The organism is Maribacter flavus, assembly GCF_008386635.1.
In the GTDB taxonomy this organism is placed as follows: Bacteria; Bacteroidota; Bacteroidia; order Flavobacteriales; family Flavobacteriaceae; genus Maribacter; species Maribacter flavus.
The window spans coordinates 173,015-286,129 of the sequence record NZ_VUOE01000001.1; the positions used below are offsets into that span (position 1 = coordinate 173,015).

127 protein-coding genes and 1 tRNA gene (2 of these 128 only partly in view) are annotated in these 113,115 nt (G+C 41.2%); 35 read left to right on the forward strand and 93 right to left on the reverse strand.

Annotation, left to right across the window (positions count from 1 at the left end):
• On the forward strand, window positions 1–1,405 hold the 3' portion of the coding sequence (locus F0361_RS00715) for a TonB-dependent receptor family protein (protein WP_154916803.1). 818 nt of this gene lie to the left of the window's left edge; the window shows 1,405 of its 2,223 coding nt (coding positions 819–2,223); its start codon lies beyond the left edge, outside the window; it ends in the stop codon at window positions 1,403–1,405.
• Between the two features lie 28 nt (window positions 1,406–1,433).
• Here F0361_RS00715 and F0361_RS00720 read toward each other — a convergent pair whose 3' ends face one another.
• Both F0361_RS00720 and F0361_RS00725 read right to left on the reverse strand, forming a co-directional pair.
• Window positions 1,434–2,303, reverse strand: coding sequence for a hydroxymethylglutaryl-CoA lyase (locus tag F0361_RS00720; RefSeq protein ID WP_154916804.1), 870 nt, complete (start codon window positions 2,301–2,303; stop codon window positions 1,434–1,436).
• 53 nt (window positions 2,304–2,356) lie between these two features.
• On the reverse strand, window positions 2,357–2,977 hold the full coding sequence (locus F0361_RS00725) for a LysE family translocator (protein WP_154916805.1): 621 nt from the start codon (window positions 2,975–2,977) through the stop codon (window positions 2,357–2,359).
• 338 nt (window positions 2,978–3,315) lie between these two features.
• On the opposite strand from F0361_RS00725, the gene F0361_RS00730 reads away from it, so the two are divergent.
• On the forward strand, window positions 3,316–3,738 hold the full coding sequence (locus F0361_RS00730; RefSeq protein ID WP_154916806.1) for a Dabb family protein: 423 nt from the start codon (window positions 3,316–3,318) through the stop codon (window positions 3,736–3,738).
• Between the two features lie 6 nt (window positions 3,739–3,744).
• On the opposite strand, the gene F0361_RS00735 is transcribed toward F0361_RS00730, so the two are convergent.
• Together F0361_RS00735 and F0361_RS00740 are read right to left on the reverse strand one after the other, a co-directional pair.
• Complete coding sequence (locus F0361_RS00735; protein ID WP_154916807.1) at window positions 3,745–4,785, reverse strand: quinone-dependent dihydroorotate dehydrogenase; 1,041 nt, start codon at window positions 4,783–4,785, stop codon at window positions 3,745–3,747.
• Between the two features lie 77 nt (window positions 4,786–4,862).
• Window positions 4,863–5,309: a hypothetical protein gene (locus F0361_RS00740; protein ID WP_154916808.1), complete on the reverse strand. Its 447-nt coding sequence runs from the start codon at window positions 5,307–5,309 to the stop codon at window positions 4,863–4,865.
• A 69-nt stretch (window positions 5,310–5,378) separates the two neighbouring features.
• Between F0361_RS00740 and pepT the strand changes: the two genes are divergently transcribed.
• Complete coding sequence (gene pepT, locus F0361_RS00745) at window positions 5,379–6,605, forward strand: peptidase T (RefSeq protein ID WP_154916809.1); 1,227 nt, start codon at window positions 5,379–5,381, stop codon at window positions 6,603–6,605.
• Between the two features lie 4 nt (window positions 6,606–6,609).
• Entirely contained in the window at window positions 6,610–7,209 is a 600-nt protein-coding gene (locus F0361_RS00750) for a YdeI/OmpD-associated family protein (RefSeq protein WP_154916810.1), read from the forward strand.
• 18 nt (window positions 7,210–7,227) lie between these two features.
• Here the strand turns inward: F0361_RS00750 and F0361_RS00755 are convergent, their stop codons facing one another.
• From F0361_RS00755 to nusB, 4 genes are all read right to left on the reverse strand, one after another.
• Window positions 7,228–8,577, reverse strand: coding sequence for a Gfo/Idh/MocA family protein (locus F0361_RS00755; RefSeq protein ID WP_154916811.1), 1,350 nt, complete (start codon window positions 8,575–8,577; stop codon window positions 7,228–7,230).
• A gap of 93 nt (window positions 8,578–8,670) precedes the next feature.
• Entirely contained in the window at window positions 8,671–8,958 is a 288-nt protein-coding gene (yajC, locus tag F0361_RS00760; RefSeq protein WP_138257543.1) for a preprotein translocase subunit YajC, read from the reverse strand.
• A 29-nt stretch (window positions 8,959–8,987) separates the two neighbouring features.
• Window positions 8,988–9,458, reverse strand: coding sequence for a DUF1573 domain-containing protein (locus tag F0361_RS00765; protein WP_138257542.1), 471 nt, complete (start codon window positions 9,456–9,458; stop codon window positions 8,988–8,990).
• Between the two features lie 43 nt (window positions 9,459–9,501).
• Entirely contained in the window at window positions 9,502–10,452 is a 951-nt protein-coding gene (gene nusB / locus F0361_RS00770; RefSeq protein WP_154916812.1) for a transcription antitermination factor NusB, read from the reverse strand.
• A gap of 243 nt (window positions 10,453–10,695) precedes the next feature.
• Here nusB and F0361_RS00775 point away from each other — a divergent pair, with 243 nt between their 5' ends.
• Complete coding sequence (locus F0361_RS00775) at window positions 10,696–12,447, forward strand: ABC transporter ATP-binding protein (protein ID WP_154916813.1); 1,752 nt, start codon at window positions 10,696–10,698, stop codon at window positions 12,445–12,447.
• A 67-nt stretch (window positions 12,448–12,514) separates the two neighbouring features.
• Entirely contained in the window at window positions 12,515–12,892 is a 378-nt protein-coding gene (locus tag F0361_RS00780) for a PUR family DNA/RNA-binding protein (RefSeq protein WP_138257539.1), read from the forward strand.
• Between the two features lie 72 nt (window positions 12,893–12,964).
• Here F0361_RS00780 and F0361_RS00785 read toward each other — a convergent pair whose 3' ends face one another.
• The 3 genes from F0361_RS00785 to F0361_RS00795 form a co-directional block, all read right to left on the reverse strand.
• Window positions 12,965–14,008 carry a lysophospholipid acyltransferase family protein gene (locus tag F0361_RS00785; protein WP_154916814.1) on the reverse strand — a complete coding sequence of 348 codons (1,044 nt, stop codon included), beginning with the start codon at window positions 14,006–14,008 and terminating at the stop codon, window positions 12,965–12,967.
• Entirely contained in the window at window positions 13,989–14,960 is a 972-nt protein-coding gene (locus F0361_RS00790; RefSeq protein ID WP_317131716.1) for a bile acid:sodium symporter family protein, read from the reverse strand. Before F0361_RS00790 ends, F0361_RS00785 begins: the two co-directional genes overlap by 20 nt.
• 229 nt (window positions 14,961–15,189) lie before the next feature.
• On the reverse strand, window positions 15,190–15,492 hold the full coding sequence (locus tag F0361_RS00795) for a phosphoribosylpyrophosphate synthetase (protein WP_154916815.1): 303 nt from the start codon (window positions 15,490–15,492) through the stop codon (window positions 15,190–15,192).
• An 87-nt stretch (window positions 15,493–15,579) separates the two neighbouring features.
• Here F0361_RS00795 and F0361_RS00800 point away from each other — a divergent pair, with 87 nt between their 5' ends.
• Window positions 15,580–16,140: a thioredoxin family protein gene (locus F0361_RS00800; RefSeq protein WP_154916816.1), complete on the forward strand. Its 561-nt coding sequence runs from the start codon at window positions 15,580–15,582 to the stop codon at window positions 16,138–16,140.
• A 32-nt stretch (window positions 16,141–16,172) separates the two neighbouring features.
• The gene (locus F0361_RS00805) at window positions 16,173–16,706 is read left to right on the forward strand and encodes a GNAT family N-acetyltransferase (RefSeq protein WP_154916817.1); all 534 of its coding nucleotides are present in this window, start codon (window positions 16,173–16,175) and stop codon (window positions 16,704–16,706) included.
• A gap of 1 nt (window position 16,707) precedes the next feature.
• Here F0361_RS00805 and F0361_RS00810 read toward each other — a convergent pair whose 3' ends face one another.
• On the reverse strand, window positions 16,708–17,244 hold the full coding sequence (locus tag F0361_RS00810) for a YfiT family bacillithiol transferase (protein ID WP_154916818.1): 537 nt from the start codon (window positions 17,242–17,244) through the stop codon (window positions 16,708–16,710).
• A 215-nt stretch (window positions 17,245–17,459) separates the two neighbouring features.
• On the opposite strand from F0361_RS00810, the gene F0361_RS00815 reads away from it, so the two are divergent.
• Window positions 17,460–18,098: a peroxiredoxin gene (locus F0361_RS00815; RefSeq protein ID WP_154916819.1), complete on the forward strand. Its 639-nt coding sequence runs from the start codon at window positions 17,460–17,462 to the stop codon at window positions 18,096–18,098.
• 127 nt (window positions 18,099–18,225) lie between these two features.
• Window positions 18,226–18,420, forward strand: coding sequence for a cold-shock protein (locus F0361_RS00820; protein WP_138257532.1), 195 nt, complete (start codon window positions 18,226–18,228; stop codon window positions 18,418–18,420).
• 460 nt (window positions 18,421–18,880) lie between these two features.
• Here the strand turns inward: F0361_RS00820 and F0361_RS00825 are convergent, their stop codons facing one another.
• The 3 genes from F0361_RS00825 to F0361_RS00835 all read right to left on the reverse strand — a co-directional run bounded on the left by F0361_RS00825 (window position 18,881) and on the right by F0361_RS00835 (window position 22,145).
• Window positions 18,881–19,813, reverse strand: coding sequence for a peptidylprolyl isomerase (locus tag F0361_RS00825; protein ID WP_154916820.1), 933 nt, complete (start codon window positions 19,811–19,813; stop codon window positions 18,881–18,883).
• Window positions 19,814–19,888: 75 nt separating this feature from the next.
• Complete coding sequence (locus tag F0361_RS00830; RefSeq protein WP_154916821.1) at window positions 19,889–21,292, reverse strand: M28 family peptidase; 1,404 nt, start codon at window positions 21,290–21,292, stop codon at window positions 19,889–19,891.
• Window positions 21,258–22,145, reverse strand: a complete 888-nt coding sequence (locus F0361_RS00835) for a PPK2 family polyphosphate kinase (RefSeq protein WP_154916822.1) — start codon at window positions 22,143–22,145, stop codon at window positions 21,258–21,260. Before F0361_RS00835 ends, F0361_RS00830 begins: the two co-directional genes overlap by 35 nt.
• Window positions 22,146–22,339: 194 nt before the next feature.
• On the opposite strand from F0361_RS00835, the gene F0361_RS00840 reads away from it, so the two are divergent.
• The gene (locus F0361_RS00840) at window positions 22,340–23,038 is read left to right on the forward strand and encodes a hypothetical protein (RefSeq protein ID WP_154916823.1); all 699 of its coding nucleotides are present in this window, start codon (window positions 22,340–22,342) and stop codon (window positions 23,036–23,038) included.
• A 160-nt stretch (window positions 23,039–23,198) separates the two neighbouring features.
• Here the strand turns inward: F0361_RS00840 and F0361_RS00845 are convergent, their stop codons facing one another.
• The 10 genes from F0361_RS00845 to F0361_RS00890 all read right to left on the reverse strand — a co-directional run bounded on the left by F0361_RS00845 (window position 23,199) and on the right by F0361_RS00890 (window position 32,907).
• A complete protein-coding gene (locus tag F0361_RS00845; protein ID WP_154916824.1) occupies window positions 23,199–24,362 on the reverse strand; it encodes a sigma-54-dependent transcriptional regulator in 1,164 nt (387 codons plus the stop codon).
• 11 nt (window positions 24,363–24,373) lie between these two features.
• A complete protein-coding gene (locus F0361_RS00850; RefSeq protein ID WP_154916825.1) occupies window positions 24,374–25,249 on the reverse strand; it encodes a DUF6268 family outer membrane beta-barrel protein in 876 nt (291 codons plus the stop codon).
• Complete coding sequence (locus tag F0361_RS00855) at window positions 25,246–26,172, reverse strand: mechanosensitive ion channel family protein (RefSeq protein WP_154916826.1); 927 nt, start codon at window positions 26,170–26,172, stop codon at window positions 25,246–25,248. The genes F0361_RS00850 and F0361_RS00855 overlap by 4 nt, the downstream gene beginning before the upstream one ends.
• Before the next feature lie 2 nt (window positions 26,173–26,174).
• Window positions 26,175–27,512: an ABC transporter permease gene (locus F0361_RS00860; protein ID WP_154916827.1), complete on the reverse strand. Its 1,338-nt coding sequence runs from the start codon at window positions 27,510–27,512 to the stop codon at window positions 26,175–26,177.
• Window positions 27,505–28,437: an ABC transporter ATP-binding protein gene (locus F0361_RS00865; RefSeq protein ID WP_154916828.1), complete on the reverse strand. Its 933-nt coding sequence runs from the start codon at window positions 28,435–28,437 to the stop codon at window positions 27,505–27,507. The genes F0361_RS00860 and F0361_RS00865 overlap by 8 nt, the downstream gene beginning before the upstream one ends.
• Window positions 28,438–28,853: 416 nt before the next feature.
• The gene (dnaJ, locus tag F0361_RS00870; protein ID WP_154916829.1) at window positions 28,854–29,972 is read right to left on the reverse strand and encodes a molecular chaperone DnaJ; all 1,119 of its coding nucleotides are present in this window, start codon (window positions 29,970–29,972) and stop codon (window positions 28,854–28,856) included.
• 9 nt (window positions 29,973–29,981) lie between these two features.
• Window positions 29,982–30,554, reverse strand: coding sequence for a nucleotide exchange factor GrpE (locus F0361_RS00875; protein ID WP_154916830.1), 573 nt, complete (start codon window positions 30,552–30,554; stop codon window positions 29,982–29,984).
• Between the two features lie 139 nt (window positions 30,555–30,693).
• Complete coding sequence (locus F0361_RS00880; RefSeq protein ID WP_154916831.1) at window positions 30,694–31,656, reverse strand: TIGR01777 family oxidoreductase; 963 nt, start codon at window positions 31,654–31,656, stop codon at window positions 30,694–30,696.
• Window positions 31,657–31,759: 103 nt separating this feature from the next.
• Entirely contained in the window at window positions 31,760–32,422 is a 663-nt protein-coding gene (gene mnmD, locus F0361_RS00885; protein WP_154916832.1) for a tRNA (5-methylaminomethyl-2-thiouridine)(34)-methyltransferase MnmD, read from the reverse strand.
• A gap of 2 nt (window positions 32,423–32,424) precedes the next feature.
• Window positions 32,425–32,907 carry a DUF4920 domain-containing protein gene (locus tag F0361_RS00890; RefSeq protein ID WP_154916833.1) on the reverse strand — a complete coding sequence of 161 codons (483 nt, stop codon included), beginning with the start codon at window positions 32,905–32,907 and terminating at the stop codon, window positions 32,425–32,427.
• Window positions 32,908–33,015: 108 nt separating this feature from the next.
• Here F0361_RS00890 and F0361_RS00895 point away from each other — a divergent pair, with 108 nt between their 5' ends.
• Window positions 33,016–34,092 carry a branched-chain amino acid aminotransferase gene (locus tag F0361_RS00895; RefSeq protein ID WP_154916834.1) on the forward strand — a complete coding sequence of 359 codons (1,077 nt, stop codon included), beginning with the start codon at window positions 33,016–33,018 and terminating at the stop codon, window positions 34,090–34,092.
• Between the two features lie 25 nt (window positions 34,093–34,117).
• On the opposite strand, the gene F0361_RS00900 is transcribed toward F0361_RS00895, so the two are convergent.
• Entirely contained in the window at window positions 34,118–34,504 is a 387-nt protein-coding gene (locus F0361_RS00900; RefSeq protein ID WP_154916835.1) for a pyrophosphohydrolase domain-containing protein, read from the reverse strand.
• A 575-nt stretch (window positions 34,505–35,079) separates the two neighbouring features.
• Here F0361_RS00900 and F0361_RS00910 point away from each other — a divergent pair.
• From F0361_RS00910 to F0361_RS00930, 5 genes are all read left to right on the forward strand, one after another.
• Window positions 35,080–35,259 carry a hypothetical protein gene (locus F0361_RS00910; protein ID WP_154916837.1) on the forward strand — a complete coding sequence of 60 codons (180 nt, stop codon included), beginning with the start codon at window positions 35,080–35,082 and terminating at the stop codon, window positions 35,257–35,259.
• 223 nt (window positions 35,260–35,482) lie between these two features.
• Window positions 35,483–35,854 carry a fluoride efflux transporter CrcB gene (crcB, locus tag F0361_RS00915; RefSeq protein WP_138257513.1) on the forward strand — a complete coding sequence of 124 codons (372 nt, stop codon included), beginning with the start codon at window positions 35,483–35,485 and terminating at the stop codon, window positions 35,852–35,854.
• Between the two features lie 292 nt (window positions 35,855–36,146).
• Window positions 36,147–36,485 (forward strand): P-II family nitrogen regulator, encoded by a 339-nt coding sequence (locus F0361_RS00920; protein WP_125220969.1) that lies wholly within the window; start codon window positions 36,147–36,149, stop codon window positions 36,483–36,485.
• A gap of 27 nt (window positions 36,486–36,512) precedes the next feature.
• Window positions 36,513–37,751, forward strand: coding sequence for an ammonium transporter (locus F0361_RS00925; RefSeq protein WP_138257512.1), 1,239 nt, complete (start codon window positions 36,513–36,515; stop codon window positions 37,749–37,751).
• Window positions 37,752–37,867: 116 nt separating this feature from the next.
• On the forward strand, window positions 37,868–38,914 hold the full coding sequence (locus tag F0361_RS00930) for an outer membrane beta-barrel protein (RefSeq protein WP_154916838.1): 1,047 nt from the start codon (window positions 37,868–37,870) through the stop codon (window positions 38,912–38,914).
• A gap of 65 nt (window positions 38,915–38,979) precedes the next feature.
• Here F0361_RS00930 and F0361_RS00935 read toward each other — a convergent pair whose 3' ends face one another.
• The 3 genes from F0361_RS00935 to F0361_RS00945 all read right to left on the reverse strand — a co-directional run bounded on the left by F0361_RS00935 (window position 38,980) and on the right by F0361_RS00945 (window position 41,850).
• A complete protein-coding gene (locus F0361_RS00935; protein WP_154916839.1) occupies window positions 38,980–39,633 on the reverse strand; it encodes a DUF1684 domain-containing protein in 654 nt (217 codons plus the stop codon).
• Between the two features lie 170 nt (window positions 39,634–39,803).
• On the reverse strand, window positions 39,804–41,219 hold the full coding sequence (locus F0361_RS00940; protein WP_154916840.1) for an alpha/beta hydrolase: 1,416 nt from the start codon (window positions 41,217–41,219) through the stop codon (window positions 39,804–39,806).
• Between the two features lie 172 nt (window positions 41,220–41,391).
• On the reverse strand, window positions 41,392–41,850 hold the full coding sequence (locus F0361_RS00945; protein ID WP_154916841.1) for an Lrp/AsnC family transcriptional regulator: 459 nt from the start codon (window positions 41,848–41,850) through the stop codon (window positions 41,392–41,394).
• A 121-nt stretch (window positions 41,851–41,971) separates the two neighbouring features.
• On the opposite strand from F0361_RS00945, the gene F0361_RS00950 reads away from it, so the two are divergent.
• The 3 genes from F0361_RS00950 to F0361_RS00960 all read left to right on the forward strand — a co-directional run bounded on the left by F0361_RS00950 (window position 41,972) and on the right by F0361_RS00960 (window position 44,042).
• Window positions 41,972–42,361, forward strand: a complete 390-nt coding sequence (locus F0361_RS00950) for a hypothetical protein (RefSeq protein ID WP_154916842.1) — start codon at window positions 41,972–41,974, stop codon at window positions 42,359–42,361.
• Window positions 42,362–42,462: 101 nt separating this feature from the next.
• Window positions 42,463–43,308 (forward strand): formyltetrahydrofolate deformylase, encoded by an 846-nt coding sequence (gene purU, locus F0361_RS00955; RefSeq protein ID WP_154916843.1) that lies wholly within the window; start codon window positions 42,463–42,465, stop codon window positions 43,306–43,308.
• A gap of 29 nt (window positions 43,309–43,337) precedes the next feature.
• Window positions 43,338–44,042 (forward strand): DUF4197 domain-containing protein, encoded by a 705-nt coding sequence (locus tag F0361_RS00960; protein WP_154916844.1) that lies wholly within the window; start codon window positions 43,338–43,340, stop codon window positions 44,040–44,042.
• A 471-nt stretch (window positions 44,043–44,513) separates the two neighbouring features.
• Here F0361_RS00960 and F0361_RS00965 read toward each other — a convergent pair whose 3' ends face one another.
• The gene (locus F0361_RS00965; protein WP_211361131.1) at window positions 44,514–45,410 is read right to left on the reverse strand and encodes an alpha/beta hydrolase; all 897 of its coding nucleotides are present in this window, start codon (window positions 45,408–45,410) and stop codon (window positions 44,514–44,516) included.
• 192 nt (window positions 45,411–45,602) lie between these two features.
• Here F0361_RS00965 and F0361_RS00970 point away from each other — a divergent pair, with 192 nt between their 5' ends.
• Entirely contained in the window at window positions 45,603–45,797 is a 195-nt protein-coding gene (locus F0361_RS00970) for a hypothetical protein (protein WP_138257503.1), read from the forward strand.
• Here the strand turns inward: F0361_RS00970 and pyrF are convergent.
• From pyrF to F0361_RS01000, 6 genes are all read right to left on the reverse strand, one after another.
• Entirely contained in the window at window positions 45,794–46,621 is an 828-nt protein-coding gene (gene pyrF, locus F0361_RS00975) for an orotidine-5'-phosphate decarboxylase (protein WP_154916846.1), read from the reverse strand. The two genes, F0361_RS00970 and pyrF, sit on opposite strands and share 4 nt — an antisense overlap.
• A gap of 46 nt (window positions 46,622–46,667) precedes the next feature.
• Entirely contained in the window at window positions 46,668–47,744 is a 1,077-nt protein-coding gene (gene prfA / locus F0361_RS00980; RefSeq protein WP_138257501.1) for a peptide chain release factor 1, read from the reverse strand.
• A gap of 147 nt (window positions 47,745–47,891) precedes the next feature.
• Window positions 47,892–48,890, reverse strand: a complete 999-nt coding sequence (locus F0361_RS00985; RefSeq protein ID WP_246160785.1) for an FAD:protein FMN transferase — start codon at window positions 48,888–48,890, stop codon at window positions 47,892–47,894.
• 169 nt (window positions 48,891–49,059) lie between these two features.
• Complete coding sequence (locus tag F0361_RS00990; protein ID WP_138257500.1) at window positions 49,060–49,503, reverse strand: QcrA and Rieske domain-containing protein; 444 nt, start codon at window positions 49,501–49,503, stop codon at window positions 49,060–49,062.
• Between the two features lie 48 nt (window positions 49,504–49,551).
• Window positions 49,552–50,730 carry an AIR synthase related protein gene (locus tag F0361_RS00995; protein ID WP_154916847.1) on the reverse strand — a complete coding sequence of 393 codons (1,179 nt, stop codon included), beginning with the start codon at window positions 50,728–50,730 and terminating at the stop codon, window positions 49,552–49,554.
• Window positions 50,731–50,824: 94 nt separating this feature from the next.
• Window positions 50,825–53,011, reverse strand: a complete 2,187-nt coding sequence (locus F0361_RS01000) for a glutamine synthetase III family protein (RefSeq protein WP_154916848.1) — start codon at window positions 53,009–53,011, stop codon at window positions 50,825–50,827.
• A gap of 191 nt (window positions 53,012–53,202) precedes the next feature.
• On the opposite strand from F0361_RS01000, the gene F0361_RS01005 reads away from it, so the two are divergent.
• Window positions 53,203–54,219: a glutamine synthetase beta-grasp domain-containing protein gene (locus tag F0361_RS01005; RefSeq protein WP_099545290.1), complete on the forward strand. Its 1,017-nt coding sequence runs from the start codon at window positions 53,203–53,205 to the stop codon at window positions 54,217–54,219.
• Window positions 54,220–54,272: 53 nt separating this feature from the next.
• Here F0361_RS01005 and F0361_RS01010 read toward each other — a convergent pair whose 3' ends face one another.
• From F0361_RS01010 to F0361_RS01025, 4 genes are read right to left on the reverse strand one after another with little or no spacing between them, the layout of a single operon-like run.
• A complete protein-coding gene (locus F0361_RS01010) occupies window positions 54,273–55,892 on the reverse strand; it encodes a carboxypeptidase-like regulatory domain-containing protein (protein ID WP_154916849.1) in 1,620 nt (539 codons plus the stop codon).
• 5 nt (window positions 55,893–55,897) lie between these two features.
• Window positions 55,898–57,490, reverse strand: a complete 1,593-nt coding sequence (locus F0361_RS01015) for a carboxypeptidase-like regulatory domain-containing protein (RefSeq protein WP_154916850.1) — start codon at window positions 57,488–57,490, stop codon at window positions 55,898–55,900.
• Window positions 57,491–57,494: 4 nt separating this feature from the next.
• The gene (locus F0361_RS01020) at window positions 57,495–59,096 is read right to left on the reverse strand and encodes a carboxypeptidase-like regulatory domain-containing protein (protein ID WP_154916851.1); all 1,602 of its coding nucleotides are present in this window, start codon (window positions 59,094–59,096) and stop codon (window positions 57,495–57,497) included.
• Window positions 59,097–59,100: 4 nt separating this feature from the next.
• Entirely contained in the window at window positions 59,101–60,039 is a 939-nt protein-coding gene (locus tag F0361_RS01025) for a calcium/sodium antiporter (protein WP_154916852.1), read from the reverse strand.
• 793 nt (window positions 60,040–60,832) lie between these two features.
• Between F0361_RS01025 and F0361_RS01030 the strand changes: the two genes are divergently transcribed.
• Window positions 60,833–60,985 carry an SsrA-binding protein gene (locus F0361_RS01030; protein WP_154916853.1) on the forward strand — a complete coding sequence of 51 codons (153 nt, stop codon included), beginning with the start codon at window positions 60,833–60,835 and terminating at the stop codon, window positions 60,983–60,985.
• On the opposite strand, the gene F0361_RS01035 is transcribed toward F0361_RS01030, so the two are convergent.
• On the reverse strand, window positions 60,982–61,494 hold the full coding sequence (locus tag F0361_RS01035) for an adenine phosphoribosyltransferase (protein ID WP_154916854.1): 513 nt from the start codon (window positions 61,492–61,494) through the stop codon (window positions 60,982–60,984). The two genes, F0361_RS01030 and F0361_RS01035, sit on opposite strands and share 4 nt — an antisense overlap.
• A 79-nt stretch (window positions 61,495–61,573) precedes the next feature.
• Here F0361_RS01035 and F0361_RS01040 point away from each other — a divergent pair.
• Both F0361_RS01040 and F0361_RS01045 read left to right on the forward strand, forming a co-directional pair.
• A tRNA-Arg gene (locus F0361_RS01040) sits at window positions 61,574–61,647 on the forward strand.
• Between the two features lie 78 nt (window positions 61,648–61,725).
• On the forward strand, window positions 61,726–62,913 hold the full coding sequence (locus tag F0361_RS01045) for a tyrosine-type recombinase/integrase (RefSeq protein WP_154916855.1): 1,188 nt from the start codon (window positions 61,726–61,728) through the stop codon (window positions 62,911–62,913).
• Here F0361_RS01045 and F0361_RS01050 read toward each other — a convergent pair.
• The 15 genes from F0361_RS01050 to F0361_RS01115 all read right to left on the reverse strand — a co-directional run bounded on the left by F0361_RS01050 (window position 62,905) and on the right by F0361_RS01115 (window position 78,287).
• Window positions 62,905–64,779 carry a hypothetical protein gene (locus tag F0361_RS01050; protein ID WP_154916856.1) on the reverse strand — a complete coding sequence of 625 codons (1,875 nt, stop codon included), beginning with the start codon at window positions 64,777–64,779 and terminating at the stop codon, window positions 62,905–62,907. The two genes, F0361_RS01045 and F0361_RS01050, sit on opposite strands and share 9 nt — an antisense overlap.
• Window positions 64,757–67,363 (reverse strand): hypothetical protein, encoded by a 2,607-nt coding sequence (locus F0361_RS01055; RefSeq protein ID WP_154916857.1) that lies wholly within the window; start codon window positions 67,361–67,363, stop codon window positions 64,757–64,759. Before F0361_RS01055 ends, F0361_RS01050 begins: the two co-directional genes overlap by 23 nt.
• On the reverse strand, window positions 67,363–71,160 hold the full coding sequence (locus F0361_RS01060; RefSeq protein ID WP_154916858.1) for a phage tail tape measure protein: 3,798 nt from the start codon (window positions 71,158–71,160) through the stop codon (window positions 67,363–67,365). Before F0361_RS01060 ends, F0361_RS01055 begins: the two co-directional genes overlap by 1 nt.
• A 388-nt stretch (window positions 71,161–71,548) precedes the next feature.
• Complete coding sequence (locus F0361_RS01065) at window positions 71,549–72,103, reverse strand: DUF4468 domain-containing protein (RefSeq protein ID WP_154916859.1); 555 nt, start codon at window positions 72,101–72,103, stop codon at window positions 71,549–71,551.
• Window positions 72,104–72,105: 2 nt separating this feature from the next.
• Window positions 72,106–72,471: a hypothetical protein gene (locus F0361_RS01070; RefSeq protein ID WP_154916860.1), complete on the reverse strand. Its 366-nt coding sequence runs from the start codon at window positions 72,469–72,471 to the stop codon at window positions 72,106–72,108.
• 422 nt (window positions 72,472–72,893) lie between these two features.
• On the reverse strand, window positions 72,894–73,046 hold the full coding sequence (locus F0361_RS18605; protein ID WP_161598180.1) for a membrane lipoprotein lipid attachment site-containing protein: 153 nt from the start codon (window positions 73,044–73,046) through the stop codon (window positions 72,894–72,896).
• Between the two features lie 220 nt (window positions 73,047–73,266).
• Entirely contained in the window at window positions 73,267–73,644 is a 378-nt protein-coding gene (locus F0361_RS01080; protein WP_154916862.1) for a hypothetical protein, read from the reverse strand.
• A gap of 5 nt (window positions 73,645–73,649) precedes the next feature.
• Complete coding sequence (locus F0361_RS18610) at window positions 73,650–73,808, reverse strand: hypothetical protein (RefSeq protein WP_161598181.1); 159 nt, start codon at window positions 73,806–73,808, stop codon at window positions 73,650–73,652.
• Window positions 73,792–74,025, reverse strand: a complete 234-nt coding sequence (locus tag F0361_RS01085; protein ID WP_154916863.1) for a hypothetical protein — start codon at window positions 74,023–74,025, stop codon at window positions 73,792–73,794. Before F0361_RS01085 ends, F0361_RS18610 begins: the two co-directional genes overlap by 17 nt.
• Before the next feature lie 19 nt (window positions 74,026–74,044).
• Window positions 74,045–74,506 (reverse strand): hypothetical protein, encoded by a 462-nt coding sequence (locus F0361_RS01090; RefSeq protein ID WP_154916864.1) that lies wholly within the window; start codon window positions 74,504–74,506, stop codon window positions 74,045–74,047.
• A complete protein-coding gene (locus F0361_RS01095) occupies window positions 74,503–75,387 on the reverse strand; it encodes a hypothetical protein (protein ID WP_154916865.1) in 885 nt (294 codons plus the stop codon). The genes F0361_RS01090 and F0361_RS01095 overlap by 4 nt, the downstream gene beginning before the upstream one ends.
• Complete coding sequence (locus tag F0361_RS01100; RefSeq protein WP_154916866.1) at window positions 75,384–75,689, reverse strand: hypothetical protein; 306 nt, start codon at window positions 75,687–75,689, stop codon at window positions 75,384–75,386. Before F0361_RS01100 ends, F0361_RS01095 begins: the two co-directional genes overlap by 4 nt.
• An 11-nt stretch (window positions 75,690–75,700) precedes the next feature.
• Window positions 75,701–76,648: a DUF6712 family protein gene (locus F0361_RS01105; protein WP_154916867.1), complete on the reverse strand. Its 948-nt coding sequence runs from the start codon at window positions 76,646–76,648 to the stop codon at window positions 75,701–75,703.
• On the reverse strand, window positions 76,645–78,012 hold the full coding sequence (locus tag F0361_RS01110; RefSeq protein WP_154916868.1) for a hypothetical protein: 1,368 nt from the start codon (window positions 78,010–78,012) through the stop codon (window positions 76,645–76,647). Before F0361_RS01110 ends, F0361_RS01105 begins: the two co-directional genes overlap by 4 nt.
• Complete coding sequence (locus F0361_RS01115) at window positions 78,009–78,287, reverse strand: hypothetical protein (protein WP_154916869.1); 279 nt, start codon at window positions 78,285–78,287, stop codon at window positions 78,009–78,011. Before F0361_RS01115 ends, F0361_RS01110 begins: the two co-directional genes overlap by 4 nt.
• 404 nt (window positions 78,288–78,691) lie before the next feature.
• On the opposite strand from F0361_RS01115, the gene F0361_RS01120 reads away from it, so the two are divergent.
• The 5 genes from F0361_RS01120 to F0361_RS01140 all read left to right on the forward strand — a co-directional run bounded on the left by F0361_RS01120 (window position 78,692) and on the right by F0361_RS01140 (window position 80,917).
• Entirely contained in the window at window positions 78,692–79,087 is a 396-nt protein-coding gene (locus F0361_RS01120; RefSeq protein ID WP_154916870.1) for a hypothetical protein, read from the forward strand.
• Between the two features lie 52 nt (window positions 79,088–79,139).
• The gene (locus F0361_RS01125) at window positions 79,140–79,361 is read left to right on the forward strand and encodes a hypothetical protein (protein WP_154916871.1); all 222 of its coding nucleotides are present in this window, start codon (window positions 79,140–79,142) and stop codon (window positions 79,359–79,361) included.
• Between the two features lie 2 nt (window positions 79,362–79,363).
• Window positions 79,364–79,756 (forward strand): ArdC-like ssDNA-binding domain-containing protein, encoded by a 393-nt coding sequence (locus tag F0361_RS01130; RefSeq protein ID WP_154916872.1) that lies wholly within the window; start codon window positions 79,364–79,366, stop codon window positions 79,754–79,756.
• Complete coding sequence (locus F0361_RS01135) at window positions 79,743–80,387, forward strand: N-6 DNA methylase (protein WP_154916873.1); 645 nt, start codon at window positions 79,743–79,745, stop codon at window positions 80,385–80,387. Before F0361_RS01130 ends, F0361_RS01135 begins: the two co-directional genes overlap by 14 nt.
• 233 nt (window positions 80,388–80,620) lie before the next feature.
• Window positions 80,621–80,917, forward strand: coding sequence for a hypothetical protein (locus F0361_RS01140; protein WP_154916874.1), 297 nt, complete (start codon window positions 80,621–80,623; stop codon window positions 80,915–80,917).
• A 546-nt stretch (window positions 80,918–81,463) separates the two neighbouring features.
• Here F0361_RS01140 and F0361_RS01145 read toward each other — a convergent pair.
• The 18 genes from F0361_RS01145 to F0361_RS01230 form a co-directional block, all read right to left on the reverse strand.
• On the reverse strand, window positions 81,464–83,173 hold the full coding sequence (locus F0361_RS01145; RefSeq protein WP_154916875.1) for a hypothetical protein: 1,710 nt from the start codon (window positions 83,171–83,173) through the stop codon (window positions 81,464–81,466).
• Window positions 83,145–83,771, reverse strand: a complete 627-nt coding sequence (locus F0361_RS01150; protein ID WP_154916876.1) for a hypothetical protein — start codon at window positions 83,769–83,771, stop codon at window positions 83,145–83,147. Before F0361_RS01150 ends, F0361_RS01145 begins: the two co-directional genes overlap by 29 nt.
• Complete coding sequence (locus F0361_RS01155; RefSeq protein WP_154916877.1) at window positions 83,768–84,073, reverse strand: hypothetical protein; 306 nt, start codon at window positions 84,071–84,073, stop codon at window positions 83,768–83,770. Before F0361_RS01155 ends, F0361_RS01150 begins: the two co-directional genes overlap by 4 nt.
• Window positions 84,074–84,075: 2 nt before the next feature.
• Entirely contained in the window at window positions 84,076–84,651 is a 576-nt protein-coding gene (locus F0361_RS01160) for a hypothetical protein (protein ID WP_154916878.1), read from the reverse strand.
• A gap of 49 nt (window positions 84,652–84,700) precedes the next feature.
• On the reverse strand, window positions 84,701–85,912 hold the full coding sequence (locus F0361_RS01165) for a hypothetical protein (RefSeq protein WP_154916879.1): 1,212 nt from the start codon (window positions 85,910–85,912) through the stop codon (window positions 84,701–84,703).
• Window positions 85,913–86,096: 184 nt separating this feature from the next.
• Window positions 86,097–86,933 (reverse strand): hypothetical protein, encoded by an 837-nt coding sequence (locus tag F0361_RS01170; RefSeq protein WP_154916880.1) that lies wholly within the window; start codon window positions 86,931–86,933, stop codon window positions 86,097–86,099.
• A gap of 28 nt (window positions 86,934–86,961) precedes the next feature.
• On the reverse strand, window positions 86,962–89,094 hold the full coding sequence (locus F0361_RS01175; RefSeq protein WP_154916881.1) for a hypothetical protein: 2,133 nt from the start codon (window positions 89,092–89,094) through the stop codon (window positions 86,962–86,964).
• An 18-nt stretch (window positions 89,095–89,112) separates the two neighbouring features.
• On the reverse strand, window positions 89,113–89,994 hold the full coding sequence (locus F0361_RS01180) for a S49 family peptidase (protein WP_161598182.1): 882 nt from the start codon (window positions 89,992–89,994) through the stop codon (window positions 89,113–89,115).
• 617 nt (window positions 89,995–90,611) lie between these two features.
• Window positions 90,612–91,181: a hypothetical protein gene (locus F0361_RS01185; protein WP_154916883.1), complete on the reverse strand. Its 570-nt coding sequence runs from the start codon at window positions 91,179–91,181 to the stop codon at window positions 90,612–90,614.
• Window positions 91,182–91,183: 2 nt separating this feature from the next.
• Window positions 91,184–91,693 carry a hypothetical protein gene (locus F0361_RS01190; RefSeq protein WP_154916884.1) on the reverse strand — a complete coding sequence of 170 codons (510 nt, stop codon included), beginning with the start codon at window positions 91,691–91,693 and terminating at the stop codon, window positions 91,184–91,186.
• The gene (locus F0361_RS01195) at window positions 91,683–92,111 is read right to left on the reverse strand and encodes a DUF5675 family protein (RefSeq protein ID WP_154916885.1); all 429 of its coding nucleotides are present in this window, start codon (window positions 92,109–92,111) and stop codon (window positions 91,683–91,685) included. Before F0361_RS01195 ends, F0361_RS01190 begins: the two co-directional genes overlap by 11 nt.
• Window positions 92,112–92,118: 7 nt before the next feature.
• On the reverse strand, window positions 92,119–92,487 hold the full coding sequence (locus F0361_RS01200; RefSeq protein WP_154916886.1) for a hypothetical protein: 369 nt from the start codon (window positions 92,485–92,487) through the stop codon (window positions 92,119–92,121).
• Between the two features lie 11 nt (window positions 92,488–92,498).
• Window positions 92,499–92,843 carry a hypothetical protein gene (locus F0361_RS01205; protein WP_154916887.1) on the reverse strand — a complete coding sequence of 115 codons (345 nt, stop codon included), beginning with the start codon at window positions 92,841–92,843 and terminating at the stop codon, window positions 92,499–92,501.
• Window positions 92,844–92,853: 10 nt separating this feature from the next.
• On the reverse strand, window positions 92,854–94,413 hold the full coding sequence (locus tag F0361_RS01210) for a hypothetical protein (protein WP_154916888.1): 1,560 nt from the start codon (window positions 94,411–94,413) through the stop codon (window positions 92,854–92,856).
• A 1-nt stretch (window position 94,414) separates the two neighbouring features.
• Window positions 94,415–96,523, reverse strand: coding sequence for a fibronectin type III domain-containing protein (locus F0361_RS01215; RefSeq protein ID WP_154916889.1), 2,109 nt, complete (start codon window positions 96,521–96,523; stop codon window positions 94,415–94,417).
• Window positions 96,520–96,744: a hypothetical protein gene (locus F0361_RS01220; RefSeq protein WP_154916890.1), complete on the reverse strand. Its 225-nt coding sequence runs from the start codon at window positions 96,742–96,744 to the stop codon at window positions 96,520–96,522. Before F0361_RS01220 ends, F0361_RS01215 begins: the two co-directional genes overlap by 4 nt.
• Entirely contained in the window at window positions 96,741–97,121 is a 381-nt protein-coding gene (locus F0361_RS01225; protein ID WP_154916891.1) for a hypothetical protein, read from the reverse strand. Before F0361_RS01225 ends, F0361_RS01220 begins: the two co-directional genes overlap by 4 nt.
• Window position 97,122: 1 nt before the next feature.
• The gene (locus F0361_RS01230; RefSeq protein ID WP_154916892.1) at window positions 97,123–97,626 is read right to left on the reverse strand and encodes a hypothetical protein; all 504 of its coding nucleotides are present in this window, start codon (window positions 97,624–97,626) and stop codon (window positions 97,123–97,125) included.
• 746 nt (window positions 97,627–98,372) lie between these two features.
• Here F0361_RS01230 and F0361_RS01235 point away from each other — a divergent pair.
• Together F0361_RS01235 and F0361_RS01240 are read left to right on the forward strand one after the other, a co-directional pair.
• Window positions 98,373–98,924 (forward strand): hypothetical protein, encoded by a 552-nt coding sequence (locus tag F0361_RS01235; protein WP_154916893.1) that lies wholly within the window; start codon window positions 98,373–98,375, stop codon window positions 98,922–98,924.
• A gap of 433 nt (window positions 98,925–99,357) precedes the next feature.
• Window positions 99,358–100,314 carry a trypsin-like peptidase domain-containing protein gene (locus F0361_RS01240; RefSeq protein ID WP_154916894.1) on the forward strand — a complete coding sequence of 319 codons (957 nt, stop codon included), beginning with the start codon at window positions 99,358–99,360 and terminating at the stop codon, window positions 100,312–100,314.
• Between the two features lie 24 nt (window positions 100,315–100,338).
• Here F0361_RS01240 and F0361_RS01245 read toward each other — a convergent pair whose 3' ends face one another.
• Together F0361_RS01245 and F0361_RS01250 are read right to left on the reverse strand one after the other, a co-directional pair.
• Window positions 100,339–100,893, reverse strand: coding sequence for a hypothetical protein (locus F0361_RS01245; protein ID WP_154916895.1), 555 nt, complete (start codon window positions 100,891–100,893; stop codon window positions 100,339–100,341).
• Complete coding sequence (locus F0361_RS01250) at window positions 100,890–101,369, reverse strand: DUF1643 domain-containing protein (protein WP_154916896.1); 480 nt, start codon at window positions 101,367–101,369, stop codon at window positions 100,890–100,892. Before F0361_RS01250 ends, F0361_RS01245 begins: the two co-directional genes overlap by 4 nt.
• A 126-nt stretch (window positions 101,370–101,495) precedes the next feature.
• Here F0361_RS01250 and F0361_RS01255 point away from each other — a divergent pair, with 126 nt between their 5' ends.
• The gene (locus F0361_RS01255; RefSeq protein ID WP_154916897.1) at window positions 101,496–101,912 is read left to right on the forward strand and encodes a hypothetical protein; all 417 of its coding nucleotides are present in this window, start codon (window positions 101,496–101,498) and stop codon (window positions 101,910–101,912) included.
• A gap of 137 nt (window positions 101,913–102,049) precedes the next feature.
• On the opposite strand, the gene F0361_RS01260 is transcribed toward F0361_RS01255, so the two are convergent.
• The 4 genes from F0361_RS01260 to F0361_RS18625 are packed head-to-tail and all read right to left on the reverse strand — an operon-like array spanning window position 102,050 to window position 103,064.
• A complete protein-coding gene (locus F0361_RS01260) occupies window positions 102,050–102,550 on the reverse strand; it encodes a hypothetical protein (RefSeq protein WP_154916898.1) in 501 nt (166 codons plus the stop codon).
• Window positions 102,547–102,708, reverse strand: a complete 162-nt coding sequence (locus F0361_RS18615; RefSeq protein WP_161598183.1) for a hypothetical protein — start codon at window positions 102,706–102,708, stop codon at window positions 102,547–102,549. Before F0361_RS18615 ends, F0361_RS01260 begins: the two co-directional genes overlap by 4 nt.
• A 21-nt stretch (window positions 102,709–102,729) precedes the next feature.
• Window positions 102,730–102,882 carry a hypothetical protein gene (locus F0361_RS18620; RefSeq protein WP_161598184.1) on the reverse strand — a complete coding sequence of 51 codons (153 nt, stop codon included), beginning with the start codon at window positions 102,880–102,882 and terminating at the stop codon, window positions 102,730–102,732.
• A gap of 26 nt (window positions 102,883–102,908) precedes the next feature.
• On the reverse strand, window positions 102,909–103,064 hold the full coding sequence (locus F0361_RS18625) for a hypothetical protein (protein WP_161598185.1): 156 nt from the start codon (window positions 103,062–103,064) through the stop codon (window positions 102,909–102,911).
• A gap of 202 nt (window positions 103,065–103,266) precedes the next feature.
• Between F0361_RS18625 and F0361_RS18815 the strand changes: the two genes are divergently transcribed.
• Entirely contained in the window at window positions 103,267–103,617 is a 351-nt protein-coding gene (locus F0361_RS18815) for a hypothetical protein (RefSeq protein WP_154916899.1), read from the forward strand.
• A 133-nt stretch (window positions 103,618–103,750) separates the two neighbouring features.
• Here F0361_RS18815 and F0361_RS01270 read toward each other — a convergent pair whose 3' ends face one another.
• From F0361_RS01270 to F0361_RS01310, 10 genes are all read right to left on the reverse strand, one after another.
• A complete protein-coding gene (locus tag F0361_RS01270) occupies window positions 103,751–104,302 on the reverse strand; it encodes a hypothetical protein (protein ID WP_154916900.1) in 552 nt (183 codons plus the stop codon).
• Between the two features lie 45 nt (window positions 104,303–104,347).
• On the reverse strand, window positions 104,348–104,605 hold the full coding sequence (locus F0361_RS01275) for a hypothetical protein (protein WP_154916901.1): 258 nt from the start codon (window positions 104,603–104,605) through the stop codon (window positions 104,348–104,350).
• The gene (locus F0361_RS01280) at window positions 104,586–104,780 is read right to left on the reverse strand and encodes a hypothetical protein (protein ID WP_154916902.1); all 195 of its coding nucleotides are present in this window, start codon (window positions 104,778–104,780) and stop codon (window positions 104,586–104,588) included. The genes F0361_RS01275 and F0361_RS01280 overlap by 20 nt, the downstream gene beginning before the upstream one ends.
• A 9-nt stretch (window positions 104,781–104,789) precedes the next feature.
• On the reverse strand, window positions 104,790–107,651 hold the full coding sequence (locus tag F0361_RS01285; protein WP_154916903.1) for a hypothetical protein: 2,862 nt from the start codon (window positions 107,649–107,651) through the stop codon (window positions 104,790–104,792).
• Between the two features lie 3 nt (window positions 107,652–107,654).
• Window positions 107,655–107,837 carry a hypothetical protein gene (locus tag F0361_RS01290; protein WP_154916904.1) on the reverse strand — a complete coding sequence of 61 codons (183 nt, stop codon included), beginning with the start codon at window positions 107,835–107,837 and terminating at the stop codon, window positions 107,655–107,657.
• Window positions 107,834–108,121, reverse strand: coding sequence for a hypothetical protein (locus F0361_RS01295; protein ID WP_154916905.1), 288 nt, complete (start codon window positions 108,119–108,121; stop codon window positions 107,834–107,836). The genes F0361_RS01290 and F0361_RS01295 overlap by 4 nt, the downstream gene beginning before the upstream one ends.
• Complete coding sequence (locus F0361_RS01300) at window positions 108,121–108,342, reverse strand: hypothetical protein (protein ID WP_154916906.1); 222 nt, start codon at window positions 108,340–108,342, stop codon at window positions 108,121–108,123. The genes F0361_RS01295 and F0361_RS01300 overlap by 1 nt, the downstream gene beginning before the upstream one ends.
• Window positions 108,335–108,481, reverse strand: coding sequence for a hypothetical protein (locus tag F0361_RS18635; protein ID WP_161598187.1), 147 nt, complete (start codon window positions 108,479–108,481; stop codon window positions 108,335–108,337). The genes F0361_RS01300 and F0361_RS18635 overlap by 8 nt, the downstream gene beginning before the upstream one ends.
• A gap of 86 nt (window positions 108,482–108,567) precedes the next feature.
• Window positions 108,568–109,128 (reverse strand): MalT transcriptional regulator family protein, encoded by a 561-nt coding sequence (locus tag F0361_RS01305; RefSeq protein ID WP_154916907.1) that lies wholly within the window; start codon window positions 109,126–109,128, stop codon window positions 108,568–108,570.
• A 9-nt stretch (window positions 109,129–109,137) separates the two neighbouring features.
• The gene (locus F0361_RS01310) at window positions 109,138–109,407 is read right to left on the reverse strand and encodes a hypothetical protein (RefSeq protein WP_154916908.1); all 270 of its coding nucleotides are present in this window, start codon (window positions 109,405–109,407) and stop codon (window positions 109,138–109,140) included.
• 111 nt (window positions 109,408–109,518) lie between these two features.
• Here F0361_RS01310 and F0361_RS01315 point away from each other — a divergent pair, with 111 nt between their 5' ends.
• Complete coding sequence (locus tag F0361_RS01315) at window positions 109,519–109,824, forward strand: helix-turn-helix domain-containing protein (RefSeq protein ID WP_161598188.1); 306 nt, start codon at window positions 109,519–109,521, stop codon at window positions 109,822–109,824.
• A 521-nt stretch (window positions 109,825–110,345) separates the two neighbouring features.
• Here the strand turns inward: F0361_RS01315 and F0361_RS01320 are convergent.
• The 3 genes from F0361_RS01320 to F0361_RS01330 form a co-directional block, all read right to left on the reverse strand.
• Window positions 110,346–110,867: a YceI family protein gene (locus F0361_RS01320; RefSeq protein WP_154916910.1), complete on the reverse strand. Its 522-nt coding sequence runs from the start codon at window positions 110,865–110,867 to the stop codon at window positions 110,346–110,348.
• A gap of 593 nt (window positions 110,868–111,460) precedes the next feature.
• The gene (locus tag F0361_RS01325) at window positions 111,461–111,901 is read right to left on the reverse strand and encodes a hypothetical protein (protein WP_154916911.1); all 441 of its coding nucleotides are present in this window, start codon (window positions 111,899–111,901) and stop codon (window positions 111,461–111,463) included.
• Between the two features lie 167 nt (window positions 111,902–112,068).
• Window positions 112,069–113,115, reverse strand: partial view of a sodium:solute symporter gene (locus F0361_RS01330; RefSeq protein WP_154916912.1) — the 3' portion only. The gene runs 573 nt beyond the window's last position; the window shows 1,047 of its 1,620 coding nt (coding positions 574–1,620); the start codon falls outside the window, past its right edge; its stop codon occupies window positions 112,069–112,071.

Sequence of the window (113,115 nt, forward strand, 5' to 3'; positions counted from 1 at the left end):
TTTTAGACGGTACGCGGGCTCACAAAGAGATGAAATGAATACGGAGCACCTTCAGTTTATGTTGACCCACGTACTTGGATTGGGCAAAAATACCTCACTTACTACTACCGCCTACCTCAATGATTTCAACCGAAACTGGTACAAAGTAGATAATGTAACGGTAAATGGGGAGCGACAAAGTATCGCCAATATTATTGAAAACCCGGTCGACCTACAGGCATATTATGATGTCATTAGTGGAAACTCAAATACCACGAATAATGATGTCATTGCCGTAAAAGCCAACAATAGGGAATATCTATCCACGGGTATTCAAACAAAACTGAACCACCGTTGGAGTACCTCTAGTTCGGTGCACGATTTCGAGTTGGGTATACGTTACCACTATGATGATGAAGACCGATTTCAATGGGTGGATGATTACGGGATAACCAATGGCATTATGGAACTCGTTACCAATCGTTTGGCAGGAACGGACGCAAATAGAATTAGTGATGCGCGTGCTTTTTCCACCTATACACTTTACAAGCTAAAATACAAGAACCTAACACTTACCCCCGGTATTCGATATGAAAATATTCAATTGGGAAGAACAGATTACGGGAGTAGCGATCCGGAACGTTCAGGTACAAACATTTCCACACGGGAAAATAAAGTAGATGTTTTTATACCAGGCATCGGATTCAATTATAATTTTGATAATGTATCCCTTTTTGGGGGTATTCACAAAGGATTTTCCCCTCCAAGCAATCAGGTTGGGGAAAAACCGGAGGAAAGTGTGAATTATGAATTGGGTACACGTTTTACGTACTCAGGCCTCTCTGGGGAGTTGGTCGGTTTTTACAATGACTATAGCAATCTTTTGGGAAGTGATCTCGCAGCAACCGGTGGTACAGGTTCCTTGGACCAATTCAATGCGGGAGAAGTTATTGTTCAAGGCATTGAAGTACTATTAAACTACGATTTGTTGTCATCCAATACAAATATCTCCATACCCATTACTTTGGGGTATACCTTTACGGACACGGAATTCCAGAATAGTTTTGGTAGTGAAAACGATATCTGGGGTACGGTAAGCGAAGGGGATGAATTGCCCTATTTATCAAAACACCAATTAAATGCCGCTGCCAGTATCGAGTATAAAAAATTTGAAGTCCATCTAAACGGACGTTTTAACGGAGCGTTCAGGACCAAAGCGGGAACGGGTTCCATTCCCGCCAATGAGAAGGTCGATTCCAACATAGTTTTGGATTTGGGAACTAAATTTCGCTACAACGATCATATCACGATAACTGCCAATGCAATGAACCTTTTGGATGAAAGGTATGCGGTAGCCCGTGTACCTGCCGGCCTAAGACCCGGTATGCCATTTGGTTTTTTTGGTGGTCTGGAACTACGGTACTAAATTGATGGATGAAACCGAGCATTTTATGCTAGTGGTATTTACCAAATAGCTCCGTTGCCTTGTTGTAAGCGGCCTCAAATACCATCCAGTTTACGTTGGTCTCCGCTTTTTGCGCCGTCAAGTAGGATAACAATTTTTCGGTAGGCATATTACCGGTTAGCTCGTCCTTGGCCATGGGACAACCGCCGAAACCCTGTACGGCCCCGTCAAACCTACGACAGCCGGCCTTGTAGGCGGCATCCACCTTTTCATGCCATTTAGTGGGGGTAGTGTGCAGGTGTGCCCCAAACTCTATGAGCGGATATTTGGGTATTAAATTGGAGAACAGGTATTCGATATTCTCTGGATCCGAAGTTCCCACGGTATCGGAAAGTGAGAGGATCCTGGCACCCATGGAGGCCAATTTTTCCGTCCATTCCCCTACGATTTCCACATTCCATGGATCCCCGTACGGATTTCCAAAACCCATAGAAATGTAGGTGACCACCTCTTTGTTGGCGGCATCGGCAATATTAAAAATCTCCTGGAGCGTTTCTACCGATTGGGCAATGGTCTTATGCGTGTTCCGCATCTGAAAGTTCTCCGATATGGAAAAGGGAAATCCCAAATAATCGATTTCAGTATGCTTTACAGCATCCTCCGCCCCCCGGACATTGGCAATGATCGCCAATAATTTGCTCTTGGTCCTTGAGAGGTCCAATTTGGACAATACCTCGGCCGTATCCACCATTTGGGGTATCGCCTTTGGTGAGACAAAACTTCCAAAATCCAACGTATCAAAACCACAGCCCAATAAAGACTGCAGATAGCGCACCTTCTCATCCGTAGGAATGAAAGTCTTGATACCTTGCATGGCATCCCTTGGGCATTCTATTAGCTTTACCTTGGTGTTGGACATATTGTAAAAATACAAATTGAATGATGAAGAATACCTACAAACATCTCAAAGACTTAACCCAGCAACAAATAAACTGCCAAGCCAACAAAAACTACTATTTGCAGCCATTTTAATACCACGCCAATAACCTCATTCTTCTGAACCAAGGTTCCTATACTACCGGATAAAAACGCAATGCCACCAAACACCAAGGAGGACACGAAAATGAAAAGAAAACCGAGTATATAAAACTGGACTACGGTACTGATATCATCGGAAAAAAGAAAACCTGGAAAAAAGGCAAGGAAAAATATGGTGACCTTTGGGTTCAAAACATTCATAATAAAACCTTGTTTGAATAAGGAAAACAGACCTTTCTTTTTGCTTCCGTTGTTATTCAATGAAATATCACTATTGCTCCTAAACACCTTAAAAGCTAGGTAAAGCAAGTATAAGGCCCCAAAAACCTTTATGCCGTAAAACACGTTTGGGTTATCCTTAATGACCGCGGAAACACCAAAAGCCAACAACGTGGTATGCACCAAGCAACCCGTCATCAGTCCGGCCACGGTGGCCAGACCGTACTTTTTACCGTTGACCATACTTTGGATCAGGACAAAAATATTATCGGGTCCCGGTGAGATGGCCAGTGCGGCCGTCGCCAATGAAAAAGCAATCAGTACGGAATAATTCAAATTTTCCCTTTTTTCTCCATCGTTGAAAAATACAAATAATACCAGTTCTGGTTTAGGAGTGTGCCAAAATTTATGCTTTTGCTTTTTTTTTTGCTGAAGCCGTGAAGATTGTAAATAGCCCGGGCTCTTTGCTATTTTCACATTGATGGCAAAGGGAAAATGAACAAGTAAATTGACACCTTCTTAAATTGGAAATGATATGATACCCTAACCGATTTTTTATATCTTGTTCAAAATTTGGATTCAATAAAACCTTCATCGAGAGAAATTTATTGAAAATCCAAATCAGTAGTTAAACAAATGCTCAAATACAGATTCATCAACCTCAAGAATAATAAATGAAAAAATCAATACTATCTTTAGTAACACTTGTAGTTATAGCCTTTTTCAGCTACAGCTTCAACAACAACAATACAAACACAATTACGGAAAACACTATGGTACAGGCCAACGACAGCATCCTTAGACATGTGGTACTTTTTAAATTCAAGGATGGAACTTCTGCCGAGAATATTAAAAAAGTAGAAGATGCCTTCCATGCCCTGCCTTCCAAGATACCCCAAATTGCGGGATACGAATGGGGCATAAACAATAGTCCGGAAGGTTTGGACAAAGGTTTCACCCATGTGTTCTTTTTGTCCTTTAAAAGCGAGGAGGATAGGGCCATTTATCTACCACATCCTGATCATAAGGCCTTTGGGGCCGTCCTAGGCCCGCATTTGGACGATGTGCACGTGATGGATTATTGGACTTCCAACTAAAGTCTTCTAAACCTCTTCCGCTAGGATCGCTTGGTTTATTTTCTTGACCAAGATGGGTCCCTCATAAATAAATCCGGTCCACAATTGGACCAAGTCGGCCCCCGCACGTAGTTTTTCCAAGGCGTCCTGTGGTGCGTGGATGCCCCCTACCCCAATAATTGGGAAGGCTTTGTTACTACGTTCCGCTAAAAACCGGATGACCTCGGTACTTTTATCCTTCAAGGGCTTACCGCTAAGGCCACCGGCCTCTTCCAAGAGCAGTCCGTGGGATTTGAGGTTTTTTCGCTCGACCGTCGTATTGGTGGCGATTACCCCATCTATTTTGGTATCGGCCACAATATCGATGATATCCAAGAGTTGGTTGTTGGTAAGGTCCGGAGCGATTTTCAATAAAATTGGTCTACGTTTAACGGACCTATCGGTAGCCATCTTCTTGTTGGTCACTTCCAATTCCCTTAAAAGCCTTGTCAAGGGTTCCTTATCCTGAAGTTCCCGTAAGCCCGGGGTATTTGGTGAGCTTACATTCACCACAAAATAATCCACATAATCAAATAGGGCATCAAAACAAATCATGTAATCCTTAATGGCCTCGTCGTTGGGTGTGACCTTGTTTTTACCGATGTTACCCCCGATCAAGACCCTATGCTCGTTTTTCAATCGTTCCACCGCCTCAAAAACACCCTCATTGTTAAAGCCCATCCTGTTGATGATGGCACTATCTGCCTTCAAGCGAAATAACCGCTTTTTAGGGTTTCCGTCCTGCGGTTTTGGTGTCAACGTCCCTATTTCCACAAACCCGAAACCAAAATCCGAAAGTTCATTGTAGAGGACGGCGTTCTTGTCAAATCCTGCGGCCAGACCAACCGGATTTTTAAATTTAAGGCCGAAAACCTCGCGCTCCAATCGTTCGTCCTCCAAGGTGAAGACTGGTTTAAGTAGCCCTAAAAGTCCCACTTTTGAAATGATCTTGATTAACGCAAAGCTAAAATGATGGACCTTTTCAGGGTCGAATAAAAACAGGATTGGCCGTATTACCGATTTATACATCTTGGGTTGGATTTTTGCAAAAATACAAAGTGCGAACTTTATAGTCCTGATGTCATCCCCTTAAAATTCAATCCTGCCTATTTCTGTTTTGGGGGAATGCTATCGGAATACACTTTTGGTGTTATCACAAAAGGGGAACGGGAGGCTTCATGACAAAGATCCAAATATAATTGGTACTGTTTCGGATTCAATAATGCGAGTAACTTTTTGTCTATCATGGATTGAACCGACTGCATGCTATCCATGACATTGCGGTACTTTAAAGCCAATTGATTCAATTCCTCCACCGTATTTTGTGGGTGCCTATTATAAACATTTTCAAGCTGAACGTTCAATATCTCATTTCTATATTTCAACTCGGCCGATAGATTCAAAAGCTCCTGTTTTTGAACATCGTTCATCTGGAAAATATCCGCGAGCGAATCGTTTTCAGTGATTCCCACCCCCAGAAGACAATCTGCCTGGGACCTAACCGAAAAGGAAATCAGAACCAAAAGAAAGGTCTTAAAAGCTAGAAACCGCATGGAAACATAGATTATTAACGGATGACGAAAATACAATATAAAAGCTATTTTTGGATAAAAACCGAAGATATGAAAGACGTAATGTCACGTTTTTTGGATTATGTGAAGATAGACACCCAAAGCGACCCAAACTCCAAATCCACTCCAAGCACCCAAAAACAATGGGATCTGGCACACAAACTTGTAAGTGAATTAAAGGAAATTGGGATGACCGATGTATACATCGATGAAAGGGCCTACATCATGGCGACACTTCCCAGCAACCTGGATTACGAGATACCCATCATTGGCTTTATATCCCATTTTGACACTTCGCCTGATTTTTCAGGGACACATGTAAACCCACAGATCATCAAGGAGTATGATGGTAAAGATATTGTGCTGAATCCTGAAAAGGGCATTGTTCTATCCCCGGATTATTTTGATGATTTACTACAATACAAAGGACAGACGCTCATCACTACCGATGGAACTACGCTGCTTGGTGCCGATGACAAGGCGGGAATCGCCGAAATCATAACGGCCATGGAATATCTTATCAACCATCCGGAGATAAAACATGGAACGATAAAAGTTGGGTTTACGCCCGATGAGGAAATTGGCCGGGGCGCCCATTATTTTGAAGTGGAAAAATTTGGTGCCGACTGGGCCTACACCATGGACGGGAGCCAAATAGGGGAACTGGAATACGAAAACTTTAACGCCGCAAGTGCAAAAATCAGTGTCGCGGGAAAAAGTGTCCATCCCGGCTATGCCAAGTACAAAATGGTCAATGCATTGCTCATCGCCAATAAAATCATCTCCATGCTACCCGAAGCGGAGGTTCCCGAAAAAACTTCGGGCAGGGAAGGATTTTTTCATGTGCACCACGTGCAGGGTGAAATTGAACATGCGGAGATCCAATTGATCATTCGGGATCATTCCAAACCCCGTTTTGAGGAAAGAAAACAACTTCTGCAGGATATCGTTTCACAACTCAATGCCATCCATAAAGATGCCGTTGCTTTGGAAATAAAGGACCAATATTTCAATATGAAGGAAAAAATAGAACCCGTTTTTCATATTGTTGAAATTGCCAAGGAGGCCATGGAATCTGTTGGTATAACGCCAATTATTAAACCGATCCGTGGCGGTACGGATGGTTCCCAACTGAGCTTTATGGGCCTACCTTGCCCCAACATTTTTGCCGGGGGACATAATTTTCACGGCAAGTACGAGTATGTTCCGGTGGAAAGTATGGAGAAGGCCGTGGCCGTAATCGTTAAAATTTGCGAACTTACAGCTACCAAAAGCTGAGATCATGGAAATATCGGAAAAACTGGATGTATTCTTTTCAGAGGAACATATTTTTAATTCGCCCGTTTTACGATTAAGGAGCCTAATTTTGGAATCGGGATTGGAAGAAACCTACAAATGGAGTTTTCCTACCTACACCTTGGATAACAAGAATGTAGTGGCCATTGGGAAATTTAAAAATCACTTTGCCCTTTGGTTCTTTAATGGCGGTCTCCTCAAAGACCCCTATAATGTTCTGGAGAATGTACAAGAAGGCAAGACCAAAGCTATGCGCCATTGGAAATTTAATAGTGCGGACGAAATAGATGCCGAAAAGATCAAAGAATATATTGACGCAGCTATTGCAAATCAGAAAAAAGGAATTGAGATAACACCCATAAAAAAGAAACAAACCGCCGAACTCATTTTACCGGAATTACTTCAAAAGGAGCTGAACAAAAACCCCGTAGCAAAAAAAGCCTTTGACGCCCTTTCACAGGCAAAACAGCGGGATTATGCTTTGTATATAAATGAGGCCAAAATGGAAAAGACGAAAATTTCCAGATTGGCCAAAATTATTCCTATGATTTCAGTCGGTAAGGGTCTCAACGACCAATACCGTTAACCATTTACCATGAAGCAGTTAGACCATGGGCAGTTTCCAGCCATTTTGGTAGTTGGCCATCAAGTATTGATTCGCTTCCTCGTTCTTGAACTTACCGGATGCATCGTCCCAATAAATTCGGTTACCTGTTTTAAAGGCCGCGTTACCCATGTGAGACACCAAAGCGGCATCATAGCCTACCTTGATCGGTGCAGTTAGCTTGGAAGCATCCCTACTCTTTACGGCCTCCATAAAGTTTTGGGTATGCAGGTCCAACCCGCTTTGACCGCCATTATCGAACTTCATGGCTTCCATTTTAGGAATACCATCCTTGCCCCAACCTTGGAACTCCGTTTCGGGAATCACTTCCCAACCTTGCCTGTCCAATACCAAAGTCCCATTGTTTCCAATAAATGCGATTCCGTGGTTCCTTCCATAGTTACCTCCATCTATCCCTGTGGCATGTTCCCATAAAATCGAGAATCCATCGTACTCATAAACTGTTTGTAGGGTATCGGGAGTTTCAGAGGCATCATCCGGATAGGCAAACTTCCCTCCCAAAGCCATTACGGACTTAGGTGTGCTGGCCTTCATTCCGTACAAGGCATAATCGATCAGGTGTACGCCCCAGTCCGTCATAAGGCCACCTGCGTAATCCCAGAACCATCTAAAATTGAAGTGGAAACGATTTGGATTGAAGGGCCTTTGGGTGGCGGGCCCCAACCACATATCATAGTCAACCCCTGCAGGAGCGGTACCATCCGGTACAATGGGCACGGGTTTCATCCAACCTTGATAGGCCCAGGCCTTTGCCAACCTGATTTCGCCCAATTTACCGGAATGCACAAAATCAATGGCATCCACAAAATGGGGCTGGCTACGCTGCCATTGCCCTATTTGGACCATGCGATCGCTGGCCCCAACATAGTTTAACATGATATTCGCCTCCTGAACGGAATTGGCAATGGGCTTTTCACAATAGACATCCTTACCTGCCTGTAATGCATCGGTCAATTGCAAACAATGCCAATGGTCCGGCGTTCCAATAATTACCACATCAATATCCTTATTTTCCAACAGTTTTCTATAGTCCTTGTACCATTTGGGCTTTTTGATACCGGCCTTTTCCAAATCGGCAGTACGCTTTTGCAATACGGTTTCATCTACATCGCATAGACCAATAACATTGATGTCGCTCATTTTAAGAAACGACGAAAGGTCCGAAAACCCCATACCATTGCAACCTATGAGCCCCACATTTACGGTGTCATTGGGACCAACTTTCTTTCTCATGGCCGCCAAAAGCTCCATGGGAAACATAAATGTAGCTCCTGATACGAGCAAACCTGCTGTACTCTTTTTAATAAATTCTCTTCTATTACCAAACATGTCCTTTTATTTTGTTGGATGAATATAGGAATTTTAAACAAAAAAAAGCACCAATTTTTCTTTGGTGCTTTTCAATTTATTCATGAGGTAAGGTTATTTCTTTTCGGGAGCATTTAGCTTTTTGCTCATTTCCATAGAAATGGCAGACCTGTCGAATTTAAGCTTTCCGGCCATTGTTTCCAAAATACAGGAAAAATCCTTATCGTTCAATTCAACGACCTTACCGTGCAATCCGCTCTTTGTAATTACCCTATCTCCACGTTTTAACTCCGCAGCAAATTTCTTCTCGTCCTTTTGTCTCTTCATTTGTGGTCTTATCATGAAAAAATAAGCTACCACAAAAATCAAAATCATTGGAAGAAACTGTCCAATATCACCCATATAAATATTCTTAATTTATGTAGTCCAATTTATTTTACTGGTCCAAGCGGAGCGGCCCCTTTTGGATTCACAAAAGCCTTTATCCTTAAAAGTTCAGAACCTTTTTCAGTATTTGCAGTAACCGTAATGGTTTTTGTTACTTGGTTTTGTCCAGATCCGTTGAACTTGACGACCAATTCACTGGACTCTCCCGGTGCGATCGGATCTTTTGGTGGGTTTGGCACTGTACAGCCGCAGCTACTCTTTGCATCAGTAATGATTAGGGGAGCATTACCTGTATTGGTGAATTTAAAGGAAGTCTCCTGAGGCGTTCCTTGTTCAATGGTACCAAAATCATGTTCGGCCTTTTCAAAAGTCATCACCGGAACTGCCTTGGCGGCCTCGTCCCTAACAGCGGCTTCGGCCACATTATCGGATTTAATTTTACTGGAAGCATTTTCCTTACATGAAGTGAATGCGAACATCGCAACTACGCCAGCGGCAAAAACTACTTTTTTCATTATTGATTTTTTTTAGATTGAAACAAAATTAGAAAATATTTTTTTATAACAGACCACGGCCCATTTTATTAAGCTTTCCTTCCTTTTTATATTCTTTCACGAGCTTGTCCAAAATACCATTGATGAAAATGCTACTTTTTGGGGTGGAATACTCCTTTGCTATTTCCAAATACTCATTAATGGTGACACGCTCCGGTATGGAAGGAAAATTGAGCAGTTCGCAAATGGCCATCTTCAATAATATCGAATCGACATCTGCAATACGGTCTTTATCCCAGTTTGGGGTCTTGCCCTCAATTTCCTTTTCCAACACCTCGTTTTTCAACAACGTTTTTTTCAGCAATTTATTGGCAAAGTCCATATCCTCCTGATCCTTTAACAGTTTGGGAAGAAAGAATTTAGGGTTTTGGTTAGGTATTACCTTTTTAAATTGTTTCACCAAGAAGGTATTTACAATGGGCAAATCGTCAACCCAAGTTAGTTTATTGTCCTCAAAATAATCGTAAATCTTGTCGTTGGGTGCGACCACCTCCTTGAATAAGGAAATTATAAAGTCTTTGTCCTGTTCATAGCTTCCATCCGGTTTTGCCATGTATTCCTTATAGATTTCGCTCTCAATGATGGATTTATAAATAAGCCTAACATATTCCTCGTTCAAGTACCAATTGTCCAATTTCCTTTTGGAAAGCTCCTCTTTGACCAAGACGTTATCCTTGATCTGAAGCAGCAATCCGTTGTTTACGAACTTTGACTTGTTGGGAAACTTATTATCTGTTTCATCGGAAAGATACTTTTTTGAGGAGAGGTTCAATTGTTCCGAAGCTTTTTGTTGAATCTCGATTAAAAGACTTAGCCAAAGCAGATAAAGTGTGTAGGTATTCTCTATGCTTACCGCTAAAAATTTCTCCTGTTTTTGAAGTGAATCATCCTTGGATTGGATAAGGGCGTAAATACACTGCATCACTTTTACCCTAATATGCCTTCTTGTAAGCATGTAAAGAACTTTTGTATTGATGAATAATTTCTGGGCAAAAGTACGGATCTATTTAAGTCGCAACCAAACCATTTGAAGCTAATTTTACAACTTTCCTTTTCCTAAATTCCAATGTAATACCTAGATTCTGTCAATTGGGATGCCCTTTAATTAAATACTAGCCCAACTTAGGAATTATATAACAGTTGAATCGTGGTCAAAAAACCTATCTTTGAAAACTTAAAACTACGACCCAAACACTTCATGAAGGAACTTAGGCACCTCAACAAATACTTTAAAAAATACTGGCTTAAACTCTTCGTGGGGATTCTTATCACCATCATCGCAAGGGTATTTCAATTGGTGATGCCTTCCTATGTGAACAAGATAATTACCGTGGTAGAGCAGTTTTTGGACGCTAAACTCCCCAAAACGGAGGCCACCTCCTTGCTTTTGGAGTATATCTTAATAATCGTGGGCGCCGCTCTTTTATCCGGTTTTTTCACGTTTTTAATGCGGCAAACCATCATCAACGTATCCCGCTATATAGAATTTGACCTTAAAAATGAGATTTTTGACCATTACCAGAAGCTAAGCCTCAACTTTTATAAAAAGAACAGGACCGGTGATTTGATGAACCGTATCAGCGAAGATGTAAATCAGGTTCGCATGTATGCAGGACCCGCTATCATGTATGGTATTCAGACGCTAACGCTGTTCGTATGCCTGGTACCACTCATGTTCATTAAGGCACCTACCCTGGCGGCCTACACACTACTACCGCTACCCATATTGTCCGTACTTATTTATAAAATCAGTAAGGTAATTCACAAAAGGAGCACCATTGTTCAGCAATATCTATCCAGCCTCTCCACATTTACCCAAGAGACGTTTTCAGGGGTTTCCGTCATAAAGGCCTATACCTTGGAGCCACAGACCAATCAAGAATTAGAGGTCCTGGCTAACGAGGGCAAGGACAAAAGTATGAGCTTGGCACGTGTCAACGCATGGTTCTTTCCGCTAATGATTCTGCTAATTGGCATAAGCAATATTCTTGTTATATATATAGGTGGTGTACAGTATTTGAACGGGAAAATTGGTGTAGGACTTATTGCTGAATTCATTCTTTACGTCAATATGCTTACGTGGCCAGTGGCCATTGTGGGATGGCTTACATCCATTGTGCAAACTGCCGAAGCCAGTCAGAAAAGAATCAACGAGTTTTTGAACCAAAAATCCGAATTGAAAAATGGAAGTCTGGAACTCAAAAATGTTGCAGGCAAAATAGAGTTCAAGGATGTCAGTTTTACGTACGAGGATACCGAAATCAATGCCTTGAAGCAAGTATCTTTTACTATAAATCCAGGAGAAACCATTGCAATTTTAGGTAAAACAGGCTCCGGAAAATCTACAATTTTGGATTTGGTAGCCCGATTATACGATGTCTCATCCGGGGAAATACAAATAGACGGGAAGCCTATTCAAGTCTATGACACTACCAGTTTAAGACAGGCGATCGGTGCCGTTCCCCAAGATGCCTTTTTGTTTTCCGATAGCATCAAGAACAACATCAAATTCGGAAGAATGGACGCAACGGACGAGGAAATCATTTCCATTGCAAAGGATGCGGTCGTACATGAGAACATCATGGGGTTTTCCAAAAAATATGATACAGTTTTGGGGGAACGGGGAATCACTTTGAGCGGTGGCCAAAAGCAACGGGTTTCCATAGCAAGGGCCCTATTGAAAAACCCAAAGATTTATTTGTTCGATGATTGCCTTTCGGCCGTGGATACTGAAACGGAGGAAGAAATCCTCACCAACCTGAAAAAAGTTTCCAAGGAAAAGACTACCCTAATTGTAAGTCACAGGGTTTCATCTGCAAAGAACGCCGATAAAATCTTGGTCTTGGATGATGGCAGGCTGGTTCAAGAAGGAACGCATGACGAATTAAACGCGGTACATGGCTATTACCAAGAGCTTTATAAGAACCAGCTATCGAATAAAGAAAACTAAAATTTTGTTGCCGAATAACTATTTTTTTTCCATTTTTGATAGACTAACCATAGAATATAATTAGGAAATGAGCGAAAGAGATTTAATGGATCAAGAGGAAATTCACTCTAAAGTTTTAAGAGCAGGTAGAAGAACGTACTTTTTTGATGTACGAAGCACGAAAGCCGGCGACTATTATCTAACGATTACGGAAAGTAAGAAATTTACACATGACGATGGTTCCTTCCACTACAAGAAACACAAGATTTACCTGTACAAAGAAGATTTTGAAGCCTTTAAGGAAAATGTCGAGGAAATGATGGATTTTATCATCGATGAAAAGGGACAGGAGGTTATCTCTGAAAGACATCAAAAGGATTTTAAGAAGGAGGACGAGGAAACAAGTACTGCCAACGATTCAAGTTCAAGTGGCAGTTTTACGGATGTAAGTTTTGACGACATTTAAACACTTCTTCAGAAAAATAAATACGACCCTTGTTAAGGGTCGTATTTATTTTAGGTCGTTTTCCAAAAACATTTAAGCGAACTTAACCAGTATCCTGTTCAGTAAAAAAATTCCTCCTACGATCAAAAGACCAAGTTTTACATTCACCAAAAAGGAAATAACCAAAAATAAAACTAGGAAATAGACCGTAAAGCCCACTTGCGCCGTTGCGTAACGCAAAGTACCGGTAAACTCGGCCTCCCATACCTTAGGTTTTACAATGAATTTCCATAAAAGCCACATAGGGAAATTAATAAGGGCAATTAGCACCTTGAAGATATTGAGCCTTTGTTTCGAAATTGAAGTTTGACCGCTTGGTATTACTGTTAATTCAAATTTTGAAACTTCTTGATTGACCTTCCTGGGCCTCAAAAAGGATATTTTTTTGCTTGCCAAATATTCCAGAATCGTATCATAATCCTCTTCGGATGCAATATGTGTGGTAAGTTTTTTTAGGGCATTTGAAACGGCGGATTTTGTCCTTTTTTCGGATCTCTGGATATCCGCTTCTTCGAATAAGGACCTGGCGCTAATGGACGTTCCATAATAAACCGCTACGGAATCCGGAAAACCGGTCGCATCCAAATAATTCAGACCCACGGGAACAATCTGCAAATCGATTTCCGGATGCTGTTGTAAGGCCCTAAAAACAATTCTTGTAAATCCCTTGCTCAGGGGCCGAACCCTTCTTTTAAGGTTATGGTTTGCTTCCGGGAACATTACCAGTGCCTTTCCCTGCCCCAAAATTTGGGAACATTTGTCAAAGACTTCATCGTTTTTACTCAGGGAACTCCTGCCGTCACGGATTCGGTACACAGGAATCATTTGAAAGAACTTGAATATTTTATTCAACAAGGGCTTTCCAAATACATCCGCACGAGTCAAAAAATAGGGTTTCCGATTACAGTCCACCGCAATCAACAAAACATCCATAAGGGCACTTTGATGATTGGGCAGAAACATGACCGGTTTGTCCAAGGGTACATTTTCAAGACCAAAAACTACTATTTTTTTATGATATGAATGAAGGCCGGTTTTTATATAGACCTTTACCAAATTATAAAGAAGGTTCTTCATGCAAGTTTTTATCTTTTATGGGTCTCATGTTCCAGAAAGTGGCCAGGAGCAAACCGGAAACCATATGCCAAATTCCCCAAAAAGCCGCTAAAATAGCCATCCCGCCCAAACCTTCAAAAAAAGTGAATATCAGCAGTAGTCCAAGCCCTGAATTCTGAATTCCGGTTTCGATAGTAATAGACCTTGTATTTTGAGTGTCCAAATTAAAGGCCTTCGCAATGCCATATCCTCCCATAAAAGCCAGTAAATTGTGGAGCAGCACAAGCCAAAAAATGTAAAGAACATACTCTAAAAAGACATCAATATTATTGAACAAGGCCAAGAAGACCAAAAAAATAAAAAACACAAGGGAAAATACCTTAAAAAATTTGGCCATTCGTAACGCAAGGAGCGGTTTCCAATGATTCAGACCCATACCAAGGAGTAAGGGAATACCCAATAACAAGGCCACCAGTTTGACCATTTCAAATGGTGCTATCGCCACGGAATTGAGTAAGGAAGAAGTAGGTCCATATAAAGAACCCCAAAATTCCAAATTGAGAGGTGTCATGATTATGGCCAATAGCGTAGCGATGGCCGTAAGACAAACCGATAATGCCGTATTGCCGCCTCCCAAATGGGTAATGTAGTTGGAAATATTACCTCCTGGGCAAGCCGCGACCATAAACATGCCCAAAGCCACACTTGGGTACGGTTTTAAAAGGAAAACCAATAAAAACGTAATTATTGGCAAAAGAAGGAACTGACTTGCAACCCCTATGAATACAGGCTTGGGATTCACCCATAATTGTCTAAAGTCCTTTAACGATATTTCAAGGGCAATCCCAAACATCACCAAGGCCAACACAATGTTCATGAGCCAAAGGGCCTCATTATCGAAATTTATTTGGACGCTATCTAGGGAAGCTTCTGTCAAGTAATAGAGATTAAAATCGATCCACTTAGCGGACAAGATAGCAATATACTAAAATAGTGTTAAAAAGCTAGATTTCCCTTTTTAACCCAAATTATGCATTGGGACTACGTCATGAGGGTTCAAAATACAATAAACACAGGTGTTTTCTTGATTTTAGCATAGCATCGCTATGGTTAAATTAAAAAACAGCCTAAACAGCGTGTGTTTAAAGTAGTTTGAAGCCGTAATAGATTTTCTACTACATATTTTGGGTTTAAGCATATATCTATTGAATCCTAAGCTTTTCTATCATTTCCCTAGAAACATTTCCCGCATAAACGCCATAGGCATCTACCAAGAGTCCTTTTCCTCCGTTGCTGGTTTCTATGACATAAAGGATGGTGCTATCGTCCGGGTTGGTCTCACCCTCGAATCGATAGTATTTGACAACATTGAGGTCCACAGCCTTGTGAATTTGCTTTTTTGCCTTATTCTCAATACCGGCATCACAAAGATTAAAGTCCTCCGTATACCCTTCCTTTTTTAAGTCATTTATTGCCTCTGATAATGATATATATGAATTTTCCATGTGCTGATTTTAAGTTTCTATAAGTTACCAATAGATTATGCCATTCGCAACATTTTAAGATTTTATAACTTTGAAAAAAAGTTTGTCATGGCCAGAACACCAAGTAATATGTTGGAATTGGGCACCAAAGCCCCTGGATTTAGTCTTTTGGATACAGTATCGGGAGAAACGAAAAGCCTTGAACAACTGAAAGGTGAAAAAGGAACCGTAATCATGTTCATCTGTAACCATTGTCCATTTGTAATCCATGTAAATCCAAAAATAACAGAGATTGCCAAAGACTATCAAAGAAAAGGAATCGGGTTTATCGCCATTTCCAGCAATGATATTGAAAATTATCCGCAGGATGCGCCGGATCTTATGACGGTAAGGGCCAAGGAAGAAGGCTATCCTTTTCCCTATTTGTACGATGAAACACAAGATGTCGCCAAATCCTTTGACGCTGCCTGTACGCCCGATTTTTATTTGTTCGATCAGGATTTATCACTGGTATATAGAGGACAATTGGACGATTCCAGGCCAGAGAATGGCGTTCCTCTTACTGGAAAAGACTTATCTAATGCTATGGATGCTGTCCTGAACGGAACCAAAGTGGACGTACTCCAAAAACCCAGTATTGGATGTAATATTAAATGGAAGGCGAACTGATTGTCCCATTTTTGTGGCTCCATTAAATCCGTATGCAAAAAACAAATAGCCTTAAGTTTGTTGAGCTGGTCCCTGATCTCTACCAAACGTATATCCAAATTGGTACGCGGGCCTATAACCAACATTACCGACATTTATGGCCAAACGGGGACACATCAACCTATATTCAATATAGTTTCACCAAACAGGTGTTGGACAAAGAGGAATTGGATACGAATACCCAATTATACCTGATTCAGTTGGAAGACACTTATGTAGGTATTTTAAAAATTACCTTTGATAAAAAAATGATGACCTATATAGAATCCGATGCGCTTTATTTGGATAAAATCTATATTCTTAAGGAGTATTCGGGCAAAGGTATAGGCGCTAAATGCATTCAATTTATCGTTGGAATCGCCAAAAAACTTTCTAAAAAAGCCATATTCCTGGAATCCATGCAAAAAGGCCCAGCACTTTCGTTTTACCTTGCCAATAATTTCACCATTGTCTCCAATAGCCAAGTACCCTTTGAGAATGTGATTGAAGAGGAAAAACCCATGTACGTTTTAATGAAAGGTATCTAAATTACCATCCCTTTCTAACTATCAAATTCTGGATATGGGCTAAATGATGGTTTCCATGCCAGGCATACTTTCCGATATTCTGGGCAACGGTGACTTTAACGTTGCCATCAGGATGAAGGTAAAAACTCTCGTATTGGGCTTCATCCAATCCTTTTAAGAGATAAACCAGTTTGGCGTGCAAGGCGTCCAAATAGCTCAGGGAAAGTGATACCGGAGCTGTTTTGGCATCGAACAGATTGCTCCAGGATTTTTCTTCGTAGGCCTTTATTAAAGGTGCGTCTTCGGATAGCGCCCATTTAAATCGGGTGTAGCTATGGTGATGGCTATCGGCGATATGATGGACCAATTGTCTTACTGTCCACCCTTGGGGCCTATAGGACGTATCCAACTGCTCCTCATGTAAGGGAATCACCAAGGCCCGGAGCTTTTGGGGTAGAATTTCCAGTTCCTTGATCCAAGAATCCCTAAGTTCCTTGGAAATGGTTTCAGGACAAGTAAAATGTCCTATAGGATAGCGCAGTTCTTCTAAGTTTTCCATGACATAAATGTAGAAAACATAAACGCAGACCAAATAAAAATTCTCAAAAAATGTAGTTCTGATTTGAACGCCCTTCCCACGCCTTCTTTGTAAAAGGAGGCAGTAAATTTTCCATCTATCTCGTACAACAAAAATTTAATAGAGTTTTAACCATAAATCCCTACTCAACCATTATTAATCTAGTAATTTTATAGAGTAATTAAAAATGATATAAAATGGCAGCAATACGTTTAGGTGACAAAGCACCTGATTTTACAGCAGATAGTTCCATGGGAACTATAAACCTTTATGACTATTTAGGGGATAGTTGGGGAATCCTTTTTTCACATCCTGCAGATTTTACACCTGTATGTACCACTGAATTGGGTACTGCAGCAAATTTTAAACCTGAGTTCGATAAACGCAACGTAAAAATGCTAGCGTTAAGTGTGGATGGGGCCGCTTCCCATAACGAGTGGATCAAGGATATAAACGAGGTTCAAAATACAACGGTCAATTTTCCGATTATAGCGGACGAGGACAAAAAAGTTTCAACACTCTATGATATGATACACCCTAATGCCGACAATAATCTAACAGTACGGTCCGTATTTATTATAGCTCCGGACAAGACCGTTAAACTTACCTTGACCTATCCGGCATCAACGGGAAGAAATTTTTATGAATTGTTGCGAGTCGTCGACTCTTTACAACTTACAGCCTACCATAAAGTAGCAACACCTGCCAATTGGGAACATGGGAATGACGTGGTGGTGAGTCCGGCAATTCCTACCGAAGAGGCCAAAGGAATGTTCGCCAAAGGGGTGGAAGAAATCAAACCCTACCTAAGGATGACTCCAGACCCAACGACATAATTATCCTAAATTATGTGACCTTGACTTAGAAGTTAAAAAAAGATAATGATAAGATAACTTGGTAAAAAGCTATCTGATAAATAATTAAACGCTATCTTCGCGCTTTAATTAAATTAATTTTTCTATTATGAGTAAAGGAACAGTAAAATTCTTCAACGATTCCAAAGGTTATGGTTTCATCACTGAAGATGGTTCAAACACAGATCATTTTGTACACATTTCTGGCTTAATCGATGAAGTTCGTGAAGGTGATGTTGTAGAATTTGAACTACAACAAGGTAAAAAAGGATTGAATGCCGTTAATGTGAAAGTTATTGACTAGGTTACAAATTATCTTTTTTATAGTTCTAAAAAGCCCGAACCATTTGTTCGGGCTTTTATTTTTTTTGATATAAACACGCAACCATTCTACATTTTTGAGTCTATAGATAAAGCATCTCAGTTTCCCCACTTTAAAAACTGACCTATGAATACTTTTCTTGGAGTTCTTCTCGTTTTGATTTTTGTAAATATTGCCATGTTGGCAACTAGCCTGCGAAGGAAAAAAAATTAAAATTCCCTGATTTTTACGTAGGGTTTTGAAATCGCAAATTGTTATTCAATTGATAATGAATACTATTTGTTGAACTTTTGACCCCTAATTTTAAATGAAAACATTTCTGGCAATAATATTTCTTTTAATATTGATCAATGCTATTTTGCTGATATCAAATTATCTAAGGACAAAATAAGAACACCCCGGAGGTTCCGAGGTGTTTTTTGTTTTTAGTCCGATTTTTAATTTATCCGACCTTCATCAACTCCACATCAAAAATCAAGGTTGCATCCGGAGGTATGACCCCCCCTGCACCGGCACTTCCATAGGCCAAGTCCGATGGTATAACAAAACGAGCCTTGTCACCAACACGCAGTAAGCCGATACCTTCATCCCAACCTGGGATTACCTGACCTACTCCCAATTGAAAATCTATGGGCGAATTTCTCTTGTACGATGAATCGAACACTTGCCCGTCTACCAAAGCCCCTTCATAATGTACGGATACCTTCTTCCCTTTTTCAGCCTTTGGCCCGTCTCCATTTTGTATCAACTTGTACCTCAAACCGGAGTCGGTTTCATCAAAGCCAGCGGCAATTTTGTCCAATGCAGCCTTTTGGGCGGCTTTTGCAGCTGCCAGACGCTCCACTTTTGTAGTTTCAAATTTTTCAAATGCCTCCACGGCATTCCATGCCTTTGCCTTTTCTCCTACTCTTACAATCTCCACGGAATCCATGGTATCCCCTTGTGAAATGGCATCCACTACTTCCTGTCCACTGGCAACATAACCAAAAACGGTATGTTTGCCATCCAACCACGGCGTTGGAACATGTGTTATAAAGAATTGGCTGCCATTGGTGCCGGGTCCGGCATTGGCCATGGAAAGTACTCCTGGGCCACTATGTTTCAATTCTGGATGGAACTCGTCATCGAACTTATATCCGGCATCACCGGTTCCGGTTCCCAAAGGGCACCCACCCTGAATCATAAAATCTGGGATTACCCTATGGAATTTTAAACCATCATAGTAAGGTTCGCCCAAATCTTTCACCTTGTTTTTCTTCTTACCTTCGGCCAAGGCTACAAAATTCCCTACGGTACCGGGTGTTTTGTCATAGGTCAACTTTACCAATATTTCACCTTTTGTGGTATTGAATTTTGCGTATAATCCGTCTTCCATTTTACTAGTTTTTAATGAGGTGCAAAGGTAGTTAAAAGTATATATTGGAGCCTAGGTCCCTAATCCAACTTTCCATTAGGGATTGAGACCATGGGTATCAACGAGATAAACCAAACTTGCCATGGTGGCGGCACCAAGCTCCAGTTCCCGTTTGTTGACTTGTTCAAACGTATCGTTTTCCGCGTGGTGGTAATCGAAATATCGTTGGGAATCGGGTCTAAGGCCTGCAAGTGTTATTCGTTCATTTTTCAAGGGGCCAATATCCGCCCCGCTTCCGCCCTTTTCAAACAAATGGACCAAATAGGGCTCAAAGAGGTCCTTCCAGCCCATGATTTTTTCAAAACTGGAGTCGGGACCATCAAAGGAAAAGCCCCTTGGGGTAAATCCTCCGGCATCGCTCTCCAAACCAAAAATGTGATTTTCGTTCTTTTCCATCGCTACCTTTGCATATTCGTTTCCTCCACGTAGGCCATTTTCCTCGTTCATGAACAGCACGACACGGATTGTCCGTTTTGGTTTATACCCTATCTGCTTAAATAGCTGAAGAACTTCCATGCTTTGTACGCAACCGGCGCCGTCGTCGTGCGAACCGTCGCCCAAATCCCAAGAATCCAAATGTCCCCCTACCACAATAATTTCATCCGGATGGGTGCTTCCTTTTATTTCACCTATGACATTGTAGGACTCCACATCTGGGAACAGTTTACAGTTCTGTTTGAAGAAAAATTTGGTCTTGGGGTCCAATTGTAACGTGGCGCTCAACAATTCGGCCGCATTCGTACTAATGGCGGCCGCTGGTATTCTTTTGTCCTCAGGCAAATCGCCATAGCTCATGGAGCCTGTATGAGGGTAATCATCCAATCTAAGGTTCATGGATCTGACTATAATACCTATTGCCCCATATTTAGCTGCTTCCATGGCGCCCGCATAGCGTTGGTCCACACACCCGGAATACGCTGCAAAGGTGTTTATCAATGTGGGATCCATGGGACGATTATAAAAAACGATCTTGCCTTTGATCTTAGACGCTCCCAAAACCGCCAATTCTTCAAGGCCCTTTACTTCAACAATTTCCGACTTAACGCCACTTGGCGGGGTTGCCACCGATCCGCCCAGTGCGGTAAGGGGAACGTTCGTTGTAACCCCCGGAGACGTTTCAAAATAGGCGAACTCCGGTATTCCCCGCACCCATTTTGGCACCATGACAGGCTGTAACCAAACCCTGTCCAATCCCATTGAATCCAGTTCTTGCTTTGTATAATTGACAGCCTGTTGGGCCTGGATGGAACCGGACAGCCGCCCACCGATTTGATTGGAAAGATAATTCAGCCAATCGTAGGATTTCCCCTTGGTCAAAGCGGCATCGTAGATGTTTTTTAATTGTTGTTGGTCCGAATTTTGTGACCATCCAATCTGTACAAAAAATAGGCAAAGAACACCTAACTTAATTGTTCCTTTCACTGCGAAGTTGGTTTTCATAATCGTCTAAATTAGCCATTATTTCAGCTTCCAGTGTGGGCTCCTTGATATCTTTGTATTTTTTTAACCTTTCCAGCAAAATACTGGCTACGATCACCCTAGCGGCCTTTTTGCTGTCCGCAGGTATCGTATACCAAGGTGCGTGCTCTTTAGTGGTATTGTTTATGGCCTCTTCGTAACAATATTGGTACTTGTCCCATAATTTACGTTCCTTAAGGTCCCCCGGGGAAAACTTCCAATGTTTCTCTCTAAGTGCCAATCTTCGCAACAATCGCTGACGCTGTTCCTCTTTGGAGAGGTGTAAAAAGAACTTGAAGATGATTGTGCCGTTTTCGTGTAGATGGCGTTCAAAATTATTAATCTGCTCAAACCTTTTGTCCCAAAACTTTTGGTCGATATCATCAACATTGTGGATACCAGGAATACGTTCATTGAGTATATATTCCGGATGGACCCTGGTAACAAGTACATTTTCATAATGTGTCCTATTGAATACCCCGAATTTTCCTTTGGCCGGCAATACCAAATAATGTCGCCATAAATAATTATGATCCAACTCCAATTCTGTGGGAACCTTAAAACTATGTACCTGTACGCCCCTTACATTGAAATCCTTGAACACTTCCCTTACCAAACTATCCTTTCCAGCGGTGTCCATTCCTTGAAGACAAATAAGGACACTATATTTGTTATGGGCATAAAGGATGTCCTGAAATTCGCCCAATTCCCTCCTGACCTTACTAAGATCTTTTTTTAATTGCTTATCGGTTTTTCCAAAGTCCTCAAAACTGGGAACTTTTGAAATTTGGATACTTTCATGTACCCTGTATTTTTCAGTATTTATATAATCCATGCCGAAATATAGAATATTAATCGGTGAAGTGGGAATCGGTTTTAAAAAAAATGCCTGTTCTACCTAAAAACTGAACCAATGGACTATTGAACGAACAACTTAGCTCTCCTATCGAAAAAATAATGCTTTTGACAGCCTCCCGATGTACCTTTAACTTTGTAAAAGTCCCAAATTTTACGACCAAACTTAATCGAATGAACAAAACCTACACAATCCTCATACTTGTAGTATGCTTTATTTCCTTTAATTCCTTTGGTAATCTTAGGGAATGTGAATATGCCGGAGCCAATATCGAATTTGCCAAAACGCAAACGGAAAAGGCATTGGAAATCTCAGATATAAATCTTGTAAAGTACCATGTTTATAAGGCCATAAGTGCCATTCAAAAAACCGATAAAAAACTATCCAACTGTGGTTGCGAACACGCCCAAAAAGATTTGGCGAAAGGTGTTGAAAACCTAAAACTGGCAACAAAACAAGAAGAACTGTTCAAAGCCAAGGATCTACTATTAGTGTCTTTAGAGAGCATCATGAAAGGATTGAATGCCCTTTCAGAACATGAGTACCATATAGAACAAAAGCGGGAAACCTTGGCAAAGACACAATCCCAAAATTCTCAGGACAACCAGATCAATGCAGATACGGAACAGTCCATTAGTCCTATTTATAAGGAAATTGACCAGTCCCTGGAAAAATACCGAAAATCGATTAATACTGTAGTGGAAACGGTCAACTGCAAGGAGGCCAGTAGTTTTGCGCAAAACATCATCGAGCAATGTGAAAACCAGTTATTGATGGAAAACCTGACCGAAGGTAAAAAGTACTATTACCTTAGAACTAAGGAAATTACTGTAAATGCTTTGGAGAAGCTTCGCGATTGCTATGGAAGGTAAAACCTTCCATTACCTAAAAACTTGGATTTCGCACTGCTGTGAAACCTAAATTTATGTGAAAACAACCCAATAAGATACTTAATATTGGCAAAATAGGAGCTCCAAACACTAAAAAACCGAACACAAAAAGTAGCGTAATCCGTGATTCGAACTAGTTGGATTATTTACTGGCAAAAAGTTTCACATCTTCTTCCGAAACTTCGGCACCCCCCAGAATAATTAGCCTTTCTACAACGTTCCGTAGTTCACGGATATTTCCGGTCCAATCATAGGCCTTTAGAAGTTCGATGGCTTTTTTGGAAAAAGTCTTGGGCGACATACCTTGCTCGTCCGTAATTTTTTGAGAAAAATGCTCAATCAACAAGGGAATATCCTCCCTTCTATCATTTAGGCTAGGCACTTTGATTAAAATAACCGCTAGCCTGTGGTAAAGGTCCTCCCGAAACTTTCCTTCCTCAATTTCCTTTTGTAGATTTTTGTTGGTGGCCGCCAGGACCCTTACGTCCACTTTGATATCCTTATCCGTTCCTACCCTAGAAATCTTATTTTCCTGCAAGACCCTAAGAACCTTTGCCTGTGCGGAAAGGCTCATGTCCCCAATTTCATCAAGAAATATGGTTCCTTTGTTCGCAGCCTCGAATTTCCCCGCCCGATCCTTTACGGCAGAGGTAAATGCCCCTTTAACATGGCCAAAAAGTTCGCTCTCTATCAATTCAGATGGGATAGCGGCACAGTTCACCTCAATAAACGGCGCCTTGCTCCTGCTACTTTTTTCGTGTAGCCAGTGTGCCACAAGTTCCTTGCCCGTTCCATTGGAGCCGGTAATAAGCACGCGTGCATCGGTCGGGGCCACTTTTTCTATTATTTCCTTAATAGCGGAAATCTCTTGGCTCTCCCCTACCATCTCATAGTTTTTGCTGACTTTTTTCTTTAGAATCTTATTTTCGGCAACCAAATCCTTTCTATCCAAGGCATTTCTAACGGTGGTCAACAATCTGTTTAAATCGGGGGGTTTTGAAATATAATCGAAGGCCCCTAGGCGCATCGTATTCACGGCCGTATCCAAATCCCCATGACCGGAAATCATTATAAATGGAATTTCTGGTTTTATTTTTCGGGCGGCCTCCAGGACTTCAACACCGTCCATTTTTGGCATCTTAATGTCGCAAAGTACTAGGTCGTAGTCATTGTTTTTAATGGTTTCCAATCCTTTTAAACCGTCTTCGGCCTCCTCTACCATATAACTATCACTTTCTTCGGAGAGTATTTTTACCAATACCCTTCTAATGGCCGCTTCATCTTCAATCACTAAAATCCTTGACATACTACTAATTTTTAAATTCCTATTCTAAATCCGGTCCTAAAATACAATCCGGCATCATCGTTCAGCGTAAAAATATCCTTTCTATCGCTATCCCTAAGGGCTCCATTTTGAAAAAGTGAATACCCTCCAACCAAGTAAACGGACATATCCTTGGTTATCTTATACTGGTAACCCAATGTCAATAATAGTGCCGTATAGGAAACGTCCGTAGACAAAATATTATTTGATAACAGAATATTGTTCTGGATATTCACATAATAGCCATCAACGAACAGTTCTGTCTGAAAAAAATGGCCCTTGGGCGTAAAATATTTCATACCCGTTTTTGGCACTCCCAAAACATAGGACCAACTGGGGTGAAAACGTTTCTCATAATATAATACAGGCAAAGGTATCTGCACTGGCGAGTTGGAATTATAGGAAACCCCCAAAACCAAACGGAACGGTTTTTCTATATTTTTTTTATCCTGATAGGCCCCTATCGTATAGTTTATGTTGAAATCGTCCTCCTGCAGCTCTTCCACAAAATTGGAGGACCACCTGGGGGTGACCACACCAACCATGCGCCATTCTTCCGATACTTTGTAGACATAGGCGAAATTCAAATCAAAGACATGTAGTTTTCTTAAGTCCCCGGCATTTGGAAATAGGGTGTCCGGCACTTCAAAATTATACCGATTGTACTCGCTTCCCAAAACGATAAAATCCTTTTTATTTCGTACCGGAATTGGAACGTTCGCCAATAATTTGACCCTGGCCGTCTCCACACCGCCGCTGTTCTCCGGCATTAGCATATACTCCGCCCGAAATACATCTGGTGTCTGACTCCAAAATGTCAAATGTACCATGATTCCTAAAAATAGGGCCCACTTATTTTTGCCCATCATTCCTTACTATCTGGTTGGACATTACTATGTTGAAAAGGGGTTTGCTGAAAAATATGTACATCCCTTTGAGGAAAGGGTATGGTCACGTTATTCTTTCTAAATGCCGCATCTATTTTGTAGCGCAATTCACTTTTTGTCCGTGGATCTGAAAAACTATCGCTGATGAAAAAGTTAAGGGAAAAAAGCAAGGCTGAATCCCCAAAATCCTCAAAAATAACGAAGGGTTTAGGACTTTTAAGTACACCTCTTTGCTCCTTTACCAGGCCCTCCAAAATACTAGTGACCAATTGGACATCGCTACCGTAGGCAACGCCAACTTTTACACTTTCCCTTGTCGTCTTGTGGTTTTGGGTATAGTTGAAAACGATATCACTAATAAAATGGTGGTTGGGAATGATGATGATTTTATCGTCCCTTGTAATGGCCCTAGTGGTTCGCAGTTTTATCTCAAAAACCTTACCTACTTTTCCATCCACCTCTATAATATCACCTACCCTAAGCGATTTATCCACAATAATAAAAATTCCCCCAATGATATCCTGAAAGAGTTCTTGCAAAGCAAGTCCCAAACCAACAAACAAGGCTGCAGAGGCTGTTATAAGTATGGTAATGTCTATTCCTGCGGCGCTCATGGTAAACAATATCACCACGATATAAACGACATACTTTATAAATTTGAAAATACTGATAAACTTCAGCTTATCATCGGTCTCCATTTTTCTGGTGAAAAACTTACGGACCCATTGCAATACAAAACTGGTAACCAAAAATGCTACTGTCAACAATAGCAGTAGACCAACAGTAACCTGAATTGATTTATCCCCGGAGGTATAATGAAACCCAAGGTCCAGAAATTCCTTTATGGAACCCCAGATATCCTCTTCAATAATCTCCTTAATTTTTTCTTTTTCCTCTTGGGCCATTATCAATATTTAAGCCATTTAAGCAATTCTTTATAACTGGGCCTTTTTCCGTACATAAGGATTCCTACCCTGTATATTTTGGCGGCCAGCCAAACGATACCAATAAAGGTAAATATTAATATCAAAATGGACGATACCAACTGCCAAATGGGAACCCCTCCTTCCCCGATGCCTCCCGGCAGCCGCATTAACATGACTATGGGCGAAGTCAGCGGAAATAACGAAAAACCAACGGCAATGGGTCCATGAGGATTACTAAAAACCGAAAAGAAGCCGACATAAATAGCCAACATCAAAGGCAGGATTATTGGAAAAATAAACTGTTGGGTATCGGTTTCATTGTCCACCGCGGCTCCTATGGCCGCATAAATGGAACTATAGATCAAATAACCCAAAATAAAATAAATCAGAAAAAAGAAGACCAAAAGAACCCAGGGTATGTCCATAATCTCTTGGGCGTATAATATCATATCAGAATCTGCGGAGGCCATGATGGGATTTTGGGCAGCGCCCATTCCAGGTCCCGACCCGCCACTGGAAAGATCGGCCGGGTCAATATTAAATATGGCCATGGACACTATCAACAAAACACCCCCTGATACAATCCAAATACCAAATTGTGTTATACCCGCCAAAGAGGTCCCAATAATTTTGCCGAGCATCAACTGAAATGGTTTTACCGAAGAAATGATAACCTCAATAATCCGACTCGTCTTCTCCTCTATGACACTGCGCATAACAAAGCCACCGTAGATTATAATGAATATCATAATCAAATAACCAAAACCCCCACCAATTATAGCCTTTATCTCGTTGATCCCCTTTAGGTTGTGTTCCCCATCAAAGGTTGAGATGTTCAGTTCATACGTACTGTCCATTTCCGCATATTCACTGGCCGAAATACCAAATTCCCTTAGTCTTTCCTGTTTGAGGCGCTCCTTGAAAATACGCTCCAATCGCTCTAGGGTGTTGGTGCTAGGTGCATCCTTACTGTAAAAAAACGAACGCTGGCTCACTTTTTCCAGGTCGGATTCATTAGGCAGATACACCAATCCATAATACCCCATGTTCAAGGTGGAGTCCTTTGCCTCCTGCAAAGTGATATCCCTAAACTTTACAAAGGATGTACTTTCCGAGGTTATAAACTCATTGGCAAAAAAATCGCTTTCGTTCAGTACCGCGATTATTCTTTTTTCGTTGTCATTGAGCTTTGTAAGATATGCGATAAGTACGATCATTCCCACCATTAAAAAAGGGCTCAGGAACGTCATGATCACAAAGGACTTGTTCCTAACCTTTGCGAAGTATTCCCTTTTTATTATCAATGAAAGCTTACTCATCTATAACACCTTGTTTTGCTACGGTTCTAATGAATATCTCGTTAGCGGACGGAATCGTTTCCGTGAAACTTTTTATGGTACCCTGTGTTCCTAAAAAATTCAACAACTCATTGGAGGTTCCGTTTACCAGTTGTACCGAAAAATCCAGTTGCCCTTGCGAGGTAGCCGAATCCAATATGGTAAAACTATTTTTCAATTGGTCCAATAATCCATATGGAGCATTTGTATCGACTGCCACTTTGAAAATATTCTTTTTGAACGCCTGTTTGATATCGGATAATTTACCGTCCAAAATTTTCTCTGATCTATGGATCAGCGCAATATGTTCACATAGTTCCTCAACGGATTCCATTCTATGGGTGGAAAAAATAATCGATGTCCCGTTTTCCTTCAACTGAAGGATTTCGTCCTTTATAATATTGGCGTTTATGGGGTCGAATCCGCTAAAGGGTTCATCAAAAATTAATAGTTTGGGCTCATGGAGTACGGTTACTATAAACTGTATCTTTTGTGCCATTCCTTTGGAAAGTTCCTGGATTTTCTTGTTCCACCAGTTGCCAATATCCAGCCTGTCAAACCAATATTTTAACCGCTGTTTTGCGTCGTTTTTGGACAACCCTTTTAGCTGGGCCAAATACAGCGCCTGCTCCCCTACTTTCATGCTCTTATAGAGCCCACGCTCCTCCGGCAAATATCCTATTTGGGCAATATGTTCGCTTCTTAATGGTTCTCCCTCAAATAATACCTCACCCTGGTCTGGATAGGTAATCTGATTGATAATGCGTATCAAGGTAGTCTTGCCTGCCCCATTGGGACCCAGCAGGCCATAAATACTGTTTTTGGGAATTTCTATGGAAACATTTTGCAAAGCAGTATGGTCGCCATACCTTTTGGAGACCTTATTTGCGACCAAAATATGATTCATGCAAGCAATTTGTTCAAAGATATTGAATTGTTTTCATGTGGTACCAAATGATGGATTTTTAATACTTGTATTGGGGCTACACTGTTTATATCCATGAAAAAATCAAATGTTCTTCCATGCCAAATCATGTTTTCCTTTTAAAAAATATTCATTGATTTTATTTTTTGGGATGGCTTGCACAATGACCATTAGTCTATATCTCACAACTGTTCTCTAGACTATTTACAGTCATTTTCCCCTACTTATATTTCTGAAAATTTTCTGTAACCAGCACTTCAAATAGCCCTAAAAACAAAACCCACCCTCAATAGAATCAAGGATGGGAAAAAAATTGCTATGAAAAAGAAAATTAATATTGGTCTCCCAATATTGTTTCAAATATACGTTTTTTATTTAAACACCAAATATTTTGACGATTAAGAGAACATATCCTTGACTTTTTCAAAGAACGACTTGTCTGATTTTTCAGGTTTCGGTTCAAAGTTCTCATTGCCCTGCATACTTTCAAAAAACTCCCGCTGCTCCTTGTTCAATTCCTTTGGGGTCCAAACGTTCACGTGTACCAAAAGGTCTCCACTACCATAACCATTGAGACTTGATATACCCTTTCCACGCAATCTTAGGATTTTTCCGGACTGTATTCCCGGTTCCAATTTAATCCGTACTTTACCGCCAACGGCATCTATTTCCTTGGAAGTACCTAAAATGGCATCCGCTATACTAATATAAAGGTCGTGATGCAGATTATCGCCTTCCCGCTTCAGGGTCTCGTGCTCCTGTGTTTCAATGGCCACTAATAAATCCCCGGGAATACCGTTTCCTGGTGCGTCATTTCCTTTCCCCGGAACCTTTAGTTGCATTCCTTCTTCCACACCGGCCGGAATATTTATGGATACGGTCTCTTCAGATATTTTCAATCCCTGTGCATCCGCATCTCCTGGTTTTCCATCCAAAATCTGTCCACTTCCACCACAGTTACTACAGGTAGCGGCCGTCTGCATCCTTCCCAATATGGTATTTTGGATTTTTGTGACCTGTCCGCGACCATTACAGGTGGAACATGTTTTATAGGTGACGCCTTCAGCTTGTACCTTTCTTCTGACCTTGACTTTCTTCTCTACACCATTTGCTACTTCCTCCAAGGTAAGCTTAACCCGTATACGTAGGTTACTGCCTTTCACCCTTCGCTGGCCACCACCACCAAAACCGCTAAAGCCGCTAAAGCCGCCACCACCAAAGGCACTGCCAAAAATATCTCCAAATTGGCTGAAGATGTCGTCCATGTTCATACCGCCACCTCCAAAGCCACCGCCTTCAAAGGCCGCGTGACCAAATTGGTCGTATTTAGCCTTTTTATTGAGGTCGCTCAATACCTCATAGGCTTCGGCCGACTTCTTGAACATCTCCTCCGCCTTGGCATCCCCAGGATTTTTATCAGGATGGTATTGCAGTGCCTTTTTCCGGTACGCCTTTTTAATTTCAGCAGCGGAGGCACTTTTGCTCACACCAAGTATATCGTAATAATCTTCCTTCATACTATTCAATTAGTTTCCAACAACAACTTTTGGATGCCGTATAATTCTATCGCCCAGCTTAAAGCCTTTTTCAATAACATCGATGATTTTTCCCTTCATGGCCTCTTCAGGTGCCGGTATTTGGGTAATGGCCTCATGAATTTCTGCATCAAAAGTATCGCCCACGGCAACTTCAACTTCCTGCAGACCTTTGGATTTCAAGGTTTCCCTGAACTTTACCTTTATAAGTTCCACGCCCTTGAACATTTCCGTATCTTCAGATTTTGAAAGCTCCTTCAAGGCCCTGTCAAAATCATCCATCACAGGCAAAAGTGAAACGATTACTTCCTGTCCTGCCGTTTTAAAGAGCTCCATTCGTTCTTTTGAAGTTCTTCTCTTATAATTCTCGAATTCAGCAAAAAGCCTCAAAAACTTGTCCTTTTCCTTTCCCAGTTCCTCTTTTAGACGATCTTCTTCGGTCATTTCCACTGTCTCTTCGGATACTTCCTCTGACTGAACCTCCTTATTTTCCATTTCTTGCTCCAGCACTTGCTCTTGGGACTGATCGTCTTCTATATGTTCGGTCTTATTTTTCTTGCTCATGTTCAATTCTTGTTTAATCTCTGGATTTGAGTCGGCAAAAGTACTGCCAAATCTTTAAAAATGTCAAAATGTCACCAAACTTTATAAAAAAATCCGCCAAAAGCGGATTTGAATTTTATGTATGGTTGCAGTATGCCGTTTATGACGCATATTCTTTGGATATATCATTGGATATCTTGGAGTTGGACTCCTTTTCCCCATAGATATTTTCCAATGCGGAACATATATTCTGATATTCGAAAATAAACCCTTCTTCCTCTATTTTTTTACTACTCACCCGTTGACTCGCAAAAAGAATATAACTCATCTCGCCAAGCATGGCCTTCATCACAAATTCAGGTATGTTGGGTAAAAACAAAGGCCGATTCAAAACTTGGGCAATCTCCTTTACCAATCGAGTGTTCGTAACCGGATTTGGTGATACCCCATTAAAAGTTCCTTCCAATTCATTTTCCATGGCAAAGAGAAAAATTCTTCCCAAGTCCGATAGGTGAATCCAAGATTGCCATTGTTGTCCGGTACCAAAGGCAGCACCCACATAATATTTGACCGGTTTCGCCATTTGGGGCAAGGCGCCCCCTTTAACTGACAACACCAAACCTATCCTGACCTTAGAAACCAGCAAGCCTAGATTTTTAAATTCATTGGCCTTTTCTTCCCAGGCAGCTACGACTTCCCCAAGAAAACTATCGTCTACTAGAGGCTCGCTTTCCTCATAATAATTGGAGAGTGAATTTGGATAAATACCTATGGCAGAAGCCGTTATCAACGCGGATATGCTATGATCCGGAAGTTTTTCGAGTGCCTTGTACAGCGTGGCAAGGGAATCTATCCGGCTGTTGAGAATTATTTTTTTGTAACTAGGAGTCCATCTTTTAGAAATGCTCGCACCGGCCAAATTAATGATGGCCGATACGCCGTTAAAACATCGAATATCGATTTCACCGTTGCCGGGATTCCAATAAAAACCTTTCAGGTTGGAAGCAGATTCCATTTTGTCCTTGCTTGTGGTCAAGTAGTGTACATCATAACTTTTGGCATGACATTGAGATACCAATTCCGTTCCAACCAATCCTGTCGCTCCTGTTATTAATACCTTCATATTTCAAAGATATTGTTTTCCCCAAAGGCCGATGGTCGCTTTAATTTCGATTTAACAAAGAAGGTTGGTTTTTAAGACAAATTAACTGTACGACCTCTCCTAATCACAACTTTCTCGCCCTAAGCATTTCCCTTTTTCCCGGAGGTCCTGGAAGACGCTCCACCTGAAAACCTACTTCCTGCATGGCTCGTCTAACGCTGCCTTTTGCAGCATAGGTTACTAGTACACCCTTATTTTTAAGGGCTCTGAACATTTTTTGAAAAATTTCCACTGTCCAAAGTTCTGGTTGAACCCGAGCCCCAAAGGCATCAAAATAGATCAAATCGAATTCTGCGGAATTTTGGATTTCCTTAAAATCCTTTTGGGATTTCAGCAGCGAAAAATTAGGCGTTATAAAAGTGTTCTCTTCCCAAGTACAACTGTGCAATTTTTCAAATTCCTTCCTGTGTTCCATTGCCGCCAGCTCCTCTACATAATTCAATTGACCGATTTCGGTTTTCAAAACAGGATAGGCCTCCACTCCCGTATAACGCACCCTTAGTTCTCTATTGGGAGCTTCAAGGAGCGTGATAAAAGCATTGAGTCCCGTCCCGAAGCCTATTTCCAAAATTGAAAGCCCTTGGTTTTCAAATAATTCCAGACCGTTCTTTATAAAGACATGATACGCCTCCTGTATGGCCCCATGCTTGGAATGATACTGTTCGTTCCAATCCTTTATTTGGATGGTCTTTGAACCATCGCCCGTTACAACAATTTCCCTTTCCAATACTAGTTTTTGATAAGTACACCACTGGCCTCAAATCCATAGGTTTTTTTGGGCGTAGTAATCTTGGAGAGTTCCTCTTCGTTGGCACCGGCATCCTTTGCATAGTGTTTTTGGTCTTCCACGCTCATTTCTTCTACAAACGCAAGTCCATCGACTACAACATTCTTTCCGGCGATATGCCTTGGCACAAAAAAACCATAATCCTTAAATCGTACCATGGCCTCGTTCCCATTGGAAAGCTCAACCTTCATCCAACAACCCTTTGCCTGGCACACTTCCTTTACCTTCCCCACAAACTTGGTAGTCAGCGTATCATTGGCACTTAACCCGTTATAAAGCGACATCATTTCATTGGAGGTTCCCACGTTCGTTTCATCGACCCACGCCCCAAAAACGTTCGCCTTATCTGATTTTGATGTTTTTTCCTGAGCAAAGACGCAAAAACCCATCAATAAAAACACAAGCAAAATGTTAAAACCTTTCATAATGTTTAAAAATTAATATCCTGCTGCAAAACTGCTCATTTTTAGGCTAAAAAAGAAGTTGCCATGCGGATATTTGATTAATTTTAACCTACTAAAGCATATTTTGGAATGAGCGTAGAAACTAAAAACGTAACTATTAGTATTGAGAAGGCAAAGATCTCTAAAATAGACCAAGTCGATTTTGACAATTTAAAGTTCGGGTCCGTATACACTGATCATATGTTGGTATGTGATTACAGGAACGGGGCTTGGCAGGCACCTAAAATCATGCCCTATCAATCCATTGCATTGGACCCCTCGGCAAAGGTGTTCCACTATGGACAGGCAATTTTTGAAGGTATGAAAGCATATAAGGATGACAAGGGCGATATATTTCTTTTTAGACCCTTGGAGAACCAAAAACGGCTTAACATTTCGGCGAAACGGCTTGCCATACCAGAATTGCCCGAAGATATTTTCATGGAAGGCCTGACCACTTTGTTACAGCTGGATAGCGACTTCATTCCAACCCAGGAAGGTTCGTCCCTTTATATAAGGCCATTTATGTTCGCATCGGGTAGCGGGTTTCATGCCTCTCCTGCGGATGAATATAAATTCATCATTGCCTGCGCTCCCTCGGGATCGTACTTTTCCGGAAAAGTTAAGGTATTGATAGAACAGACCTATTCACGTTCCGCCAATGGTGGCGTGGGATTTGCCAAGGCCGGAGGAAATTACGCGGGACAGTTCTACCCTACCCAATTGGCCATTGAAAAAGGGTACAATCAGGTTATTTGGACGGACGATACGGAACACGAGTTTATTGAGGAGGCCGGAGCCATGAACATTTTTGTTCGCATTAACGACACCTTGATAACGGGGCCAACGAGCGATAGAATCTTGGACGGCATCACCAGAAAAAGTATTTTGGAAATTGCTAAGGATCACAATATTCCCACCGAAGTACGGAAAATTACCGTTACCGAAGTGGTCAATGCTGCCAAGGACGGCTCCTTGAAGGAAATGTTCGGGGCGGGTACGGCCGCCGTAATTTCACCCATAGCCGCCTTTGGCTACAAAGGAACGGATTATGACCTTCCGGAACTGGAAAACAGTTATGCCACCAAATTGAAAAAATTGATTACGGACATACAGTACAATAAATCCGAAGACAAATATGGATGGCGCTACAAAGTCAACATCTAACAAAAAAGGGCTCAAAAGCCCTTTTTTATTTGTCCAGAATTGAGGCGATGTCCGGTTTAAAATAGTTGGGACCTTTTAGCACCTTACCGTCTTCCCGGTAAATAGGTTTACCGTCCTCCCCCAGCTTGCTCATGTTACTGCGCTGGATTTCGTTAAATACCTCCTCAATCTTGTGCTGCATTCCATGTTCCAAAATGGTTCCGCAAAGAATATACAGCATGTCCCCAAGGGCATCGGCCACCTCGACAAGGTCATTGTTTGTGGCGGCTTCCAAATATTCCTTATTCTCCTCGTCCATTAAGTTGAAACGGAGTTGGTTTTTTGTTTGGCCCAAATTGGCACGCATTTCTTGAGAGACACCCAGTCCAAAAGACTCATGGAACAATTGTACGGCGTTGATCTTACTTTTCATGTGTTTATTTTAATTGTTTTTCAACCATCAAACTTCGGCTTTTATCAGTACTGGCATGGAAGATCCTTGTAACTATTCCGATGTGTTCCAGAAAACGGTCACGGATGTTCCATCGGTCGATATTTTATTTTAGGAGAATCTGCCCAAATTTATCAAATTCAAAGGTTTTCCATTTATTGGGTTTATCACCCGAAAACATTTTCACCAAGTTTAATGGCCACTGATCAGAGTTCTTGAGTTTTACTTTAGTTTTGCCTAAAAATAGAAATTATGTTTAGCACGGGACAAATTGTATTTGCAGCTCTTTTTGCAGTTACATTCTTTATAATTATCATACTGATGTACAAGAAGGACCTAAAACTGCATCAAAAAAATTACAAAGGTGTAAAATGGGTGGGAATATTCTTTATAATATTCATAATTATACTTTTCTGTATTAAGTATTTACTTAAGAATTAACGTAAATTTTACGTACACCACAAAAATTAACGTTTTGACAACAAAAGCCCTGATTTTCACGTTTTATATACCAAATAACGTAATTTTGCGTTATTCATCTATAAGGGGCAAACATTATGATGACATTCTTTACAATTTTGGTGGTACTTATAGGACTCAATGTGGCCATGGTCATAGCCAGCTTGCAAAATGCAAGTAAAAAGTCGAAAAGACCTACAAGAATGGTTTCAGAAGACAACCAATCCGTAATCTATCCAATTGACCTAATTACTTCTAACTACAAAAAAGCGGTTTAGTTTTATTTTTTGTAGGTATGAACAATGAAACATCCACATTTTGACTCCAATCAAGATTTTCATTGTCGAATCACCCTTTCTTTAACAAAGTCAGGCAATACTGATAGGTCATTTGAACCAAACCGTATTACTTTGATTTTCATGTAGGGATTCGTCTTGGTAATTCAAGCACATCAGGCAAGAAAATGCTTTATTTTCCAACTTTTGCATTATTTTTAACTGCATGAAACAGTTTTTACTGATATTTCTAGGCGGTGGTTTTGGTAGCTTTCTTCGCTATATAATTTCCAAATCTTTAAATGTATATTATCCCAATTTTTACCTAGGGACCTTTTTAGTGAATATTCTCGGTTGCTTTATAATAGGTATACTGATTGGCATATCCGTAAAGAACAATTTCCTTTCCGAAAGTCATATGTTATTATTGGCGACCGGCTTTTGTGGTGGCTTTACAACATTTTCCACCTTTGCCCTCGAAAGCCATATACTGTTAAAGGAACATTCCATTTTTTATATGTCGGCCTATCTAGCCTTGAGCATACTAATAGGTATATTAGCCGTAGCGGCAGGCCTTTATGTCTGCAAACTGTTATAATTGTAACGGTATCCCCAATTATTCTAAAATCTCAACATTTTTTTGACATTTTAATTGTTTTTCAAACAATTCAAGTCAAAAAGAGCTGATTTTCTGCATTATTTTCAATTTACACCTATTCACAGCAAATTTTGACGGGCAAATTGACAAAATATCACCTCGCAAATATATATACCTATAATTTTTAGGGGGGTTATTTATTATAAACATAAAAATAGGACCATTACCCCTTCAAATTATAGGGTGTTAATAATTTTAACATACATTTGGTCCATCTAAAACAATCAGTACAATGAAAAAAATCGAGGCAATTATCAGAAAATCCAAGTTTGATGAAGTCAAAGAGGCTTTACATCAAATTGAGGTCAATTTCTTTAGTTACTGGGATGTAACGGGAGTTGGTAATGAAAAACAAGGGCATGTATATCGTGGTATTTCCTATAGCACCACAGATATACAAAGGAGATATCTAACCATTGTAGTATCCGATGAATTTGCGCAAAAAACAGTGAACACTATATTGGAAACAGCTTACTCAGGCAATGTTGGGGATGGTAAAATCTTTGTCTCCGATGTCATCGAAGCCTACAGAATCAGGACAAAGGAAAGCGGTCAAGCGGGTATCAACTAAAAAAACAACTAACTAAAACTTAAAAAAATGGACGCAGGATTATTTACAGCGAATAACGTATGGATGATGTTGGCCACCGCATTGGTGTTCTTCATGCATACAGGTTTTGCCTTTTTGGAAATAGGTCTAACCAGACAAAAAAACACAATCAATATTTTATTCAAGAATATATTTATCATTACCGGAGGGTTGCTATTGTATTATGCCTTTGGTTTTAATTTAATGTATCCCGGTTTTGAGGATGGGGATGCAGGATTCCTAAAATTTGCAGGATTTGGAATTGCCGCCCCGGAAGGTGGTATGACCCCTGATTATGCGGATGGTGGATACACTTGGTGGACGGATTTTCTTTTTCAAGGCATGTTTGCTGCCACAGCTGCTACAATCGTATCCGGAGCCGTTGCCGAACGTATCAAAATTGGTTCCTTCATGATTTTTACGATTGTTTATGTAGGTTTGGTTTACCCCATCGTAGGTGCTTGGAAATGGGGTGGCGGATTCTTGGATTCCTGGGGATTCTATGACTTTGCAGGATCTACTTTGGTCCATTCCGTAGGTGGATGGGCAGCCTTGGTAGCGGTTACCCTATTGGGTGCACGAATAGGAAAATTTGGCAAGGATGGCAAACCGAACGCAATTCCAGGTCACAACATACCAATGGCAACAGCGGGTGTATTGATCCTTTGGTTAGGATGGTTTGGTTTCAACGGTGGATCCGTACTTTCAGCAGACCCTGAATTGACTTCCTTGGTTTTGGTAACGACAAGTTTGGCTGCCGCTGCCGGTGGTTTTGGCGCCATGATTACTTCAACCATCCTCTACAAAAACTTGGACCTTACCATGTTCCTTAATGGTATTCTAGGCGGTTTGGTAGGCATTACGGCCGGTGCCGATTTAATGTCGCCCAATGAGGCCGTAATCATTGGGGTACTTGCCGGAATCCTAATAGTTTTTGGTGTTGCCTTGATCGATAAATTAAAATTGGATGACCCCGTTGGCGCTATTGCAGTACACTTGATCTGTGGTATTTGGGGAACCTTGGCCGTGGGTATTTTTGGAAGCAAGGCAGGAATCGATCAGTTATTGACACAATTATATGGCGTATTGATCATAGGAGCCTTCTGTGTAGTATCTGCAGGTATCATTCTTGGAGTGCTTAAAACTACACTTGGCCTTAGGGTTTCAAGGGATGAAGAATTGGAAGGTCTGGATATCCATGAGCATGGAATGGATGCTTATGCCGACTTTAGAATGAACCAGCACTAATAATTCTGAACAAAAAACGGAGCGTTCTGCCAAACGCTCCGTTACATAACCTTTTCACATTTATTTACAAGTAATCACTTAAAAAATAATCCCAGAGGGATTGAAAATTTAAACATATGAAACAGATTATAAATACAAAATTCGTAAAAAATATCTTTTTGTCAACATTAGCGCTGTTTTCAGCAGTTACCTTAACGGCACAGGAAGAGGAAAGTGGTTCAAAATTCACTTTGAGCGGTTCTATTGATGCATATTACAGAACTACTTTTAAAGATGGTGGTGATGCAACAACTGCTACACCAACATCTTTTGCGAACCAAACTGGATTTGCTTTGGGTATGGCCAATTTAATTGGGACCTATGACATGGGAAAAACGGGTGTCGTCGTGGACTTGGTATTTGGACCTAGAGGTACAGAGGCCACTTTCAATAATGATGTTTTAAATGGAATCATAAACCAAGCTTATGCTTATTGGAATGTTTCTGATAAAACTACCTTAACCATTGGTCGTTTCAATACTTGGGTAGGGTATGAAGTTATTGCTCCTGCGGCAAACTTCAATTATAGTGTGTCATACTTGTTCTCAAACGGTCCCTTTTCACACCTTGGTGCTAAGGCTGATTTCGCCTTTTCGGATGATGTAAGTTTAATGCTTGCCATTACCAATCCTTGGGATACCAATGATATAAGTGCTTCAGGTGTTTATGCCGTAGGAGGTCAATTAGGTCTTTATGGTCAGTATATAAATCTTTATTACGATGGTGGTAGTGATGTAGCTGGAGGTCTAGGTTTTGAAATTGACTATACCGGAGGTTTTGATCTTTCCGATAACTTTTTCTTTGGAATCAATGCTGCATATAATGACAATTCACAAACAAATAGCGGGTTCTATGGAGCCGCAATTTATCCACAAGTTACTACCTCGGATAGTTTTGCCATAGGCTTACGAGGTGAATATTTTGCCTATACCCAAGAAGGTTTCGATGATGTTCCTGTTACAGCCCTTACCTTAACCGGAAGTTATAGCAAAGAAAATTTAATAATTAAACCAGAAATTCGTTTGGATAGTTTTGGCAAGGATAACGAACCTTTCTTCGATAGCAATGGAGGTACAACTAACAGCTTATCTTCTTTCGCGCTCGCAGCCATCTATTCATTCTAAGCCAAAAATATTAAGGACTAATTGATTTTTGTTTAAGTTGAGAAACCCGGTGAATACACCGGGTTTTATTTTTTATCAAAATCCTTAACACCCGCCAATATTCTTGTATCCAAATGATTTACCGCAGGAACCAAAGGACAGGAATATTTTTTGTTGTAAACACAATAGGGATTATAGGCTTTATTAAAGTCGATCGTTATCCTATTTCCGTTTGGAATCCTCAAATCCATGTAACGCCCCCCACCATACGTCTCCTCCCCATTGGTTAGATCCGTAAAGGGTAGAAAAAGGTAATCCTCGTATCCTTTCTCTTTTATAAGATCAGCGTTCTGATATACCTCCAATTCAAATGTCTTCCCATGAAGTTCGAATCGGATCTTTGCATAGACCACTTCTTCAGACTGCCTATCGGTAGTGGTGGGCATCATAAAAGGTACTGCATCCGGGGTCCTGATAAAATCGGCCTCGATTACATAATTGGTATCCGGTGCGAAAAAATCAAGTCCATTGAAATCTTTTCGGAACCTATCAGGTAACGGCGACTCCTCAGGATCTCTGAATTCTTCATTCAACTTTTGTTGGTGGGCCAAGATATCGGCAATCTTATCCGTAGGCGCCTTAGCGACCAAATTTGGCTTCTCATCGTGATATTTCTTTGCTTCCTTGCATCCTACCACAACAAAAATGGCCAAAAGAATAAAAACTGTGAATCGATACATCGTTCTATTTTTATACAAAAATACCACATGATTTTTAACGTACTATACCATGCATGGATTTAAGGGGTAAGAACTACAGGACAACTTCAATGTTTAAAAGCCGAAGCGGAAATCCTATAGAATGAAAACTAAACGGTTCGGCATAATACCCATCTTCATCCCAATATTTCTTAGTTTTTTTCAACAGGTCCGTACCGGGCATCCTTTAAATATTTGGCAACAACGGCATTGAACTCCGGTGAAATTCTAAAGAGGGCCGTGTTCTCAAGACCATAAAGCTCCTCCTTATTATTATATCCGGTTTTCAACAATTCCTCCAAATAGAAAATGCCCGTACCGTAGTCCTCAACGAGTGCACTATATGAAATGACCTTTAGGTAATTTTCAGGATTCTTTGGTTCTGTAATGGTTTTTAGCTGGTAGAGAAAGTTCAGTGCCTCCAAATCAACTTGTTTATCGGTGGCTATGATGTTGATGCTATCCGAAATCAATGCATTTAAAAAGCCGCGAAGCCTACTTGCCATACGTCTCTCAAATTCGTTACCGCTTTTATCCATTTTGTCCAACTCCGACATTTGAAAGTTCCACCAACCCAAATTATTATAATTGTAGGTCAAAACATCCTCCTCCAAATAATAGCCATAATCTTCCTTGGTGAGTGTTTCCTTTAAAAAGAAATTCCCTTGGTTACGCTTTTTGCTTCTATAAGTTTTACTCCTTCTAAGTACCTTTTTGGATGTTTTTAGAGAGTCCAAATCCCCAAAAGGATTATAGACCTGTATGGCGTTATCCAATACGTTTTCCGCCAAAAGGGGCTTATCATTTGAAAGAAGTTCATTCGCCCTAATTAAGGAACTTTCAAAATAATCGTTGATCAAACTATCGTTTCTGGGTATAGTCCCTTTTGCCATTTCTGATAAGGTAAACGACCTAAGTGCAAAGGCACTTTCATCAATAGGAGCCCATTGGTGTTCTCCTTCAAAAAATAGCAATAAATTGGGAAATTTAAGGTTGTCCAATATCACTTTACTTTCCAATAGTTCCCTATAATTATAGTCAGATCTGCCAGCAATACCAATAAAGTAAAAAGTATTTTTGCGAGTAAGAACCTCCGTATTCGCAATTGCGGCCCCACATGAAAGAACGCCCTTTATATCTTTAATAAACGTTGGCATCAATGTGGCAAACCTACCTCCATCCCCTATACCTCCTACATATATTCGCTCTTTATGGACCGGAAGCATTTCATATATGGTGTTGATCATTCGGTTCGCGATTAACACATTTTGGGAGAGACTCAGGGAATCCTTTAAATTGTTGGAACCCGCAAGAATGTAACCTTCCCTTTCAGCTGCATTTGTAAACATGGCCATTGTATTCCTACTTTCACCTTTCATATCAAAAAGAAAGAGAACGGGCCATGCACGTGTCATGCTAAAATTTGTAGGCAGGTACAGGGAAAAGTATTCGTTGGGTTCTCCCTTAATCGTTAAACTATCGTTGATGGTTCCTTTGGCAATTTTAACTTCCTGCGAAAAAATAGTCAATGGTAGTACCAATAAAATTAGAGGTAGTATTTTTTTCATCTGTTAATTTCTATTGTTGTTTATAGGTCAGATGCAATTCACCAAAAAATATCTTAGTGGGTATCAAGACTTGCTATGGCTCATTTCATATTTAAATCTACAACAAAAATCTAGCCAAAAATTAATGTTTAAAATGTGCTTCTAATGTTTTTTAACTTGATATACGATCTACTTATTCCAATTTCCTGACAGGATTCATAGGAGCATTCGATATTACTTGGGAAAGAACAATATTCGTTCGTGTTTCACCATATTGTATCAATTTATCAATAAATTTTTCCAAATGAAACTGGTTCTTTAGTACAACCTCCATGACAATATTTTCATTTCCCGTAATTCTATAACAGTTGACTACTTCGTCAAAGGAGTCCACGATTGCCAAAAAAGGCTTTAGTTTGCCCATAAAGGCCCTTAACGTAATAATAGCTTTCAATTGATGGCCCGTATGGGAATGGGAAACCTTGGCATGATACCCTGTGATAATCCCCAAATCTTCCATTTTTTTGACGCGCTCCCCAACCGCGGGTGCCGTTAAACCTATAGATCTGCCAATATTCGCAAAGGATTCCCTAGCATTTGCCTGTAGCTTTTCCAGAATTTTCCAATTAAGTTTATCAATCTTTATGTCCATAAATTTTTTAACAAATATAATTTCGAATATAAAGTAATATAAAAAATTTGCTTTAAATACAAAAGAGGCGAAAGATATACCTGTAGTAATTTTATAATAGTTTAAGTTTAATGTACTTGAAATGTCCCATAAAAATCTTAAAAACATTCCGGTTTACAGAAAGGCCTTGGAGCTCTGCAGAATGAGCAGGGAAATTGCCTCCTACGTATCCTTCAACAAAGACCTTTTGAGGCTGTATGAAAGCAACAGCCTTAGGGATATTATTGCAAATTCCATTCTCACGGATGCCATTTTAATCCCTCAAAAAATTGCCTTGGTGGAATCTTCACGATCAACCTCTGAACGCTTGCAAAATCTTTCCTTTATTAACATTATGATCAGAAACATCAATTCCTATTGTTTGGGATTGGAAAAGGATGGGGTCAAGGAAACGGAATATATCAACCTTCTTCGCTCCGAACTTAAGAGCTTTCGAAAATATTACAGGAAGTGGAAGGTATCCCATAGATAGGGAAAATCACATAATCGATCTACATACCGTATAAACGAAACTTGCTTTTGGTAGTTTTGCTTTAGGTGAATGGCGTATTTTTGATTTTTAAATCTTTTGTTTTGAAAATCATTATTTTAATCAACTGCCCAGACCAAAAGGGAATCATTAGCTCGGTTACCGGATTTATTCATGCTCACAAGGGGAATATCGTTTATTTGGATCAACATGTGGATAAAACGGCAAATGTCTTTTTCATGCGATTGGAGAGTGATTTTGAGACGGTGGATTTGGCCGTACTCCAAAAAAACTTCGAGAGCCAGTTAGCCCGTAAGTATAAAATGCAATGGAGTCTCCATACCGATAGCAAAAGGCCCAAAATGGCTCTTTTTGTATCCAAGTACAATCACTGTCTCTATGACCTTTTGAGTAGGTTTCATTCCGGGGAACTTCCGGTGGAAATCCCTTTCATCCTTAGCAATCATCCCGATTTAAAGTATGTAGCGGACCAATTTGATATACCCTACTATCATGTGCCCTTAAGCAAAGAAAACCGGGATGCATCAGAAAATAGACAAGTTGAACTGCTCAGAAAATATCAAGTGGACTTTATTGTATTGGCCAGATATATGCAAATTGTTAGCCCGAAATTGATCAATTTGTATCCGGATAAAATTATAAATATACATCACTCCTTTTTGCCGGCTTTTGCCGGTGCCAAGCCGTACCATGCGGCCTTTGAAAGGGGCGTGAAAATAATTGGGGCAACCAGCCATTACGTGACCGAAGAACTCGATGCGGGTCCCATTATAGAGCAGGACGTTACCCCGGTTTCGCATATGCATTCCATATCGGACTTTATTAGCAAAGGACGGGATTTGGAAAAAATTGTGCTATCCAAGGCCGTTAAACTGCATGTGCTCAGAAAAACAATGGTGTACAACAATAAAACCGTAATTTTCTCGTAAACCTTTTTAATCACCATTATATACTCAATATGACTAAGAAAATTGGGATAATTGCCCTCCTATTCATCACGGTTTCCTGCAATGAATTGCAACAAGTGGTAAATCAATTGCCTTCCGGCACCACACTGGGGAACGCTGAAATTGCAAATGGTCTTAAAGCCGCACTTGAAAAAGGAATTTCGGAACAGGTGAGCAAGCTAACCGAGACGGACGGATTTTTTAAAAATGAACTGGTCAAGATTTTATTGCCGGAAGAGCTCCATAAAGTGGACAAAACACTGCGGGATATTGGCCTGGGAAACTTGGCCGATGAAGGACTCAGGGTATTGAACCGGGCGGCCGAAGACGCTGTTTCCGAGGCCACTCCCATTTTCGTAGATGCCGTAAAAGGCATGACATTTAACGATGCCAAAACCATCTTGTTGGGCGATGACAATGCTGCCACAACCTACTTGACGCAGCGGACTAGAACAGCCCTGTATAATAAGTTCAACCCGGTCATCCAATCTTCTTTTCAAAAAGTAGGCGCGGACCAGATTTGGAGCAATCTTATAAACAGGTACAACGCTATTCCCTTGACAAAAGATGTAAATCCCGATTTGACGGATTATGTCACCCAAGAAGCGTTGGATGGGGTTTTTACCATGATTGCTTTGGAAGAGAAGGAAATAAGAACCAATGTGGCTTCAAGAACTACCGATTTACTCCGCAGGGTTTTCGCCATGCAGGATTAATTTTTTTTTACGGCGGAAACAATAAATCAAACTATTCTACGTTAAATTTTTATAAATCAGTTTATTATAGGTGTTTTCACCGCTAAAGATAATTCTTATTTTTTCAAATTTTTGAGTTAGTATTTTTTGAGTTAGTTAGTTAAAAACCGGTGGGAGCACCGGTTTTTTTTATTTAAAATGGTTTAATTTTTTGGATCCAAGCGAACCTGCCTACTTGTGGTACGTTGGCAGGTATCGAAAACATCTGCCTAGATAAAGGCTTTTTTGAGCTTCATAGCAGGGCTAAGAAGCGAGAATAGGACAGTGCCGCTCGAACGGGAAACCCTGTGGGCTTTCTTAAGAGAGTGTCTAGATGATGCGGGGGAAGCGCAATTCTGGAATTTTTTAGCCAATTTGAAAAGTATAAACCACTCCATTTAGTACAATGATCAAGAAATCAAGACCTATAATGATTTTACAGACTTAATACCTTTATAATAAATGCGATTGTTTTTCAACGGTTTCCTTCGTTGTAGGATTTAAGCTAATTCTGCCTCCTACACCTAGCTTCCCGTTTTTAGTGGCCTGCTCCAACCCGGTCAAATACCCAATGACCATCCTATTGAAAAGCATCGCCTGTTCCATATTTACAATATGCCCACAGTCCTGAATGATAAAGAGCAAGGCATCGGATTTGTTGGATGCTATTCTTTTTACCGAAGGAAGGAAAACCTTATCCTCTTCGCCCATAATAAATAACGAGGGTATTTCTGTTTTATCTGAATATAGATAATTCAACACTGGGTTTAGCTTCCGTGTAAATTCTGACCATTTCAAAAACTCTTCTTCCTTCCATGCCGTGGTCTGTTGTTTTATAAATAATCTAGTTTCCCTATGGTTCCTGTTTGGCAAAAGATAATAAGAGAAAATCCCAAATTGGGCAGTTGAAGAAAATACGGACTTGAGCGCACTCCTTACCTTGAATAAAAAACGAAGTCGTCTATTTATCTTGGTAATGGCCCCCGCCAATATCATGGAATCCACACTTTTAGGATATTTCCAAGAAAAATAGTTGACAAATACAGTACCAAGGGAAAGGCCAATGAAATGGGATTTGGCAATATTGTTATCCTCCAATACGCAAAGAATGCCATTGGATATGGCATCTAAATCCAATTCATCCAAGGAATGGGAAAGGCCATTCTTTTCCTTTAATTCGATTATTAATACGTTATAATGAAGTTTAAATTCGGGAAGTTGTTTGTCCCATACCTGGAAGATCCCTCCTGCTCCATCTATGAAGGTTACCCAAGGCAATGAGCTGGCGTTCCTGTATGATTTGTAATGTAACAATTGGTTCGTTTTATCCAGTTTTAGGAAAAGCCCCACAATGTAATTATTCTTTCGTAATTGAAACCTTTCAATCTTACAATTAACGCTAAAACTCTAGGATTTTTTGAATTTTTAACATGGTCAATGTTAAAAAAAAGACAAATTACCCAATTATTAGTTGTTTCACATAGAGAGGTAACATCCAAATGACGATTGTGCGCGTATATTTGAAAGAACAAATTTACTACTATGGAAAAGCAATATTGTAAAGTGGGAACCGTAACCCCGATCGCGGCAAAACCAAACGTTATTACATTGTTGGAATATCAATACCAAAACTTCATTGAGAAAGCCTCTAAAATGAGATATTCCAATACCAAGTTGAGCGAGTTTTTTGAATTGAGGGCCGAAAAAATCCAAAAGTCCCTGGAGAATCTTATTTAAAGTAAGTTTCTGGACTCCAATTCTTTTTGCATTTGAACTTGTAAATCACTTGCCTTATTTGCGGCGGCTTTGGCAAAATCGGTTCCTGTGGAAGCATATATGATTCCCCTTGAGGAGTTGACCAATAGTCCAATGTCTGGAGTAATCCCATGTTCGCAGACCTCCTCAAGACTACCCCCTTGGGCACCGACTCCTGGGACCAACAGAAAGTTATTCGGGATTATTTCACGAATTTCCTTCAAATATTCCGCTTTGGTCGCCCCAACCACATACATCAAATTATGGGCTCCTTTATAGGATTTGGAGGTTTGCAGTACTTCCTTATAAAGCTCGATGCCATCTATTTTTTTTGTCTGAAAATCGAAGGCCCCAACATTGGAGGTCAATGCCAGCAATATAGTGTGCTTATTTTCAAAACTTAAAAATGGCTCCACAGAATCCTTACCCATGTACGGGGCAATCGTAATCGAGTCGAAGTTTAAATCCTCAAAAAATGCCTTTGCATATCTTGCCGAGGTATTTCCAATATCCCCCCGTTTTGCATCGGCTATGGTAAACTGCTCCGGATACCGATCGTTCAAATATTCAATGGTTCGCTGCAAAGACTTCCATCCCTTTATCCCATAAGCTTCATAAAATGCAATATTGGGCTTATAGGCTACACATAAATGGTTCGTAGCATCGATAATGGCCTTATTGAATTCAAAAATTGGGTCTTCTTCCTGTAATAAATGGGTCGGTATTTTTTCCAAGTCCGTATCAAGTCCAATACACAGAAAGGACTTTTTCATACGGATTTGTTGTACCAAATCTTGGGTGGTCATAAAATCAAACTGCTTTTCAATAGATAGGGCCTAAATAACCCGGTAATTAAAATATCTCCGATGCTACTTTAAGTTTCTCGGTATTTTCAACAAGGCTCAATTCATCAATTATCCGCTGTATATCCCCATCTATGATATTGGATAAATCATATAAGGTAAGCCCAATTCTATGATCAGTAACCCTTCCTTGGGGATAATTATAGGTCCTTATCTTCGCGGATCGGTCTCCACTACTCACCTGGGAATTTCTTTTAGCGGCATCCTCTTCTTGTTTTTTGGCCAATTCCAGATCATACAATCTGGAACGCAAAACCCTAAAAGCCTTGTCCTTATTTTTGTGCTGGGATTTTTGATCCTGACACTGTGCCACCAGACCCGTTGGAATATGCGTCAGACGTACCGCGGAATAGGTCGTATTTACGGACTGCCCTCCAGGTCCCGAAGAACAGAAATAATCTATTCGTACGTCCTTAGGGTCTATTTGCACATCAAAATCCTCAGCCTCCGGCAAAACCATTACGGTTGCGGCACTGGTATGTACCCTACCTTGGGTTTCTGTTTGCGGCACCCTTTGCACCCGGTGGACGCCTGCTTCAAACTTTAAGGTTCCGTAGACATCCTCACCGGTTACCTCAAATTGGATTTCCTTATAGCCTCCGCTGGTCCCTTCGCTCAAATCGATGACATTCGTTTTCCAACCCTTATTTTCGCAATATTTTGTATACATTCTAAAGAGGTCACCGGCAAAAATACTGGCTTCGTCCCCACCTGTTCCCGCCCTAATTTCCATCACAACATCTTTGGCATCCTCAGGATCTTTGGGTATCAACATGAGCTTAATTTCGTCCTCAAGTGCAGGAAGACTGCTTTTGGCCTCTTCCAATTGCATCTTTGCCATTTCCAGCATTTCTTCATCGGAACCATCGGCGATGATTTCCTCCGCTTCGGAAATATTATTGGTAAATTCCATATACAGATCTCTTTTGGCCATTAGCTGCTTAAGATCTTTGTATTCTTTTGTAAGTTTTACGTACCGGTCTTGATCTGCAATTATATCGGGCTGAATAATCAGGTCCGAAACCTCGTCAAAACGCTGTTTTACAATATTTAATTTGTCTATCATTATCAACTACACTTGTACTGCGAAATTACAATAATTTTATGTACCGCATTGAGGAATTACACATCGGCCCAAGTATTATAATCTGACCATTGCATAGTTTTAAATAAGAAAAAAGTGTCTGAAAATGCGTTTTTCGAAAACTGTAATTCACGGAATTTGATTGAGAATCAATCCAGTACTTTTATGCATTTTGTTTTCTGAGTCTACAATGATTACCTCTGTATCCCCTAATTGGTTTACTAAGGCAAGTCCAGCATTGGTGCCCATTACCATAATGGCTGTGGCCAGGGCATCGCAAAGTTCAGCATTTTTGGAAAAAATTGAAACACTTTGTATTTGGTCACTAATAGGGTAACCGGTTCTTGGATCTAGGATATCCTTATATTTTTCATTATTTATTAGTACGTATCTCTCCTTGTTTCCGGAGGTAGCCACGGAAGATTCCACAATGGGCAGCCACGAAAATACCTTGGTCCTATTATTGGGATTTGCAACCCCTAACATCCATTTTTCCCCACTGGCCTTAGTGCCCCATGTTGTAAGATCCCCAGAGGCATTTATCATCCCTGCGATAACCTTTTTTGATACTAGCAAGTCCTTTGCCCTGTCAACGGCATATCCCTTTCCAATGGCCCCAAACGAAATCTTCATGCCTGGCTTTGTAAGGAACACTGTTAAATTATTTTCATCAAGACTAATGTCCCTATAATTGACCCTTGAAAGCCCTTTACTTATTTCTATATGCGTTGGCTTAGCCGACATTGGCCCTTGAAAATCCCAAAGATTGTCCAAAGCGGCAAAGGAAATGTCAAAAGCACCATCTGTTATATCGGAGATTTGTTTGCAACGTTCTATCAGCTTAAAGAGCTCTAAGCTCACTTTTACTGGTTTGATACCTGCATTTTTATTGATTGCATGTGTTTCCGAGTTCTCGTCCCACGAAGAGATGAGCTTCTCTATACGTGCTATTTCACCAATTGCCTCCTGTATATTAATATAACCTAAATCCTCATTCGTGGAAACTACCGTAATCTCGAAAGGGCCTCCCATTAAAGTCACGGTCTGTTTCACCGTAATTAATTTCTTTTCCTGGCCATACAAGGAGCAAAAAACGAAAAAGGATAGAATGATTACTTGGAACCTCATTTTTTCGCGTGTTTAGTTCGACTAAATTGCGCGGTGATTTTCCAAAAATTCGGACAAATTTTTGTTACTCGGCTTTCGTTTGAAAAACGATTGTAGGGGAAGTTTACTACTATTGGCAGTATTGGGGGAGCTGAATTCAATGGCTGTAAGAATTGGGACAAACAGTGTATTACTCGAATACCCTTAAAATAGTACCATCAAGTGATGTTTGATAAACCTTTAGGGGTCTTGTGGCCCTACCGTTTCCTGCATTTAAATTACTGCCATCTTGGGCAAATTGCGATCCATGAACGTCACAATAAAATATTCCGCCGTTTTGGTTGATAAACCGTACCTCATCATACCCTTCATGGCTACACACCTGACTTGCAGCGACCAGTTCGCCCTGTAAATTTCTGGCAATGACCACCAAATTCTTGAGGATAAACCCTCCATTGGTAGCTAGATTGGCAGCTTCGGGAGCGTCTAAATCGATGGTAAAATCCACGTTGGTAGGCTCTTCAACGATATTTCCGTTTTCGCCGTTATCCTTGGAACAGCTCCCCAAGCAGGGAAACGTTATGGCGAATGCCGCTCCGGCACCCAAACTTTTTAAAAACTCCTTTCTTTGCATAGCCTGATATTTATAATACAAACGATCGTATCGGGCTATTCGTATGCCTTAATACTCGAAGATTCCAAATTGACTTTTTATGGTCAATTTCTTGGTCTGAGATGCGGCTACCCTTCCGACGATTTGGGCATCCACATTAAAACTTTGGGCAATGGAAATCAGGTCCTTCGCCGTTGTTTCATCGGTATATATTTCCAAACGGTGCCCACAATTGAACACCTGATACATTTCCTTCCAATCCGTGCCGGACTGCTCCTGAATCAATTTGAACAAAGGCGGAATATCAAAAAGATTGTCCTTGATAATGTGTAGATTATCTATAAAATGAAGGATTTTTGTTTGGGCACCGCCACTGCAATGGACCATTCCGTGAATCTCCTTTTTACCATACCTGGACAAAATTTTCTTCACGATGGGCGCATAGGTTCTTGTAGGTGACAAAACCAATTTCCCTGCATCCAATGGGGACCCTTCAATACTGTCAGTGAGCTTTGCCTTTCCTGAGTACACCAAAGATTCGGGAACTTCATTATCATAACTTTCCGGATATTTTTCTGAAAGGTATTTGGCAAAAACATCGTGCCTTGCCGAAGTCAGTCCATTGCTGCCCATACCCCCATTGTATTCCTTTTCATACGTAGCCTGACCAAAGGATGCCAAACCAACGATTACATCGCCTTCCTGAATATTGGCATTGTCAATGACATGGTCCCTTTTTAATCTAGCAGTTACGGTGGAATCAACGATGATGGTCCGCACCAGATCACCAACATCCGCAGTTTCACCGCCGGTTGATTTGATGGTGATACCAAAAGCTTCCAATTCGCGAATCAGTTCTTCGGAGCCGTTAATGATGGCCGATATGACCTCACCGGGAATCTTATTCTTGTTCCTTCCAATTGTGGAAGAAAGCATGATATTGTCCGTAGCACCAACACATATCAAATCATCAATGTTCATGATGAGCGCATCCTGTGCAATACCCTTCCAGACGGAAACATCCCCGGTCTCTTTCCAATACATATAGGCCAAGGAAGACTTTGTTCCCGCACCGTCCGCATGCATTACCAAACAGTAGTCTTCATCGCCGGTCAGATAGTCGGGTACAATTTTGCAAAAGGCCTTTGGAAACAGGCCCTTATCGATGTTTTTAATGGCATTATGAACGTCTTCCTTGGAAGCGGAAACCCCGCGCTGGTTGTATCTTTCACTGTGGGATGAGGACATCTTGATTTTATTTGTGGCAAAAATAGGGGAATTGAATTTAAAATCAACCTCCATAAAATTTCATATCCGCCTTTTTGTACCCGTAGCTTCAGGATTATTTAATAAACAATAGCTCGCTATACTTGGTCAGTGGCCATAGTTGGTCCTCGATCAACTTTTCCAATTGATCGGCATGGCTTCGGATGCTATCAAAATAGGGTTTTACATCATTGCAGTACGCCTCCGCCATTTTCGCGGTATCCTTTATTTTATCGGCCTTATTCTGAGTATCGGTCAAAGTGTCCGTTGCCTTTTTCAAAGCGGAAATGTGTTGCCCTATTTCTTCGATCATGGAAAGCTGGGCTTCCGTAAATGCCTTGTGGGCAGCGCCATAGATTTCCTTTAATCCGGATACATTGGTAATCAATTTATTCTGATAGGCGATGGCCGATGGTATCACCGAATTGTATACCATATCCCTGTACACATGTCCCTCGATCTGAAGGTGCATCACATAGGTCTCCAGTTCCACCTCCATTCTTGCCCCTAGTTCCACTTCGCTCATGACCTTCATCGACTTGAACAAATCAACCGTACTCTTGGAGGCAAGTACATGGAGGGCATCCGGCGTATTTTTATTGTTGCTTAATTTTCGCTTTTTTGCCTCGTTCTCCCAATCCTTGCTGTATCCATCACCATCAAAGCGGATTCTTTTACATGTCTTGATATACTCGCGCAATACATTGAAGATGGCCTCGTCCTTTTTAAGCCCCTTCTTGTCCAAAAGGATATCCACCTCCTTTTTAAAATCCTTGAGCTGTTTGGCCACTATAGTGTTCAAAACCGTCATTGGCTTGGCGCAGTTCGTTTTGGAACCCACACCCCTCATTTCAAACTTGTTCCCGGTAAACGCGAAGGGCGAGGTACGGTTACGGTCCGTATTGTCCAAAAGAATTTCCGGAATCTTGCCAACAACGTTCAGTTTAAGTTCCGTTTTCTCTTCTGGGGATAGCTTTCCTTGGGAAACGCCTTCCAGTTCGTCCAGAACGTTGCTTAATTGTTTTCCAATAAAAATTGAAAAAATAGCTGGCGGAGCCTCATTGGCACCCAAACGATGGTCGTTGCTCGCCGATGCAATGGAAGACCTCAATACTTCCTCATAGGTATCCACCGCCTTTATCGTATTCACAAAAAAGGTTAGGAACTGTAGGTTCTTCATGGGCGTAGAACCCGGACTCAATAAATTCACCCCCGTATCCGTAGCCAAGGACCAGTTGTTGTGCTTTCCGGAGCCATTTACACCTGCAAAAGGCTTTTCATGGAACAATACTTTCAAATGATGTCTGTCCGCAATTTTATCCATAACATCCATCAACAATAGGTTATGGTCCACGGCCAAATTGGCCTCCTCAAAAACAGGGGCCAATTCAAACTGGTTTGGGGCAACTTCGTTGTGCCTGGTCTTCACCGGAATCCCCAATTTGGTGCACTCTTTTTCCAGATCGCTCATAAAACCCAATACCCTGCGTGGAATCACCCCAAAATAGTGATCGTCCAACTGTTGGCCCTTGGCCGCCGATACTCCCATTAGGGTTCGGCCGGTAATGATTATGTCGGGCCTAGAATGTGCCAATGCCTTATCGATTAAAAAGTACTCCTGCTCCCATCCTAAGGTAGCGTTCACTTTTGTGACGTTTTTATCAAAATACTTTGCCACGTTGGTCGCCGCTTCATCTACAGTACTCAATGCCCTTAACAAAGGTGCCTTATTATCCAAGGCCTCACCGGTGTACGATACAAAAATGGTGGGTATACACAGCGTTGTTCCATATATGAACGCGGGAGATGTAGGGTCCCATGCGGTATATCCCCTAGCTTCAAAAGTATTGCGGATACCACCACTTGGAAAGCTGGAAGCATCGGGCTCCTGTTGCACCAATTGTCCGCCACCGAACTTCTCCAAGGCCCTACCATCCAACGTTAGATCGAAAAATGCATCGTGTTTTTCAGCTGTTGCACCGGTCAAAGGCTGAAACCAATGGGTATAATGGGTAGCTCCCATGGTTATTGCCCAACCTTTAATGGCCTCTGCAACCTGGTCAGCAATCTTACGGTTAATTTTGGAACCCGTAACAATGGCATCCTTCAAGCTCTCATAGGCATCCTTGGTCAAATATTGAAGCATTTTGGCCTCATTGAAAACATTCAAACCAAAAATATCGGAACGTCTTCCTTTTTCCTCTACGGTAATGGCCTCTCTTTTTAGGCTCTGGACAATGGCTTCAAATCTGGGTATGGACATGTTATAGTAAATTATTAATTCGACAAATTTAAGTGCAAAAAATATTTATTTGACAAAATACCCGATAAAAATTAGGGGTATCATATTATTTATTGAAATCTTGGAGATTTAACCCCCAAAAAATACCTAGATACCTGAAAAAAACATATTTTTGGTCGTCTTTTTAAATTGTAATATAACTACCAATAATTATGAGCAAGATTAAATTAGAATACATTTGGTTGGATGGATACTACCCAACTCAAAACATGAGAAGCAAGACCAAGGTGGTCAACAAATTTGGCGGAAAATTGGAAGACTGTCCAATGTGGTCCTTTGATGGTAGTTCCACGAGACAGGCAGAAGGAGGATCTTCGGATTGTTTGTTAAAACCCGTAGCCTTGTTTCCGGACCCGGCAAGAAAAGATGGTTGGTTGGTAATGACGGAAGTTCTAAATGCTGACGGTACCCCTCATGAGTCAAACGGTAGGGCCACTATAGATGATGATGATAACGACTTCTGGTTTGGTTTTGAGCAGGAATATTTTATTATGGACACCCACACACAACTGCCATTGGGCTTTCCAATAGGTGGTTATCCCGCACCCCAAGGTCTATACTATTGCTCCGTAGGTGGAAAGAACACACATGGAAGGGATATTGTTGAGGAGCATGCCGATCTTTGTATCGCGGCCGGTATCAACTTTGAAGGTATCAACCAAGAGGTTGCGTGTGGACAATGGGAATTCCAATTGTTTGCCAAGGGAGCCAAAAAAGCAGGTGACGAGCTTTGGGTTGCCCGATATTTATTAGACCGTCTTACCGAATCCTACGGATATTACATTGAATACCACCCAAAACCATTGGGCAAGGACATGGACTGGAACGGTTCTGGTATGCACGCCAACTTCTCCAATACTACATTGAGAACTGCCGGTTCAAAAGAAGTGTACGAGAAAATATGTGAGGCCTTTAGACCTGTGGTTAAGGAGCATATTGAGGTGTATGGCGAGTTCAACGACCAGCGTTTGACCGGTAAGCATGAAACTGCTTCCATCAACGATTTCAGTTATGGAATCTCTGACCGTGGGGCTTCGATCCGTATTCCTATTGCAACCGTGGAAAGTGGTTGGAAAGGATGGTTGGAAGACAGACGTCCGGCTTCAAACGGTGACCCATACAAAATTGCAGGAAGAATCGTTAAGACCGTGAAGTCTGCGAAAGTTTAAAAAAGTAAAAATTAATTGTTGATAAGAAAGGCCTCGAATTTTTCGAGGCTTTTTTAGTTTTGGATGGTGGGAAGCGGCGTGTTCATCCAGTAGTTCCCCTCCAAGTAATCTCTTAAGACGGGTTGTTTTGGACTATCCAAAGGCAAATTTTTTGCCATTTCTTCATTTTCAGAAATCAACTGATGGCCCAGAGTGGCTTCCTGCACAAAGAACTCCCTATACTGGTGAATGTATTCCCATTTTCGCTCGTCGAGTTTATTGCCCAAGCTGTCCTTAATATCCCTATAACTATATTTTACATCAGCGACCTGCAAATTATCCCTTTCCAAAAACAATCCTTTAAACAACTGTTCTGCCCGCTCGTAACCAACATGGGGACAAACAATAAAAGTGCGCTCGTCTTCCTGAAACCAGAATTCCTTAATCGGTACAGCATCATTCCTATAACTAACTTTAAAATCCCGTGTTCTTATTTTATCCAACTCTGCCGGTACTTTATTTACTTGAATCTTAAAGGACTTATCTTCTAAATTTATAACGAATTTGGATTTGAATTCCGCCGGCCTTTGCACCAAAACTTTATTATAGAAAGAAATATAGCTCAGGAACATTTTATTGGCCTGGCCACGGGCATATTCTGATTGGATATGATACAAAAGTTCCCCGTTCATCTTGTTGAAACCATCTGAGAAACGCTCATCGGCGTTCACGGCGCTACTCCTATCCCCAGGTTTTTTTCGTTTGTATAGATAGTAGTTGAGCTTGTGTATGGCATAATCATCTTTATTTATATGGATGGTGCCCTCTGCCCTATAATCATTATTCCTAAAACCAAATATTATCTCATAAATCTGTTGTGATTTATAATTGGTAGTTCGCTGCAGCCTGAAATTGTGGCTTTCCACAAAGTCTGTCCGTAAATCATTTATGAAGGAGAATGACTCTAAACCGTAATTCCTTATGGCGTCATGAATGCTCAAGGTTATGAATTCATTGCCACCATCGTTGACCATTTTGGCACTTGGTACAATTTTATTTTGTCTTTCATAATCGTAAGGCTGTTTGGCAAAGGAATCTACTACAAAATCTGTATTTAGGCCAAAAGACAACAACTGATAACTATTGCCAAAGTTATCGTGAACGTCAAAACCCTTGTCATTGACCTTAATGAGTGCTTCGCTAAGATTTATATAGTTTTTGTCCTTAACCTGATAATCGCGGTAATACCCCACAAGACCAAAAGCATTTTGTGGATAGTTCTGGGGAATACTATTTATCGCAATTTTTACAATCTGTTTTGCACTCAACTTTTTTATCTCCGCTGACACCACCGCTTCCTGAAGCTCAAAGGCACTGGGCTTGAGTGGAACAATGTTTACCTCATTTTCCATTAAAGTACTTAGCTCAACAAGGAGGGTTTGGTAACCAAGACAGGATATCTCAAGAACCTCACCAATCTCCTTAAATTCAAGGGGTACTTTAAAAGTACCATCAACATTGCTAGTGACACCCACGGCTTTATCCCTGATTCTAATCGTAGCAAAAGGGATGGCCTCATTTTTTTCAGTATCTACCAACTGTCCTATAATATAACCCACATCTTGGCCAACGGCATTGGTGATTCCATAAAGCAGAGAAAAGACCAATAAAACCAATTTGTATGTTCGTATCATAGCAATTAATTTATAGATTTCTTTAGCGGCGTATTCATCCAATAGTAATCACCATTTGCTGGTTCATCCATGGGCTGTTCCCCAAACAAAGGCATGGCTTTGTCCATAAATAAACCATCAAAAGGGGCCCTGTTATCCGGTTTTACCTCTTGGACAAAAAACTCACGGTATTGCTCATATTCTGGAGCCGTCCATTTATTCACGAGATTACCCAAGGTATCTCTCACATTGGAGACCTTTATGCTCACAAGTTCATTCAGGTCCTTTTCCTTTTTTACTGCATCTAAAATTTCACCGAATATCTCATATTTTTTCTCATCAATAAGTGCAGGAATCAAATAGATTTTATTCTTAAGTCTTTTGATAGTTCTGATTTTTACTCTTCTGTTTTTAAATTCAACATCGTAATTTTTCAGATCCATAGCTAATTCCTCTAGGGGCCGAGTATTATATTCTACCGTAAAGCATTGCTCATCAAAATCAACAGCATAATCGTCCACCCGAAACACGGGCGGCACATTCAAAATAAAGGTATTATGGAAAGAAATATAGTTTAAGTACATATTGCCATCTTGACTATTATACTCCGTAGTAATATCAAATATGGGTTTTTGGAAATGGCCATGCTTGTTGCGCTTTTTATCATCACCCTTCTTTTTTTCATCGTACATGGTGTATTCCAATCTATGGATGGCAAAATCGAATTTTGAAATATAGATTGTACCGTTTGCCCTGTAATTGGGGAAAAAAATCCAGAATTTTATGGTGTACAGTTCGTTACCGTCCTTGGTAGTATCGGCCCCTCTTAGAAAGTAATGGTTTTTCGTGAAATCGGTTTTCATCGTTCCTATGAAATCATAGGACCCCACGTTGAAATTACGAATTGCGTCATGAATCCTAAGGATTCTAAATTCGTTTCCTCCATGGGCATCCAAGCGAGCCTTTTCTATTACCTTGCTCAAAGACTTGTAATTATATGATTGTCTTGCCGATGAATCTTGGGGAAAGTCGGTATTTGTGGACCATTGGTATATCAAGGATTCTGTATTTGAATCATCTAATTGATCGAAACCTTGGTCGAAGACCTCGAAAATGCCTTCATTTAAATTTAGATAGGTACTATCTTTATACTGGTAGTCACGGTAATATCCTACTAATGAAAAGGAAGTAGCAGGATAATTGTTGGGTATGGCATCAATGGCCTTTTGAACGATTTGTTTGGCATTTAGGTTTCTGAAACGCTTTCCCTTTGCTTTGACTACAGCTTCTGAAAGTTCCAATACCCCAGCTTCCAAATAAATAATGTTGATGTCACTGGGTGACAATTGCTGCAATCCATACTCTTTTTTAGTATAGCCCATGGAGGTAATCGCAATGGACTCCCCGGCCTCCCTAAATTCCAAGGGCAAACGGAAACCCCCATCCATGTTCGTAATGACCCCTTTGGCCTTTCCCAAAATACGAACGGTAGCGAACACAACAGGTTCACCTGTATTTTTATCCAGTACCTTGCCGCGTAGAAATTCTTGGTCTTGAGCAACTAATAAAACAGTGTTCAACAGCCATAAAATGAATATTAAATGGACCTTGGACATCATATTACTATATTTTTGAGCTTTCGTTGTTTTTTATATTTGGAAGCGGAGTGTTCATCCAGTAATCTTTAAAATTTTCTGGTTTGAAAATATACGGTTGTTGGAAAATTGGTAATGCTTTGTTCATAAAAAGTGTATCATTCAATATGCTTCCATTAGGCCGTATTTCTTGCACAAAAAATTCCCTGAACTGGCGGTATGTGTTATATGTCATCTCATTAACTTTATTCCCATTTTCATTTTCAACATTGGACGCCTCGGCATAAAAGATATCCTGAAAATCGATTCTTTTATTTTGTTTGGATTCCATTTCGTTCACCAAATCAGTAAAGGCCTTGCTGGACATATCGGGGTATACCTCCACCTCATATTCAAAAACCATTACCTTTTTTATTTTTAGCCTTTCCCCCCTTAAACGTATCTCATAGTTTTGTTTTTTTAGGGCAGATTCATATTCTACCCTGTCATTGAACTTAAATACAAAACAACTTTTTGGACCGTTCAAGAGCACATCTTCCACACTAAATTCCGGAGGTTTACTTACTTCGAAAGTATTATAGAACGAAATATAATTTGGATACATCTTTCCATACTTGGGCGCATATTCTGTTATTACCTCAAATATGGCTTCGTAATCATTACCATGCTTGTTAAGACCCCCGTCCCTTAACTTTCGAAACCGATCGTACACTGCGTACTCCATTTTTCGAATTGAAAAATCCCTTTTGGATATGTACACATTCCCAAAGGCAAGGTATTTCAACATGGACTGTCTAAGACCAATAGTGTAATATACCTCATCATCCATTGAAGTATCAGGTTCCTTGTTAAGGAAATGATTATCTATCACATCCTTTTCAAAAACATTAATAAAATCGTAAGAGTTGACTTGAAAGTTTCTTATGGCGTCATGAATCCTTAGTATGGTAAACTCGTTTCCTCCGTAATTATATAGATATGCCTTATCAATGAACTTTTTATAGAACTTATAATCATATTTGAACTCACCTTCAAAATCTTGCTTAAAATCCTGATTCTTTTGAAAATTGTAAATTCGTATTTTGGAATTAGAGTAGTCATTGGAACCAAAACCTTCATCAACAACTTCCAAAAATGCCTCGTTCATATTTACATACTCGTTTTTTCTCAATTGATAGTCTCTATAGTAACCTATTGCAGCAAACTCACGGGTTGGATAGTTCATAGGAATTGCCTTAATAGCCCGACGTAGAATCTGAGCCGCCGATAATCTTCTTCGCTTTTTAGCGGTTACAAGTGCTTCAGAAAGACCTAAAACTCCGGGTTTCAAATAGATAATGTTAACATCTTTTGGCGATAGATTTTGCAGGGCATATTCCTTTTTGGTGTAGCCCATAGAGGATATACTAATAGACTCCCCGGCCTCCCTAAATTCTATAGGCAGCCTAAAACTCCCATCCATGTTGGTAATGACCCCTTTGGCCTTTCCCAAAATACGAACGGTGGCAAAAACAATAGGTTCCTTGGTTTCACCATCCAAAATCTTACCCCTGACATAACCCGCTTCTTGGGCCCAACATACCGAGGCCATAAGAAGAAAGAAAAGGATGGGCCATCGGTTGCAATGCATTTTATCAAGTTATGGTTATGTATACAAAAGATACGTATAATCCCACAAGAATTATACCATCTCGCCACCCCAATCGCAGTCCTTTTGGAAAAAATACCAACGGAAGTATCAAAAATGAGATGCCCAACATCCAGAAAATATCGTTGCTCAAAAGACCCGTATCCACGACATTAATAGGCGAAACTATCGCTGTGATGCCCAAAACCGCCAATAAATTGAAAATATTGGAACCTATCAAATTACCCACGGAAATGGCCTTTTCCTTTTTCAATACCGCGATGACGGAGGCCGCCAACTCCGGAATACTCGTCCCTACCGAAACAACCGTAATACCAATGACCCTGTCACTTACCCCAAAAGAAGATGCTAGTCCAACGGCACCCTTTATGAGCAACTCGGACCCTCCCCAAAGTGCAACACCGCCCAGACCCAGAAACAGCACGGTTTTATATAGAGGTAGTAATATATCATCTTCGGGCATTTCGTCTACCACGGCCGTTTTCTGGAATCGAAGGAGGTATACCAGAAAAAAGAATAGAAAAGAGACCATAATTATTCCTTCTACCCGGCTCAAGTTGCCATCAAAATAGATAAAGCCGAAAAACAGTACCGAAGCAAGCATCATTACAGGCCAGTCCGTCGTATAAAAACTTTTTCGCACATCTATACTTCCCAAAATAACTGTCACCGCCAACACCAAACCGAGATTGGCGATATTTGACCCCACTACGTTTCCCAGGGCCAAGTCCGGAAAGCCATCCAAGGCCGCCTTTATACTTACGATAAGCTCCGGTGCGGAAGTAGCAAAGGAGACCACCGTCATACCTATGACAATTTTGGGTATGCTCAACCGCAACGAAATGGCCACGGCCGACTTCAACAACCAACTACCTCCGGCTATTAACAATACAAGTCCTATTAAAACAAAAAGTACATTTTGCATATAAAACGTTTACCCACAAATATAAATGAAGCCACAAGATTTCAAGAAAATAGTTTTTAATACCCGATTGGAGATAAAATGGAGCTGATAGAATTCCCATTAGGTGAAAATACCATGAATGGTAGTTAGTGAATGAAAATCACTTCGGACAGCGGGCATTTGAAATAAGTAAGACAAATCGAACTATTAATGATTCCCATGCACTTTAACGAACCTTCCCAAAAAAGAAAAGTTTCTTCTCAATTAAGCCATTCTTCATTTGTAAAAAAAATGAAATCGGAGAAAACCGAAGAAATTTTTATGAAATGCCCCTACAACTTTTGGAAACCTCCCATTTTACCCCTATAAAATTTATAAAATGTAAGATAAAAGACCCTTAGTTATTACATTTTATCACATCAATGTAGGATTGATTCCAAATATTACAACATATCACATTATTTCACTTACATACTTGTATTCAAATATATCGATTTAACTAAAATTACTTGGATGGAAGCGAAACTCCATTATATATTATTCGAATAATCGATTATAATCAACAATGGTATAACCTAAAACTTTTAAAAATGATTAATTTATTTAAGCTCATACTATTCATCATAATAAGTATTTTCATCCACAATCTTTGAGAAAATCTGTAGAAACCAATTAAAATGCCGGGCCCGGTTACAATTTTACATAAATGGAGTATAACATAGATTTTGAGAAAGGATAGTAATTACTAACACAATATAAATGAAGGTCAAATTAGAATGTAACCAATTTTTGTATTTTTGATAAAACCATTGTTTTGAAAAAAAGTTTTTTTAAATTTTTGGCAAAGATGAATAAGGCTATATTGCCCTCATATTCAGAAAAACAATTGGATTTATCCAAAGCCAGTAAATTCCAACTGGCCGTTATTGGTTGGAGATACTATGTTACTACCCGCGCTTTGGATTAGTAGGTTATCAAGGATTTTACCTTAAAAGGTTTGATTTTTTCCCTTCCGTTTAGAAAAGAGAGTTCAATCAAAAAATTACATTGTACGATGATACCTCCCAATTTTTCGACCAATTTGGTAGTTGCCAAAGCGGTTCCACCTGTCGCCAAAACGTCATCATGAATTAAAACCCTATCCCCTTTGGTTATACCGTCCACATGAATCTCCAAGGTATCTGTACCATACTCCAAATTATATGATTCGCTCAAGGTTTTATAAGGTAATTTCCCCGGTTTCCTAATAGGTACAAATCCGGATTCCAATCGCTCCGCTAGCATAGGTCCAAAAATAAACCCCCTACTTTCCATACCAACAACTTTGTCTATATCCTCCTTTTTCAAGTCCTTAATAAGACTATCAGCAGCACTACTTAAAGCCCAATGACTCTGTAATAAGGGAGTTATATCTTTAAAGATGATTCCTGGTTTTGGGAAATCAGGCACATCTCTTATATAACTTTTGAAATCCATATATTATAAAGGGTCTTAATTTTGTGGTAAATGTAAAAAGAAATATATTTGCACCCCGCTTTAGGGAAAAGTGAAATATGGCCTCGTGGCGCAACTGAATAGCGCATCTGATTACGGCTCAGAAGGTTACAGGTTTGAATCCTGTCGAGGTCACTTTTTTTTAGGTACAAATAGTTAAAGGCGTGTGCACCAGTTAACTAACTGGCAGTCCACGCCTTAATTTTTTCTATTATGACCTATTTCGCACAGGAATTTGTCACAAGATTGGACACAAAGAAAATGTTTGTGACAATCAAGACTAAATTCGTCCTAAGGGATTACATCAACCAAGAGGGTAAAAGCCCCCTCTACCTGTTCATTTCTTCACCAGGCGACAGGAAAAGGCCTAAAACCGACCTGGAATTCTTTCCAGAAGATTGGGACCCCATTACCCAGCGTTTAAAGCCCAAGGCCTACAACTCTGAGACTTATAATCAAGTTTTAGATAACATCGAGGCCAAGATTGCCAAAATCAAAACCATTTACTTACTGAACGAAAAACCACTCACTGCTTCCAAACTCGAATATGAGTTGAAGAACACCACGGACCGTGTCGACTTTAAGGTATTCTTCAGAAAGCAGATGGAGGCTGAAAAGAAAATGTATTCAATGCGCTATTACAAACGCATGATGGTCGTACTTAACAAAGTGGAGGATTACCCAGGGGAAATCCTTTTCTCCGATATTACTCCGGACTTTGAAAACAAGTTCAGGGTGTACCTGGCCGATATGGGAAATTCAAAAACCACGATAAATTCAAACCTTTCCGTACTCAAAAAGTTCCTCATTAAGGCCCAAAAGTCCGGAATAAAATTTCCCTTGGACGCCTTGGACGTCAAAGTAGGCAAAACACATGGCAACCGAATCGACCTTAAACCAAAGGAACTGGAGAAATTTTACAATTTCTATTTCTCCGAATTCATTTCCGAGGAATGGAGCCTTGTATTGGGTTACTTTCTTTTCTCCTGTTTTACCAGCATTCGTTGGGGCAATATCATGGAGCAGAACCGGGAGCAATTGTTAAGCCAACGAATGATTCGCTTTTACGTTTCCAAATCGGAGAAGCTACAATCAATCGTAATCAACGATAAAGCCTATAAAGTCATCCAACACAATCCGAAGCTTTTCGTAGAAGAGCTTACCGATGTCCATGTAAATCGGGAAATAAAGAAAATTGCCCAGCTTCTGGGCTACAAATCAAAAATCAGTTTTCACGTGGCCAGGCATACGTTCGCGACCAATTTTATCCGCATGGGCGGGAGTGTCATAAAATTAAAGACCATCATGGGTCATTCCAAAATTGAAACCACTATGATATATGTCCACATTGTTGAACAGGAGGCCAATGAAGATATGGCCTTAATGGATAAATTATTTTAAGCTCTCCATTTCCAGTTCCACTTCAAAGAAGGGTCTTCCCGGAACGTTCGTTTTGTTGAGGACCCTTATGAGGTGGTAATTATTGTACATGAACACATGGGACTTGCCGGTTATTTCCCGCGCCAATAACTCATGGGCCCTAAACCTGGTCACAAATCCTTGGGAACGCAAGCGAAAATCCAACCATTTGGACCAATGGGCCGCATAAATCTCGGGCATTTGAATAGTTATATTGTCCTCGGCCACGTTCAGCTGTGCCGGTTGCCCTTCGTACAAGATAAAACACATTTTTGACTTACCATCATCCACTGCCAAGGCCGTGGTTACATCGTTCCGAAAAACATTGGGCAAGGGTATGGCATCGATTACGATTTCATTCGTCTTTTCATTGGTTGAAAATCCATCGGTCTGAACGCCCTCGATATCCACATAGACACTTTGAAGTTGTAGGTTCTCATCGTCCACATCGGCAAATTTCAACAAAAAGGAATCGCCTTGGGAAAACCTTCGCCTTGGTGTTTTCTGGTTGAAACCACTCAAATCAATGGCATCTGTCACGCTCAATTGGGGTTCTATGTAGTTCATAAAGATATCCTTCCCGTCAAGTGCGATATCCATATTCTTCCAGTTTTTAATGCACTTCACCAAATCCCCAAAGGTTACGTCCGGAACACATTTGGTAAGATCCAGTTTTTGTGTAGTGATTATCGGAGGAATCAAAGCCCCATTTTCATAAATGGCCAATGGCGTAATCGTCAAATCCACCAATGGCTGTTGATTGTCCACCACATCGTTCACCATTCCATAGGAAATCTGATTCGATTCGATACGCAATACATCGTTGATGTTTTCAACATCCACAATGATGTCAACGGTTCTGATAACACTACTGAATCCGGAGCGCAATAAGCCTTCGTAGCGTCTCCAAACTTGATTTCCCTTGAACAAAACTTTGGCCTCCGCCTCGGAGTTTTCCCGGCGCAAATAAATATTACCGGCAACTTTATAGCGACCGACCTTAGGGAAGGTATAATCGAATCCGTACCGACCCAAAGTAGTCGTAATACTGCCCAAGCTTAAAAACCCGAACGTATACCGTTGCCTATATTGCTCGATGAATTCATCCGTTTGATAAACAATCTCCTCCCCTTCAATCCTGGCATTTACATACTCCTCGGTTTCCTTGTAAAACAACAATTTCAAAATATCCGGGTCGGTAAGGATATCACCCTTTAGATTGAAACCGGCATCCTGAAAACCGGCCTTGAGCACATGCAACAAATACGGCATAGGAATCATGATGTTCCTATTATAGGTCAGGTTATCGTTCACGTCGAACTCATTGACCAAAAAGGCACCATTCTTATAATTGTTGATGATACGCTCAAATCCCAGCCAACGGTCTTCCTCCGGGTCAAAGCTATCCGTATGGACCTGGACAAAGTTGTAATTGACCGCAGGATAGGTCTTATCGATAATATCCTCCGCATGGTCAAAAAGGGATTCGGGCAAATCGTTCTTTTCCAAGGGAAGCTCGCTCAGTTTCTTGTCGAAATTGGGCAGTTCCTCAAAGCCGTAGCTGATTTCCACCGATGCGATATGGTCCAAGGTTTCCAGGATTTCGAGCTCCGCCTCGTGATGGGTGCCATCGATAAACAAATAGCCTTTGTAAAAAGTTCTGGGCGATTCCACATTGAAATCCTTGATCGCACCAAAGGCCGTGCTGATTTCGTCCGTCAGCTTAATCTCGAAAGGAAAGGTGTACTTCGTAAAAAACGTATCGCTGAACCAGGTATTTTCCTCTATCCTGTTAATCTGATAGCTGGACAGGTCCAGTTCAAAATCATCGTGGATAAACTTTTGCATCGTTCTCTGGGTTGATTAAAAATTCTACCGTGTAAGCATAGGTCGCCTTATTGGAATCGTAGTTCGTCATTTTCTTGCTCTGTGGTACCAAGGGTATTTTGTAATCCGTATTGGGAAGAAAAAGCCATGCCCTTGGGGAGCGCATCAAACTGTCCAACAATACATGGTTGTCCCTAAGCAGCCAACCGGTATTCGCCTTCAATGGCTGGGCTTTGTTCGTCTCCAGTATCTCCTTGATGTTTACCAAATTTTGATAGACCGAATTTTCGATTCGTTCATATTCGCTATCGATGCTATAATCACCGGTAAATTCCAAAAGCTCCAATTGCTCATGTTCGGTGACCCAAGCCAAATGATAGGACTGTTTATTTTCCGGAAAGACATAGAACTTGCGCTCATGATAGCCCCCGTTACCGTCCGATATTTTAACGAATACCAGGTCGCCAGGCTTATTGTCCTTAAAACTTACTATCATCCCGAACATGGAATTTTGGACGGTATCATGCTGCACCGTACTTTTTAAAACACCGTTTACATGGATTTCTATGGTGTGTACGCCCGATCGTTTTATAAAATTGACGATGCCGTAACTATTGGGCGTTACCCGTACAGGATGCTCACTGAACATGGTGCCCACATCATCGCCAAAACCTTCAGGTTTGGTTCCCTTCACGAATAATAGATTGTTCAACTCATAAGTATTCACTACCGCATCGTTACTATAGGCGCGTTGCTCCATAACAATATCCAGCTTGGCAGGTAGATGGTAGGCAAACGGCCTATTCACCCTACTTTGCAAGTCGGTAGGTATAAATTGGCCAATATTCTTCAGGGAATCCATGAGCGAATCCACAAACTCGCCCGGGTGAAAACTTGCCTTGCCGTTGAAAATGGGAAAATGCTCCGGGTATTCCCTATTTTGTAGCACGCCATTAAAATTATAGGTCGATGCCTTTAAAACGGCCCTAAGATAGGACCCGACGACCCGAGTCGCCAAGTTCACATAAATCTGGTCCTTGGTAAAATTGATTTTGCCAGGCAACAGTTCCGTAAACGAATTTGCCTTGACCACATAGGTAACGGGCACGGTTACCGTACCCTCGGCGGACGTCAGAACGATTTCACCCGTATAGGTACCAGGGGCAAAGTTGACGGAATCCGAAGGATCAACCGTACCCGAAAAGGTATTGCCCAAATCACCGTTGACCGTCAACCATGCCGGAACCTCGTAGGTATATGGCAATGGGCTAACGATACGGATTGCCTGGGGAGCCGCTTCCTCCACCCCAATCGTCGCCTCAAAATTGAAGCTCGTGGGCGTTACCCGTATCTCGTTCGTAGGCGCTACCGATACCTTGACAGGCACGACAATACTTCCTCCGGAATAATTGATGGTAATCGCATGATCATAGAAACCTTCCCCAGCATCCTCTACGGACCTGTTCAAGTATATCTGAAAGGTACGCGGTCCGCTGGTACGCTTGATGTTGAATTGCTTGGTACTTTCATCCGTAAGATTGGCACCCGATATCGTGAAAATTTTGGAATACGTAATCGTATAAGAACCAAATACACTCACGAACAAATTCTGGGGCTGGGGCATGGCCTCGCCAATGGTATGGATATATTCCAACAAAACGGGATCCGTATATTCATCGTTCGCGCCGGTTACATTTACGGTAATAGGAAACTCGATGGTTTCCATAACGCCACGGCTACCCGTCCTTGAGTCCAGCCCAGTAACCTCAAAGGTGATGGAGCTCGAATATTGACCGGCGTCCAACAAACTGAAATTGATGAACTCGATGACGGTTGAAAGCTTCAAGGGATTTCCGTCCAATTCATACACCGTTCCACCGCCCAAGGTCGCAGAAAAGAAATCGGCCAAGAGACCATTTCCGGTTCCCCTATTACTGATCACTTCTACCTCATAATCCGAAAAGAAGCGATATTCTGAAGAAGCCGCATAATTCCGAATCCGAGTCTTTAAATCAACATCTGCCGGAACCGCCGTGCCCTGTGTCCAATCAAGATTAATGGAAGCCACACCAAAGCCCCATCCCTGTTGATACAATACGCTTCCATTGTAGCCAGTAGCCCCACCTGGATTGAATATTTGGTTCGGGTCCATTTGAAGCGGAGCTTCATCGCCCGTAAAAGTTCCTGCGGTACAATAATTCTTCAAACCTGCGGGAATCGTATTCCGCAATTGCAGCACCACATTGTTGAAAGCAGTAACCTGCAAGGCCGTAGCAGTACGCCATATTTCCAACAATACATCATTGGGCAGAGTTACCTGGATGCGGTCTTCATAGGCCACGGCCCGCTTCACATTAATAATATTGGCGATAGAACCCGCCAAGAAGGCATAGATAGCGCTATTGGATGTTATAAAAGTTATCTGACGGATAAACCGATAATCCGTAGCATACTGGAAGTAATCCGCAGCGCATCCGGAGAGGGCAAAATCAGCGTTTACCGTATTGACGGTAAACTGCACCTGAAGGGCCTCGACAATCTTGTTACAGGCCGTATTGGCCGTATTGTCTAAGAAAATAGTATTGTTAAATGCGTTGTAGGGCATTAGCGTCTGTTTTTAGCTCTTAAATTTTCGTAATCCTGTATATCCTCCCGTAGATCTTTGGCCACCTGAAGGGATCGTTTTAGATAGGCTTGAACCCCCTCGCGATCCAGTTTCTCCAAAAGGGCATTCGTTCTTTGTAAGGTTGCCATCATCATCAGCCTTTCCTCAGTCGATGAACTATCTGAGAACTCCGGTGCCTTGGTCTGGGTTTGGTAGTACCCACTCTCATAACCCTTTACCCTGGCAATCTCACGGTAGAGGCTGTTTTTAAATTCTGGATTGAACTGCTTAAAGGCCTTGCCGTCAATGATCATTTCCGGAAAGTCCTTACCGCCCTCCCCTGCCAAAAAGTATTTGGGTTTGTCCACCAACTGGGTCGATGGCCTGCCCCCATAGCTGGCATTGAAGACACGGCCATCCTGTTCCCTTTGAATGGGCATGTTGCCATAATAGCCCATTTCAAAACCTTTGGCAGGCAAAGGTGTTTTTCGAATGGCGTTAATCTGAAGTTGGCCCAATGTTCCCATAAGTACGGCCGCAATGGTACCACCGATCGGGCCCAGCTGGGCATATGCCTGCATGATAGCCACCGCAGTATTGATAAGTACGTTTGAAATACCCTGTACCTTGTCACTCTTGGACTGTTGGTATTCCAACTCCCATTTCTTTTGGGCCGTTTCCGCCTCAATAGACCTTACCGCTTCATCATGCTGGCGTTGGTTGATCAAACCGTTATTCAGGTTGTCTTCAACCATCCTACGCTTACGGTCCTGTAGCTTTTCAAAGTTCTCAAACTCTGCCCTATTCTTGCGCATCGTAAACTCGGTGAACTTACCATAGGCATTACTTAAAGCTGCTACCACTACAAGTGCAGCGTTCATTTTTTGCTCTACGGTATCCAAGTTTTCAAAGGTCGCTTCCCATTGATCAGGCGTAAAACCGAACAAATCGGCCGAACCAAAAGTACCTTCGGTTGCAGAAGGTTGGTCTTCATCCGGACTGGCACCCGTACCTAAGGCCGATTTAGCAACACCTATTTCACTTAACTTGAGAATGAGTTCATCAGCAAGCGAATTGAAGGTGGCCAATTGTTCCGGAGAAAGTAATTCCAGATTGATACCTTCAAAATACCCGGAGTTTTGAATTTCATCCAACATACGGAGAAGCTCCTGCAAGTGCGCTTCCTCCCTTTCCAGTTCTTTCGCATTGAATTCCTCCTGAAGCTTCTCCTTGGCTTTTTCATTATTGCCCAAACTGGCAAGCTCCTGATTGTGCCATAAAAGGCGTTGGGCCTTTTCCTTTTCGTAACCTTCCCCATATTTGGTAAAGCGCTCCGTGAGGCCCTTCTCAATGATGGTACCAATCTTCAGTTGGTTGATTTCCTCCTGGATCTGAATCTGCTTGTTGATCTCCGCATTGATTTCCGTAGCATTCGCAATACCGGTCACCTTTTGACTTTGCAGGTCCTGAATCTTGCGTTCATGGGCCACTCGCTGAATCTCCAGTTCCTTTCGGTAACTGTCCGACAACAATTCCAAACGCGCATCTTCCGTTGCCCTGGTAAAATCCAACAGGGATTTTTGACGGGCCGCTGCACCGCCAGTGGCCCCACCCGTAGGAACTTTGAATCCACCACCTCCAGAACCTCCTGTAGATGTACCCGTAGTTGTGGGAGGAGGCGTAGGCGTTTCACTGGCAAACAACAAATCGATATCGGATTCCGAATAATTGAGCTCCTTCAATTGTTTCAACAGGTCCAGCCTACGTTTGTCCTGTTCCTCTATTTTTCTATTAAGGTTATATAACTCCGTTCTTTTACTGACCGACAATTTGATAATTTCCTGAGTCTCCTTATCGTAGAACGCACCCGGATTATTCTGCTGAAACGCCCTTTGGGCACGTCTTGAGGAATCATCGGCAGCATTTGCCTGGGAAGTTGCTTCTGGCAAAAGTCGCTCCAAGCGTTCCTTTTCCTCCTGAGCTCCTTTTAGTCGGGATGCCAAAGTAGCTGCCTCTTCATCAGCAGCCAAACGTTTCAATTTTATTTGATCCCTAACCGCCTGCGTATTCAATTTTAGGGCACCGGTTTCCTTATCAATAGCCACAACGGAATCCCCCAATGAATTTTGAAGCTGTAGGGTGATGCCGTCCAACCGTAATTTCTCATCGGCCGTTGGAATTACACCATCCTTATACAAGGCTTCATATTCTTCCAAAAGCTCCGCACTGCTATTGGCCAAATTCCTATTGGCACGTGCATTTTCAAATATCGTTTTGCTTTCCTTTTCAAAGGCTTCATTAAGGTCATCAGCTACTCCCACCAAATCGGCCAAGCCCATTATTATACCTTTGATTCCGCTTACTATTGGCCCGTTTACAAAAATTCCCCTGAAGTATTTCTGGAGCTTGTCCAACGTGGCAGCGAAATTATTGTTTTTGATGTTGTACTCGTTGATCAAGCTTGTCCCCTCTTCCATGGAACGGTTACTAATCTCCATCAATTGACCAAAACGCTCCGTATTGTTAGATAGCGCTCCCAATACCTTATTGGCACCATCTGCAGAAACGCCTAAATACTGTAAGGTATTGGCGGTATCCGTGGCATTCATGCCCTGCAAGCCTTTGGCAAACTTGATAAGGAACTCCAATGGATTCTTATTGATAAGATCTTGGACCTCCTTATTTGTAATGCCCATGACTTCCGCAAACTTGGCCGATTCCTCGGCGGCTTGGGTCAAAAGAATCGAGTAGGCCCGACCGGCAATCTCTGCCTGAATGCCGTTTTCCTCAAAGGCGGCACCCAAGGCCAGGGCGTCACTTATTGAAGGCTTGAGCGCATCCGGAAGCGAACCGACACGGGTTGCGAAATTGGCGATGTTTATCTCAGTGGCCACACCTTGGGCGCCAAGGTCATTAATGGCGGAACCGATGGCATTGTAAGCCTGGTCCACGCTCTGGTCCTTGGTCTCCTTAAAAAGCAATTTTAATTTACCAAGTTTGCTAGCGGTTTCCTCAACACCCCCAGGAAAAGAATCCCCTAGAGCTACCACCGCTTTGTCCATAACAGCTACAAAGTCCGCAATCTCTTCTTTAGCAATACCGATACGACCTCCCTCCTCAGCAATCTTCAATAAATCTATCCTATTGGTACGTGTCTGCAGCAACCCAAAGGATTTGGCCATATCCTCCACCTCCTTTTTGGTAAGTCCGGTGGTCTTCTGAACATCAGCCACGGCATCCGAAAGTTTCCCATTAAAGTCAATCAGCTTTTGAACGGAGAAAATTACACCTGTAACCGTGGCAATTACGGATGCACCTAGTGCTGCATATTTGTTAAAGCCATCGGCCAAAGAACTCAAACCAAACTTGGAAGTCCTCCCTTGGGTTCTTAATATACCCAGCTGAGCATTGACGGCCTTTAGGTCGTTTTGAAATCGTTTATACTCCGCAGATCCCGGAACCATATTGTTGAATTGAAGGCGCAGTTCAGATGCGCGCTTTTTCAATTGATTCATGGTAAGCCCTGTAATCCCTATCTGCTTTTGAAGCTCAGACATACGGACCTTATTCAGTTTAAGGACCGTATTGTTTTCCTTGATTTCTTGGGTGATGCGTTTGTACTCCTCACTTTCCTTTTTTCCTTGGGCAAATAGGCGCACCTTTTCCTGGCGCAGTTCCTTATTACGTTGGGTAAGATCCCGTGTGGATTTCTCCAGGTCGTAGAGCTCCTTCTGTGCGCGGTCACCATTGACAATAATGGAAAAGCGCATTTCCTCATCTACGATTCTTTTGGCCATGGACTTGAAGTTTGCCCAATATTAGCCAAATGCAATTGCTAGGGATGTAACATGAAAGAATCTAAGCTACTTCAAAAAAATCCGAGAATTCGTGGGTAGCATATACGTCGTCATCCTCCAAAGTGAGAATATTTCCCGACCTTTTCCATAACGAACCCCGATCAACGGCAACGCCTTCTTTACTAACAATATCGATAGTATTTCTAAACCAAACCTTCATAAGGTACAACGGCGGAAGGCGCTGTCAGGTTACACAAGCATTAAATGCGAAGTTATAGACCCCCGGCCCTTACGGGTTACGGACGCCTTCCGGAAAACTCAGTTTAAAAAATTGCTTGTGTAATTCGACAGTGCGAATATAGGAAAGATTTAATTTTAATCCTTAATTCTACCAATCATCGTTCAGGATTTCCTTTTTCTTCTTTTGTGCATATATACCGATATCAACGAAAAGTGCTTGTGCATGCTCATCTATAGCTCCCTGAAGATGCGTCCAGACCTCATTATGATATTTTTTGGACATTCCCTTAGTAGCGTAAACTTCAGCGTTCGTTACCAAACCTAAACCACACGGGGTAGTATGAATAAAATCGCTCAAAACAACCCTAAATCGATTGTCCTTAAAATCTAATCGCATTTTATATTTCACACTTCCATCATAACATTGATACATGAGTCCTTTTGGATAATCATAGTTAAAACTAGTATTGGCAACTATAACTCCTGTTTCCTTTTCATCAATGTTCAAACGGTCATCATTTATTTTATAAGTATCAACTAGCCACTCCTTTAATACTCCATAAATTACATTCTTGGAAACACTATCCATTGGGATAACCTGAGATATTTCCAAAGGTTCCTGAGCCTGAGCAAATTTTACAACTAGCGTCATAAAAATAATCAGGCACCAAAAAATGATACCATGCCTATCATTGTCTTTCATATTTAATCCCTTTGCGTAAATCTAAATAATATTTCCCGTTGGTCATAACCGGCAATCCCAGAAAGCAACAACGCTAACTTATTGGTCAGCTGTAAAATTTCAACTCTTTTCTGATGATCATCCGCTTCCGGACTTTCCATAAAGGCATTGACCAAGTGCTGCAGGTTTTGCAAATGGTTTTCCATTTTGTCCATGCTCAAGAGGTCCACAGCCCATTTGGCAAGTTCGTTCTTAAATTTATTGGGATTTTTAAAGGTTTCCTCAACCCCTTCAACCAATCTGGCAAAATCCGCATCATCCAATTTTCCATCCCGGTGCAGTTCCTCTGCCACCTCCAATACCAATGCCAATTTATGTAGTCCCTTCATTCCTTAATATTTTAGATTTTGCCACTTCTATTTTATCCTGAACACGTTTGATCAATAACCAACGCAGCAAGAAAATTGCGGAGGCCACCAAAACCGTGGTTCCGACTACATATACTTGCAGATACGAGTCATCAACCATTTGATAGTCCAAGAATATCCAATACAGCTGTAGCATATAACAGTAAATAGGCACTATATACATGATGGTCCGTGGCCTAAGTATAGACCCGAAAATTATAAGTACCGGCGATATGGTCTGGGATAAAAACCATACATAGGTCTGCCAATCCATTCCCACTTTTTCCCAACGTTCAGGCACATTCAATGACATATTTATAAATGCCATAGCCTTATCCGAATAGAGTACAAACCCGGATAAGGCTATTAGGGCATTTCCAATTAGGGAAGCCAGAAACGAATGCTTAACCGTTCCCGCCCCCAGAACCAGGTCTTTTAATCTTGGAGCCGTCCACGGACTGGATTTGGTTGAGTTCCTCATAATCTTTGTTCGAATCTTCTTCTGTACACGCGGATAACACTGCCAATAGTCCTAAAGCAAATACCACTTTTTTCATTTGGATAAATTTTAAGGTTTACATCTCTTAAAATAACCCAAACGAAGTCATGCGTGAGCCGGGGGAGCTTTCACTTATTAAAAAGTTATTCAAGCAAAGATATCCGCGGGGGTGAAAAAAGCAAGAAGGAAAACCTTATAAAAATGGAGGACATTTTGATATTCGGATAAAATATTCAAAACTTTCGATGAAGTAATTCCTTTTTGTAGGAATTTTAACACTAATCCAAGCCCCGCATGATTTCCCTGGTCTCCTCAGTGAAACCAAAACGCAACCTGCGAACGATATTATTCGCATGGCCGTACAAGATTCGGTTATGAATGGGATAGTTTTTCTTTTTGATAATACCGTCTGGGGTACGGCGGCGCTTCATATCAATGAAACGATGCTTCATGAGGTGATCAAAGGCCAAAACGGTGTCCGTTACGTCAATCTTACGTTGGGCAAAGAGCTCACGGCTCTTAAAACCGGACCGCGACATCCTTTTGGTCTGTTCCTTACGAATGTCCTCGCCCTCTTCCTGAAGCACTGTGCGTATGAACCTACGCTCCAATATTAGATTGTCCCGGCTATTGTTCCGTTTCTCCAGCAAGGCCATGATTACTAAATATCGAGATTATTGGTAATTATTTTTCCCTTGGCCATACGTACCGCCTTGGAAATCTCTTTGCTTGCAATTTTAACAGCATCGGCCTTGATTACTCCCAAATTGGATTCATCCAAATTTGTGGAAGGCCGTAAGTTTTCATTGTTTAGGTTCATTTCTAAAGGGTATTATGTCACCATCCGTCCTTACAAAATTTTCGAACTTCAAATGACCTGTTTTCCAAAGTACCTCCAGCATGGCAGCTGTAGATGTTTTTTTTCGCTCTGGATGCCGCCAATTAAACACCTGGTGTTTTGTGGCATCCAATTTTTTCATGGCTTCCTTATCATGTACCACATGATTGAAAAGCTGTACTATTTCGGCCTCTGTCATAGTTGCCTAAAGTACAACTTTATAAATCTGTACGCAAGTTAAAACTGATCATATAGCCATTTGTTCCCGCCTTTGCCCATACCGGTTGCATCTGTATGGAGCTCTCGTTCAAAAAATAAAATTTAGGACAGGTATTGGGATTGTTCTTTTCCTGGATCAAACGCTCGATAAATTTCCTACTTACCATGGCCGTTTCATGCATGACATCGATAAAGTCATCACTTGACAAATTGGAGTACTCCACTTTTTTCAAAATGAGAAAATCCAACGTATTACCCATCATTAAGGCATCGTCTCCATCGGAGTCGGACGCATAATCCGGGAGCACACCAACGAGCAAAAGATTATCGGCCACGTGCATCTGACTTACCTCCTTGGCCATTTGGGAATCATCGATAACAGGCTTTACCATATTAATTTCGGCGATATCGGCCTTACAAACGGCTAGAAACTCCCTTAAATCATTTGGTGTAAAAATCATTTCTTGTTTTTTTGAGAATCCATTTTAGCCTTATAATCCCGATCGCGTTTGGTGAGATCGTACATACGCATGAGAATTTCCCACAGATTCTCACGCTTCAATTCATTGATACTGCCAAAAACCCCACTTTCCGCCAAGGTGTACAAGGTACTTTTCATTCCTATGCCAGGAATATCGCTCTTGAAATTGTCCTCTCCTTCCTCGAAAAGGATGGATAAATCCAATTCCCTCCCCTGCCAGTAAATCTTGGCGGTCGCCAAGTACTTTTGAAAGCTGGCAAACAACAAATAAAATCCATATACCTGTCCGAAATACAATTTTCTAAAAATCTTGGCCCGCCTTTCCACATCATTTTCAAAATATTGTTTTCGTCGCTGCCCTTTTTTAGGAATCAGCATGATGGGACGGTAAAGAGTGGCCATTAATCGGTATAAATATTCATCGTCACCTGTAGCATGGTATTCCGAGAACAAATGCAAGGCGTCTATATATTCCCCAAATTGCAGATTGGCAAAGTCATCACTTGGACCATAATAATTAATGAATACCGGCCTTACCTTTGGAATGGGATTATGCACGTAGTATTGCTTCAATACTTTGACCCCATTTTCCCCATCTTCAAAAAAATCATCGACCAAATTCGATAACTTGTACACATTCGCCATTTTTTCTTCCTGGACACTTGGATTCTCATTTTCGACCGGCTCCATGTTAAGCAGTTTATACACGGCATGAATCCTAAAAATCTCATAAGATAATTTTCCATGCTGCAACTGATAAATAAGCATGCTCATTTCATTGTATTGTCTTTCGTCACACTGCGAAAGGTCTTCCGGCATGTACAACTTGGTTCCGGTATGAGGGATTTCCAATGTTATCATTTTGCGAATTGTAAACTATAGTTCACAACGACCTTACATTCTTCCATGCGTTGCCTGTATTTGGCATAAACGGCATCAACGATTTCCCTTCTTAGGCTGGGTTTTATGAATTTGCTCCGGGGATTGACCTTGAATTCATCCGTAATGAATTGATAGATTTCCTTTTTTAGCGCTACCCTGGCTTTCGTGCGTTCGATTAAATTATCCTGAAGAGTGGCAGTGAGCTTGTCAATTTTACGCATCCTAAAATAGTCCTTCCATTGCTGGATCCATCGCCTAAAAAAGTCGATAATTGCTTTCATGTATTCTTGAGTTATGTAGTTACGAATGCGTCATCATCGTCAAAACCAAATGTGTAATTCGGCTCAGATGCCTCGATGGATTCCTCCACCTCTGGTGCCACACTTTCCTCTATCCTTAGCAGGAGTCTTTCCGCATCTTGCATAAATTCCTGTGCAGCCCAGGCATATTCGTTCCCCATTGGCGGTTGTTTACCTTGGGTTGTGGTCCGCTCGCCAACAAAACGCTGCAAGACACCTTCAGGGAAAAGTGTTACGGTAAGCCTGCCCTTCATGGCCCATGATAGGGCCCAATACACGCAAGCTTCCTTCACCAAAGCCAAAAGCTCCGCTTTTTGCGAAGCATCTTCTTTCAAAGCCGTCATTTCGTCTTTCCCAAGCCTAGGAAGTATCGCCATTTGTTCTGCTTGACGCAAACCCGGAGTAAGCCGTAACAAAAGATACCTACTGTTGTTTATGTCAAAAAACTCCTGAAAATCCTGAGTCTTTGAAACAAAAAGTGCATTGAGTTTTTTATACTGATCCGTGGCCTTCCAACTGGCCAGACTTTCCAGAGTGGTCAACAATTGATCCAGGGATTGATAATACATGCGTTCCATATTATCATTGTCACGATCCAAAAGCCATTCAAATGCCTGCTTCTCATGATCATCCACCCGCATACGACGACCGTTCACCGTGTGACCCACGTCATTTGAAGGAACATATCTTCTATAAGCCTCGATGCAAATAGCATCTTGAAGGGCATCTATATAGAAAATATTGGGCTCCTGATCATTCCCGGCTTCGTACATGGCCTGTATCACATCATAGGTTTCCTTTCCGATGATATCCTGAACCGTCAAAGTTGCATTGCGAATAAAGCGCTTCAAATTTTCAAACGAGGTTCCGTTATCCAAAAAACCTATATGCTCCTTTAATTCGGCATTTCCTGCATTGTTTTTATTGAAAATAAGCTTCATTCCCCTTGGTTTTTGATTCTATCCGATGGTGTGATATCCTCTTCCCTTTGTGGCGAGATGTGATAAAAACCAATCTTTACGTTCTTGTTAGGCCAATTTGCCCTCAATGCAAAGTTTATTGCCTTACATACTATCATTTCCGGTATGTCGATACCTGTCTGCAAATATTCCTTCATAGCGTAGATACGTTCAGAACCTCCATTGGAACGCCCTGATTCAGATACATTCCCTAACACATTTCCAATTCCAATCCCAGAACTTACCGCATGGTCTGCTCTTTTCGATATTTCTATCTGTGCATCGATGAAATCCTTGACCTTTTGATCAATGACTTTAATTTCCCAACCATGCTCAATTAGATTGGTCCCCTCCACCGTGAAGTCCTTGGTAGTGTGCCAAAACTTTCCGGTATTCTCCTCTCCAGATAATACTTTGGCTATTTTTTTCAAAAATGCCGACTGCCATAGTACGAAATCCTTTTCCCTAAACTTTTTGCCTTGTTTGGTGGCTTCCTCTTCCATATCCGTTTTTCTATCATCCCAGAATTTTTGAGGGGAAATCACATGATACTTAACATTGAGACTGTTTTTGGAAAGCGCTTTTAGTATTAATGGAATTGCGGTTGAACGCCTAAGCCATTCGAAGCTTCCATAAATGTCCGGAACAGTGTAGTAATCTGAACAGAAGCTGTACATATTGCTATAGTAGATAGCATTCTTATGTTCGAAGGGATTCTTAAAATCGAATATTGGATATATTTTGGGATTAAGAATAGCGTTGATCATTTCAAAATTCCAATCGGTCACCACAACGTGCGTTGGTTTAATTTCATTGGAACTTAAATCACAGGCTAACCGGGATCTATCGGGCATGCAATGCTCAAGCTTGGCTATCGATGGTTGCCCTACTCTACCCCCACGACTTCTATAAAACTTTGTGAAAACTCCTTCAATGTGATTGAAGTCCACACATGCTGCAGTAAGATAGTCTTCATAGTCCCATGATTGTAACCACTCCTGGATCTCTTTATCCTCTACCCACTCTCTAATCAGTACTTTATTTTCTATCTTTTCAATGTAAAGCTTAGGGCCTTTTCCCCATAACCATTGAGTCTTCTTCTTTACCAGTCCTGGAGCTATATAGTTCTGTTGAACTATATCTCTTATTTGCTTTGGTAGTTGATTGTCATTGCCATACGGAAATACTCTCCAGTTACCAAGATGGTATTTGTTATCAGTCCAATCAAGAGTTTGTTTATCCACACGATAAGAATCAAAACTTCTTGGATTGTCCGATACTTCAAAAGTGAATACACTTTCAGCTACTTCTACTATTGCATTATCCCCGATGTATTCTATATTCATGGTATGACAACAAATCCGTTAAACTTGGTTAGCAATGGCAGATAAAACCATTTTGGCGACCCACTTGGTTCCTCTGTATATCCAATAAGTACTTCAGCCCTTTCGGATTTATCCCTACTAAGCCCAGTCCTAAGAAGAGCCTTGTCCACCTTCTTCAATCCATCCGATTTATTTTGAGAGTAGTTACATGTAACAAACTCCATTGAAAATGGTGTGGATAACATAGTTAGTTCCCTCATCCTATTGAGGGCATCGTATGTCCTTATTGTATCCATGCAATTGCATTTTGATACAATGATACTAATAGGAATTCCCCACCCATGTAACATGAACCTTAATGTACATGGTGGGTCTATTGGAAGTGGTGTTTAAGTGCGCGATCATATTTCCCAAACCTGTTTAGATGTGCAATTGCACAAACGATTTTCAGCGGGTCGGTGTCTTGATTCATGCAAATCAATTCATAACCCCGCCTTTCGGGGTTTATTCATTGATTTTCAGAATGTAACCAAAAATTAAATTTTTCAAATCTTGGATTTTCTCCTATGAAAGGAATAATGTCTGCTTTATTTAGATAAGATCTAAACTATTAATTTTCAGTTTTTTTTATTTCTTAAAAGTTGTCTAATAGACAACCTTTTATTATCTTTAAGTATTAGTAATCAAATAGTTATACGTTATGAGTAACACAAAAACAAGCACGTCAAAGGCAGAGGAAAAAAAGGCAACCGAAAAAGTTGCAGAACAGAAACCAACCGCAAACGCTCAAAAAATGAGCACAACAAAGGTTGATGAAATTCTGAACCCTAGCGCATCCCACAGGATTAAACGCATGGAAAATTTTAAACTTTTGGCCGAACGCCATCAGTTTTTGACCAAGAAAAAAGATGAGCTAGATAAGTTCATTATTTCAAGTGATGGAACAAAAGAAAGAATTGTTCTAAAAAATGCCGAGGGCTATGAGTTCGAGGTGTCAAATTCCCAAGTAGTTGAGAAGGTCGTTGCAGTAATGCAAAGCGAGTTAGATCTATTCATTGATAGGTCAGAACAAGAGGTACTTAGCTACAATATTTAACTAGATATGCCCTACTGGCAGGTAGGGCATATTATAACAACTTATCGGAATTATGAGTAACCAAATAAGTAAGGGTAAAACTAACCCTTTTCTACTATCGGAGCAAGTCAAAAGCATCTTGCATAAAAACGGACTGAGTAAAATCTTCAATTACTCGGATTACGAAATCTTCAAAAATCGGGTTAAGACCGCCTTTAATAAAGCGCAGGCCATAGCCGATCTATTCCTAGAGGAAAACACAGAACAAAGCGACTTTAACGAATACATATTTTAATCATGGAAACAGCAGAAAGAAAGGAATCAATCCAAGAGAAAAGGGAACGATTAAAAGACCTATCGAGCAGAGCCAAGGCAATTAGGGAGGAACTTTTAAAAAAATGCAAAACACCGCAGGAAGTAGCAGAACTAGAAGCCATGAGTATTAACGACCTCATTGTAAAGTACATCTATCAAGACGAAAAAAACCAAATTTTCAACACGTTCAAAGGTTGGATTAAAAACGGGTTTTCAGTCAGGAAAGGAGAAAAGGCATTTTTGTTATGGGGCAGAAAGAAGCAAACCGTAGAGGATGCCAAAGGCGAGGAAAAAACGGAAGAATTGGAGTTTTTCCCAGTGACCTACGTTTTTTCAAATCTACAGGTTAAAGCCTTTTCAAATGGTCAAAACTAGGGAAGTACCAAGGGAGTTGAAAAACTTCAATTCCCTTTTTAATTCCCTTATTTATAGGCACGATGTTAGCACCATATTCGATGACTTTCTAACGGTTTTTATTTGCTGTTTTGCCAGGGGAACACAAGAACCGCTATACTTTGAAACTATAAAAAGGTACAATCGAAAAGAATTGGATCTATTCGCAAAAATGATGGGGGAATTAATCATTCTTTATGCCAAAGCCAAAAATGACGATGATTGGATCGATCCACTAGGGGACTATTACGAAGTACTAGCCGGACAATACAAAAAATCAAGACTTGGCCAATTCTTCACACCGAAACCGCTTTGTGATTTAATGGCCGAAATTTCATTGACCGGATCCAGTTGGGGTAAGACCGTTAACGATTGTGCTTGTGGATCGGGTAGAATGTTGCTATCATCAAATAAAGTGGTCCAAGGAAATTATTATGTGGCGCAGGATTTAGACCCTATCTGTTGTAAGATGTCCGCTATCAATTTATGTATGCACGGCATACGGGCGGAAGTCCACCAAATGGACACGCTAAGAATGACTAAGCCACACAGGAGTTATTTAATAAATCCCAAGTTTCACGAACATAAGACCCATTTAATATTGATCAAATAAAATGCAGCTGCAGGGGAGGAATTTTGTTAGCATTGCTTTTGAGGAGTACCCCATTAAAAAAAACCTGAAAACGCAAGCCGTTGCAATAGTGGGAAGGAAAAACCCGAGAATCTGAACGAATCAAGATTAAACAACTTTTTCCAACAGCTAGTAAGGGCGAAAAAAAATTTCGCCCTTACGGGCGGGCTTGGTTTTAACTTTTCTATTTTGGAAATATTCCTATTTTTGGGAATATGTCCAAAGCTTCAAAATCTAAAGAAATATTCATCCATAGGGATGGCAAAGCAATCCGCAGTCTTATCAAAGAAATTGGGGAAGAAAGGTATTTGGTAGCTCTGGAAGATTCCGGACTCACTGGACAATTAAAACCTAAACGACTTCAAGACTTCTTTCTGGAGTGGGAGGATGGCTATCCCTATCTATGCCATCAGTATCCCATGGGCAAAAAACGCAGGATTTTAAACATCATTGGGTATCAGAGCATACCTTTTTTGGGTTGGGAAAGGACCAGAATCAATGTTGAAAACTAAAAAAATTAAAGTTATCACCAATTAACCAATTTATATCCATCGTCTATTCCAAGTAACAAAAACACCCGAATTACATAAAAAACCCCAAATACATGTAATTTCTTACCAAAACCTTTCAATTCAGCAAATTGTAAACGAAAAAACTCGACTTATTAACACGTAATTGTAAGTTAACTGTGAACATTGGATGGTTGCAACTCTAAAAATTCCCCGCGCATTATTTGTAATTTTGGGTATTCGAATAAGAATTAGTGGTATAGACGGACTAGATTACTAATTACTTGGATCTGATAAAAAACCAGTCGTATCTTTGACATAAATGAACAATTTGTTCATTCATGAAAAAATAAAGCCCCTAACTTAGAGGCCTAGTAATAGATTAAGGGAAAAGTTAATCTTTGAAGCTCGTGGAAACTTAAAGAGGTCCAAACTCTTTAAGTGTAGATAAAAGATTTTCCGAATCGGGGTCCAAACCCGATTCCCCTTTTTATTACTTCCAAAAGTAAGGTTTTGGATTCTCCCGTGAAACAATTTTCGATTAAATAATTAGTCCCCCACCACACTAGGCGCCGTCATGGTACCACGCTTACGATCGTTCGTAATCTTCACCCATTTTTTGCGCCACATCAAGTATTTAAAGGCATCGCTAAAGTTCGTGGAAAACATGGGCAGTTTTTTTAATGGTAAATCCTCACTGCTTTTGTCCTTCAGTATTTCATTACTTCCTGTCCGCGTATTCTTTTTGACTTTCGTTTTCGCGAGCTCCAGACTACTCTTTAATTCCCTGCATTGGTACCGGCAGATTTTCAACCTGGGAATCTGATCATAGTACTCCCCCATCAACTTTTTGGCATAGTTGAATTCCTCACTATGGAAAATCGTAGCCTGGTTACGGTTCATCAGGTTCACCTTCCAACCGGTAGCCTCCCCATTCATCTTTTCAATATGATCCTGGATCTCGGTTGCCCAGTCCTTTTTCAATTTTTGGTATTGGTTTCCGGAACGATCATAATACAGGTTCAGGATCTTTGTTTTATGATGCTTAAAAAAGTCCAGGAATTCAATGGCCAGTTCCTTACTGCTTTCAGGGGCCAGGGTATACATGTTTTTGAACACGTAGTAATCCCTGCCCAGTTCCTGCCCAAGGACCATGCTGCACATGTTCCCAAAGTCCATGCCGGCATCTAAGGGAGCGTTGTGGTCAATGTACCTAAGGGCCAAGCTGCTTTCCTCAATTTTCTCGCCAATGGCAAATTTGTTATAGTACTCACTGATGACACCATCATGGTAAAAATGATGGTCCTGCAGATTCACATAGAATTTTTCTCCTTTTTTGAGTTCGGCCTTCAGGGATAGAATTGAGGCCTTAAATTCCTCGATACCCAAAGCTTTGAGGGAATCCGTAAAAAATCCATCGGTAAGAACGTCCACATTCACATAGGAACTGACAATAAAAAAGAAAGTGGAATCCCTTCTACACCGCACCCAACGTTCCGTCCACCGAATTAAATTTCGCTTTAGGGCCTGTACCTTTTGTCTGTTATTGTCCTTAATTGCATTGTAGAGCTCCTTTTTAATCTCGTTCATGACCAGAGCCGCTTGGAGAGCTGTCTCTATTTGCTCCCGGTCCATGTTCTTTTCCTCCTCCAATATCCAATCATAATCCCCCTCGGCAACGTTTGGCATGTCGGTAGTGAACGTCCGTCCGCGATAATACACACTATGTCCAAATCGGGTATATTCGCCCCTAAGCGCAGGCGTAAGCTTTTTGAGTTTGTCAGGATCCGTATATCGGACTTCATCCCCAAAAATATGTTGATATGAATTACCAGCTGACCCCGTAGGTTGGTCCATGGATACTAGGTTAAAAAAACATCCGTTGAAAACCGAAATCGTATGTTTATAGTTTTGGACGGGCTTGTAAGGTAACTCAAAATGGGCGGGAGGCCTTGCATCGGTAACGTAGTGGGTGCCCTCTCTCCATCCCTTTCGTTCCCAACCCTCCAAGAGTGTTGGCACCACGTTCTTTAAAGCATTGACATAGGTATCCGCAACAAACACCTGATAGCTTCCAGGCATATCATAAATGATATCCATGGACCGCTCCGCTATGATATCAGAAGTTTTGGAAGTTCCCCGCCCACCAACGAACATTAAATCCTTTGGGGAAATCAAGTCGATGGCCATTTTTATCCAAGTGGCAAATCTGCCTTCTACATCTATATCCTTATGACTTACGTGCGTCTTCCTGCTCATCCAAGAATATTTTTATGGGAAGGACTCCCGCTTCACGTTTTAGCATTTCACGATGTTTCTCGCTGAGCTCGGGCAAGGCATCAATCTGAGCCGCCAACCTATTCCTATCCACATTGGGTAGCCCCAACATTTCTGCATCCATGGCGTAAAGTTTCCAGGGCTTGGCAAACCATTCTTCCGGAAGTTCCTCTTTGTCCTCTTTATCCAACTGTCTTAGCTGCGCCAAATCCATCCGCATCTTTGAAATTTTGGCCAGATCGTTGACATCCTTGGCCAGATGTCTAGCTAAGGCGATATCCTTTTCCAAATCCTCCGCATACATGTTTCTGTAGGCATCCTTTGAAATCTTGGTATCGCTGTAGAAATATTCGGTCGCATCGTTATAGAATTTTGTGGCCAGGTACCTACTGAACCCGTCCACCTTCATCAAATGCTTTATGATGTGGTCCTTGCTTGGAAAATGGGCAAAACGCAAGCGCATGCCCCGGACTTTGTCCAATACTTCCAAATATTCCACAATACCGGGATCCGCATTATCCGGATTCCCGTTCTCTATAAAATCATAGATGATGTCCAGGTCAATATCCTCCAATCTCATTCGCTCCCAAAATAGATTTGTTCCTTCAAGTTTTCCACGGCTATCCGCTCCCTATTCTTTTCAAAGATCTGTGCGGCCGTAATATTCCCACTTTTGGCATTTTCCAATAATTTTTGGTTGATTTCAAAATCGGCCGTGAGTCTACCTCTATCATAATGAAAACGGATTTTACTTTCCGGATTTTCCCATTCCTTTCTAAAGTCTAATTTATCCAGGCTTAAATACGTCGCAATCTGATCGGGACCGTAATTGGTCGCCGACAAATCCTCGATAATCTCAAAATCTTCCTGTGATAAATCCATTTTCAAACCCTTTCAAAAATCTCCCTCCGAAACTCAAACAAACCCCTACTGTTCGCAAATACATATTGCTCCATATGGGCGTTTTCGCTCCAATTGCCACTGCCTTCAATACAGTAATAGCCTTCCATCGTTTTGGCCAAACAGACCTTGGCATGTGTCCATGCATATTGTACCTCAATATTCGGCCGTTCACGTACCAGGGCATCCAAAAGGTCTATCGTTACCGGATTCCGCTTGGGCATACTCTCGTTGATCAAAAGCGTAATCCGTTCCACCCTACCACAATCATGGAGCTCTACCAAGGCTTCAATTGTCCGCCTGCTGATGCTGTACGTACTCGCGTACAATTGGTCAATGGAAAAATCCTTGACAATCATGGGGATGAACGTAAAGGCATTAAAGGCACCTTCGGTCTGAAGGAAGAAAAACTCTTCTTTGCTTGGTAACCGCTGCAGGTCCTCCTCCAACTTTTTTATTTTTTGAAAATGCCCCAACAAATACTTTGAAGTATAATTGGGGCTTTTCACTACAGCCTCACTGTTCGCACCTGACGACCGTATTTCAAAAAACTTATTCATCCAACATTTTAACTCCCCTCTCCTCGGGAGAGGGGTCGGGGGAGAGGACTTAGGCCAAGCGCTCCTCCACTAGGTTTAACTCCTGCGTGTATTCCTTGATTTTCTTTCGGATTTTGGCCGCGGCATCTTCCTCCGGATTATTCTCCAGCTTCTTGCTTTCCCTGCTGATATAGCTGCGCAAAGTATTTCTGCGGGTAACCAACTTGGCATCGGTCAAACTCGCCACCTTTTCCTTTAGGACTTCATCCGCGAATATGGGATGGTTGCCCAGAATTTGACCATTGTCCCTGTAATACTCCAGTTCGTCCCAAATGGCATGGTTCAATTCAAAGGCCTCAATCGTTTCCTTGGCCAGTTCGTACAACGCATTATCGGTAAGGCTCAACTCTTGGTTATCTTGATTGGTTACCTTCACCAATTCCGCATGGTTTTCCTTGTATTGGATCCAGGCGGTCAACATATCGGCCACCAAGATTTTTAATTTATCCGGACAGTCTTTCTCACTGAGGAAAGGAAAATGCTCGCGGAGCTTCAGACCGCCTTTTACATTGTCCGGGGCTTCCTCAATCGCCGTTGCAAAAACTACAATGTTTTTACCGTCCTTGTCCGTGATATCGTCTCCAGAACCGTCTCCAGAACCTTGATCCGGGTTTTGGTCACTGAGCGGCTCGCCCTGAGCGGAGCCGATGGGAGTCATAGTGACTTCTTCCCCATTCACGTCTATGGATTTGACAATCTGAAGCACTTTTTGGCCAATCTCTTCAACTTTACCAGTTTCATCTTTCCAATGCTCCAATGAAACTAAGAGAGTTTTAAAAATTTCTTCTTCAGTAAAAGGAACTTCATCTTCATGTACAAATACCGATTTATGTTGCTCAACATATTCCTGCATCGGCTTCCATAATTCCAAAATAGCCGTAGGATAATCACCAGAAGGCATGTTTGCCAAATACACAACGATTGCCTTAACTTCTTCGGGCATTAAAGCCAGTACAGCTTCCAAGGTGTATGGTGTTTTATCTTTAACAATTTCCATTTTCTTCACCTTAGCCCGTAACTCCAAATCCGTTATACCGTGCAGATGCTGCAGGTCATAACAGATATTTTGGAGGTTGACCTTCGTAAACCCTGCGCGACTGTAATAGTTCACGGAGGGAATACTCTTGCCCTCGCTTTTTCGGTAAAGCTCCATCGCCTTATTGTAGCGTTCCTCCGGAATGCCCTTTTGCTCACGTAAGAACTCCAATACTTTTTCTCTCATAATTTCCATTTTATGGTCATTCCCTTGAAGTCGGGAACCTCCCTATTGTTACTTTGATTCCAAATATTGCAATTGCAATTGCAACACCGTGTAACATGAACCCATAGAAAAGCCCCAGATTACTCCGGGGCTTCAACCAACTAACCAAACTAACTCAAGTTCACCCTTTGGGGGCTAGGGGGCTTTACCCTCTCTTTTGTTCAATCAAATAGGTAGTGGCACCGGCCTTGAATACTTTCAAGTCCAACACCGCATTGTTTGCGGCTACCCAGTCCGTACCATCCTTCAAAACGACGGTTACACTGGCCACCCCTGTTTGGGCCCCTTGGCTCAACACAAAGGGGTCCGCACCACCGGAACCGATCAGGCTCAATACCGTTCCATGGTCATGGTCAAAACTCGCCACATCCAAGGCAGTACCGGCGGCATCAGGAGCCAATTTGAATTGGGTGCCATTGGCTTTCAATAAGGCCAAGTTCTCATCGGCCTGGGCGAATGGTTCTGCCAATACGATACTTCCTCTATATGTTGCAGGAAGATACCCGGTACCCAATGTCTGTTCGAACATCAAGGTATAGCCCGTTTTCGTATCGTCCGCCGCAAAGGAAGGCTTCAATCGCATGGGTGCACAGTCCGTACCGTAAACTTCAAAATCATTTCCGGTACATACACCATACATGACGATAAGGTCCTTACCTACCGTATTTTGTATAAATTCCTTGATATCCAAATCGTTGCCTGGATAGTATCCCTCAAATTTGTGTGGCAATACCAGTTCGTCCACATCGCCCTCACCATCAAATCCGGGTTTTTGCTTTTTAGCGGTCATGTATACCTGGTACATGGTAGCGCCGGGCTTCATCACGTAGTTACCTTCCAGTAATACCCCACCATCATTTCGGCTAGGACGGCTCAAAATATCGTCCGCAAACATGATGGTCACGTTAGGGCTCTTAGGTGTAGGGGAGCCGGGGGAAATTCCCGCCGGCGCCGCTATTGACTTTCTTATAAATGCTGACATCTTAATCTCTTTTTTTTAAGTTATACAATTAAGCTATCGTCCTTTCGGATTCGTACCAAACCCCACCGGTCTTCACCAAGGTAATCTTATCCGAGGCGGTAGCAAGCACGGCCTGACTAGCCACTTCAATATTACCGGCCACATCATTGATGGTCAATGTTGGAGCTCCCGGAGGTCCATAGATGGTAATCTCGTTACCTTCCACACCGTTGGTAATTTCATCCAACACCTCGTTTGCAGCTGCGGTACTGTAGAAGTTCACCCCTTCACTGGCATCGATGATACCTGCGTCAAAGTTCACGTCTGCAGGAGCAGCGGCACTTACCACATCCTCACGCTTCAATTCCACAATGGAACCGTCGGCTTTTACGAACAGGGTCAAAATTTTGGCCTGTTTCAAATCGAACGTGGAAGCCAAGGATAGGTTTCCGGTCGAATTAACATTCTTGGATTCTACAATATTTGGGTTCCCCTCAATCTTGATAATCTGTCCAGGTTTGGCATCGTCAATATGGGTCACCGTAGTATTCCAACCATCCTCTACCTTCATATAACCATATTTTGCGCTGATTCTTCCAGTTTTAGTATCGAATACCGGAATACTGAAATCCGCAGGAAAAATAGACACGTCGTTACTCCAAACGGTCTGAACCTTGAATTCCAACGGATCGCCATCCTTCACCGTAGTACCAATATGAATCAATCGCACACCTAGCTTATAATCGGCCCAGACGTAAATCTTTCTTAATAAATATTCAAAACGATAGAGTGATTTTTCTTTCGGAATATTTTCCAAAATTTCAATATTATCATCGAACGTGATAAACATAAAATCCAAACCTTCCAAATCTGGCATTACCTCAAATTTTACATTGCTGTAATCCTTTGGATTGGTAGGATAACCAACATAATCGTTTTGGGTGCCGTGGAGTTGCTCGTACCTACGTTTATAGGCCTTCATCCAATATGGGGAAATATAGAAGACCAAGTTCGGGTTCACCCGTACTTCCAATGGCAATCTCTCGATGATTTTATCTACATAGTCCACAATGTTGGAAACTGTTGGCGTTCCTACGGCAAATGGCTTGTATTTTTTGGTAATGTGCCTCGCCTTGTAAAATTGGTACAACAAACCATCCTGACGGTTGATGAACTTACCGGCCTGTGTGGCATCCTTTGGAGTATCCACATGAACACCTTTTACGGTGGCAATTCTATCCTCTACCCTAGCTTTTTTGTCAAATTCGCTAACCAAAAACTGTACAAAAGTCATTTTGTACGGTTGCGATCCCTCTCTATTTGTCAATTTTGCAATCCATGAAGCTTCAAGTTGCTGAAGGTAATAACCCACAAACTCCATATCGATTTGGATTGGATAAATCTTACCTTCTTCAGGTTGAATAAGGTTATTGTTCTTTGGCAACCAGGGCAGTTTTCGCGCTTGTGAAATTTCAGCCGTTACGATAGTACCAGAGGCTATAGTATCAACGACATTCATTCGCTTTGGCCAGAAAGACGGTAAACCAAAATTGTCCCTGTGCAGGGATTTGATTTCATCCGGATTTTCGCGATAATAAAGCTTCAAATCCCCGTTCAACTTATCCACATTAACGCTTTCCTCCACCCAATCGGTAGCCGTAGTAACGATACCAGCGGCCCTTTGGTTCCAAGGTCTGTCCTCAAAAGCGTTCCAGGCTTTATTGTCACCGAACAAGTGCGTAGCGCTGTGCATCGCCTTTGGACCAATCTTTGGACCTGTAGCAATGGGGGAATCGTCCTCTGGGGACTTCAACAATTTCTCGATCAAGGCTTTTTGCTCCTTTTGGTTCTTGTTGATCAACTTCAACTGGGCCTCCACATCGCCTTCCTCAATTTTGGTTTCCACTTCCTCTTCGGTAAGGTTCGTTTGCCTCAAGGCGGTCCTGAGCTCATTTTTCAAACGCTCCTCGCGTTGATTCTCGGTTTCCATGTTGGATAGGTCCTTATTGAACATCTCCATCATTTCATCCATCTGCTTTTCGTCCTTCAGAAAGTCCTTCAGTTCATTCTTCTGGTCATCGCTGAACGCGACTTTTTTTCCTTCGCCATCTATGGGAATCTTATCAATTCCGAGTATGGTCATGACCACGGTGGCCAATTGGGCTGCTAATTTCCATTTCATCGTTTATATAATTAAAGGTTAAAAATTTGCTTGTAGTTCCTTACGTAACTTGATTTTGTCCACCATCACAAAGGCATCGTTCAAACCGCCTATTCCATCTATCATCCCGAGCCCTAGCGCCTTGTCCGCATCATAGGTCTTTCCGTTCAACACGCCCTTTTCCTCCTTGAGGTTTGGCCTGCCGGCACGTACGGCCGACTGAAACTTTTGGGCGATGGGCGACAAATGTTCCTCAATGATCATTTCGTACTTCCCCTCCAGGGCGAGTCGGAATGCCTCGTTCTTATTTTCGCTTTCCGGGGGATAGATTTCATGAAAGACGATGCCTTTTTCCTCCCAATAGGGTTTAGCGTCCTGAAAGCTGCTGACAACCCCCACACTTCCAAACCGGGCGCTCACATCGTTATCCGCCATGATATAATCACACACCGAAACAGCCGTCCAGTAATGCAAGCTCATACAGGCATCCGCCAGGCCAACGACCGGCTTGGTCTTTTCCTTGGCAAACTGAAGAAACGGACCAATGGCGCTTACCGCACCGCCCGGACCGTCGATATTGAAAATGATTCCTTTGATGTTGGGATTTTTATCGGCTTTCTTTAGGGCGTCTACAATTTCGTCCGCACCATAGGTACACCAGTCCCCGTACTTAATCACCGCGCCCATCATGTTCACCATGGCCACGCTTCCCTCCGGAATGATCATTTCCCCGTCCTCATCCTCTTTTACCAACTTCCCATTAGGATCCAGGACCTTTACCAAGGCACTGGTCGATTCCTCAAAGTGGAGCTCTTCGCCCGAAATGATTTTTTTCACCTGTGGCGCAAACCCCAAAAGGTAGCTGGGTTCCAATAACCAAGTACCTCTGATGACTTCCGATAAGAGTAGATTTACCTTCATTTTGTCCATTTCATTCCCAAGAAGTCGGGAATCTGGATAAAGGTGCACAGAAGCAAAATTTATTCGTGTAACATCAAAATGAAGAATCTCAGGGAAATAGCGTAATTTTGTAAGGCCGATGCTTGTTGAGCGGCAGGTGTTGTCATACACCAAATATCGCAGCCACGATATTGAATTATTGACGAAGTTACATTGGATCAACTTATCATTGATGTGAAACCAGGTTAACCACCCATAAACATTAATGAATTCCATTGCAGCAAATGCAATGTGGTTTGGAAAAATCACAATGTAACTCACAGGTTCCCTTTTTAGGGATTCTGTATTGGGAACTTGCTTACCAAACATGATAAGTTGAAGTAAGTATAGCTCCAAAGTTCAGGGAGGACCTAAGTGTCCTCCCTTTTTTAAAAAGTATGCTCAACAAGCAGAAATCCAGCATACGGCAAAAATGCCCTAATGAACGCAAGATGACTAAGCTGGTGTCATTGCTAACCGTTCTTTTAGTGCTCTTATTTTTTGGTACCTCTGAAGCAATACTTTCTGTGACGCTTCTTAAAATGTGGGAAGAATTTTAAGTAAAAAAAGGCTTTGGGGTGGCTGCTCCAAAGCTTTTACTAATAATTATTCACCCGATTAGAACTCTTATGTTGAAAACGGGTCAACTTATTTTCCTTGCCGGTTTCCCGGTAATACAAGATCCGAAGGCTTTCCGTATCAAAACCGAGCTCCAGCAAATCATATTCGTCCATAAAATCGTTGATGACCTCCTTGATGGCCACCGAAGTAAATTGCTTAGAACCGTTCACGTAGAAAATAAAGGCCGTGCGAAAAATATCCTCAAAAAAACCGTTGATGTAATTGTTGTCATACTCCGTAAACTGCAACAATTCATGTTCGTCTTTCCTGGTTTTAAATAGGGCGCTATCGTACTTCTTGCCCCCCTTTACAATTCGTATACTGAACTGGATCCGGTAATCGTACAGATGCGTATTCTCCTCGTATTTGCTGTGGACCATGTTTATGAGCCGACAAATACTGGAGGTTTTGTGCAGCTTGATGGCCTTCGTTTTAAGCCTGGGCATAACTACGGCCTCCTCGCACTTGAATTCATTGAAGAGAAACGGCACCAAGTGGTCCCTCAATCGAAAAGGTATCAATTCATGTTCGTTTGCCAAGCAACACATACTTATCGTCTTAAAAACCACGCCAGGGAAACGAACAGGCCAATAAGCGCAATCCGGTTTCCCCACATCGTTTGCGTTTCCTGTTTGATTTTGGCCAGTTCAATATTAGCCGTCAATTTCTTTTCCTCCAGTCCAAGCTTGAAACTGTACTCCAGGTCGTTTTTCCGAATCTCGAATTCCTCCGGACAAACGATACTGTCCCGCTCCAAAAAACCGTCCTTGTCAAACGTCTTGGTACTGGTGGCCCCGTTCTTACCAACATAGGTTTCGGTAACACCCTTGGGGCGTTCGCTGGGTGTCCTGGGAAAATCCGTAACGATGATATCCCCCTGACGGTAGGTCTGTATCTCGGTGCGGTCCCGAAAAGCTTCTTCCAGGTCTATTTGCGTATTCGTTTTGTCCTTAAGGGAACTGCATCCGACCAACAAAAAGATGCACCCAAGAAAAAAGTATCTCAACAGAACAATATTCCCCTCCTTGGAGGGGCTAGGGGTGGGTTTTTTAATTTCCATTATCGTTTATATACATATCAAATTCTTCCGGCATATAATTGAACAGTCTTTCCAAGGTGTCCCCACTTAAATAGAGGTCAAGCTCCTTGTCCGCATTGATCAACCTAAAATCGTAGCCCACACCAATACATCCCCGGGTTTGATGTACGTAATTAAGTACATGTACCAATATCAAGGAACGTCCAGGCACTCCGGTTACATGAAAATGCCATCCGTATTTCTTGCTCCATCTTTTTACAACTCTATAAGGTTTATCTGAAGGCGTAGCGGGAACCCTGCTAATATTCCTGCGATTGCCCATATCCTTCAGTTCCAAGGTGGCACAATCCATCACCTTTTTTAGACCATCCCAAACAGCAAGATTACCCAATGTTTGATTGGGCGTTCCATCTCTTAATCTGTCCAGGATCCAATACATTTTTAAATCAATTCTGGTTTTTTCTTGAAAGGTTCTTTATTTCCTGAAGGTCGGTGCCTATATTTTTCAAGTATTCGTTCTGTTTTTCAATATTCTCCAGAATAAACTTTTGTGTTTGGATGGTAATGATCAACTCTTTCTTTTCCTCGAAACTCATGTGCCTATCAGTATCGTTCTCATGTTTTTTTAAGGCTTCCGGAAGTGTTTTGGTAACCTCGTTCTTTTGCTCTTGGGAATCGAACAGGAGTTCATTTTTCGATACCACAAAAGACACTAACCCCAACAGTGTCACGATCAGGCTTATGTTAAAACCTTTCAGCCATTTAATAATTTTATCCTGACCGGCAACCAAGGCTTTTTGCTCTTCAATGCTCATGCGTAAGCGTATTATTTTTGAAACAACGATTTTCTTTTTTCCAAGATCCAGGCAATAAAGGCACTTCCAAACATTCCTGTAAGAACGGAAAGGGTATTGTGATAAGTTCCGTTAGCAGTGAGCGCGGGAATATAATTTTCTATTAAAACCCCGCTCAGCTCACCTATCAACAGAAACACAGTTATTGAGGCCACTATATGAAAGGAAATGTATTTTGGTTTCAATTGAAAATATCTTTTGACTCCTGTATCAACATCTTCACTCTTCCAAGAGTAGAGTATAACACACAGCACCCCAAGGGCAAGGGCTACAATCATTTCAAGGGTTACGTGATTGAATAAATGTGCGTTTTCCATAGTTCTAATTTTACCACCAAATCAGGGTGCTGCTTTTCTTTTTATTTGTTTGGTCTACTGTTGGGGGTGCCGCACATGGTGAGCAAACCCCTCCACAATCAATCCCGGTTTCGTCTCCGTTTTGGATATTATCAGCGCAAGTTGGACTTGGAGGATTGGATATTTCGTCCGCAAGATCATTTGCCAAATACGCCCAAGTTTTCTCAATATTGGGAAAACCATTGTATTGGGATATCCCCACTTCCGTATCTCCCGGTGTGTCCGTCCATATATCACTTAATCCAACAACACCAATTCCGCCCCAAATCGCTATCTCAGCAACATCTAGCATATTATCATTATCCGAATCCTCTCCGGCACTTCTTGCTGTAGTCGGCCTCGTTGGATATCCTCCAACTTGACTTTCACTAGATATGGTAGCAGGTGTACCTATTCCTTTAAGTAAATTGTTTATTCTTAAATCCTGAGAATCATAAAAAAGGTCAATCCCAATTTTACCTATTAAACTGTCCTTAAGCATAGAAGCTGGCAATAAATCCGGAAAGGCGTTTTGACCATTTCCAGTAGGTGAAAAAACTTCATATTGTTCATATCCCGGACGTAAAAAAGCATCTACATCTGAGCCATCTTCTTCATTACCATTAACATAAATTTGGGTATTTGCGTTTGTTGCTCCCGTTAAAGGAGGTTCATGCCTAAATAGATGATAGCTTGAAGTTCCAAAATTATGCCACGGGGCGGGTGTGCGGCCACCTCTTTCAAACTGATTATTTATAAAATCAATTTTGGTTCCACCCCTGTAATAAGGGCCTGAGCTAAAATATCTTGCAAAAACATTTATAAACTCTATTCCTTCGTTAGGCCTTGGGGCAGATGCCGGCAACCTGTCCGAAACGGAATAAATAGCAGATCGGTAATAAGTTATGTCATAAGCACCATTTACCAATGTTCCTTGACCTTTTTCGATATTTTCCGATATTATGGAATTGGCAAAGGTTATATTATGTACATCCTCATTTCCTTCGTAGGGCCCGCCACCAAAATCTATACCTCCGTCCCTGAACCACATTAAACTTACATGGTCTATGTAAACGCCATCTATAGGTCCAGAGTTTGAAAAAGCTTTTACCGTAAAACCGTCGGCAGGTTCATAGTTTGGGTCGCTAGGTGGTAGGTTACCAGGATTGTATGCATTTTCTCCCGGGGCAATTTTAAGAAACCTAACAATTACATTACCATCATGTAGATTCATTTCAGCCCCCCTAATCACGATTCCAGCAGGGGAAGTCTGCCCCAATATGGACACATTTTCGTACCCGTTTCTAATTTTTAAAGGTGTTGTCACGTCTATATATCCTGAAACATCAAAAACAATATTTCTTGGCCCGGTCAAACTTTCCATTCCGTACCTTAAAGTCCCCGGAGTATTGCTTCCGCTTAATGATGTTACATGGTATATGGTACCGCCCCTACCCCCAGTAGTGTTTTTTCCATGACCTACAGCACCGGGAAAAGCTGTTTGCGCAAGTGATATTGAACAAATAAATAAAATCAATACTAATGTTTTCATTTTAAGGATTTATAGTCACTTCTGCAAAATCGATTATCATTTCATTACCAATTGCCAAGGTATCAAATAGCCTTATATAAGGGTCGTCTACCGCCGCCGTGTTGGTTATTGTCATTGTGGTCCAAACGTCAGTTCCCTCGTTTCCAACTGAGGCACTTAACTGGTCAGATGTCCAGCCGTCAGCCGTGTAAGCTCTTATCCAAATATTATTTGGATAGCTGCCAACCCTGCGCAATCTCCACGAAAATGTTACGTTGTCTCCAGCGTTCACCCCTATAAGCCGTAAATACAAATCGTTTCCGGTATTGTTAAGCTCTAACCTCACAGCGTTTGAACCGTTAAAAACGGTTGTGGTTTCTAACGAAATAGTATAATCGCTGCCAGTTCCAGCGGTAATCCCATTGGTTCCGGCCACTTCGTTTGGTGTAGAGGTCAGGGCATTTGGACTATAGTAGGCCGTAAAACTGCTTGCCGTGGTTACGCTCAAATCCGTACTATATGGGCCGGGATTACCACCTTCATCAACACCCCGAACATTTATATTGTATGTAGTACCCGGAGTTTGCCCCGTGAAAGTATAGGTTGTACCCCCATTCACCGTAATTGGAGCCGCCCCATCCCTGGAAATCTGATAATTTGATATTGTTCCAATACTGGCATTTGCAGCGTTCCATGAAATAGTAAAACCTGTTTCGGTTATGTTTGAACTTGCGACCCCCGTAACCTGGGAAATGGAGTAGGGTTTAAAATAACTATCAACTACAACTGTACCGGAAATAGCTGGAGGGGCTTTTGTAACCGTCATTGTGTTACCGTTTGCAACATATACCCCAATAACTCCAGATGTTGCACCGGCCGTAATATCCACATCCTCCGTTCCGCTCCCTATAATATCATAATCATCACTTGTAAAAACCATGGAAGAACCTTGAAGTATCGTTCTTATAATGGCCACCTTATTTGAAGAAAAGGTTGAAAATTCATAAAAACTTGGGCTTCCAGTTGCAAGTGAGTAATTAACAGTTCTTTTACCCTGCTCCCCCGTTGTTTCGAACCATTGATCGTTAAAAGTTGCCCCATTAGTTCGCAATGCCCAATAAATGTCCGGGTTTCGGTATGCTGCGGTTCCGCCACCACCGGGAACATCCACCCAGCTTGTACCGTTGTAATATCTAAGTAATTTACTTACTGAATTGACATAAATATTTCCTTCGTCATTACCCGGATCGGAAGCCCGGTTTAATCGTGCATACCCACCAGTAAATTGACCGGCAGTAACCGTGTTGGTTGCCGTCAACCAATCGGCATTAATGGTGCCACCGCTTATGATATTATTGCCGTCCAAATTCAAATTTCCAGTCATTGGCACCGTACCATTGGCCAAGAAATCGCCTGAACCTGAACCACTAGGTATCGATTCCGTATACAATTCACCATTATTATCCACCCGTAAAGCTAGGTTTCCACCTCCCGCCAATCCCGATATCCTCACATCTGCTGTATTAATTGAAAACCTATCGAGTGATTCAGACAGTGTAACCGATTTTGTACCTCTTGCAATTTGAAGGATATCCGTGCCGTTCAAAAAGATGTTGGCTCTTTCAGTTCCGCCTGTATCCACCAAACCAAGAACCCTTAGATTATCTATATTGTTTTGGCCTAGGTTTAGGTCGTTGGTCATACCTATAGTGCCATCTGCCAATATAACCCCGGATAATCCTATTTGATATGGGCTGCCTATGGTTCCGGTTCCCGTAACGGTCGTATTCGTTCCCGCAGTTACCTTTGTCTCAGACCCGTCCGCAATGGTATCGTCATCGCCATCGGCGATATCGGCGGGGATGTTCAATAGATTTGAATTCCAATCCGCTCCGGCTGCGGAGGCCATCAAATCGATAAACTGAGTCCCATCATAATACCAAAGGGATTTCGTGGTATCATTTCCCAGCAATAAACCGCGAATAGGATTATTAATACTATTAATCTGAGCGGTTGTTTTCACTTTCAACAATAGACCATCTGTGGGGCCCGTAACATCAATTACATCCGATTGTGCTTGAACGGTAACTGAACAGCAAACTAAGGCCAAGGCCAACAAAACTCTTTTCATTCCAAACTGGTTTTAAATGGGATTAAATTTCCTTCTTCGTCACTCACCAAAGTATCCGCACCTTTACGGATAATGGTCAGGTTGCTCTCTGCTTCCTTCACTATAGGTATGCGATCGCCCTTTTCCATTTTTGGGAGTCTTGTATATAGCTGCCTATACTTGAAAAACAAAACGGTTACGGCCGCGGCCAATACCAAAAGGGCTATCCAAATTCCTATCATGATAACTGTAGTCTTAATTTTCGGTTGGTTTCAAAAAAGATATCCGGGTCGTCCAAATCGGCCACCCCTGTAAAATCATTGCTCATCAGCTTGCCCTCCACATATTCGGTTTTCGTTGCTTCATCGATCCAGGCCTCTATCTTATCCCCGGCCTGAAAGGCGCCGCTATCATTGTTCCCTTTTCCCTTGATCACCAACCAGGACTTTCCATTGGTATCGTCCAAATGAAAGCTGCGTCCGTGGAGTTCAATAAGGGCGGCTCGCATCTCATTAAAATCAGACGCCAACCATTTGCTTTTTAGAGGCACATCGGCCAACTCCTGCAATCGCTCTGGAGAATCCTCCTTTTCTATGATGGTCAATGGAAATACGCTCATACTACAAGGGTTCTAAAAAGGATATGGGGATTTCGTATACAAAGCCGTAGGCCGCGGTATTCTCAAAAAAGCCGATCGGGAAAACACTATAAGTAGTAAACTGTACCTGGGTAGATTTCTCCGTGCTGGAGAAATTGATTTCCGGGGCCGTATTCTGAAAAAAATCGTTCCTGCCCAGGATCAACTTTAGTTCGTTGCTCAACTTTACACTTAGGAACTTAATTTTTCGAAGCTCCTCCAGGCGCTGACTTCGGTACTTATCGTTACTCGGAAATTTGATTGTTACACGCTGACGGTACAACATACCGTTCTCACTATCCTCTCCGGATTCCGAAAAACGGGCCGAACCGGTACTGTAATACACCTCCTGAAAATTTCCCTGGGAAATATTCGTATTGTAGAATGGCTGGGTATCCAGCTTTCCCGCGGCGAATTCCTTTGCGGAGACATCCAATTGGATTCCGCAAATGTGGGGATTGGCAAAAACGCGCGAGCTTGCAAACATACCTGATCTAAATATACTGCAAAATAGACAAATAAGAATATTATAGACTGTAACATGAAAAAAATATCCTTTATAGGATATTTTTTTGGTCGGATTAATATTCCTTGACTCTTTATGGATCGCTTCGACTACGCTCAGTAACCAAAAAGGCCTGTGTTGAGCGGAGCCGAAAGACCTGCCCTGAGCGAAGTCGAAGGGTTAAACAAAATGAAATTTTTCTCTGGTCCTCTACTTCCTTTTCTTCCAAAAAACTGTAGTCTCTAGCTAGGTGGAAAAAAACTGTAACTTTGTAACTTTGTAACCGCTCTTTTTAAGTAATTGAAATTCAGTTAATTACTTCGATTTTCCAAAAAATCATTTTTGTAACCGGCCATTTTATAAGATTGTAGAAATTGTAACCTTATTCTAAGGTTACAATTTTTTTGTAACCAAGTTACAATAGACAATAATAAAATGTAACCTTTAATCGTCCATCTCGCGGGCCTTTTCGTGAATGGTTACAAAGTTACAGTTTTTTTCTACTAGAGATTAGAGGGGATTGGGGAGGGGAACGACAGAACGTCAGGACGCGCCCTTTTGTCGGTTTTGTTTAACTTTTGGTAATTTATATGGAAGTTTATGAGTTTAGTCTTTCTAGTCAAAAAAAAACTGTCATTCCATAATGGAAGTAAAACAAAAGTTCCCTATCATTTGCCAAATGGTTTTAATTAATAACTTAGTAACGATACCAATCGATATTCAAAACCATGGCAAGAATAAAGTACTACTATGACCAAGACACATTATCGTATAAGAAGATCAAAAATCAAAAACCAAGAATTTTTGAGCTAATTTCTGGGTTTTTAATATCAATTACAGTAGCAATTGCTTTATCAACATCAGGAATCAATTTATATGAAATATTCACACCCCAGCAAAGTGAAGAAATTACTAGCCATATAAATCAGTTAGATAAAATCTCAAACGAATTACAGGGCATAAAAGAGTTTATTGACAATCAAAAAAAAATGTTGGAAGAGCAGAGTCTTGTTTTAACAAAACTAAGAAGTGAAAATAATAAATTAACCCAAGTAATTGGCATGAACAAACAAAAAGTTGATGCCTTATTTAAAATTCAAGATGAAAAAGCAGTGCAAAAAATATGGATTGATAGATTAGTTGGATTTTTAATTGGGTTAGCTAGCTCATTTTTAGTTGCAATACTCTTCAGATTTTTAGATACACAACAGAGTGTTAAAAACCCTAATAAAGAAGATGAAGTATATTATAAGCAATCAAAACCTGACTACACCAAATAACTAATTCTTATTTATTCCCATTCTCTGTCCACCATTACTTTTCTCCTTACTTTCATTGATAAAAATATAGAAGTACCGAATACAGGAAAGACATGAAGTTTCTAGTTTAGCTAAGCTTTAAAAAATTGCAAAAGACTTGGTTAACATTTAAATGAATATAACTAAAAGTTTATTGTTAATTAACTCTGTTAGAAATGTCAATGGCTTTTTCATAAGTGGTCACAAAGTTGCCGTAGTTTTCAACTATAGCTTCAATAAGGTTGGCAGAATCAATGTCAATAGTAAGATTGTGCCCATTTATAGGTTTTGTTTAACCTTGAAGTGTCTATAAGAATGGGTTCAAAGTTATTTCCCAAATCAATTTAACTTTAAAACTTTATTCACTGTTTTTTTCTAAATTGCTTTACTACTTCAAAATTTTAATCCATTCTACATGAGAGTCCTGACACTAGTATTTTTTGTAATCTGTTCCAACTTAATTATATCTCAAGAAACTAGAGCACTTCATGATATAGACAATTATGTAGTTAGAATATATCATGGTGATCAACAAGTTGGAACCGGATTTTCCTATATGCAAGACAACGAAGAATATATAGTTACCAATTATCACGTTGTGCAGTCACATATTGAAAAACTTCAAAAAAATGATACAACATCTCATTTATATTATATGCCAGCTTTAAACCAAAAATTCCAAGAAAAAGGGGCTGTATTGATTTTAACAGATGGCGTAGAAAAACAAGTTGAGTTTAAAAAAACTCTTATAGTGCCAGATAAATTAATTAATGAAGGCACTATAAAAAATTTTGCAAGTTCTGTTGACTTGGTTGTTTTGAACAAGAAAGAAAATGATACACTTGTTTATGGAGAGTTAAAATCTTTTTCAGAAATCAATTTTCCCAGGCCAGGCACAGAAATATATTGCGCAAGCTTTCCTTTATCCAGTAACCATCTTAATCTTTCTAAAGGAATTTCTTCTAAACTAACCTTGGAATTCATAGCTCCTGACTTAAAGATTTCAGCTCATATTTCCAAAGGTGGATATATGACTGACCAGTTCATTGGTTTTGGTGATTATGTAGCCACATCAGGAAGTTCAGGAGCCCCAGTTTTTATTATAGATGGAAAAAGTAAAGAAAAAATTCTTGTAGGAATAAACAAAGCAACTTCAATGGCTTACGCTAATTACATAGTGAATTTCCAGAAAATGTACGCATTCAAAATGGATTCAATTGGGTCTAGCTTCAATGGTAATCAAAAAAGTCATTTAGAGATACTGGAAAAATTTATATTATTCTCCAATTTATCAGCAAATACAATAGGTGTAAATCACTTCATTCCTGCCGGTACATTGCATGAACTTGTATATCTTTTGAAAAGTTTATGAACTTTGTCGTTTTCTCTTTTTATTCTAAACTTCAATTTTCCACTCCCTCTGATTCAAAAAAATATAGAAGTACCGCATAAAGGTAGAGCGCGCTTCCCAGGGGCTTAGGTAGCTGATATCCCCTCCTTTATAAAATGCATTGAATTCCTGTTCCTGGGCCATGATATCCGCTTCCTTGATGATGGCATGACTGTCCCGGTTTAACTGGTATTTCTCTAGGATAACATCCATCATCCTGTTTTCAATTTTTTGGAACTCAGGCAACATGACCTTTAACGGTTTCACCATATCGCCCAAATAGGCTTCACTGGCATCGTGTAGCAATCCGTACATCAAGAGCTCCGGATTGTCCTTAAAGTTCTGCATGAGGATATCGCACACCAGGATACAGTGCTGGGCGATACTGAAGAACTTGGGCGTGTGGCCCCCAAAGTGGGAATTAAATGCCAGGCCCCGGGCGATATCCCGAATATTGATTTGCTCCGGCCGTGGATCCAGGAGATTCACTTTTCTTCCGGAAAAGGTATTGATATGGCCATCCAATTTGCCCATGGGCTGTAAGGTTTCAGTTTGGTTCATCTTGAGTAAGGAATTAGTTTAATTTTGGACTTTACGTATAATGGATGCCTTGGGCTTCCATTCTTATTTTTGACCAGGCACATGGCATGGGGAAAGAGCTCCTTCATCTTTTTCGCCCGTTCCTCCGCAATTTTGAAATTTCCCCAGGCAAAAACTACATGGGAACAATACCATTCCGCACTGTTCAGTACCTTAATATTTTCTTCAAGCGAATCCTTACAATGAATCAAATCTTCCGGGTATGCACTCACATAGGTAAAGAGGTTACACATAATTACGCCTCCAAATCCCCAATCCTTGGCGTATTTGATTACTTTACGAATCGTTGGATCATTTTCGTTTTCATTGGCAGTTGACGGATTCAAACCAATGAACATTACAGAAGGAGCTTCTGTATCCCATACCCGCCAAAGCGCGTACCGGTATTTTTTATCCCTACTAAAAAGTGCCCCTGATGGTGTTTTTATATCTAGCATCTTATCTTACTCTAGTTCGTTAAATTCTTATTGTCCTCGCGAGCTTGCGGAATTTCAAATGTTATCTCCAAAAGTTGCGTTAAATGCTCTCCCACTATTTATTATATTTACTTCAAAACCAATCTTATGTTCAATATTGGCGAAATTCCCAAATACCTTAAGAACATGTTATTAAATGTTCTTTTAATGCCATTTTGGTACATTTCCATTTATCTTTTTGCTCCTGAAATTTACGCGACTCAGGATGTATTACTTTTATTAAGCATTTGTGTCTCACTTACTATGATTTCGTCCATTATTGCAGCAATATTAACTAATTACAATAGTGACAAAAAGGAGCCACCAATGTCTCCATTTGATACAATAAACGTCATCGCTGCTTTCTTAATTCAACTAATCCTACTATCAATAATCCTTTTCATTTCATTTTTAGTTCCAAAATTCACCGGTAGAATTTTTGAATTTTATGGCTTTGTACTCACCTACTTTTTGATTCTATCATTTTCAGGACTTGTAATAGTTTATGTTGAAAAAAAACAATAATCTACCAAGTCTTTACATGATCTCTGTTTACTAAATGCCCTAATCCCATTTTTATGGATCAGCCGAAATCAATACAGGCATCATGGCCATCACAATCGGCACAGAATTCAAAAACTTCTTCGTCGTATTTTTCCATTTCAATATCGGATATCCGTCCAATGAATAATCCTGCCGGTAAAATCGGTATGAAACCACGCGAAGAAAGCGTCTACTGAAGGGAATCCGTCGTTCCTGGCCAATTGGTCATAATCAAAAAACCATACGCCATCTATGTGGATGTTTGGTTCTGGCTTTCGAAACCCAAAAACATCCGTCCACTCAATCACGAGCTCCTGGATTGCCGTCACCTTTTTGACCGGTGCAAAGCGCAGATGATTTTTTGTCCGGACGTTGATATCAAAATGTATATCCATGCCTACTTTCCAACGCTTTCCGGGATCTTGGCGAATGGTATGGCCCTTGGGGTCACACTTGAGATAAGTATCCATATCAAAATACCCGGCATGTAAAGCGTCCCTAAACTCCGGAGACACCGGTTCCTCAGGGAACGACTTCCAAATCTTTTCAATAAAGTTCGTAGGCTGGCCATGCAACGCTCCCATATGCTTGGGCCATTTGGTTTTAAAACCCGCTATCATGAGAATAGGGTATTTGGTTTCTCCAACAAATGGTCCACCCGCTTTTCCCAGTACTTGGAATTTTTAAGAGCTTCCTTGTCCCGCGTTTTAAAATACTCCTTTTGCCACTTTCGCATCTTTGCGACCGTCTGCACCAATTCACTTTCGTTTTCTGCCATGTTACTCATAATTAGTTGTTATTATTTTGGAACGCCGTAACCGGCAAGTCCCTCTTTGTTCTTTTGTCTAATAAAAATGGGATAGGGATAACTCCGTACTTGTTTGGCGTATTTCTCCGCCTGGATCTTATCCTCAAAAATTTTAGTGCGTCCGTCCTCCAGACGATCGCCCACATATACTCCGCTCTATGTGTAATACATTATTCCAATGGTTTTAATTGTGCCGTTTTCGTATCCAGGGTCATTCCTTCCTTATTGGCCAGGGCTTCCAGTTCCTGCCAGGCTTCATAATACCGGCGCAAACTTTCATGCACTTGCATCGCCGTGTGCTGTATTCTGTATTGCGCCTCAGTCATATCTATTTCCTCTTAATAAAAAGGCCAAAAGCACCAATACCAATAAGCTGGTTATCGTTTCGACTGCCTCTGGATGCCTTTCAATAGCTTCTAAAAACTCGTTCATATCTCTCACTGTTTAAAAAAAGCCGGTCTTTCCCGGCTGTCAGGCCTTTTTCCTACACCTGACCCCTTTTGGGCCAATGGTGCCGCTGCTTTCACAGTGCGACTTGGCGTTTCAAAGGTTTCGCTTGCCACGGCTACTCCCAGTCTGTACATCGGGTTTCCTCGCACTCACCCGACCCGAACCCGTGTCTACTCACAGCGCTCTTCTCTATTTAGGGTTGTGGAGCGGGCAGGATTCGAACCTGCATGGACCATTTTAATTATAACCGGACAGGAACTACTTACGATTTTGCAAAGTGTCGTTTTTGTTCCAATTGGCCTATTGCAATCGGTATGGTCCTCACCGGGGTTAGCGTCTACCATTTCCGCCACCGCTCCTTTTCCAGTCTTTCCCGGTGTCATTTTGTTCCCCGGAGCCTGTGCCGAGCGCAGTCGAGGTAGGGGCTAGGGGGCTCTAACAATCCAGCCCTTTATCCTGTAAAACCTTATCGCATTTTCTGCAGAGTATCTGCATACCCTCACATGTGGCCCCTGCAGGGATGATTTTGTAATACCAATCCGGGTGTTTGCAAAACCGTTGTCTAAGCCACCTGGCCAATCTCATTAGCTTCATCGTATTTTTGTTTAAATGTTTCTCTTCCTAGTGCGAAAAAGGCCTCGGCCAAATTCTTATAGCCCAATTCCTTTGCAAAATCATTGTAGGATTCCCATTTTTTATTCCTTCGTCTCGATGGCCAGCTTTTTGCACCAGTATGCCTGCCATTTTTTATATTCCTCTCAATAATTTTCTGATAATCCTCTGGGGTTCGTTTCAACCCCAATTGGGCCATTTTTTTATTAATATGATTTTTGTGCCATCCCTTTTTCTTAGGATTATTTTCCTGAAGTATTTCCGCCAATTCTACACCTCCAAGCTCCTTGAAATTATCCAGTAGAAATTGCACCTGTTCTTTCGTCCAGTATTCCATTCTATATCGCTGCAAACCCAACTCGTATATCTTTTTGCGGCATCGGTTCATTTTAATTCCTAGAGCATCGGCCAACTCCTGATTTGTCATCTGTTTATAGTTCATCTTCAAAAACACGATGTCCTTCGTTTCCCAGATATATTTTCCTCGTTTTCCCCGTTTCATCACAAAAATTTTGTTTCGTTACAATTTCGTTTTTCCGTTTTGTGGTCAGGCCGCGCTCAATTTTGGTACCACTTTCGTATTGTACAAATGCTCGTAGAGCTCCAACATCTTATTGCTCCATTCTGCGGTTTCAGTAGGGTATCGCACCTCCCCCATCCGTGTCCGGATAATCTCATGGGGAAGGAATTCGGCACTCCGATTAAACTCCACCACCAACTGATACTTACCGTACTTGAGCACCGGATAAATGCGAATGCCGTGCTTGTTACAATCGCTCACGTATTCAAATGCCTTTATCTTCATTTTTCTTGATTACATACCTTAATCTCAAATGTGCCCAGGTACGGACATACTCCGGGATCAATTCCCCACAAACCGACTGGTAGTAGCCAAATATCCCGGCTACCTTCATTACTTCTTCCTGGGTGCTGCATCGTGCGAAAATCGCTGCCACTTCAAATCGCGTATACTGTTTCATCACTTCCAATTAAAAGGGTTCGTCCAATTCCGTATCATCATCCGTCCATTCATCATCTTCTACATCGACGGGTATGTCCTTCAATTCTTCCGGAAGGCCCTTTTTCGTCCTGATATAAAAATGCTCCACACTTTCCCCATCCACTTTTTTGATAATCCTTCCTCCGGGGGCCCGATCTTTAGGGTTGAAAATCCAACCGTTATATTTTGCATAGGCCTTCAATGATTTTTTAAATCGGTTGGCACTCCAGCGCTTGGCGTTCGTGGTCTTTTCAAAATTCTCAAAGGCATGCTGTTTACTGACTTCGATATCCAAATAGAGGTATTCCTCAGATTCGTTTCGCTTCGTACTGAAGAACACATCTGCCCAGCTGTGGAACTGGTCGCCCATCTCCTTTAATAGGTTTCGCTTCTCCACATTCTCCATGGGCGGGGAAAGCTTTTCATCGCAACTCAGGTAAAACCGCAACGCCTGGGCGAAAAAATTGAGCACGATATTCCATTGCTTTTCGTCAAAATCCTGAAAGAGATTCTTCTTGCCAAAATCATCCGCAACGGTCCGTGTCTGCTGGTATTCATCGTCCTTGTTATAGTGGTAGTAATCCGAGAATACCACATATAACAATCGGCGTTCCAAGGAAGGATCCAAATCGTTCGGTGGGTAGTTACTGGCAAAAGCTACCTTGGGCGATTTTGCAAACGGGATGATATATCTGAGTCCGTTCTTATTGTTCACGTCCAAATCACCGGTAATGGTATTGTAGAAAAAGCCATAGTCCATATAGGCATGACAGTCATCGATGAGGATATAATCCGTATGCTCGGTTACACCGTGGTAGATGAAGTCGTCACTGGTTTTCTTTTTATCCCGACCGTTGATGTAGTGATTGTTCTTTAGAACGTGCTGGATACTCTTTACAAAGACAGACTTACCCGTACCCCCATGGCTTTCCGCAATGTCCGCAATCTTATGGTCCATGGCATACGGTGCCCAAGGCTTCCCAGGATTCTTGTACTTATGCAGCATATAGCCCAGCGTGAAAATCTTGTTGATCAAATGCAGCTTTTGCTCGTAGATTTCATCCTCCGTAAGGTTGGGGCCCGCAATATCGAACTTGTGCCTTTTGGCATATTCCTCCGCCTTCAACTGTTCGTGGTTGCCAAAGGCTTCCTCCAAGTCCTTTTTCCAATGGACCCGGCTCGTATTGATCAGATAATTTAGGAACTGGTTATCGGTCCTTTTAATTTCTATATCCCAGTTTCCGGATTTGTCCTTTTTAATTTCAAAATGGGGATCCTGGAGTCGGACTCTATGATCAACAACTTTATCCTCCCACGTAAGACATTGCACCTGATCATATCGGATACGCTCGATACCCTCTTTGGTGACTTTCCAAACTTCGTTCTGGAAGAAGATATGTTGCGAATGGGCATCGGCATCCGTGAAATCGATTTCCACATACGGAAGGTTGCTCAAGCTGTTCTCGCTCAGCTGTGACGTCTTGTAAATAACGTCCCGAAGGTTTTCGGGCATCTGGCGCTCTATCAAGAAATTCGTAGCAAAACCTTTTACATCCACAGGCTTTATGACCTTCACAATGCCGTGATGCTGCCGGACGAACACATATCCATCCTTGGTATTCTGGTTTTCGTACCTACCAAAACCCTGATGCTGCAGAAAATGATAGGCCCTGGTATTCTTGAAGTAGTATTTGATGCCGCCATCCGAATAGGATTCCTCCCAAAACTTCATGGGTACGGCCACCTCAATGAGTTTTTTGAATCGGTTATTAAAGCGAAGCTCCTCCCCTTCCTTGTAATACACTTCCACAAAGTCCTTAAAGTCCTTTCTGGGATTCCCGCGTTTGTCCCTGTATTGTAACAATTGCTTTGGTAACCAAAGTAAACGTATGTCCAGGAACTTTAAGCCCACCTTTACGGCCTGATTCATGCCCGTAGCATCCAAATCGGCAATGTAATAGATGGTCTGAACCATCGTCATGAGGAGCTTGTAATCCGCATAGTCCAAATGTTCGCTCTCGCTATTGAACCAAATGGGGAAGTAGCCAAAGGATTTCAGGTTGAGTCCGTCACTCCCTCCGGAGACGATAAAGCAGCTTTCCAAGCGAACGTCCGGCATCTTTTCCGTACTGGCATCCTTGCGCTGCCATTCATCCTCTATGCGTTCCTTGTTCTGCCTGAAGGCGGTTTTAATGGCATCCAGTCCGTGGATATATTTCTGGGGCTTATCGCCTGCATAGCGAAAACGGTATCCTTTGTCCAGGGAATTGGGCTGATAGATTTTCTGCCACTTTTCATGGTGAAAGGAGAAGATGGGATATTCCGGAGTCGATTTGGTAATCGTAACCCCGTCCTCCTTAATGTAGGTGTAGCTTGCGAGCAACTTTAGGTTAAAGGCAAAGCAATCCTTATCCGTCACTTTGGGGCCCAGCACCAACAGGTCCGAAGCCTCGAATTCCTTATACTCGAAAAAATAGGATCCCGGAATTTCGCCCTCTTGCCGGTCGCGCCTTTCGATGATGGGCTTGGAGAGCGCCGTAGCGGTAGGAGCACCGGAAACACTAAAACGGGCACCGAGTTCCGCACAGGCTTCACCAAAAGTAAGGCCCTCCTCCAGCATACAGACTTCCACCGCATTGCGTTCCTTTCCGTCCCCTCCAAAATCCGTCACATAGTACCAACCATTTTCTTTCTGACGGATACTGGCGGAAGCTGTTTTCTCATCCCCGCGGGCCTTGAATTTTCTGTGTTTTGTGGAAAGCGCATGCGGCGCTTCCGGATAATAAGTAGCTATGATATTGAGTCCGCCCTGTGTGGCGTCCATAAGATCCTCTATCTTGACGTAGCTCATTGACTAGGAGTTTTCAAGATTAGCCTTCAGTGAATCTGAAACCATTAATGACTGTTCCTGGTCTAGTTCCCATTTTGATTCCTCATCGGAAACAAACACTATTGCATCCTTGTAGATTTTTATACTGAGTTTTTCCCCGTCCTCGTTAATGCAATCAATGCACTGATACTCTTCAAAGGCTTTCATTGGTTGTTTTTATTAGTGTTTTCTATATGTGATTCCAGCGTTTCGTTCCAGAAATCCCTCAATTGGGCTTCCATCAAATGGATGAATTCAAAATTTAATGGACCGGGTTGGTTTGCATTTGCAATTAATGACCTGTGATAGGTGGAAAGTCCGGCTACAAATGCCTGCTTGGTCTCCCTAAACTGAAGCTCGCTGATATTGGCCTTATCGATGTTAACCAGTTTGCAATACTGGTCGAACATGGATTGCACGTTCCACAAATCACTTTGATTTAAGCCTGCCATTATTTCTCTAATTTTTCGCCAGTCCATGGATTATAGGAAATCGCTACTTTCATATAACTCTTCTTTTTTTGGAATTCACCGTTTTTGTTTTTCTTTCGGTACTCAAACTCCATGACATACTTTTTTTCTACTTTCCCATTACCAGGAAAGGTGAACATAGTTGGAAAGTTTCCCTCTGGGTCTCCTAACTTTTTCCTTATTTCTTCTACAATCTCATCCATTGCTCTTGTTCTTATAGTGTTTAAGTTCCTTTGTAGAAAGTATTAACTCCCTGATACTATTCACCATCCCCGCAAAGGCATAGCCACCTGCAGACCAAAGGGCCATGCGTATCAACATATCTATTATAGTTTCTGTCATAATCGTTTTATTTGATGCCCTGCCGGGGGGACAGGGCACTGATCAAATAGTTAGCCGGCGTGTGCTCCAGCATATCCAGGACTTTCCTAGATAAGGTTAAGGCGTTGGCCTATTATTGTTGATTCCTGCTTGGTCTGTACGCCAAGCTTGTTATACAATCGTTTTTTAAGTAGATGGAAAGAGCCAAGCGGTAGGTTCATTTCATTGGCTATGACATCATTGGTACTGTTTGTGGCCAGCAGCTGTACTAGGGTGACATCCTGATGGTCCAATACGTTCCCGTTGTAGGAAACCTGCTTGCAGAGTACACCTTCATGAGCGCACTTTCCACGTAGTGGGCATGGCCACCATTCACCCTGTTGGGCACCTTCCGTTGTGAGATCGGCCGTATAGTCCAATCCCCCAAAACGACATTTCACAAATTGCTCCAACCGCTTGAATTCGCTATTGGGAAACATGTCCAAAAGAAGCATTTTAACGTCCGGCTCCTTTTCGATTTCATCCCTAAGGATTTGCATATGTGCAAATGAAAGTTGTGTGAAATCGATGACCGTACCTGAAGTGATGGCCTTTAACTGTTCCCCATCCTGAAAGAACTCCACATCGTTGCTGAGAATCCCAGGCAATAAGTTGCTTTGCTTACCCATAATTTTGATTTAGTTGTTACTTATTAATTCGGCGACCCTGTCTTTGGCCGCTTTATTTTCAGATGCGATCTCTGCCAAGACCTCTAGCACCTTCCAATCTGTTTGTACCCCCGACTTTACATTTCTGATATACCCATTGGACACTTCCAGCGATTGATTCAATAGCCGCTTTTTGCACTCCTTTACATATCCATACCGCAAATGTTCATCGAGAAAATCGAGCACATCCTTATGCGAATGCATATTCTCATCGGTCGATTTTTTAAGTATATTTGTCAAGGTTTGTATTTATTTGTCAACAAATATATCCTAATCTGTCTATTATAAACAAATAAAATATTCTTATTTGTCTAATTTATAATTATTCTAAATATGGATTTTGGCGCAAGAATGAAGCTCTTACTCGCGGACGAAGGCCTATCTCAAAAGGAATTTGCAGAAAAGGTGAACATGAATTACGCCCATGCCAATAAGTTCTTTACAGGCCGTACGCCGAACATGGAATTCATATCCAAGGTGCTAGAAATTTTCCCGGACGTTAATTTGAAATGGTTGCTTTTTGCACAGGGCGAACGCACGGACCAGCACGTGTTACACGAAGCGAATGGCACCTACAAACGCGCCGATGCCATGAAATACGTCAACCAAATAGAGGAAAAACTCAATGAATTGAAGCGTTTTTTGGCACAAAATTGACACAGAAAACTGCCATTAATACTGATTACTAACCGTTTACATCTTGTGAAGAATCCCTGCCGAGGTCACTGGGAGAAAACTCCAAACAAAAGGAAAACCTTGCAAAATCTATGATTTGCAAGGTTTTGTCGTTTTTGGACCATCATTTTAATTGATTTGATTTGGTTTCATTCGTCAACAAATTGGTCTAAAAGTTTTTAATATAAAATTGAAGCTACTGAAATATGATGATAGATGGAATTGATTTAAATCTGTAGAGGTCACGATTCATTCGACAAGCATGTAAATCCTATAACTGTTTTTTGCGTTTTCAATATCGAATTTTCTTTATGAAGTTTTAAGTAAAAAATTCTAATAAAAGCATGTGCAAAGTCATTTGGGCTTTCTATTTTTTTAAACTAAAAAATCAACCAAAAGCTATATATCCTTTGGTTGATTTTTACATTGTTTAAGAATTACCGGTATTTATAGTCATCAAAGAAGGTACACCTTCACAATGACTTTAATATAACCAACGGTAATTAAGCTTGCTTGATAAACTGGGCATCGATGACCATTTTTACTTGATCTGACACTACCACATTCCCTGCTTCCGTTACAGCACTCCAAGTTAGATTGAAATCCTTTCTATTGATACTTCCCCTAATTTCAAAACCAGCTTTTGTCTGACCATAAGGGTCTACTGCAATACCGTTAAAATCTACATCCAGTACAACTTCCTTTGTTACATCACGTATGGTCAAATCACCAATAATTTTATCCTTGGCGAAAGACTTGGAGATAAATGTCATTTTTGGATATTCGTCCGCTTTAAAAAAGTCATCGGACATAAGGTGGCCATCCCTATCCTTATTTTTAGTATTTATCGAGTCTATGCCGATTTCTACCGATAAGGTAGCATTTTCAAATTCGTCATTCTCAGTTTCTATAGTAGCATCAAATTTTTCAAAATGCCCGGTAACCGTAGAAATCATCATATGTTTTACCTTAAAACTTACTTCTGAATGTGCAGGGTCTATTACCCATTTACTTATTTTTTCCATTACAATTGATAATTGATTAAAAAATACATTAATTAACGTCTATACAACATTTGTATATACAAATATAAAAGATGAATTCTTAATTTTGATCAATGAAAACCCAACTTTTTGTTAAAGTTGATAAATATGAATCCTGACCTTACCCGGTATCCCAACTAAATAGAAGGTGTTTTTTTTGGCAATGTACCTCATAAGTAAATTGCAAAATGATAGAATATCAATAAAAACTGAATTCTTTATTTAAGACTACTCATTATATAAAAATCCAATTACATAATACGAACTTACCGTTTTACCTATCCTACGATTTCTTCTTCCCATTTAATCTATGGGAAATGGAACATTTCTTAGATAAGTAAAAAGAAAGCTAGTTTATGTTATACTTGGGAAAATGGATTGCATAGAATTTCCAATAAAGCTAAACGTCCCCTAACATAGACATTACGAATATTTAACAATAAATTTTACATGCGACCCGAAATTCAGCCATGTATATATTACTCCTGACAACTTAAAAAAATTCATTATGACTTTGGACAACATCCTATCTTCAAAATCATAAATTCTTGGTTATCGTTAAATACAAAATTTAACTAATACGTTAGCGTATTATAGCCTAGTGCTTGAAGTTGAAGCATTCTTACGGAAGCGGTTGGAGTGATGTCCAAACCGTCAAAAAGGGTTTCTGCTTCCACACCCAGTTTTTCCATGGCAACACTACATACACTCACCTTTATCTTTCCCTTGTACTTTTCAAAAAAGGTCTCCAACTCTGACCCCTTTGTAAGTGCTTTGACCACCATACCTTTTACCACAATTTCATATTCCTCAATTTCCAATCCGTTTTCAATCAAAAGGTCATACATGCCAAATACCCCCTTAAAGTGCCTTTCAGTTGTAAGTATAAAACCGTATTTGGGTGTTGTTTGTAAATCCGCCACGGTCTGTTGATCCAATTTCTTTTGGGCTTTTACTTGAGGAGTGCCTGCAAAAAACAAAAAAGCAATGATTAGGGTTGTAGATACTGATTTCATAAAAGTAGATCTTAGCATTTATTATTCCTTTAAAAATACTACGAATTTAATTCTGATAATATGTATTTTGTCATAGTTGAGAAATTAATCCAAGATAAAAAAGCCAGGCTCAGGAGCCTGGCATAATTCTACCATTCTTATTTCAAACAAAGTCAAGTAATTATAATTTACTTTCCATTGAAAAATATCATAACACCAACAACTACTGCTAATACCAATATGGAGATAACAACGTCCTTCCAATTGTAACTATTTTTATTTTTACTTTTTTCTTCTGCGCTAATGGTTCCAAAGGTTAAGTTGGCCACTTTCTCTGCAGATGGTGCCGGAGCAAAAAGACTGGTCACCACCGCAAAAACCACACATACCAAAAAGAACCAAGCTCCAAAGGTCAAAAAGTTCATACTGCCCATTTCGTACAAAAATCCATCCGGATCCAAATCCCCCTTTATCAATTCCAAAACAATTCGGATGGCAGCAACGATAATACCCATAATCAATGTAGCAAAAGCTCCCAATCCATTGATGCGCTTGTGGAAAATACCTAAAAGGAACACGGCGGTTATCGGTGGCGCAATATAGGACTGTACACTCTGTAAATACTCATAAAGCACTCCCGAAATATTGGCCATGATAGGAATCCAGATAATGCCGATGATTACCACTACCACAGTCGCCAACTGACCTGTACGCACCAATTTCTTTTCTGGGGTATTGGGCCTAAGCTTTTTGTAAATATCAACAGTAAACAGTGTGGAAACGGAGTTGAAAACCGAGGCCAAGGAACTCATCAAGGCCGCTAATAGACCGGCAGCTACCAGACCACGCAACCCGGATGGCAACACATTGCTCATCAATACGGGAAATGCTTCATCCGGAGAATCCCAATGCAATTCGCCTCTCATTTTTAGGGCCAAGGCAATAACCCCAGGAATCAAAAAGAGAAACACAGGCATCAATTTCATAACCGCGCCAAAAATGGTACCTCTCCTACCCTCTTTGATATTTTTGGCCGTCAGGGCCCTTTGTACGATGTACTGGTCAGTACACCAATACCAAATTCCAACGATGGTACTAGAAATCACGAGTGACGGCCAAGGAAAATCCGGGTCACTAGGTGGTCGCCACATATTCAAATACTCTGGCTTTACAGTTTCCACCAGACTACCCCAACCTCCAACTTTTTCCAATCCGAGATAGGTAAGTACTGCGGC

Excerpts from the sequence above, each read along its gene's own strand:
- F0361_RS00720 (WP_154916804.1), bottom strand. The coding sequence starts at position 2,303 with ATGTCCAACACCAAGGTAAAGCTAATAGAATGCCCAAGGGATGCCATG.
- F0361_RS00730 (WP_154916806.1), top strand. The coding sequence starts at position 3,316 with ATGAAAAAATCAATACTATCTTTAGTAACACTTGTAGTTATAGCCTTT.
- F0361_RS00735 (WP_154916807.1), bottom strand. The coding sequence starts at position 4,785 with ATGTATAAATCGGTAATACGGCCAATCCTGTTTTTATTCGACCCTGAA.
- F0361_RS00740 (WP_154916808.1), bottom strand. The coding sequence starts at position 5,309 with ATGCGGTTTCTAGCTTTTAAGACCTTTCTTTTGGTTCTGATTTCCTTT.
- pepT (WP_154916809.1), top strand. The coding sequence starts at position 5,379 with ATGAAAGACGTAATGTCACGTTTTTTGGATTATGTGAAGATAGACACC.
- F0361_RS00750 (WP_154916810.1), top strand. The coding sequence starts at position 6,610 with ATGGAAATATCGGAAAAACTGGATGTATTCTTTTCAGAGGAACATATT.
- F0361_RS00755 (WP_154916811.1), bottom strand. The coding sequence starts at position 8,577 with ATGTTTGGTAATAGAAGAGAATTTATTAAAAAGAGTACAGCAGGTTTG.
- yajC (WP_138257543.1), bottom strand. The coding sequence starts at position 8,958 with ATGGGTGATATTGGACAGTTTCTTCCAATGATTTTGATTTTTGTGGTA.
- F0361_RS00765 (WP_138257542.1), bottom strand. The coding sequence starts at position 9,458 with ATGAAAAAAGTAGTTTTTGCCGCTGGCGTAGTTGCGATGTTCGCATTC.
- nusB (WP_154916812.1), bottom strand. The coding sequence starts at position 10,452 with ATGCTTACAAGAAGGCATATTAGGGTAAAAGTGATGCAGTGTATTTAC.
- F0361_RS00775 (WP_154916813.1), top strand. The coding sequence starts at position 10,696 with ATGAAGGAACTTAGGCACCTCAACAAATACTTTAAAAAATACTGGCTT.
- F0361_RS00780 (WP_138257539.1), top strand. The coding sequence starts at position 12,515 with ATGAGCGAAAGAGATTTAATGGATCAAGAGGAAATTCACTCTAAAGTT.
- F0361_RS00785 (WP_154916814.1), bottom strand. The coding sequence starts at position 14,008 with ATGAAGAACCTTCTTTATAATTTGGTAAAGGTCTATATAAAAACCGGC.
- F0361_RS00795 (WP_154916815.1), bottom strand. The coding sequence starts at position 15,492 with ATGGAAAATTCATATATATCATTATCAGAGGCAATAAATGACTTAAAA.
- F0361_RS00800 (WP_154916816.1), top strand. The coding sequence starts at position 15,580 with ATGGCCAGAACACCAAGTAATATGTTGGAATTGGGCACCAAAGCCCCT.
- F0361_RS00805 (WP_154916817.1), top strand. The coding sequence starts at position 16,173 with ATGCAAAAAACAAATAGCCTTAAGTTTGTTGAGCTGGTCCCTGATCTC.
- F0361_RS00810 (WP_154916818.1), bottom strand. The coding sequence starts at position 17,244 with ATGGAAAACTTAGAAGAACTGCGCTATCCTATAGGACATTTTACTTGT.
- F0361_RS00815 (WP_154916819.1), top strand. The coding sequence starts at position 17,460 with ATGGCAGCAATACGTTTAGGTGACAAAGCACCTGATTTTACAGCAGAT.
- F0361_RS00820 (WP_138257532.1), top strand. The coding sequence starts at position 18,226 with ATGAGTAAAGGAACAGTAAAATTCTTCAACGATTCCAAAGGTTATGGT.
- F0361_RS00825 (WP_154916820.1), bottom strand. The coding sequence starts at position 19,813 with ATGGAAGACGGATTATACGCAAAATTCAATACCACAAAAGGTGAAATA.
- F0361_RS00830 (WP_154916821.1), bottom strand. The coding sequence starts at position 21,292 with ATGAAAACCAACTTCGCAGTGAAAGGAACAATTAAGTTAGGTGTTCTT.
- F0361_RS00835 (WP_154916822.1), bottom strand. The coding sequence starts at position 22,145 with ATGGATTATATAAATACTGAAAAATACAGGGTACATGAAAGTATCCAA.
- F0361_RS00840 (WP_154916823.1), top strand. The coding sequence starts at position 22,340 with ATGAACAAAACCTACACAATCCTCATACTTGTAGTATGCTTTATTTCC.
- F0361_RS00845 (WP_154916824.1), bottom strand. The coding sequence starts at position 24,362 with ATGTCAAGGATTTTAGTGATTGAAGATGAAGCGGCCATTAGAAGGGTA.
- F0361_RS00850 (WP_154916825.1), bottom strand. The coding sequence starts at position 25,249 with ATGATGGGCAAAAATAAGTGGGCCCTATTTTTAGGAATCATGGTACAT.
- F0361_RS00855 (WP_154916826.1), bottom strand. The coding sequence starts at position 26,172 with ATGGCCCAAGAGGAAAAAGAAAAAATTAAGGAGATTATTGAAGAGGAT.
- F0361_RS00860 (WP_154916827.1), bottom strand. The coding sequence starts at position 27,512 with ATGAGTAAGCTTTCATTGATAATAAAAAGGGAATACTTCGCAAAGGTT.
- F0361_RS00865 (WP_154916828.1), bottom strand. The coding sequence starts at position 28,437 with ATGAATCATATTTTGGTCGCAAATAAGGTCTCCAAAAGGTATGGCGAC.
- dnaJ (WP_154916829.1), bottom strand. The coding sequence starts at position 29,972 with ATGAAGGAAGATTATTACGATATACTTGGTGTGAGCAAAAGTGCCTCC.
- F0361_RS00875 (WP_154916830.1), bottom strand. The coding sequence starts at position 30,554 with ATGAGCAAGAAAAATAAGACCGAACATATAGAAGACGATCAGTCCCAA.
- F0361_RS00880 (WP_154916831.1), bottom strand. The coding sequence starts at position 31,656 with ATGAAGGTATTAATAACAGGAGCGACAGGATTGGTTGGAACGGAATTG.
- F0361_RS00890 (WP_154916833.1), bottom strand. The coding sequence starts at position 32,907 with ATGAAAGGTTTTAACATTTTGCTTGTGTTTTTATTGATGGGTTTTTGC.
- F0361_RS00895 (WP_154916834.1), top strand. The coding sequence starts at position 33,016 with ATGAGCGTAGAAACTAAAAACGTAACTATTAGTATTGAGAAGGCAAAG.
- F0361_RS00900 (WP_154916835.1), bottom strand. The coding sequence starts at position 34,504 with ATGAAAAGTAAGATCAACGCCGTACAATTGTTCCATGAGTCTTTTGGA.
- F0361_RS00910 (WP_154916837.1), top strand. The coding sequence starts at position 35,080 with ATGATGACATTCTTTACAATTTTGGTGGTACTTATAGGACTCAATGTG.
- crcB (WP_138257513.1), top strand. The coding sequence starts at position 35,483 with ATGAAACAGTTTTTACTGATATTTCTAGGCGGTGGTTTTGGTAGCTTT.
- F0361_RS00920 (WP_125220969.1), top strand. The coding sequence starts at position 36,147 with ATGAAAAAAATCGAGGCAATTATCAGAAAATCCAAGTTTGATGAAGTC.
- F0361_RS00925 (WP_138257512.1), top strand. The coding sequence starts at position 36,513 with ATGGACGCAGGATTATTTACAGCGAATAACGTATGGATGATGTTGGCC.
- F0361_RS00930 (WP_154916838.1), top strand. The coding sequence starts at position 37,868 with ATGAAACAGATTATAAATACAAAATTCGTAAAAAATATCTTTTTGTCA.
- F0361_RS00935 (WP_154916839.1), bottom strand. The coding sequence starts at position 39,633 with ATGTATCGATTCACAGTTTTTATTCTTTTGGCCATTTTTGTTGTGGTA.
- F0361_RS00940 (WP_154916840.1), bottom strand. The coding sequence starts at position 41,219 with ATGAAAAAAATACTACCTCTAATTTTATTGGTACTACCATTGACTATT.
- F0361_RS00945 (WP_154916841.1), bottom strand. The coding sequence starts at position 41,850 with ATGGACATAAAGATTGATAAACTTAATTGGAAAATTCTGGAAAAGCTA.
- F0361_RS00950 (WP_154916842.1), top strand. The coding sequence starts at position 41,972 with ATGTCCCATAAAAATCTTAAAAACATTCCGGTTTACAGAAAGGCCTTG.
- F0361_RS00960 (WP_154916844.1), top strand. The coding sequence starts at position 43,338 with ATGACTAAGAAAATTGGGATAATTGCCCTCCTATTCATCACGGTTTCC.
- F0361_RS00970 (WP_138257503.1), top strand. The coding sequence starts at position 45,603 with ATGGAAAAGCAATATTGTAAAGTGGGAACCGTAACCCCGATCGCGGCA.
- pyrF (WP_154916846.1), bottom strand. The coding sequence starts at position 46,621 with ATGACCACCCAAGATTTGGTACAACAAATCCGTATGAAAAAGTCCTTT.
- prfA (WP_138257501.1), bottom strand. The coding sequence starts at position 47,744 with ATGATAGACAAATTAAATATTGTAAAACAGCGTTTTGACGAGGTTTCG.
- F0361_RS00985 (WP_246160785.1), bottom strand. The coding sequence starts at position 48,890 with ATGAGGTTCCAAGTAATCATTCTATCCTTTTTCGTTTTTTGCTCCTTG.
- F0361_RS00990 (WP_138257500.1), bottom strand. The coding sequence starts at position 49,503 with ATGCAAAGAAAGGAGTTTTTAAAAAGTTTGGGTGCCGGAGCGGCATTC.
- F0361_RS00995 (WP_154916847.1), bottom strand. The coding sequence starts at position 50,730 with ATGTCCTCATCCCACAGTGAAAGATACAACCAGCGCGGGGTTTCCGCT.
- F0361_RS01000 (WP_154916848.1), bottom strand. The coding sequence starts at position 53,011 with ATGTCCATACCCAGATTTGAAGCCATTGTCCAGAGCCTAAAAAGAGAG.
- F0361_RS01005 (WP_099545290.1), top strand. The coding sequence starts at position 53,203 with ATGAGCAAGATTAAATTAGAATACATTTGGTTGGATGGATACTACCCA.
- F0361_RS01010 (WP_154916849.1), bottom strand. The coding sequence starts at position 55,892 with ATGATACGAACATACAAATTGGTTTTATTGGTCTTTTCTCTGCTTTAT.
- F0361_RS01015 (WP_154916850.1), bottom strand. The coding sequence starts at position 57,490 with ATGATGTCCAAGGTCCATTTAATATTCATTTTATGGCTGTTGAACACT.
- F0361_RS01020 (WP_154916851.1), bottom strand. The coding sequence starts at position 59,096 with ATGCATTGCAACCGATGGCCCATCCTTTTCTTTCTTCTTATGGCCTCG.
- F0361_RS01025 (WP_154916852.1), bottom strand. The coding sequence starts at position 60,039 with ATGCAAAATGTACTTTTTGTTTTAATAGGACTTGTATTGTTAATAGCC.
- F0361_RS01035 (WP_154916854.1), bottom strand. The coding sequence starts at position 61,494 with ATGGATTTCAAAAGTTATATAAGAGATGTGCCTGATTTCCCAAAACCA.
- F0361_RS01045 (WP_154916855.1), top strand. The coding sequence starts at position 61,726 with ATGACCTATTTCGCACAGGAATTTGTCACAAGATTGGACACAAAGAAA.
- F0361_RS01050 (WP_154916856.1), bottom strand. The coding sequence starts at position 64,779 with ATGCAAAAGTTTATCCACGATGATTTTGAACTGGACCTGTCCAGCTAT.
- F0361_RS01055 (WP_154916857.1), bottom strand. The coding sequence starts at position 67,363 with ATGCCCTACAACGCATTTAACAATACTATTTTCTTAGACAATACGGCC.
- F0361_RS01060 (WP_154916858.1), bottom strand. The coding sequence starts at position 71,160 with ATGGCCAAAAGAATCGTAGATGAGGAAATGCGCTTTTCCATTATTGTC.
- F0361_RS01065 (WP_154916859.1), bottom strand. The coding sequence starts at position 72,103 with ATGAAAGACAATGATAGGCATGGTATCATTTTTTGGTGCCTGATTATT.
- F0361_RS01070 (WP_154916860.1), bottom strand. The coding sequence starts at position 72,471 with ATGAAGGGACTACATAAATTGGCATTGGTATTGGAGGTGGCAGAGGAA.
- F0361_RS18605 (WP_161598180.1), bottom strand. The coding sequence starts at position 73,046 with ATGAAAAAAGTGGTATTTGCTTTAGGACTATTGGCAGTGTTATCCGCG.
- F0361_RS01080 (WP_154916862.1), bottom strand. The coding sequence starts at position 73,644 with ATGGCCTTGCTGGAGAAACGGAACAATAGCCGGGACAATCTAATATTG.
- F0361_RS18610 (WP_161598181.1), bottom strand. The coding sequence starts at position 73,808 with ATGAACCTAAACAATGAAAACTTACGGCCTTCCACAAATTTGGATGAA.
- F0361_RS01085 (WP_154916863.1), bottom strand. The coding sequence starts at position 74,025 with ATGACAGAGGCCGAAATAGTACAGCTTTTCAATCATGTGGTACATGAT.
- F0361_RS01090 (WP_154916864.1), bottom strand. The coding sequence starts at position 74,506 with ATGATTTTTACACCAAATGATTTAAGGGAGTTTCTAGCCGTTTGTAAG.
- F0361_RS01095 (WP_154916865.1), bottom strand. The coding sequence starts at position 75,387 with ATGATAACATTGGAAATCCCTCATACCGGAACCAAGTTGTACATGCCG.
- F0361_RS01100 (WP_154916866.1), bottom strand. The coding sequence starts at position 75,689 with ATGAAAGCAATTATCGACTTTTTTAGGCGATGGATCCAGCAATGGAAG.
- F0361_RS01105 (WP_154916867.1), bottom strand. The coding sequence starts at position 76,648 with ATGAAGCTTATTTTCAATAAAAACAATGCAGGAAATGCCGAATTAAAG.
- F0361_RS01110 (WP_154916868.1), bottom strand. The coding sequence starts at position 78,012 with ATGAATATAGAATACATCGGGGATAATGCAATAGTAGAAGTAGCTGAA.
- F0361_RS01115 (WP_154916869.1), bottom strand. The coding sequence starts at position 78,287 with ATGGATACAATAAGGACATACGATGCCCTCAATAGGATGAGGGAACTA.
- F0361_RS01120 (WP_154916870.1), top strand. The coding sequence starts at position 78,692 with ATGAGTAACACAAAAACAAGCACGTCAAAGGCAGAGGAAAAAAAGGCA.
- F0361_RS01125 (WP_154916871.1), top strand. The coding sequence starts at position 79,140 with ATGAGTAACCAAATAAGTAAGGGTAAAACTAACCCTTTTCTACTATCG.
- F0361_RS01130 (WP_154916872.1), top strand. The coding sequence starts at position 79,364 with ATGGAAACAGCAGAAAGAAAGGAATCAATCCAAGAGAAAAGGGAACGA.
- F0361_RS01135 (WP_154916873.1), top strand. The coding sequence starts at position 79,743 with ATGGTCAAAACTAGGGAAGTACCAAGGGAGTTGAAAAACTTCAATTCC.
- F0361_RS01140 (WP_154916874.1), top strand. The coding sequence starts at position 80,621 with ATGTCCAAAGCTTCAAAATCTAAAGAAATATTCATCCATAGGGATGGC.
- F0361_RS01145 (WP_154916875.1), bottom strand. The coding sequence starts at position 83,173 with ATGAGCAGGAAGACGCACGTAAGTCATAAGGATATAGATGTAGAAGGC.
- F0361_RS01150 (WP_154916876.1), bottom strand. The coding sequence starts at position 83,771 with ATGAGATTGGAGGATATTGACCTGGACATCATCTATGATTTTATAGAG.
- F0361_RS01155 (WP_154916877.1), bottom strand. The coding sequence starts at position 84,073 with ATGGATTTATCACAGGAAGATTTTGAGATTATCGAGGATTTGTCGGCG.
- F0361_RS01160 (WP_154916878.1), bottom strand. The coding sequence starts at position 84,651 with ATGAATAAGTTTTTTGAAATACGGTCGTCAGGTGCGAACAGTGAGGCT.
- F0361_RS01165 (WP_154916879.1), bottom strand. The coding sequence starts at position 85,912 with ATGAGAGAAAAAGTATTGGAGTTCTTACGTGAGCAAAAGGGCATTCCG.
- F0361_RS01170 (WP_154916880.1), bottom strand. The coding sequence starts at position 86,933 with ATGTCAGCATTTATAAGAAAGTCAATAGCGGCGCCGGCGGGAATTTCC.
- F0361_RS01175 (WP_154916881.1), bottom strand. The coding sequence starts at position 89,094 with ATGAAATGGAAATTAGCAGCCCAATTGGCCACCGTGGTCATGACCATA.
- F0361_RS01180 (WP_161598182.1), bottom strand. The coding sequence starts at position 89,994 with ATGAAGGTAAATCTACTCTTATCGGAAGTCATCAGAGGTACTTGGTTA.
- F0361_RS01185 (WP_154916883.1), bottom strand. The coding sequence starts at position 91,181 with ATGTGTTGCTTGGCAAACGAACATGAATTGATACCTTTTCGATTGAGG.
- F0361_RS01190 (WP_154916884.1), bottom strand. The coding sequence starts at position 91,693 with ATGGAAATTAAAAAACCCACCCCTAGCCCCTCCAAGGAGGGGAATATT.
- F0361_RS01195 (WP_154916885.1), bottom strand. The coding sequence starts at position 92,111 with ATGTATTGGATCCTGGACAGATTAAGAGATGGAACGCCCAATCAAACA.
- F0361_RS01200 (WP_154916886.1), bottom strand. The coding sequence starts at position 92,487 with ATGAGCATTGAAGAGCAAAAAGCCTTGGTTGCCGGTCAGGATAAAATT.
- F0361_RS01205 (WP_154916887.1), bottom strand. The coding sequence starts at position 92,843 with ATGGAAAACGCACATTTATTCAATCACGTAACCCTTGAAATGATTGTA.
- F0361_RS01210 (WP_154916888.1), bottom strand. The coding sequence starts at position 94,413 with ATGAAAACATTAGTATTGATTTTATTTATTTGTTCAATATCACTTGCG.
- F0361_RS01215 (WP_154916889.1), bottom strand. The coding sequence starts at position 96,523 with ATGAAAAGAGTTTTGTTGGCCTTGGCCTTAGTTTGCTGTTCAGTTACC.
- F0361_RS01220 (WP_154916890.1), bottom strand. The coding sequence starts at position 96,744 with ATGATAGGAATTTGGATAGCCCTTTTGGTATTGGCCGCGGCCGTAACC.
- F0361_RS01225 (WP_154916891.1), bottom strand. The coding sequence starts at position 97,121 with ATGAGCGTATTTCCATTGACCATCATAGAAAAGGAGGATTCTCCAGAG.
- F0361_RS01230 (WP_154916892.1), bottom strand. The coding sequence starts at position 97,626 with ATGTTTGCAAGCTCGCGCGTTTTTGCCAATCCCCACATTTGCGGAATC.
- F0361_RS01235 (WP_154916893.1), top strand. The coding sequence starts at position 98,373 with ATGGCAAGAATAAAGTACTACTATGACCAAGACACATTATCGTATAAG.
- F0361_RS01240 (WP_154916894.1), top strand. The coding sequence starts at position 99,358 with ATGAGAGTCCTGACACTAGTATTTTTTGTAATCTGTTCCAACTTAATT.
- F0361_RS01245 (WP_154916895.1), bottom strand. The coding sequence starts at position 100,893 with ATGAACCAAACTGAAACCTTACAGCCCATGGGCAAATTGGATGGCCAT.
- F0361_RS01250 (WP_154916896.1), bottom strand. The coding sequence starts at position 101,369 with ATGCTAGATATAAAAACACCATCAGGGGCACTTTTTAGTAGGGATAAA.
- F0361_RS01255 (WP_154916897.1), top strand. The coding sequence starts at position 101,496 with ATGTTCAATATTGGCGAAATTCCCAAATACCTTAAGAACATGTTATTA.
- F0361_RS01260 (WP_154916898.1), bottom strand. The coding sequence starts at position 102,550 with ATGATAGCGGGTTTTAAAACCAAATGGCCCAAGCATATGGGAGCGTTG.
- F0361_RS18615 (WP_161598183.1), bottom strand. The coding sequence starts at position 102,708 with ATGGCAGAAAACGAAAGTGAATTGGTGCAGACGGTCGCAAAGATGCGA.
- F0361_RS18625 (WP_161598185.1), bottom strand. The coding sequence starts at position 103,064 with ATGACTGAGGCGCAATACAGAATACAGCACACGGCGATGCAAGTGCAT.
- F0361_RS01270 (WP_154916900.1), bottom strand. The coding sequence starts at position 104,302 with ATGAAACGGGGAAAACGAGGAAAATATATCTGGGAAACGAAGGACATC.
- F0361_RS01275 (WP_154916901.1), bottom strand. The coding sequence starts at position 104,605 with ATGAAGATAAAGGCATTTGAATACGTGAGCGATTGTAACAAGCACGGC.
- F0361_RS01280 (WP_154916902.1), bottom strand. The coding sequence starts at position 104,780 with ATGAAACAGTATACGCGATTTGAAGTGGCAGCGATTTTCGCACGATGC.
- F0361_RS01285 (WP_154916903.1), bottom strand. The coding sequence starts at position 107,651 with ATGAGCTACGTCAAGATAGAGGATCTTATGGACGCCACACAGGGCGGA.
- F0361_RS01290 (WP_154916904.1), bottom strand. The coding sequence starts at position 107,837 with ATGAAAGCCTTTGAAGAGTATCAGTGCATTGATTGCATTAACGAGGAC.
- F0361_RS01295 (WP_154916905.1), bottom strand. The coding sequence starts at position 108,121 with ATGGCAGGCTTAAATCAAAGTGATTTGTGGAACGTGCAATCCATGTTC.
- F0361_RS01300 (WP_154916906.1), bottom strand. The coding sequence starts at position 108,342 with ATGGATGAGATTGTAGAAGAAATAAGGAAAAAGTTAGGAGACCCAGAG.
- F0361_RS18635 (WP_161598187.1), bottom strand. The coding sequence starts at position 108,481 with ATGACAGAAACTATAATAGATATGTTGATACGCATGGCCCTTTGGTCT.
- F0361_RS01305 (WP_154916907.1), bottom strand. The coding sequence starts at position 109,128 with ATGGGTAAGCAAAGCAACTTATTGCCTGGGATTCTCAGCAACGATGTG.
- F0361_RS01315 (WP_161598188.1), top strand. The coding sequence starts at position 109,519 with ATGAAGCTCTTACTCGCGGACGAAGGCCTATCTCAAAAGGAATTTGCA.
- F0361_RS01320 (WP_154916910.1), bottom strand. The coding sequence starts at position 110,867 with ATGGAAAAAATAAGTAAATGGGTAATAGACCCTGCACATTCAGAAGTA.
- F0361_RS01325 (WP_154916911.1), bottom strand. The coding sequence starts at position 111,901 with ATGAAATCAGTATCTACAACCCTAATCATTGCTTTTTTGTTTTTTGCA.